The 115,343-nt window shown below is 71.6% G+C and carries 97 protein-coding genes and 5 pseudogenes (2 of these 102 only partly in view); 52 read left to right on the top strand and 50 right to left on the bottom strand.

What is annotated here, in order from left to right:
* The 4 genes from MKW14_RS05195 to MKW14_RS05180 form a co-directional block, all read right to left on the bottom strand.
* A protein-coding gene (locus MKW14_RS05195; protein WP_240859236.1) for a phospholipid carrier-dependent glycosyltransferase crosses the window boundary here: on the bottom strand, positions 1 to 995 show its 5' portion. The gene continues 703 nt to the left of window position 1, outside the view; the window shows 995 of its 1,698 coding nt (coding positions 1-995); its start codon is at positions 993 to 995; its stop codon lies off the left edge, out of view.
* Between the two features lie 92 nt (positions 996 to 1,087).
* Positions 1,088 to 2,998: a phosphatase PAP2 family protein gene (locus tag MKW14_RS05190; protein ID WP_240859235.1), complete on the bottom strand. Its 1,911-nt coding sequence runs from the start codon at positions 2,996 to 2,998 to the stop codon at positions 1,088 to 1,090.
* A 187-nt stretch (positions 2,999 to 3,185) separates the two neighbouring features.
* Complete coding sequence (locus MKW14_RS05185) at positions 3,186 to 4,292, bottom strand: Gfo/Idh/MocA family protein (protein ID WP_240859234.1); 1,107 nt, start codon at positions 4,290 to 4,292, stop codon at positions 3,186 to 3,188.
* 44 nt (positions 4,293 to 4,336) lie between these two features.
* Positions 4,337 to 5,515, bottom strand: coding sequence for an ROK family transcriptional regulator (locus tag MKW14_RS05180; RefSeq protein ID WP_240859232.1), 1,179 nt, complete (start codon positions 5,513 to 5,515; stop codon positions 4,337 to 4,339).
* A gap of 234 nt (positions 5,516 to 5,749) precedes the next feature.
* On the opposite strand from MKW14_RS05180, the gene MKW14_RS05175 reads away from it, so the two are divergent.
* The 5 genes from MKW14_RS05175 to MKW14_RS05155 all read left to right on the top strand — a co-directional run bounded on the left by MKW14_RS05175 (position 5,750) and on the right by MKW14_RS05155 (position 12,561).
* Positions 5,750 to 7,078, top strand: coding sequence for an extracellular solute-binding protein (locus MKW14_RS05175; protein ID WP_240859230.1), 1,329 nt, complete (start codon positions 5,750 to 5,752; stop codon positions 7,076 to 7,078).
* Positions 7,079 to 7,197: 119 nt separating this feature from the next.
* The gene (locus MKW14_RS05170; protein WP_240859228.1) at positions 7,198 to 8,109 is read left to right on the top strand and encodes a carbohydrate ABC transporter permease; all 912 of its coding nucleotides are present in this window, start codon (positions 7,198 to 7,200) and stop codon (positions 8,107 to 8,109) included.
* Positions 8,106 to 9,008 carry a carbohydrate ABC transporter permease gene (locus MKW14_RS05165; RefSeq protein ID WP_240859226.1) on the top strand — a complete coding sequence of 301 codons (903 nt, stop codon included), beginning with the start codon at positions 8,106 to 8,108 and terminating at the stop codon, positions 9,006 to 9,008. Before MKW14_RS05170 ends, MKW14_RS05165 begins: the two co-directional genes overlap by 4 nt.
* A 2-nt stretch (positions 9,009 to 9,010) precedes the next feature.
* Entirely contained in the window at positions 9,011 to 10,732 is a 1,722-nt protein-coding gene (locus tag MKW14_RS05160; protein ID WP_240859224.1) for a hypothetical protein, read from the top strand.
* A gap of 5 nt (positions 10,733 to 10,737) precedes the next feature.
* Positions 10,738 to 12,561, top strand: a complete 1,824-nt coding sequence (locus tag MKW14_RS05155) for a hypothetical protein (protein WP_240859223.1) — start codon at positions 10,738 to 10,740, stop codon at positions 12,559 to 12,561.
* A 10-nt stretch (positions 12,562 to 12,571) separates the two neighbouring features.
* Here the strand turns inward: MKW14_RS05155 and MKW14_RS05150 are convergent, their stop codons facing one another.
* Positions 12,572 to 13,210, bottom strand: a complete 639-nt coding sequence (locus MKW14_RS05150; RefSeq protein WP_276618585.1) for a nucleoside/nucleotide kinase family protein — start codon at positions 13,208 to 13,210, stop codon at positions 12,572 to 12,574.
* Between the two features lie 101 nt (positions 13,211 to 13,311).
* Here MKW14_RS05150 and MKW14_RS05145 point away from each other — a divergent pair, with 101 nt between their 5' ends.
* The 3 genes from MKW14_RS05145 (at position 13,312) to prcB (ending at position 17,333) form a co-directional block, all read left to right on the top strand.
* Positions 13,312 to 14,052, top strand: coding sequence for an HAD family hydrolase (locus MKW14_RS05145; protein ID WP_240859221.1), 741 nt, complete (start codon positions 13,312 to 13,314; stop codon positions 14,050 to 14,052).
* The gene (locus MKW14_RS05140) at positions 14,049 to 16,394 is read left to right on the top strand and encodes a glycoside hydrolase family 65 protein (protein ID WP_240859219.1); all 2,346 of its coding nucleotides are present in this window, start codon (positions 14,049 to 14,051) and stop codon (positions 16,392 to 16,394) included. Before MKW14_RS05145 ends, MKW14_RS05140 begins: the two co-directional genes overlap by 4 nt.
* Positions 16,395 to 16,478: 84 nt before the next feature.
* On the top strand, positions 16,479 to 17,333 hold the full coding sequence (prcB, locus tag MKW14_RS05135; RefSeq protein WP_240859217.1) for a proteasome subunit beta: 855 nt from the start codon (positions 16,479 to 16,481) through the stop codon (positions 17,331 to 17,333).
* Positions 17,334 to 17,412: 79 nt separating this feature from the next.
* Here prcB and MKW14_RS05130 read toward each other — a convergent pair whose 3' ends face one another.
* Together MKW14_RS05130 and MKW14_RS05125 are read right to left on the bottom strand one after the other, a co-directional pair.
* Positions 17,413 to 18,372, bottom strand: coding sequence for a hypothetical protein (locus MKW14_RS05130; protein ID WP_240859215.1), 960 nt, complete (start codon positions 18,370 to 18,372; stop codon positions 17,413 to 17,415).
* An 11-nt stretch (positions 18,373 to 18,383) separates the two neighbouring features.
* The gene (locus tag MKW14_RS05125) at positions 18,384 to 19,856 is read right to left on the bottom strand and encodes an APC family permease (RefSeq protein ID WP_240859214.1); all 1,473 of its coding nucleotides are present in this window, start codon (positions 19,854 to 19,856) and stop codon (positions 18,384 to 18,386) included.
* A gap of 330 nt (positions 19,857 to 20,186) precedes the next feature.
* Here MKW14_RS05125 and MKW14_RS05120 point away from each other — a divergent pair, with 330 nt between their 5' ends.
* Positions 20,187 to 20,660, top strand: coding sequence for a DUF5709 domain-containing protein (locus MKW14_RS05120; protein ID WP_240859213.1), 474 nt, complete (start codon positions 20,187 to 20,189; stop codon positions 20,658 to 20,660).
* Between the two features lie 2 nt (positions 20,661 to 20,662).
* On the opposite strand, the gene sthA is transcribed toward MKW14_RS05120, so the two are convergent.
* Positions 20,663 to 22,066, bottom strand: a complete 1,404-nt coding sequence (gene sthA, locus MKW14_RS05115) for a Si-specific NAD(P)(+) transhydrogenase (protein ID WP_240859212.1) — start codon at positions 22,064 to 22,066, stop codon at positions 20,663 to 20,665.
* 153 nt (positions 22,067 to 22,219) lie between these two features.
* Between sthA and MKW14_RS05110 the strand changes: the two genes are divergently transcribed.
* Complete coding sequence (locus tag MKW14_RS05110; protein WP_240859211.1) at positions 22,220 to 23,350, top strand: sulfite oxidase; 1,131 nt, start codon at positions 22,220 to 22,222, stop codon at positions 23,348 to 23,350.
* Here MKW14_RS05110 and MKW14_RS05105 read toward each other — a convergent pair.
* On the bottom strand, positions 23,347 to 23,553 hold the full coding sequence (locus tag MKW14_RS05105) for a hypothetical protein (RefSeq protein ID WP_240859209.1): 207 nt from the start codon (positions 23,551 to 23,553) through the stop codon (positions 23,347 to 23,349). The two genes, MKW14_RS05110 and MKW14_RS05105, sit on opposite strands and share 4 nt — an antisense overlap.
* 167 nt (positions 23,554 to 23,720) lie before the next feature.
* Here MKW14_RS05105 and MKW14_RS05100 point away from each other — a divergent pair, with 167 nt between their 5' ends.
* Positions 23,721 to 25,976, top strand: a complete 2,256-nt coding sequence (locus MKW14_RS05100) for an MMPL family transporter (RefSeq protein ID WP_240859208.1) — start codon at positions 23,721 to 23,723, stop codon at positions 25,974 to 25,976.
* Here the strand turns inward: MKW14_RS05100 and MKW14_RS05095 are convergent.
* Positions 25,948 to 27,057, bottom strand: coding sequence for a PP2C family protein-serine/threonine phosphatase (locus MKW14_RS05095; RefSeq protein WP_240859207.1), 1,110 nt, complete (start codon positions 27,055 to 27,057; stop codon positions 25,948 to 25,950). The genes MKW14_RS05100 and MKW14_RS05095 overlap by 29 nt on opposite strands.
* A 72-nt stretch (positions 27,058 to 27,129) precedes the next feature.
* Positions 27,130 to 28,023, bottom strand: coding sequence for a Gfo/Idh/MocA family protein (locus tag MKW14_RS05090; RefSeq protein WP_240859205.1), 894 nt, complete (start codon positions 28,021 to 28,023; stop codon positions 27,130 to 27,132).
* A 245-nt stretch (positions 28,024 to 28,268) separates the two neighbouring features.
* On the opposite strand from MKW14_RS05090, the gene MKW14_RS05085 reads away from it, so the two are divergent.
* Positions 28,269 to 29,126 carry an aldo/keto reductase gene (locus MKW14_RS05085; protein WP_240859203.1) on the top strand — a complete coding sequence of 286 codons (858 nt, stop codon included), beginning with the start codon at positions 28,269 to 28,271 and terminating at the stop codon, positions 29,124 to 29,126.
* Positions 29,127 to 29,196: 70 nt separating this feature from the next.
* Positions 29,197 to 29,701: pseudogene (locus MKW14_RS05080) on the top strand (ATP-binding cassette domain-containing protein); the annotation flags it as partial.
* A gap of 8 nt (positions 29,702 to 29,709) precedes the next feature.
* Here the strand turns inward: MKW14_RS05080 and MKW14_RS05075 are convergent.
* A complete protein-coding gene (locus MKW14_RS05075) occupies positions 29,710 to 30,045 on the bottom strand; it encodes a hypothetical protein (protein ID WP_240859202.1) in 336 nt (111 codons plus the stop codon).
* Between the two features lie 169 nt (positions 30,046 to 30,214).
* On the opposite strand from MKW14_RS05075, the gene MKW14_RS05070 reads away from it, so the two are divergent.
* Complete coding sequence (locus tag MKW14_RS05070; RefSeq protein WP_240859201.1) at positions 30,215 to 30,466, top strand: DUF5133 domain-containing protein; 252 nt, start codon at positions 30,215 to 30,217, stop codon at positions 30,464 to 30,466.
* Positions 30,467 to 30,479: 13 nt separating this feature from the next.
* On the opposite strand, the pseudogene MKW14_RS05065 reads toward MKW14_RS05070, so the two are convergent.
* Positions 30,480 to 30,839: pseudogene (locus tag MKW14_RS05065) on the bottom strand (helix-turn-helix domain-containing protein); the annotation flags it as partial.
* Between the two features lie 291 nt (positions 30,840 to 31,130).
* Here MKW14_RS05065 and MKW14_RS05060 point away from each other — a divergent pair.
* Positions 31,131 to 31,346 (top strand): hypothetical protein, encoded by a 216-nt coding sequence (locus MKW14_RS05060; RefSeq protein ID WP_240859199.1) that lies wholly within the window; start codon positions 31,131 to 31,133, stop codon positions 31,344 to 31,346.
* Positions 31,347 to 31,352: 6 nt separating this feature from the next.
* Here MKW14_RS05060 and tgmB read toward each other — a convergent pair whose 3' ends face one another.
* From tgmB to MKW14_RS05020, 8 genes are all read right to left on the bottom strand, one after another.
* Positions 31,353 to 32,327 carry an ATP-grasp ribosomal peptide maturase gene (tgmB, locus tag MKW14_RS05055; RefSeq protein ID WP_240859197.1) on the bottom strand — a complete coding sequence of 325 codons (975 nt, stop codon included), beginning with the start codon at positions 32,325 to 32,327 and terminating at the stop codon, positions 31,353 to 31,355.
* A 17-nt stretch (positions 32,328 to 32,344) separates the two neighbouring features.
* Positions 32,345 to 32,536 (bottom strand): putative ATP-grasp-modified RiPP, encoded by a 192-nt coding sequence (gene tgmA / locus MKW14_RS05050; RefSeq protein ID WP_208781351.1) that lies wholly within the window; start codon positions 32,534 to 32,536, stop codon positions 32,345 to 32,347.
* Between the two features lie 85 nt (positions 32,537 to 32,621).
* The gene (locus MKW14_RS05045; RefSeq protein ID WP_165954831.1) at positions 32,622 to 32,957 is read right to left on the bottom strand and encodes a YkvA family protein; all 336 of its coding nucleotides are present in this window, start codon (positions 32,955 to 32,957) and stop codon (positions 32,622 to 32,624) included.
* 329 nt (positions 32,958 to 33,286) lie between these two features.
* Positions 33,287 to 34,423, bottom strand: a complete 1,137-nt coding sequence (locus tag MKW14_RS05040) for a hypothetical protein (RefSeq protein ID WP_240859195.1) — start codon at positions 34,421 to 34,423, stop codon at positions 33,287 to 33,289.
* A 593-nt stretch (positions 34,424 to 35,016) separates the two neighbouring features.
* Positions 35,017 to 36,381, bottom strand: a complete 1,365-nt coding sequence (locus tag MKW14_RS05035) for an FAD-dependent oxidoreductase (RefSeq protein ID WP_240859193.1) — start codon at positions 36,379 to 36,381, stop codon at positions 35,017 to 35,019.
* A gap of 136 nt (positions 36,382 to 36,517) precedes the next feature.
* Complete coding sequence (locus MKW14_RS05030; RefSeq protein ID WP_240859192.1) at positions 36,518 to 37,363, bottom strand: chitosanase; 846 nt, start codon at positions 37,361 to 37,363, stop codon at positions 36,518 to 36,520.
* Between the two features lie 151 nt (positions 37,364 to 37,514).
* Entirely contained in the window at positions 37,515 to 40,286 is a 2,772-nt protein-coding gene (locus MKW14_RS05025; RefSeq protein WP_240859191.1) for a SpoIIE family protein phosphatase, read from the bottom strand.
* Positions 40,287 to 40,821: 535 nt separating this feature from the next.
* Positions 40,822 to 43,371 (bottom strand): SpoIIE family protein phosphatase, encoded by a 2,550-nt coding sequence (locus MKW14_RS05020; protein WP_240859190.1) that lies wholly within the window; start codon positions 43,369 to 43,371, stop codon positions 40,822 to 40,824.
* A 188-nt stretch (positions 43,372 to 43,559) separates the two neighbouring features.
* Here MKW14_RS05020 and MKW14_RS05015 point away from each other — a divergent pair.
* Positions 43,560 to 43,924 (top strand): annotated as a pseudogene (locus MKW14_RS05015) (GNAT family N-acetyltransferase); the annotation flags it as partial.
* Between the two features lie 10 nt (positions 43,925 to 43,934).
* On the opposite strand, the gene MKW14_RS05010 reads toward MKW14_RS05015, so the two are convergent.
* On the bottom strand, positions 43,935 to 45,704 hold the full coding sequence (locus MKW14_RS05010) for a dolichyl-phosphate-mannose--protein mannosyltransferase (protein ID WP_240859189.1): 1,770 nt from the start codon (positions 45,702 to 45,704) through the stop codon (positions 43,935 to 43,937).
* Positions 45,705 to 45,764: 60 nt separating this feature from the next.
* On the opposite strand from MKW14_RS05010, the gene MKW14_RS05005 reads away from it, so the two are divergent.
* On the top strand, positions 45,765 to 46,553 hold the full coding sequence (locus MKW14_RS05005) for a maleylpyruvate isomerase family mycothiol-dependent enzyme (RefSeq protein WP_240859188.1): 789 nt from the start codon (positions 45,765 to 45,767) through the stop codon (positions 46,551 to 46,553).
* Between the two features lie 37 nt (positions 46,554 to 46,590).
* On the opposite strand, the gene MKW14_RS05000 is transcribed toward MKW14_RS05005, so the two are convergent.
* Positions 46,591 to 46,866, bottom strand: coding sequence for a substrate-binding domain-containing protein (locus MKW14_RS05000; RefSeq protein WP_240859186.1), 276 nt, complete (start codon positions 46,864 to 46,866; stop codon positions 46,591 to 46,593).
* Between MKW14_RS05000 and MKW14_RS40835 the strand changes: the two genes are divergently transcribed.
* Complete coding sequence (locus MKW14_RS40835) at positions 46,861 to 48,126, top strand: glycoside hydrolase family protein (protein ID WP_308314580.1); 1,266 nt, start codon at positions 46,861 to 46,863, stop codon at positions 48,124 to 48,126. The two genes, MKW14_RS05000 and MKW14_RS40835, sit on opposite strands and share 6 nt — an antisense overlap.
* A 12-nt stretch (positions 48,127 to 48,138) precedes the next feature.
* Positions 48,139 to 48,216 (top strand): annotated as a pseudogene (locus MKW14_RS41220) (hypothetical protein); the annotation flags it as partial.
* Positions 48,217 to 48,218: 2 nt separating this feature from the next.
* Here the strand turns inward: MKW14_RS41220 and MKW14_RS41215 are convergent.
* On the bottom strand, positions 48,219 to 48,407 hold the full coding sequence (locus MKW14_RS41215; RefSeq protein ID WP_240859185.1) for a hypothetical protein: 189 nt from the start codon (positions 48,405 to 48,407) through the stop codon (positions 48,219 to 48,221).
* Between MKW14_RS41215 and MKW14_RS41210 the strand changes: the two genes are divergently transcribed.
* From MKW14_RS41210 to MKW14_RS04970, 3 genes are all read left to right on the top strand, one after another.
* Positions 48,334 to 48,627: a GH32 C-terminal domain-containing protein gene (locus tag MKW14_RS41210; protein ID WP_308314583.1), complete on the top strand. Its 294-nt coding sequence runs from the start codon at positions 48,334 to 48,336 to the stop codon at positions 48,625 to 48,627. The genes MKW14_RS41215 and MKW14_RS41210 overlap by 74 nt on opposite strands.
* Before the next feature lie 223 nt (positions 48,628 to 48,850).
* Entirely contained in the window at positions 48,851 to 49,660 is an 810-nt protein-coding gene (locus tag MKW14_RS04975) for a hypothetical protein (protein ID WP_240859184.1), read from the top strand.
* Positions 49,657 to 54,864, top strand: a complete 5,208-nt coding sequence (locus MKW14_RS04970; RefSeq protein ID WP_240859183.1) for a caspase family protein — start codon at positions 49,657 to 49,659, stop codon at positions 54,862 to 54,864. The genes MKW14_RS04975 and MKW14_RS04970 overlap by 4 nt, the downstream gene beginning before the upstream one ends.
* A gap of 373 nt (positions 54,865 to 55,237) precedes the next feature.
* Here the strand turns inward: MKW14_RS04970 and MKW14_RS04965 are convergent, their stop codons facing one another.
* From MKW14_RS04965 to MKW14_RS04955, 3 genes are all read right to left on the bottom strand, one after another.
* On the bottom strand, positions 55,238 to 55,813 hold the full coding sequence (locus MKW14_RS04965) for a DUF6262 family protein (protein WP_240859181.1): 576 nt from the start codon (positions 55,811 to 55,813) through the stop codon (positions 55,238 to 55,240).
* Positions 55,814 to 55,928: 115 nt separating this feature from the next.
* The gene (locus MKW14_RS04960) at positions 55,929 to 57,011 is read right to left on the bottom strand and encodes a carbohydrate kinase family protein (protein ID WP_240859179.1); all 1,083 of its coding nucleotides are present in this window, start codon (positions 57,009 to 57,011) and stop codon (positions 55,929 to 55,931) included.
* Positions 57,004 to 58,059 carry a LacI family DNA-binding transcriptional regulator gene (locus MKW14_RS04955; protein WP_240859177.1) on the bottom strand — a complete coding sequence of 352 codons (1,056 nt, stop codon included), beginning with the start codon at positions 58,057 to 58,059 and terminating at the stop codon, positions 57,004 to 57,006. The genes MKW14_RS04960 and MKW14_RS04955 overlap by 8 nt, the downstream gene beginning before the upstream one ends.
* Before the next feature lie 149 nt (positions 58,060 to 58,208).
* On the opposite strand from MKW14_RS04955, the gene MKW14_RS04950 reads away from it, so the two are divergent.
* The 5 genes from MKW14_RS04950 to MKW14_RS04930 all read left to right on the top strand — a co-directional run bounded on the left by MKW14_RS04950 (position 58,209) and on the right by MKW14_RS04930 (position 64,862).
* Positions 58,209 to 59,336 carry a substrate-binding domain-containing protein gene (locus MKW14_RS04950; RefSeq protein WP_240859174.1) on the top strand — a complete coding sequence of 376 codons (1,128 nt, stop codon included), beginning with the start codon at positions 58,209 to 58,211 and terminating at the stop codon, positions 59,334 to 59,336.
* A 131-nt stretch (positions 59,337 to 59,467) separates the two neighbouring features.
* Complete coding sequence (locus MKW14_RS04945; protein ID WP_133043777.1) at positions 59,468 to 60,502, top strand: ABC transporter permease; 1,035 nt, start codon at positions 59,468 to 59,470, stop codon at positions 60,500 to 60,502.
* Positions 60,499 to 61,278, top strand: coding sequence for an ATP-binding cassette domain-containing protein (locus tag MKW14_RS04940; protein ID WP_240859172.1), 780 nt, complete (start codon positions 60,499 to 60,501; stop codon positions 61,276 to 61,278). Before MKW14_RS04945 ends, MKW14_RS04940 begins: the two co-directional genes overlap by 4 nt.
* Positions 61,279 to 61,430: 152 nt before the next feature.
* Positions 61,431 to 61,724, top strand: coding sequence for a putative quinol monooxygenase (locus MKW14_RS04935; RefSeq protein ID WP_240859170.1), 294 nt, complete (start codon positions 61,431 to 61,433; stop codon positions 61,722 to 61,724).
* Between the two features lie 144 nt (positions 61,725 to 61,868).
* Positions 61,869 to 64,862 carry a glycosyl hydrolase gene (locus MKW14_RS04930; RefSeq protein WP_240859168.1) on the top strand — a complete coding sequence of 998 codons (2,994 nt, stop codon included), beginning with the start codon at positions 61,869 to 61,871 and terminating at the stop codon, positions 64,860 to 64,862.
* Between the two features lie 101 nt (positions 64,863 to 64,963).
* Here the strand turns inward: MKW14_RS04930 and MKW14_RS04925 are convergent, their stop codons facing one another.
* Positions 64,964 to 66,769 (bottom strand): DUF6055 domain-containing protein, encoded by a 1,806-nt coding sequence (locus MKW14_RS04925; RefSeq protein WP_240859166.1) that lies wholly within the window; start codon positions 66,767 to 66,769, stop codon positions 64,964 to 64,966.
* Between the two features lie 233 nt (positions 66,770 to 67,002).
* Here MKW14_RS04925 and MKW14_RS04920 point away from each other — a divergent pair, with 233 nt between their 5' ends.
* The 8 genes and pseudogenes from MKW14_RS04920 to MKW14_RS41770 form a co-directional block, all read left to right on the top strand.
* A complete protein-coding gene (locus tag MKW14_RS04920; protein ID WP_240859164.1) occupies positions 67,003 to 69,516 on the top strand; it encodes a glycoside hydrolase family 127 protein in 2,514 nt (837 codons plus the stop codon).
* 129 nt (positions 69,517 to 69,645) lie between these two features.
* Positions 69,646 to 71,808 (top strand): DUF1996 domain-containing protein, encoded by a 2,163-nt coding sequence (locus MKW14_RS04915; RefSeq protein ID WP_240859162.1) that lies wholly within the window; start codon positions 69,646 to 69,648, stop codon positions 71,806 to 71,808.
* A gap of 97 nt (positions 71,809 to 71,905) precedes the next feature.
* Positions 71,906 to 72,358, top strand: a complete 453-nt coding sequence (locus MKW14_RS04910; protein WP_240859159.1) for a flavodoxin family protein — start codon at positions 71,906 to 71,908, stop codon at positions 72,356 to 72,358.
* 299 nt (positions 72,359 to 72,657) lie between these two features.
* On the top strand, positions 72,658 to 73,053 hold the full coding sequence (locus MKW14_RS04905; RefSeq protein WP_240859158.1) for a DUF485 domain-containing protein: 396 nt from the start codon (positions 72,658 to 72,660) through the stop codon (positions 73,051 to 73,053).
* Entirely contained in the window at positions 73,047 to 74,642 is a 1,596-nt protein-coding gene (locus tag MKW14_RS04900) for a sodium/solute symporter (protein WP_240859156.1), read from the top strand. Before MKW14_RS04905 ends, MKW14_RS04900 begins: the two co-directional genes overlap by 7 nt.
* Positions 74,643 to 74,771: 129 nt before the next feature.
* Complete coding sequence (locus MKW14_RS04895) at positions 74,772 to 75,953, top strand: serine hydrolase domain-containing protein (RefSeq protein WP_240859154.1); 1,182 nt, start codon at positions 74,772 to 74,774, stop codon at positions 75,951 to 75,953.
* A gap of 80 nt (positions 75,954 to 76,033) precedes the next feature.
* A complete protein-coding gene (gene pgm / locus MKW14_RS04890; RefSeq protein WP_240859151.1) occupies positions 76,034 to 77,674 on the top strand; it encodes a phosphoglucomutase (alpha-D-glucose-1,6-bisphosphate-dependent) in 1,641 nt (546 codons plus the stop codon).
* A 135-nt stretch (positions 77,675 to 77,809) separates the two neighbouring features.
* Positions 77,810 to 77,908: pseudogene (locus tag MKW14_RS41770) on the top strand (MASE1 domain-containing protein); the annotation flags it as partial.
* Between the two features lie 2 nt (positions 77,909 to 77,910).
* Here the strand turns inward: MKW14_RS41770 and MKW14_RS04885 are convergent.
* From MKW14_RS04885 to MKW14_RS04875, 3 genes are all read right to left on the bottom strand, one after another.
* Positions 77,911 to 78,375 carry a hypothetical protein gene (locus tag MKW14_RS04885; protein ID WP_240859150.1) on the bottom strand — a complete coding sequence of 155 codons (465 nt, stop codon included), beginning with the start codon at positions 78,373 to 78,375 and terminating at the stop codon, positions 77,911 to 77,913.
* 38 nt (positions 78,376 to 78,413) lie between these two features.
* A complete protein-coding gene (locus MKW14_RS04880) occupies positions 78,414 to 78,833 on the bottom strand; it encodes an ArsR/SmtB family transcription factor (RefSeq protein ID WP_240859147.1) in 420 nt (139 codons plus the stop codon).
* A gap of 196 nt (positions 78,834 to 79,029) precedes the next feature.
* On the bottom strand, positions 79,030 to 79,404 hold the full coding sequence (locus MKW14_RS04875) for a roadblock/LC7 domain-containing protein (RefSeq protein ID WP_133043789.1): 375 nt from the start codon (positions 79,402 to 79,404) through the stop codon (positions 79,030 to 79,032).
* Positions 79,405 to 79,691: 287 nt separating this feature from the next.
* Between MKW14_RS04875 and MKW14_RS04870 the strand changes: the two genes are divergently transcribed.
* Positions 79,692 to 80,105, top strand: coding sequence for an SRPBCC family protein (locus tag MKW14_RS04870; protein ID WP_240859145.1), 414 nt, complete (start codon positions 79,692 to 79,694; stop codon positions 80,103 to 80,105).
* Between the two features lie 43 nt (positions 80,106 to 80,148).
* A complete protein-coding gene (locus MKW14_RS04865) occupies positions 80,149 to 80,415 on the top strand; it encodes a hypothetical protein (RefSeq protein WP_240859143.1) in 267 nt (88 codons plus the stop codon).
* A gap of 3 nt (positions 80,416 to 80,418) precedes the next feature.
* Here MKW14_RS04865 and MKW14_RS04860 read toward each other — a convergent pair whose 3' ends face one another.
* The 5 genes from MKW14_RS04860 to MKW14_RS04840 all read right to left on the bottom strand — a co-directional run bounded on the left by MKW14_RS04860 (position 80,419) and on the right by MKW14_RS04840 (position 85,894).
* Positions 80,419 to 81,885: an HAD-IA family hydrolase gene (locus MKW14_RS04860; protein ID WP_240859141.1), complete on the bottom strand. Its 1,467-nt coding sequence runs from the start codon at positions 81,883 to 81,885 to the stop codon at positions 80,419 to 80,421.
* Between the two features lie 75 nt (positions 81,886 to 81,960).
* Positions 81,961 to 83,037: an ABC transporter ATP-binding protein gene (locus MKW14_RS04855; RefSeq protein WP_240859139.1), complete on the bottom strand. Its 1,077-nt coding sequence runs from the start codon at positions 83,035 to 83,037 to the stop codon at positions 81,961 to 81,963.
* Positions 83,038 to 83,040: 3 nt separating this feature from the next.
* Positions 83,041 to 83,859, bottom strand: a complete 819-nt coding sequence (locus MKW14_RS04850) for an ABC transporter permease (RefSeq protein WP_240859138.1) — start codon at positions 83,857 to 83,859, stop codon at positions 83,041 to 83,043.
* On the bottom strand, positions 83,844 to 84,746 hold the full coding sequence (locus MKW14_RS04845; protein ID WP_240859137.1) for an ABC transporter permease: 903 nt from the start codon (positions 84,744 to 84,746) through the stop codon (positions 83,844 to 83,846). Before MKW14_RS04845 ends, MKW14_RS04850 begins: the two co-directional genes overlap by 16 nt.
* The gene (locus tag MKW14_RS04840; protein ID WP_240859136.1) at positions 84,743 to 85,894 is read right to left on the bottom strand and encodes an ABC transporter substrate-binding protein; all 1,152 of its coding nucleotides are present in this window, start codon (positions 85,892 to 85,894) and stop codon (positions 84,743 to 84,745) included. Before MKW14_RS04840 ends, MKW14_RS04845 begins: the two co-directional genes overlap by 4 nt.
* A 212-nt stretch (positions 85,895 to 86,106) precedes the next feature.
* Between MKW14_RS04840 and MKW14_RS04835 the strand changes: the two genes are divergently transcribed.
* Positions 86,107 to 86,847, top strand: a complete 741-nt coding sequence (locus MKW14_RS04835) for a GntR family transcriptional regulator (RefSeq protein WP_240859135.1) — start codon at positions 86,107 to 86,109, stop codon at positions 86,845 to 86,847.
* 3 nt (positions 86,848 to 86,850) lie between these two features.
* Here MKW14_RS04835 and MKW14_RS04830 read toward each other — a convergent pair whose 3' ends face one another.
* Complete coding sequence (locus MKW14_RS04830; protein ID WP_240859134.1) at positions 86,851 to 88,623, bottom strand: MOSC domain-containing protein; 1,773 nt, start codon at positions 88,621 to 88,623, stop codon at positions 86,851 to 86,853.
* A gap of 93 nt (positions 88,624 to 88,716) precedes the next feature.
* Here MKW14_RS04830 and MKW14_RS04825 point away from each other — a divergent pair, with 93 nt between their 5' ends.
* Complete coding sequence (locus MKW14_RS04825) at positions 88,717 to 89,235, top strand: P-loop NTPase family protein (RefSeq protein WP_240859133.1); 519 nt, start codon at positions 88,717 to 88,719, stop codon at positions 89,233 to 89,235.
* A 4-nt stretch (positions 89,236 to 89,239) separates the two neighbouring features.
* Here MKW14_RS04825 and MKW14_RS04820 read toward each other — a convergent pair whose 3' ends face one another.
* On the bottom strand, positions 89,240 to 89,959 hold the full coding sequence (locus tag MKW14_RS04820) for an FAD binding domain-containing protein (RefSeq protein ID WP_240859132.1): 720 nt from the start codon (positions 89,957 to 89,959) through the stop codon (positions 89,240 to 89,242).
* Between the two features lie 156 nt (positions 89,960 to 90,115).
* Here MKW14_RS04820 and MKW14_RS04815 point away from each other — a divergent pair, with 156 nt between their 5' ends.
* A complete protein-coding gene (locus MKW14_RS04815; protein ID WP_240859130.1) occupies positions 90,116 to 90,796 on the top strand; it encodes an alpha/beta fold hydrolase in 681 nt (226 codons plus the stop codon).
* Positions 90,797 to 90,817: 21 nt separating this feature from the next.
* Here the strand turns inward: MKW14_RS04815 and MKW14_RS04810 are convergent, their stop codons facing one another.
* The 4 genes from MKW14_RS04810 to MKW14_RS04795 form a co-directional block, all read right to left on the bottom strand.
* A complete protein-coding gene (locus tag MKW14_RS04810) occupies positions 90,818 to 92,143 on the bottom strand; it encodes an alpha/beta fold hydrolase (RefSeq protein WP_240859127.1) in 1,326 nt (441 codons plus the stop codon).
* A gap of 211 nt (positions 92,144 to 92,354) precedes the next feature.
* Entirely contained in the window at positions 92,355 to 92,906 is a 552-nt protein-coding gene (locus MKW14_RS04805) for a hypothetical protein (protein ID WP_240859125.1), read from the bottom strand.
* A gap of 231 nt (positions 92,907 to 93,137) precedes the next feature.
* A complete protein-coding gene (locus MKW14_RS04800) occupies positions 93,138 to 94,748 on the bottom strand; it encodes a sodium/solute symporter (RefSeq protein WP_240859123.1) in 1,611 nt (536 codons plus the stop codon).
* On the bottom strand, positions 94,745 to 95,068 hold the full coding sequence (locus MKW14_RS04795; protein ID WP_374116537.1) for a DUF485 domain-containing protein: 324 nt from the start codon (positions 95,066 to 95,068) through the stop codon (positions 94,745 to 94,747). Before MKW14_RS04795 ends, MKW14_RS04800 begins: the two co-directional genes overlap by 4 nt.
* A gap of 520 nt (positions 95,069 to 95,588) precedes the next feature.
* Between MKW14_RS04795 and MKW14_RS04790 the strand changes: the two genes are divergently transcribed.
* Both MKW14_RS04790 and MKW14_RS04785 read left to right on the top strand, forming a co-directional pair.
* On the top strand, positions 95,589 to 96,506 hold the full coding sequence (locus MKW14_RS04790; RefSeq protein WP_240859118.1) for an SGNH/GDSL hydrolase family protein: 918 nt from the start codon (positions 95,589 to 95,591) through the stop codon (positions 96,504 to 96,506).
* Between the two features lie 422 nt (positions 96,507 to 96,928).
* On the top strand, positions 96,929 to 97,774 hold the full coding sequence (locus tag MKW14_RS04785; RefSeq protein WP_240859116.1) for a lysozyme: 846 nt from the start codon (positions 96,929 to 96,931) through the stop codon (positions 97,772 to 97,774).
* Positions 97,775 to 97,778: 4 nt separating this feature from the next.
* Here the strand turns inward: MKW14_RS04785 and MKW14_RS04780 are convergent, their stop codons facing one another.
* Together MKW14_RS04780 and MKW14_RS04775 are read right to left on the bottom strand one after the other, a co-directional pair.
* Positions 97,779 to 99,524 carry an MFS transporter gene (locus MKW14_RS04780; protein WP_308314579.1) on the bottom strand — a complete coding sequence of 582 codons (1,746 nt, stop codon included), beginning with the start codon at positions 99,522 to 99,524 and terminating at the stop codon, positions 97,779 to 97,781.
* Complete coding sequence (locus MKW14_RS04775) at positions 99,521 to 99,988, bottom strand: MarR family winged helix-turn-helix transcriptional regulator (RefSeq protein WP_240859115.1); 468 nt, start codon at positions 99,986 to 99,988, stop codon at positions 99,521 to 99,523. Before MKW14_RS04775 ends, MKW14_RS04780 begins: the two co-directional genes overlap by 4 nt.
* Before the next feature lie 74 nt (positions 99,989 to 100,062).
* Here MKW14_RS04775 and MKW14_RS04770 point away from each other — a divergent pair, with 74 nt between their 5' ends.
* Both MKW14_RS04770 and MKW14_RS04765 read left to right on the top strand, forming a co-directional pair.
* Positions 100,063 to 100,959 (top strand): PfkB family carbohydrate kinase, encoded by an 897-nt coding sequence (locus MKW14_RS04770; RefSeq protein WP_240859114.1) that lies wholly within the window; start codon positions 100,063 to 100,065, stop codon positions 100,957 to 100,959.
* An 18-nt stretch (positions 100,960 to 100,977) separates the two neighbouring features.
* Entirely contained in the window at positions 100,978 to 101,442 is a 465-nt protein-coding gene (locus MKW14_RS04765) for a hypothetical protein (protein WP_240859113.1), read from the top strand.
* A gap of 72 nt (positions 101,443 to 101,514) precedes the next feature.
* Here MKW14_RS04765 and MKW14_RS04760 read toward each other — a convergent pair whose 3' ends face one another.
* Positions 101,515 to 102,717 (bottom strand): carbohydrate-binding protein, encoded by a 1,203-nt coding sequence (locus MKW14_RS04760; RefSeq protein ID WP_240859111.1) that lies wholly within the window; start codon positions 102,715 to 102,717, stop codon positions 101,515 to 101,517.
* 393 nt (positions 102,718 to 103,110) lie between these two features.
* Between MKW14_RS04760 and MKW14_RS04755 the strand changes: the two genes are divergently transcribed.
* The 6 genes from MKW14_RS04755 (at position 103,111) to MKW14_RS04730 (ending at position 110,587) form a co-directional block, all read left to right on the top strand.
* Positions 103,111 to 103,845, top strand: coding sequence for a DUF4097 family beta strand repeat-containing protein (locus MKW14_RS04755; RefSeq protein WP_308314578.1), 735 nt, complete (start codon positions 103,111 to 103,113; stop codon positions 103,843 to 103,845).
* A gap of 105 nt (positions 103,846 to 103,950) precedes the next feature.
* On the top strand, positions 103,951 to 105,426 hold the full coding sequence (locus MKW14_RS04750) for an MFS transporter (protein ID WP_240859107.1): 1,476 nt from the start codon (positions 103,951 to 103,953) through the stop codon (positions 105,424 to 105,426).
* 163 nt (positions 105,427 to 105,589) lie between these two features.
* On the top strand, positions 105,590 to 107,149 hold the full coding sequence (locus MKW14_RS04745) for an APC family permease (protein ID WP_240859105.1): 1,560 nt from the start codon (positions 105,590 to 105,592) through the stop codon (positions 107,147 to 107,149).
* A gap of 150 nt (positions 107,150 to 107,299) precedes the next feature.
* Positions 107,300 to 108,658, top strand: coding sequence for a diacylglycerol/lipid kinase family protein (locus MKW14_RS04740; RefSeq protein ID WP_240859103.1), 1,359 nt, complete (start codon positions 107,300 to 107,302; stop codon positions 108,656 to 108,658).
* Positions 108,651 to 109,223, top strand: a complete 573-nt coding sequence (locus tag MKW14_RS04735; RefSeq protein ID WP_240859101.1) for a phosphatase PAP2 family protein — start codon at positions 108,651 to 108,653, stop codon at positions 109,221 to 109,223. The genes MKW14_RS04740 and MKW14_RS04735 overlap by 8 nt, the downstream gene beginning before the upstream one ends.
* Positions 109,224 to 109,768: 545 nt before the next feature.
* Positions 109,769 to 110,587: an SAM-dependent methyltransferase gene (locus MKW14_RS04730; protein ID WP_240859648.1), complete on the top strand. Its 819-nt coding sequence runs from the start codon at positions 109,769 to 109,771 to the stop codon at positions 110,585 to 110,587.
* Positions 110,588 to 110,606: 19 nt separating this feature from the next.
* Here MKW14_RS04730 and MKW14_RS04725 read toward each other — a convergent pair whose 3' ends face one another.
* A complete protein-coding gene (locus MKW14_RS04725) occupies positions 110,607 to 111,527 on the bottom strand; it encodes a helix-turn-helix domain-containing protein (RefSeq protein ID WP_240859099.1) in 921 nt (306 codons plus the stop codon).
* 99 nt (positions 111,528 to 111,626) lie between these two features.
* Positions 111,627 to 111,857 carry a DUF397 domain-containing protein gene (locus MKW14_RS04720; RefSeq protein WP_240859097.1) on the bottom strand — a complete coding sequence of 77 codons (231 nt, stop codon included), beginning with the start codon at positions 111,855 to 111,857 and terminating at the stop codon, positions 111,627 to 111,629.
* Positions 111,858 to 112,055: 198 nt separating this feature from the next.
* On the opposite strand from MKW14_RS04720, the gene MKW14_RS04715 reads away from it, so the two are divergent.
* Entirely contained in the window at positions 112,056 to 112,586 is a 531-nt protein-coding gene (locus MKW14_RS04715; RefSeq protein WP_240859094.1) for an ATP-binding protein, read from the top strand.
* Positions 112,583 to 113,128: a hypothetical protein gene (locus MKW14_RS04710; RefSeq protein WP_240859092.1), complete on the top strand. Its 546-nt coding sequence runs from the start codon at positions 112,583 to 112,585 to the stop codon at positions 113,126 to 113,128. The genes MKW14_RS04715 and MKW14_RS04710 overlap by 4 nt, the downstream gene beginning before the upstream one ends.
* On the opposite strand, the gene MKW14_RS04705 is transcribed toward MKW14_RS04710, so the two are convergent.
* The 3 genes in view from MKW14_RS04705 to MKW14_RS04695 are tightly spaced (at most 11 nt apart) and all read right to left on the bottom strand, a layout consistent with a single transcriptional unit that may run on beyond the window.
* Entirely contained in the window at positions 113,120 to 113,980 is an 861-nt protein-coding gene (locus MKW14_RS04705) for an STM4011 family radical SAM protein (protein WP_240859090.1), read from the bottom strand. The genes MKW14_RS04710 and MKW14_RS04705 overlap by 9 nt on opposite strands.
* Positions 113,981 to 113,991: 11 nt before the next feature.
* Positions 113,992 to 115,329: an STM4012 family radical SAM protein gene (locus MKW14_RS04700; RefSeq protein ID WP_240859088.1), complete on the bottom strand. Its 1,338-nt coding sequence runs from the start codon at positions 115,327 to 115,329 to the stop codon at positions 113,992 to 113,994.
* Positions 115,326 to 115,343 carry the end of an STM4013/SEN3800 family hydrolase gene (locus MKW14_RS04695; RefSeq protein ID WP_240859646.1) on the bottom strand. Its footprint extends 798 nt past the window's final position, so only the last 18 of its 816 coding nucleotides appear in the window; the start codon falls outside the window, past its right edge; it ends in the stop codon at positions 115,326 to 115,328. The genes MKW14_RS04700 and MKW14_RS04695 overlap by 4 nt, the downstream gene beginning before the upstream one ends.

The raw sequence follows: 115,343 nt of genomic DNA, 5'->3' as shown, positions 1-115,343 counted from the left end.
CACGGGTACTTCTCCAGCCCGAACTGGATGCGCATCCCGTCCCGGTAGGACTGCGGCACCGGCATGAGCTGCACCAGCAGCCCCTTGAGCCCGTGCACGGCGGGCACCTGCTGCCCGGCCGGCGACCACCGCAGCCGCGGATCGACCACGAGATACGACGCCCATACGACGGCCACGGCGGCCACCGCGACTACGGCGGCGGCCCCGAGCGAGCGCGCCAGGGCCCGGCGCCGGTCCACGGACCCCGGCCGCCACACCGCCCAGGCCGCCAGCGCCACCAGGACGGGAACCACCGGCAGCACGCTCATCTTGGTCGCGAGCCCCGCCCCGAGGGCCAGCCCGGCCGCCGGGACGCACAGCCGGGGCCGCCGACGGGCCCGCCACAGCAGCCAGGCCGAGGTCAGCACGAAGCCCGCGGCCGGCACGTCCAGCGTGGCCAGCGAGCCGTGCGCGATCAGGTCGGGGGAGAAGGAGTACAGCGCCAGGGCCGCCAACCCGGCCGCCGTGCCCGCCAGTTCACGGGCGAAGGCGAACACCACGAGCCCGAACACCAGCGTCAGCACGATCACCGGCAGACGGGCCCAGAACATCAGCCGCCAGGGGTCGTTGCCGGAGGCGTACAGCAGATGCTGGGCGAACCGGCTCTGGTCGCCCTTGTAGGAGGCGTCCAGGTGCGGGTCGGCGACGGCCACCCCGGCGGCGATGACGAGCTTGGCGAGCGGGGGGTGCTCGGGGTTGAGGCGGACGCGGTGCTCGTGGAGGTAGTCGGCGGCCGTGGCGACGTAGATCGGCTCGTCGATCGTCGGCGTCTGCTGCACGGCCGTGGTGACCATGGCGGCGGCCATCTGCGCGAGCAGCACCACCACCAGGAGCGGCAGCAGCCGGCGCCGCCAGGGCCGGCCGGGCGGCGGGGCGGACGTCACCCGGGGCGGGGGACGTTCCTCGCCGTCCGGCGCCCGCGGGTCGAGGACCGAGTGCTGTTCGTGCGCCATCATCCGCCCCGCGGTGACGGGGACCGCGGGTGGGCGGGAGCGATCCGGGCCCTTCTCATGGGCCCTACTCTCGCATCAGCTCCCGCCCCCGGGCGTCACCGCTTCAGGAGTCGTACCGACAGACCTTCCGTCGTGTAGACGGGTACGGCCCGCAGCCGGTCGGAGTTCAGTTCCACGCGGTCGAACTGGCCCCGCAGCGAGGAAGCCGCCAGGACGCGCACCGTGCTGCCCGCGGCCGGCGGCCGGTCGGCGTCTAGCTGCAGCGACAGCACGCTGCCCGTGCCGAGCAGCGCCCGGCGCGTCACCTCCAGGGCGGGCTCGTGGCCCGAGCGCAGCGTGAGCGCCAGCGTCGACGACTCCTGGGAGTACACGCCGTGCACCTGCACGGGCCGCCGCACCCGCAGCGTGCCGCCGGACACCCGCACGTCCCCGTGGCCCAGCGCGTGGGACGAGGCGGCGACCAGCGTGCCGTCGTTCACCACGGTGCCGCCCGTGTACGTGTTGTGGCCGGTCAGGGTGAGCGTGCCGGTGCCCTTCTTGGTCAGCCCGCCGTCGCCGTCGATGTCGTTGCGCCAGCTGTCGGCCGCGCCCAAGCCGCCCGTGGCCGCGTCCAGCGTCACCGTCACGTCGGAGTCGAAGGCGCCGTAACCGTCGGCGGCGGCGAACAGGTTCAGCCGCCCCCACTGCTCGAAACCGTCCAGCAGCACGTACCCGGAGGGCAGCGCGGTGGTCCGCAGCACCTCCCGGCGCTGGTCGTCGTCCAGGTAGGGCAGCCGCGTCTCCAGCAGCACCTCCGCGCCCTTGGGCACGGTCAGCGGCACGCTGCGCCCCCGGCGGGTGAGCACGTACGTCAGACGGGGCTCCACCGCGCGGGCGTTGGCGTCCCGGTCGGCGTAGGCGTCGGAGGCGTCGCAGTGCGCGTAGGCGAAGAGGGTGTCGGCGCTCGTGCCGGTCTTCTGGGTGAAGTAGGCCAGGGCCTGGGCGCGGGCGGCCGCCTTCAGGCTCGCGTTCGCCGGGTCGGCCAGGGTGGCGGCGGCGAGGGCGGTGGCCATGATGCGGCCGCCGATCACGTCGACCGTGGAGTGCATGCCGGCCACGATCCGGGTGTGGCTGAGCTCGAAGGCCCGCGTCACCAGCTCCTGGAAGCGCTCCGGCACGGCGTACGCGTAGGCGAGGCCGGCCAGGTGGAAGGCGTTGGTGTGGCCGCTGGGGAAGCCGCCGTCGTCCGTGGGGGAGGTGCTGCGCTGGCGCAGCAGCTGGGGGGCGACGAGGACCTGCGAGTCGTAGACCGGGTAGCCGAGCCAGTCCGTCTTCCCGGTGTCGACGACCTGGCTGTCCTCGTTCATGCGCCAGGGCCGCGGGTACTGGTAGGCGTACTTGGAGGGGTTGCCCGACGCCCAGTTGCCGCGGACGGTGTCGACCAGCTCGGCCACCTTGCCGAGGTCGGAGTCGTGCGAACCGGCGCCCTGCGCCGAGCCCGCCGGGGCGCCGGCCGGGACGGCGTCGCTGACAGTGGTGGGCGGAGTGCCGTCGGGGGCGCTGGTGATCGAGGTGACCGCCTTGGCGCCGGTCCTGTACAGGTCGGCCAGCGGACCCAGGCCCGCGATCATCGCGTAGCTCTGGTGCTGGCGGTCGTAGATGAACGCCTCCTTGGCCTGGGCGTCCGTCCGCGCACGTGTGACGCGGACGCTGTAGCGGACGTTGGCGCGCAGCAGGTCGGGCTGGAGCGGCGTGCCGGTGTTCCAGGCGCCGCCCGTCTTCCACACCTGCGCGAAGCCGCCGAGGATCCGGACGACGGCGTTGGTCTCCGGCGTGAGGTTCGTCGAGAGGTTGGTCTTGTAGTCGTCGACGAACGCGGCGGGGCTCGTGGCGGCCTTGGCGTCGGCGGCGGCCAGCCAGGAGGCGAAGGTGGGCGCGGCCAGCACACCCGCCGAGGCGCCCAGGGAGGTCTTGAGGAAGCCCCGTCTGCCGACGGAGGGGGAGCGGTGCCCGGCAGATGACGGCATGCGTGTGCCTCTCTTTCTGCGGCCGTGCGGCCGAAGGGGGTGACATGGCGTGCGCTCGTGGGGGACTCGTGGACGGCGTGTGAGCCGCCCGGGCCGACCGATGCGTCTGTGCGAAGATCTACGGCCGGTTCGTGTCCCGGCGGAGGGAGTTGGGCGGCCGGGACCTGTCGTGCGGGTGAACGCGGTGTCAGCCGGGACGCCGGCCGGACATGCTGTCGTAGAACGGCGTGCCGGGAGCGACGTCCGAGGGCTTGACGGGACGGCCGACGGCGCCGGAGGCGTAGAGGGCGGCCACCAGGGAGAGGGTGCGCCGGGACTCGGCGAGCGGCACGGGCGGCGCAGTGCCCTCGCGCAGACTGGTGAGCACCTTGGCGAACTGCGCCCAGTGCCCGCTGCGGGAGTTCTGGTCGCCGGCTTCGTCCCCGGCGCCGTCCATGGCGGCCTTCCATTCGGTGAGCACGTGGTCGTGCCCGGGTGCCGGGGTGACCCGCCAGTCCTCGTCCCGGTAGCCGTACAGGTGCGTGACCTCGACGGTGGCGTACTCGAAGTCGTAGCGCAGGTAGGACTCCTGGCGCGGCGAGAGGGAGCTGTTCACCACGGAGGCGACGGCGCCGTTCGCGAACGTCACGTGCGCCATCGAGACGTCCTCGGTCTCGGTACGGCGTGCCTGCGTCCTGGTGAGGGCCTGTACCTCGGTCCAGTCGCCGAGCAGGTCCAGCATCATGTCCATCTGGTGGATGCCGAGCCCCATGGTGGGACCGCCGCCCTCGGTGTCCCAGCGGCCGCGCCAGGGCACGTCGAAGTACGACTGGTCACGGAACCAGGTGGTGTTGCAGACCGCCAGCAGCGGGCGGCCCAGCGCACCCGAGGCGGCCAGGGACTTGAGCGCGGCCTGGCCGCGGCCGAAACGGTGCTGGAAGACGGTCGCGAACCACGGCGGTCCGCTCGCGGCGCCGGCGATCTCGTCGAACTCCCGCAGGGACAGCGCGGGCGGCTTCTCCACCAGCACGCTGGCTCCGGCGCGCAGACAGGCGAGGGCCTGGTCGCGGTGGAGACCGGGGGGTGTGCACAGGTACACCAGGTCGGGACGGGACCGCTCCAGCAGCACGTCGAGGTCGTCGTAGCCGGCCGGGGCCCCGTGCTTGGCCTGGAAGGCCTCCAGCCGGGTCCGGTCGGTGTCCGCCGCGGCCACGATCCTGGCGGGGACCGGGCCGGGTGCGCTGAGGGCGGCCGCGTGGTCCATGGCGACGTCGCCGGTGCCCACGACCGCTATCCGTATCTCTTCGTCCTTCACGCGTGCTCCGTCTTGGTCGGGCTTGTGGGGGGCAGGAGGGCGGCTCATGCGAGGTAGGTCGCGGAGCGGGCGTGCTCGATCGTCAGAGCGCTCACGCCGGTGATCGCGGCGTCGAAGCCCAGGTCGCTCACCGCGATGCGCGGCACCCAGGGGATCCGGCCCACGAGGCGCCGGGTCAGCTGCTCCGCGGACTCCTCGCTGTACTGGGCGAAGGCGCCGGCGAGCACGATGACCTGGGGCGAGAGCACGACCGAGGTGGCGACGAGGGCGAGCGCGATGGAGTCGAAGAACTCGTCGCGGGCCTGCTCGGCCTCGCTGTCGCCCGCCCGGCAGCGGGCCATCATCGCGCGGAACGCGGGGCCGATGCGCTTGCCGTGCAGACCCTCCCGCGCGGCGAACGGCAGCACCTGCGCCGCCAGGGTGGAGTCGACGTCGCCCTGTTCGGTGAAGTAGCGGGAGAAGGACGCGCTGGAGGTCAGCAGGAAACCGATCTCGCCCGCCGCCGAGCGGTGCCCGCGGTGCAGACGCGCCTCGTTGATGATGCCCGCGCCTAGTCTGGCGCCGAGCACCAGCGCGACGGCGCTGTGCGCGTTCGCGAGGGCGCCGCTGTGCCACTCGCCGTAGGCCGTCGCGTTGGCGTCGTTCTCGACGAGGATCGGCAGTCCGCTGCGGGCCGAGACGATGTCGGCGAGCGGTACCTCCTGCCAGTCGAGTTCGACCGCCTTGGTCACCACGCCTTCGTGCACGATGCCGGGAACGGTGATGCCGACGGCCACGATCGGGGCGGTCACCCCCGTCTCGGGGGAGGCCAGCCGGTCGACGAGCCCGAGCAGCCCGTCGATGCGCGCGGCACCCGCGTCCTGGCCCTCCAGGGCGAAGGTGTGGCTCTCCTCGTAGAGGGTGCTTCCGCCCAGGTCGACGAGGCGCCCGCGGGCCGTGTACTCGGTGACGTCGACGGCCATGATGGCCCGGGCCGACGACGCGAAGCGCAGCAGGGTCGAGGGCCGGCCGACCGACTGGCGCACCTGGCCCGCGGCCTCGACCGCGCCCTCCTCCATGAGGGCGGAGCACAGTCGCTCGATGGTCGCCGAGCCGAGCCCGGTGCGCTGCTGGATGTCACGCCGGGACAGTGGGCCGTGCTCCCGCAGGACGTCTAGTATCGCGGTCCGGTTGATCTGGGTGACGTGCCGAGTTGTCGCCGTACGTGGCGCCGGTCGCTTCACAACCCTCCCCCATAATCCATCGGACTGAGGATAAGTCCCGTCCGGGTACGTGTTCCCTGGCTGCCCCGGAGATTACCAGTCTTCGGCCGGTTGCCAAGGGTGGCCGAGGATTTCAGATCCGCAACGAGGCGCCCTAACCCTTGTGGGTATTCAATCGCAGTGATAGGAAACGGGGACCTGCAACAACCAGCGGCGGCGCGGGGCTCCGTCCGCTACGACGAAAAGGGATCGAAGATGACCCGTGTGGGTGTGCGGCGCTCCCGCCGACTCGGCCGCGGCGGTATACGCCGCCTGGTTCCCCTCGCTGCCGTGGCCGCGGCAGGTGCCCTGCTGCTCTCCGCCTGCGGGTCGGGGTCCGGCTCGGGCGGCAACTCCAAGTCGCTGACGTTCTGGATCTCCACGGTCCCGGGTCAGGACGCGGGCTGGAAGAAGCTGGTGTCCCAGTACAAGAAGGAAGCCGGCGTCACCGTCAAGCTCGTCAACATCCCCTACGACGGCTACACGACGAAGCTGCACAACGCCGCGCAGGCGAACTCCCTGCCCGACGTGGCCGCCGTGCCGGCGCTGGACCCGATCTGGTCGAACAAGCTGCTCGACCTCAGCTCCATCGCCAACAACAAGAGCTACAACATCAACGGCAACTTCCTCGCCAAGGACTCCTCCGGGAAGGTGCTGTCCATCCCCTCGGACGTCACCGCGTCCGGCCTGTTCATCAACAAGTCGCTGTTCGACAAGGCCAAGGTCTCCTTCCCGACCTCGCCCGACAAGACCTGGACGTGGACCGACTTCATCGCGGCCGCCAACAAGGTGCGCGAGAAGACCGGCGCCAAGTACTCCCTGGCGTTCGACCAGTCGCCCTCCCGGCTGCGCGCCATGGTGTACGAGATGGGCGGCAAGTACGTCCACGCGGACTCCTCCGGCAAGTTCTCGGTGGACGACGCGACGAAGAAGGCCGTGAAGACCTTCGTCGGCTGGAACGACGACAAGACGATGCCGAAGTCGGTGTGGACCAGCGGCGCCGACCCGGCGGCGATGTTCCAGAGCGGTGACGTGGTCGCCTACTGGTCCGGTGTGTGGCAGGTCGCCTCCTTCGCGGACAGCATCAAGAAGTTCGACTGGGCGAGCGTCCCGACCCCCGCCCAGCCCGTGCAGGCCAGTGACGTCAACAGCGGCGGCATGATGGTCGGCTTCAACAACAACGGCGCCGCGGCCACCGCCGCGAAGAAGTTCCTGACCTGGATCTACGACCCGAAGCAGTACACCGAGCTGGTGGAGTCCTCCGGGTTCCTCCCGGTCGAGAGCGGTCTGAACCCGAAGTACCCCTTCACCTCCGAGGCGGCGCAGGCGGCGTTCAAGCTGTACAACCAGGAGATCCCGCTCTACGCGCCGATCTCGAGCTACTTCAACAACGCCCAGACCGCCTGGGTGCTGAAGGGCAAGAGCCTCGCCACCGACCCGACCAAGACGGAGCTCGGCAAGGCGATCAACGGTCAGGAGTCGCCCGACAAGGCCCTGGAGAACATCGTGGCCGGCTACAACCAGCAGGTCGGCGGCGGATCATAGGCCAGTGGGCCGGGCGGCGGACCGAGACTCCGCCGCCCGGCCCCACGCGCGCCCACGTGAATGTCGGGCTCCCGGCGTGAGCCCACAGGAATCCATTCCACCAGCACGGAGTCAGGAAGATGACAAAACGCGCCTTGGCCGTCGCCGCGAGCCCGCCCAGGAGACGCAGCAAGTACACCCTTGCGCCGCTCGTCCTCATCGCGGCCAACGTCGTGCTCTTCGGGCTGTTCTTCGTGTGGCCGGCGGTGATCGGGCTCGTCTACTCGTTCACGAACTACACGGGCGTGGGGGCGTTCCAGTTCATCGGCCTGGACAACTACCACAACCTGTTCGGGGACTCCACCTTCTACGACGCCCTGACCCGGACGCTGTTGTACGCCGTCCTCTTCGTCCCGCTGAACTTCGCGCTCTCGCTGGCCGCCGCCAACCTGGTGGTGAGCAAGCACGCCAAGGGCGTCACCGTCGCCCGCGTCATCTTCTTCATTCCGTGGCTGCTGTCGCCCATCGTCGTGGGTGTCCTGTGGCGGTGGCTGTTCGGTGAGAACTTCGGCCTCGTCAACTACGTCATCGAGAAGCTCGGCGGAAGTGCCGTGCCGTGGCAGTCGAACGCGGACCTGTCGTTGCTGGTGGTCGTGATGGCGGCGTCCTGGGCCTGGACGGGCTTCTCGATGCTGCTGTTCATCGCGGCGATCAAGAACGTGCCGGTGTCGTACTACGAGGCGGCCGCGCTCGACGGCGCCGGGCCGTGGCGCCAGTTCGTCAGCATCACGCTGCCGAGCATCGCGCCCACCTCGTTCATCGTCATCCTGCTCAACACGATCAACGCGATGAAGGAATACCCGCTGTTCGTCTCCCTCAACAACGGCGGACCCGGAACCTCGAACAACCTGCTGGTCCAGTACATCTACCAGACCGGCTTCCAACGGGGCCAGATCGGCTACGCGAGCGCCGCGTCGTTCGTGCTCATGCTCATCCTGATGGCCGTCGCGATCGTCCAGCTGATCGTCAACCGGCGGGTGGAGAACCGATGACAACCACAGACATCCCACGCCCGGTCGAGAAGGGTTCCGGACCGGCCGTCCCCAGAAAGCGGTCCCGCGGCGCGGCCACCGGCGGGCTGCGGCAGGCGGTGTCCGCGACGACACTGCTGTGGATCCTGGCGTGCCTCTACGGCCTGCCGGTGCTCTGGTTCGTCCTCAGCTCCCTCAAGCCGGCCAGCGACCTGTTCTCCTATCCGCTGTCGCTGGTTCCGCACAACCCCACCCTGTCGGGCTACCTGACGGCCTGGCGCAGCGCCAACTTCTCCCAGTACTTCATCAACACGACCATCGTGTGCGTGATCACGACGATCCTCACGGTGGGCGTCAGCTGCTGCACCGGGTACGCATTGGCCAAGTACGACAACAAGTGGCTCAAGGTGTTCTTCATCTGCATCCTGGCCACCACGATGCTGCCGTCCGAGGTCATGCTCGCCCCGGAGTTCCTGGTGGTCCGCAACCTCGGCCTCTACAACTCCTTCGCCGGCATCATCCTCCCGGCCGTGCTCACCGCGACCGGATGCTTCATGTTCCGCCAGTTCTTCCTGACGGTTCCCGACGAACTCGTGGAAGCGGCGCGCATCGACGGCGCCCGCGAACTGTCGATCTTCCTGCGGATCATGGTGCCGCTCTCCCGGCCCATCATGCTGACCCTCGCCATCCTGTCCTTCCAGTGGCGGTGGAACGACTACATCTGGCCGCTGCTGATGCTCAACGACCCCAACAAGTTCACCGTGCAGATCGGCATCCAGAGCATCGTCGGCGCGCAGAACATCAACTGGTCGGTCCTGCTCGGCGCGTCGGTCATCTCCATGATCCCGCTGATCGTGATCTTCCTGGTCTTCCAGCGCTACGTCATGGGTGCCGACATCAACGCCGGACTGAAGGACTGATCTTGCACAACCCGCTCGACCACGAGTTCGTCCGTGCGGTCGCCGCCGCCGCCGACCGGTCGGCCGTCCCGATGGTGGCGGCGCCCGACGAGGAGCCCGCCGGTGTGACCCACCGCGTTCTGGCCCGGCGGGTGAAGACCCTGGTCGCGGCGTACCGGTCCCCGGACTCGGCACTGCACGGCAGCGAGCGGGCCGTCGCCGCCGCGACGACCCACCTGCGTGCCCTGCGGGCCGCGCAGACCGGCACCGGCCTCTTCGCCGGCGGCGACAATGTGCAGTCCCCGCCGGACTCCGCGTTCTCCGTCAACGACGTGTGCGACGCGTACGTCCTCGCGGCCGGCGGAGGGCCGGAACTGCACGCGGTCGAGGCGGCGCTGGCCGAGATCGCCGGCGCCGCCGCGGACAGTCTCCGGACCGGCGGGGTGCACACCCCGAACCACCGCTGGGAGCTGAGCGCGGCGCTCGCCCGTCTGCACCGGTCGTTCCCCGACGACCGACTCCTCGACCGCGTCGAGGAGTGGCTCGCCGAGGGCGTCGACATCGACACGGAGGGCCTGTACTCGGAACGCAGTGCCGTCTACGCGTCCCTCGTGACCAACCCCTCGCTGCTCCTGCTCGCCGACGTGCTCGACCGCGCCGACCTGCTGGAGGCCGTCGAGCGCAACCTCGCCACGACGCTGGACCTCATCCGGCCGGACGGCACGGTGGAGACCGTCCACTCGCGCCGCCAGGACCAGAAGCTCTCGTTCCCGCTGTGGCCCTATCTGCCGCACTACCGGCTGCTCGCGATCCGCACCGGCCGGGGGGACTTCGCCCGCGCGGCCCGACTGGCGGCCGTCGGCGGCATCGACGACCCCGACCTGCTCGCCCAGACCCTCCTCATCCCGGATCTGTGCCGCGCCCTGCCGGCCCCGGACACGGAGAAACTCCCGCGCGACCGGTACCTCACCACCGCACGCCTAGCCGCCCGCGCCTCCGCCACCGCGCACACCGTGGTGTACGGCGGCTCCGACGTGCCCGAGCACCGGCGCATCCGTTCCGGCCTCGCCTGCAATCCCACGTTCCTGCGCCTGTTCGCCGGAGCCGCCGTCCTCGACGCGGTCCGGCTCTCGCGGAGCTTCTTCGACCTGGGCCCGTTCCGCGCGGCCCGGATGGAGCAGCTCGCCGCCAGCCGCTACCGGCTCACCGAAACCCTCACGACCGCCTACTACCAGCCGCTCCCACCGGGGCAGCGACGGGACGACGGCGTCTACCGCCTGGTCGACGAGGGACGCTTCTCGGCCGCGATGGCCTTCCCGGACCGGCCACGCGACGAGGTCTCCCACACGACCCGCGTCGAGGCGGACCTCCTCGAGGACGGTGCCGACCTGCGCATCGACATCAGCGGACCCCCGGTGCCGTGGGCCCTCGAACTGACCTTCCGGCCCGGCGGAGTGCTCGACGGCGCCGTACCGACCGGCGAGGGACGCTGGTGCCTGACGACCGGGCCGATGACCTACCGGGTCGGCGAGGACGAGATCCGGGTCGAGCTCGGCGTCGAGTCCTGTGAACCGCTCGCCGGACCGGACCGCGGCGACATACTGCGCTACGACCCCGGCCAGGACCACACCGTGGTGGGGGGCACGGATGCGACGACCGGGAACCGCGTCTACGTCGGGGGACAGGGCCCACAGACACTGACCGTCGCCCTGCGCGCCCACTCGACCGACGGCATGAAGGACTGATCTCCGTGCACCTCCCGCACCAGCGCGGCCCCCTCCACGACCTGCCCGACACCCCCGAGGCGTACGACGCCGTCCTCGCCGACGTCGTCGAGCAGGCCCTCGCCCGGATCACCCCCGAGGGCAACCTGGAACACCCGGACGCCGACGACGACATCGGCGACACCTCGCTCGGCGTCACCTCCCTGCTGGCCCTCGCCTGGCAGCGCTCCAAGGACCCGCGCCTGCCGGAGGCGGTGCACCGCGGCCTCGCCTTCCATCTGCGCGAGCGGGTCTACCGCGAGGACAACCCCGGCTACCCGAACCTCAGGGTCCGCGACTCGGGTCTGCCGTACGCCCGTTACGTCCTCGAGTCCGGCGCGCACCCCATCGGCGACTGGCCGAGCACGGTGTGGGCGCTGCTGCAGGCGGTCAACCTCCTCGACCTCGCCGAGGGACTTCTCGACGAGGAGCAGCGGACCGAACTGATGGAGGTGGCGCGGGGCTACTGGCGCTGGCTCACCGAGGCGACCTTCTTCAACCCGCAGGAGGCCGGCAACCAGGCCATCGGGTGCGTGGTCGGCGGACTGATGCTCGCCCGCCATCTGCCGGACGCCGCTGCGGACGCGATGCGCGAGCGCGCCATGCGGCTGTATCTCGACGAGATCCGCGCCCATCGCGTCCTGGACCGGGGTGCGCTGCTGCCGCCCGAGCACCGTGGCGCGTACGACAACAACTACGGCCCGATCTCCCTGTCCTTCCTCGCCCAGGCCCACCGCGTCAGCGCCGAGCCGGTCTTCGCCGAGGACGGCGACGCGCTCGCCCGCTACATCGACGCCCGGCTGACGGGCGGCGGCTTCGACAACGGCGGACCGCGCTACAGCGAACAGCACTCCGCCTTCGAGTCGGTGCTCGGACTGCGCTACTTCAGCGCCCGCGTCGGCTCCGACCTCGGCCGCTACCGGGGCGACAGCCGCTGGGCGCGGCACGCCGTCAAGCCGGACGGCGGAGTCGACGGCCATTTCGCCTGGATGCTCGTCTGGCAGATCCAGGACACCACCCCCTGGCACCGCGCACCGTCCACGGCACCCGCCCGGCATCAACTGCGCTCCGGCACGGTCTCGGTGGCCTTCGACGACCGGATGACCCCGTCCGTCGTGGAGGCCGGCGGCACCTACTACCTGCCCGCCGCCGTCAACCGCCAGCACGGCTTCGGCCCGGTGCTCGACGGCTTCGTCCTCTGCCGCCCCATGGGCGAGGTCCGCGTCCGGGACGTGCGCACCGACACGCTGACGGCGAAGCTCGTAGCCAAACCGGTCGTCGGCCGCGACCACGTCCTGCGGCACGTGCGCTCCCTGTACGTCACCGACGGCACGCGGCTGTGGACGACGGTCGCCCTCGAACGCCTCCCCGCAGAGCCGTATCTGCTCGCCGGACTGCCCTACGCCGCCGACGACGGCGACCGGGTCCGCCGCACCGCGACGGGTGCGGTGGCGTCGGCCGGGACCCTGCGGCTGACCCACCCGCGGACACAGGGGCCGGAACACTTCGACGCCCGCGCCGAACTCACCCAGGAACAGGCGGCGTTCGCCCTCGCCGCCGACCCCCGCGGCTACGGCGACCCCGACGAGGGCTGGCGCCACCTCGTCAGCTCCACCGCCTACGAAGCGGGCCCGGTGCCGGGTGCGCCCGAGGACCTGCACGTGTTCGCCGTACGGTACGGCTCCGAGGAGCCGCTGACCGTGACCGTCGAACGCACCGAGGAAGGGCTGACCGTGCGGACGGACGCCTTCACCGCCGTGATCGGCGCCGACGACGACCGGGGGGAACCGACACTGACGCTGCGGCCCTGAGCCCGCCGCCTCACACGCCGGGCACCACCAGGTCCGCCCGCTCACGTGTCGACGCCACCAGGTCGGCGTTGCGCTGGTCGCTGCGCATGACCCAGTCCACCGCCTCCTGGTGGCCCTTGCCGAACTCCTCGTGCCGGGCCACCAGACGGCGGATACGCTCCGGTTCGTCGAGCTCGCAGAACCAGACCTCGTCCAGCTGCTCCCGCACCCGCTTCCACGCCCCCGTGTCCAGCAGCAGGTAGTTGCCCTCCGTGACGATCAGCCGGGCCGTCGGCGGCACCGGGACCGCACCCGCGATCGGCTGTTCCAGCACCCGCTCGAATCCTGGCGCGTAGACGATGTCCCCGCTCTCCGTCTCGTCCCGCAGCCGCCGCAGCAGCGCCGCGTACCCCGCCGCGTCGAACGTCTCCGGGGCGCCCTTGCGCCGACGCAGTCCCAGCCGGTCCAGCTCGACGTCCGCGAGATGGAAACCGTCCATCGGCACCTGGGCCACCCAGGGCCGCCCGGCGCCGTTCAGCTCCCGCACCAGCCGCTCGGCCAGGGTCGTCTTGCCCGCGCCGGGGCTGCCGGCGATCCCGAGGATCGCGCGCCGCCCGGATCCGGCGAGGTCGCGGGCACGCAGGAGCAGGTCGTCGAAGGTCGGTGTCAGCGGCACACAGCAGAGTGTGTCACCCGCACGGTCCCCGCACGATTGACCCGTGTGGCGTGCGCCACAAGGTGCACGTCCCGTGTGCGGGGAACCGTAGCTTTATGACGCAACTCGGTCTCCCCGACAACATCCAGGCCTGTCTCTTCGACCTCGACGGGGTCGTCACCAAGACGGCCGTGGTGCACGCGGCCGCCTGGAAGGAGACGTTCGACGCGTTCCTGCGCGAGCGCGAGGGCGCGGACTTCCGGCCCTTCGACGCCGGCACCGACTACGACGAGTACGTCGACGGCCGCCCGCGCGCCGACGGCGTACGCACCTTCCTCGCCTCCCGCGGCATCGAACTGCCCGAGGGGCAGCCGGACGACCCGCCCGACGCGGCGACCGTCAACGGGGTCGGCAACCGCAAGAACCTCCTGGTGCTGGAGAAGATCCGCACCGAAGGCGTCGAGGCGTACGACGGCACCCTGCGCTACATCGGTGCCGTGCGGGCCCGGGGCCTGCGCACGGCGATCGTCTCCTCCAGCGCCAACACCCGGGACGTGCTGCACTCGATCAAGGCCGAGGGCATGTTCGACGTCCGCATCGACGGCGTGGTCGCCGCCGAGCGGAAACTGCCGGGCAAGCCGCACCCGGACACCTTCCTCGCCGCCGCCCGCGACCTCGGCATCGAGCCGTCGCACGCGGCCGTCTTCGAGGACGCCCTGGCCGGGATGGACGCCGGCCGCTCCGGCCACTTCGGCTACGTCGTCGGCGTCGACCGGGTGGGACAGGCCGAGGCGCTGTCCGCGCACGGCGCGGACGTCGTCGTGCGGGACCTCTCCGAACTGGGAGGCCGGGCGTGATCACCCACCGCTCCTACACCGTCGAACCCTGGGCCGTGCGCGAGACCCGTCTCGACCTGGACGTCCTCGCGCAGAGCGAGTCGGTCTTCGCCCTCTCCAACGGCCATGTCGGCTGGCGCGGCAACCTCGACGAGGGCGAGCCGCACGGCCTGCCCGGCAGCTACCTGGGCGGCGTGTACGAACTGCACCCGCTGCCGTACGCGGAGGCCGGCTACGGCTACCCGGAATCGGGGCAGACCGTCATCAACGTCACCAACGGCAAGGTGCTGCGTCTGCTCGTCGACGACGAGCCCTTCGACCTGCGCTACGGGCGGCTGACCTCGCACGAGAGGGTGCTGGACCTGCGGCGCGGGGTGCTGGAGCGGACGTGCGAATGGACCTCGCCGGCCGGGTCCACCGTCCGGGTGCGCTCCACCCGCCTGGTCTCGCTCACCCAGCGGGCCGTCGCCGCCGTCGCCTACGAGGTGGAGGCCGTGGGCAGCCGCTCCCGCGTGGTGATCCAGTCGGAGCTCGTCGCCAACGAGAGCCTGCCCGGATCCGACGGCGACCCGCGCGGCGCCCAGGCGCTGGAGTCCCCGCTGGAGGCGGAGGAGGACGTCGCCGTCGGGCACCGGCTGCGCCTGGTGCACCGGACCAGGCGCAGCGGACTGCGGGTGGCGGTGGCCGCCGACCACATCGTGTCCGGCCCGGAACGGACCACGTACGCGAGCGAGAGCAATGTGGACGTGGCCCGGCTGACGGTCACCTCGGTGCTGGAGCCGGGGGAGAGGCTGCGGGTGGAGAAGCTGGTCGCCCACGGCTGGTCCGCCGTGCGCTCACGCCCCGCGATGAGCGACCAGGTCGAGGCGGCCCTGGCGGCCGCCGGACACAGCGGCTGGGACGGGCTCCTGCAGGAGCAGCGCGACTACCTCGACGACTTCTGGGCCCGCGCCGACGTCCAGGTCGACGGGGACGAGGAGATCCAGCAGGCCGTCCGGTTCGCCCTCTTCCACGTCCTGCAGGCCGGCGCCCGCGCCGAACAGCGGGCGATCGCCGCCAAGGGCCTGACCGGCTCCGGCTACGACGGCCACGCCTTCTGGGACACCGAGGCCTTCGTCCTGCCACTGCTCACCTACACCTCACCGGGCGCCGTGGCCGAGGCGCTGCGCTGGCGGCACAGCACGCTGCCCGCCGCCCGGGAGCGTGCGGCCCAACTCGGCCTGAAGGGCGCCGCGTTCCCCTGGCGCACCATCGAGGGCTCGGAGGGCTCGGCGTACTGGCCGGCGGGCACAGCGGCCTTCCATGTGAACGCCGCGATCGCCGACGCCGTCGTGCGCTACACGGCGGCGAGCGGGGACACGCAGTTCGAGCGGGAGGCCGGCACGGAACTGCTGGTGGAGACGGCCCGGCTGTGGCGTTCGCTCGGTCACCACGACCACCGGGGCGCCTTCCACATCGACGGCGTCACCGGCCCCGACGAGTACAGCGCGATCGCCGACGACAACACGTACACCAACCTGATGGCCCGGGCGAACCTCCTCGCCGCCGCCGACGCCTGCGAACGCCATGCTGACCGGGCCGCGCAGCTGGGCGTCGACGACGAGGAGAGCGCCGCCTGGCGGGACGCCGCCGAGGCCATGCACATCCCCTACAACGACGAACTGGGGGTGCACGAGCAGCACGAGGGCTTCACCCGTTACCAGCGCTGGGACTTCGCGGCCACCGGCCCGGACCAGTACCCGCTGATGCTGCACTTCCCCTACTTCGACCTCTACCGCAAGCAGGTGATCAAGCAGGCCGACCTGGTGCTGGCGATGTACACCTGCGGCAGCTGGTTCGACGAGGAGCACATCGCCCGCAACTTCGCCTACTACGAGCCGCTGACGGTGCGCGACTCCTCGCTGTCCGCGTGCTGCCAGGCCGTCATCGCGGCCCAGGCCGGTCATCTGCGGCTCGCCTACGACTACACGGCCGAGGCCGCGCTGATGGACCTGGCGGACCTGGAACACAACACCCGCGACGGACTGCACATCGCCTCGCTCGCCGGCACCTGGACGGCCCTGGTCGCCGGTTTCGGCGGGCTGCGCCGCAACGGCGCGGGCCTGTGTTTCGCGCCCCGGCTGCCCGAGCGGTTCAGCCGCCTCGCCTTCAGCCTCCAGCTGCTGCAGAGCCGGCTGCGGGTGGAGATCGGTCCGGACAAGGCCACGTACACGCTGCTGTCGGGGCCGCCGCTGACCATCAAGCACCACGGCACCCCGGTGACGGTGCGGGCCGACGCCCCGGCCGTGCTCGTCGTCCCGCCCGTGCCCGCGCGCCCGGCCCCGGAACAGCCGCCGCACCGCAGGCCGAACGCCCATCGGTAGCCTTCGGCGGCTTGTGGCGTTTCCCGGTGGGCCGCTTCTGGTAGGAGTGGTGTGTCGGCGCGGGACGACCGGAGGGGGACGGGCATGGCGGCGAGTGACAGCGAAGGCCGGCTGGGGGAGGAGTTCTTCACCCCCGGCAGCGCGTCCTTCACCGAGTTCCTGGCCGCCCACCGCCCCGAGCTGCTGCCCACCCGCCGCCCCTTCCCGGACGGCGTCCGCGCCGCGCCCGACCGGTTCCCGCACGGCACCACCGTCCTCGCGCTGACCTACCGCGACGGCGTGTTGATCGCCGGTGACCGGCGGGCGACCATGGGCAACCTGATCGCGCAGCGCGACCTGGAGAAGGTGCACCCCGCGGACGAACACACCGCGGTCGCCTTCGCGGGGTCGGTCGGTCTCGCCCTCGACATGGTGAAGCTGTACCAGGTCGAGCTGGCCCACTTCGAGAAGGTCGAGGGCATCCCCATGACCCTCGGCGCCAAGGCGAACCGGCTGGCCGGGATGATCCGCCAGAACCTGGGCCAGGCCATGCAGGGCCTGGCCGTCGTACCGCTCCTCGCGGGCTACGACCCGGCGGCGCCCGAGGGCCGCAGGGGCCGTATCTTCAGCTTCGACGTGGCCGGCGGTCTGTACGAGAAGCAGCACTTCCACGCCGACGGCTCCGGCTCCCCCTACGCCCGGGGCGCGTTGAAGAAGCTGTTCCGGCCGGGCATGGACCGGCGCGAGTCGGCCCTGGCGGCGCTCCAGGCGCTGTACGACGCGGCCGACGACGACTCCGCGACCGGCGGTCCGGACGTCAACCGGCGGATCTTCCCCATCGTCTCCGTGATCACGGAGGAGGGCTTCGAGCGGTTGCCGCAACAGGAGACGGAGCAGCTCAGCCGCGAGATGGTCGAGCAGCGCCGCAGCCGCCCGGACGGACCGAACGCCACGCCCTGACGGCCCTGTCCCGTCAGGCCGTTGGGCGGCGGGCCCGGCCCGGCCGGCGAAACAGCCCGCCGAGTGGTCCCGCCCGCCCTCAGCCGCGTACCCGCATCTCCTTGCGCCACTTGACGAACTGCTGCTCCGGATCGCCGGTGTAGGACCAGGGAGTCCGGGTGGCCAGGGGCCCCAGCATCCGCAGCACGGCACCGGCGACCTCCTTGTCGCCCGCGTAACAGGCCGCGTGCGCCAGGTAGTTGAAGTCACGCACCTCACCGGGGGCGACTCCGCTGTCCGTCCGGCCGATGATCCAGCGCTGCCAGGTCCGGCGCACGTCGCTGACGGCGCCGTCGTGGCTCCAGTGCTGCCCCAGCCCCACGGCGCTCTGGCCGGCGTGGCTCGCGTCGATGGCGTAGCGGTACTCCTCCACCCGCGCGTACTGCACCAGCACCGGCAGTGGCGAGCCCTGGGGCGCCACGCCGGCCGCGTCGCGGGCGAAGTCGTACATCAGGCCGTGCGAGCCGTGCCAGCGCGCCGAGTAGTAGTGCAGGACCTGCAGATGGCCCTCCACGCTGTACGGGTCGCGCCGGTGCAACTCGTCCCACCAGCGCGCCAGTTCCTGCCGGCGCACCCCCGACGGGTAGAGCCGGGCCACGGAGATCAGCGAGATCCACGGTGTCGGATCGTCCACGTACGCCTCCGCCGCCTGCAGACACGCCGTCACCGCGGTGTCGATGCGGTGCTGGTCGATCGCCGCGCCCCGGCCCGCGGCGATCGCCAGGTTGAACGCCCGGGCCGTCTCCGTGGCCGCCCGCAGCACCAGCGCGTCGGCGCTGTACGGCTCGGCGGCCAGCCACGACTCCGCCGTCGAGGTGCTCGCGCAGGCCTGGGCGAGCAGCCGGATGCGGTGGCCGCGGGCGAGCCAGTCCGCGCCGGTGGCCCGCAGCAGGTCCCGCAGGCCCTGCCAGCGACCGATGACGATGTCGTGGGTGGCGTTGGTCAGGACGGCGTCCCCGCAGTCGGGGTCGAAGTCGGGGGCGAAACGGTCGCGCGCCATCGGGGTCTCCCTCAGAAGTCGGTGGAGAGACCTTCGTGCGCCCGGGAATCCGCGGCGGCGTACGGGTCCGAGACGTACTCCGCCTCCACGGTGCGGGTGGCGTCCAGCCGGGCGGGGCGGTAGTACTCGCTGCCCTGTCTCCAGTACCAGAGCATCGGGACGAGGCCGACGGCGAGCCCGCCGATGCCGATCGCGATGGCCGCTGTGTCCAGTTCGCCCAGCGACTCGACGAAGATCCAGAACATGAACAGGGCGCCGAACAGCGGCCACAGGCCGCCGAGGAGGAAGTTGCCCACGGACTTCGTCAGCATCTTGCGGTAGGCGACGACGACCGCGAGGCCCGCGAGGCCGTAGTAGACGGCGATCTGCAGGCCGATCGCCGAGATCGCGTCGGCGAGGATGTCGCCCACCGAGCCGAGGGCGTTGGAGGCGATGAACATCGCCAGCGCCACTCCGCCGACCACGACGATCGCCACGTGGGGCGTGTTCCAGGTGCGGTGCACCCGGCCGAGCGCGGGGGGCATCGTACGGTCGCGGCCCATCGCGAACAGGGAGCGCGTGACCTGGATGAGGGTGGTCTCCAGGGTGGCGATGGTCGACAGCATCACCGCCACGATCAGCAGCTTTCCGCCCAGGCCCGGCCAGATCTCCTCGCCGAGCACGCCCAGCACGTTGGCGTCGTTGGCGTCGATCTGCTTCGAGGTGAGGATGACGTTCACCGCGATGGTGAACACCTCGAACAGCAGGAAGACGATGCCCACGCCGATCAGGCCGGCCAGTCCGGTCGTACGACGGCTGTTGCGGGTCTCCTCGCTGAGGTTGCTGGTGACGTCCCAGCCCCAGTAGTAGAAGGCGGCGACCAGGGCGCCCGAGGCGAAGCCCGAGACGCCGTCGAAGTGGGAGAAGCCCAGCCAGGACCACTCGAAGGAGCGGGCGTTGCCGGTGTGGAACAGGGCGAGGACGGCGAACAGCGCCAGGATGGCGAGTTCGATGCCGGACATGACCAGCTGGGCGCGGACGGTGAGACGGGCGCCGCCCAGCACCACGAGCAGCATCACGATGAACCAGGCCGCCCCGACCACCGTCGACAGCGCGGTGTTGCCGGCCAGGTCCGGGTCGAACAGCGACAGCGTCATGGAGCCGGCCGGCAGCGAGCCCGCCACCATGAAGATGGTCGCCGAGATCACCAGCGCCCAGCCGCTGATGAAGCCGAGAAAGGGATGCAGCGTGCGGCCCACCCAGGAGTAGCTGGCGCCCGCGTTGACGTCGATGCGGCTGAGATAGCTGAACGCCAGGGCGATGCCCAGCATGGGTATCGCGCAGTACAGCAGCGCGGCGGGGCTGGCCAGCCCCACGGCGCCGACGAGCACCGCGGTGGTGGCGGCGATCGAGTAGGCCGGGGCGCTGCCCGCGACGGCCATCACGACCGTGTCGAAGGTACCGAGGGCATTGGCCTGCAGGCCTCTGCCCCTGATGTTGCTCATGATGCGCTGCTTTCCGTCATGCACGACGCGAGGACGACCTGGCCCCGACGACGTAGGGGTGGGGTGTGGCGAACTCACCGCCGGCCGAAGAGGGTTGGCCTCGGGCCGGAGATGGGCGAAGGGTGGAGGTATCCGCCCGGTCGATGCGTCGCCGGGCGGTGACAGCGTGTGTGCGAGTGATGATAGCCGCACTCGTTGACGTTTCAATATTGACCTGGGGGTAACCTCCTGGGCCGCCCGGGACCGATGAGGTTGGACGGCGCGCAACGGGAAACGCGGATCGGGACACCGTACGGACGATGAACCGCCGCAGGGCGCCAGGAGGTATCCATGGGCACCGACCCGATGGCCGACGACGTCTACCAGCCCACCGGGAGCAACGAGGAGCAGGAGGACGCGGCGCCGCTGGACCTGCAGGACGCCGTCGACGAGCGCGACTACGACGACACCCTCGACGAGGGCTACTCGCCGCCCGAGAAGCCCCTCGGCGTCACCCGGCACGGCACCACGGCCGCCGAACAGCACGACGGCGAGAGCCTCGACGAGCGGCTCGCCGAGGAGGTCCCCGACGTGACCGCGCGCCCGGGCGACGAGGTCGGCGACCTGCCCGGGGGCGAGGGCGAACCCGTCGACCCCGAGGCCGGTGCGGACCGCGCCGGACGCCTGGTCGCCCCGGACGAGGGCGCCCACGCCGACACCACGAAGGAGGAGGTCGCCTCGGACGTGGGCATCGACGGCGGGGCGGCCGGCGCCGAGGAGGCCGCCGTCCATGTCGTCGAGGACAGGGAACTGCCCGACCTGTGACGTCAGTCGCCGATGTGGTCGATCTGCCGCAGCTTGTTGGTGGCGTCGAGGGCGGCGACCTTGTAGGACTCCGCCAGGGTCGGGTAGTTGAACACGGCGTCGACCAGGTAGTCGACGGTGCCGCCGCAGCCCATCACGGTCTGCCCGATGTGGATCAGCTCGGTGGCACCGCTGCCGAAGCAGTGCACGCCCAGCAGCGTGCGGTCCTGGGGTGAGACCAGCAGTTTCAGCATGCCGTGCGAGTCGCCGACGATCTGGCCGCGGGCCAGTTCGCGGTAGCGGGAGATGCCGACCTCGAACGGCACGCTGTCCTCGGTGAGCTGGTCCTCGGTGCGGCCGACGAAGCTGATCTCGGGGATCGTGTAGATGCCGATGGGCTGCAGGTGGGACATCTGCCCGACCGGCTCGCCGAAGGCGTGGTAGGCCGCCGAGCGGCCCTGTTCCATCGAGGTCGCCGCCAGCGCCGGGAAGCCGATGACGTCGCCGACGGCGTAGATGTGCGGCACCTCGGTGCGGTAGTGCTCGTCGACGGTGATCCGGCCGCGCCGGTCGGCCGTCAACCCGGCCTTGGCGAGGTCGAGTTCGTCGGTCAGGCCCTGCCGGCCGGCCGAGTACATCACGGCGTCGGCGGGGATCTTCTTGCCGCTCTCCAGAATGGTCAGCGTGCCGCGCGCATGGCGCTCGACGGCGGCGACCGTCTCCCCGAAGCGGAAGGTCACCGCGAGGTCCCGCAGGTGGTACTTGAGCGACTCGATGATCTCGACGTCGCAGAAGTCGAGCATCCCGGGCCGCTTCTCCACGACCGTCACCTTGCTCCCGAGCGCGGCGAACATGGAGGCGTACTCCATGCCGATGACGCCGGCGCCGACGATGACCATGGAGCGCGGGACGCGTTCCAGTGCGAGGACGTTGTCCGAGTCCATGATCGTACGGCCGTCGAACTCGACGCTGTCCGGTCGGGCCGGCCGGGTGCCGGTGGCGATGACGATGTTCTCCGCGCTCAGCAGCCGTTCGTTGCCGGTGACCTCGCGCAGCGCGACGGTGTGCGGGTCGACGAAGCGGCCGGTGCCGGCGTGGAGGGCGACCTGGTTGCGGGAGAGCTGGCTGCGGATGACGTCGACCTCGCGGTTGACCACGTGCTGGGTGCGCGCGGTCAGGTCGGCGACGGTGATGTCCTCCTTCAGCCGGTAGCTCTGGCCGTACAGATCCCGCTGGGTGAGGCCGGTCAGGTACAGCACCGCCTCGCGCAGGGTCTTGGAGGGAATGGTCCCGGTGTGGATGGAGACCCCGCCGACCATGTCGGGGCGGTCGACGACGGCGACCCGGCGGCCGAGCTTGGCCGCTGCGATGGCGGCCTTCTGGCCGCCCGGGCCGGATCCGATGACGAGCATGTCGAAGTCGGGCACCCTCGGAAGTCTGTCAGCACGCAGGCCCTCTTCGAAAGGGCGAACGGACAACGAGCCGCCCGTTGATCGAATCGAACTCCCCTCGACCGGCGCCCGGTTGCCCGCCCTCGTGAACCAGGTGCCCGATCGGCCGCCCGGCGTGATAATGCGCCCATGGGCCATCGACTCGCCGACACCAGCACTCCCGCCCGGCTGGCCGCCCCCGACGAGGGCATCGGCCGCGACGAACTCGCGCTGGCCACCCGCAACCACGGTCTCCCGCTGGAGGCGTTGCGCTACGACGTCACCCCGCCCGGCCTGCACTACGTACTGACGCACTACGACATTCCGTACGTCCCCGACGGCACGCCCTGGCAGCTGACCGTCGCAGGCCGCGTCCGCCGCGAGCTGCAGCTGAGCCTGGCCGATCTGCGGGCGTTCCCGCAGGTCACCACGCGGGTGACGCTGGAGTGCGCGGGCAACGGGCGGGCCCTGCTCACGCCCCGCCCGGTCAGCCAGCCCTGGCTCGTCGAGGCGGTCGGCACCGCCGAGTGGACCGGCGTGCCGCTGCGCCTGGTGCTCGCCGAGGCCGGTGCCGAGGCCGACGCCGTCGACGTGGTCTTCACCGGCGCCGACCACGGGGTGGAACGCGGAGTCGAACAGGACTACCAGCGCTCCCTCTCCATGGACGTGGCCACCGGCACCGAGCCCGAGGTGCTGCTGGCGTACGCGATGAACGGGGCCCCGCTGCCGCCGCAGCACGGGCATCCGCTGCGGCTGGTCGTGCCGGGCTGGTACGGCATGGCCCAGGTGAAGTGGCTGCGCCAAGTCGACGTCCTGGACGAGCCGTTCACCGGATTCCAGCAGAGCGTCGCCTACCGGCTGCGGCAGGAGTCCGGCGAGGAGGGCGAGCCCGTCACCCGGATCGAACCACGCGCCCTGCTCCTGCCGCCCGGCTTCCCGGACTTCATGTCACGGGCCCGGGTGGTACGGCCCGGACCGGTGCGGCTGGAGGGGCGCGCCTGGTCGGGACGGGCGCCCGTCACGCGCGTCGAGGTCAGCGCCGACGCCGGGCACACCTGGCACGAGGCCGAACTGGAGCCCGACGGCGGCCACCACTGGGCGTGGCGCCGCTGGCACCACGACTGGACGGCCACGCCCGGCGAGCACGAACTGACGGCCCGGGCCTCCGACTCAGAAGGCCGCACCCAGCCCCTGACACAGCCCTGGAACCGCGGCGGCTTCGCCGTCAACCTGATCCAGCGGGTACCGGTGCTGTGCCTCGAAGCGGACGGCGGCGATTAGGGCAGCAGCTTCTCCAGGGCGGCGGGGCCCTCCGTCTCCAGCTTGCGCCTGGCCCATTCCAGGCTGCGCGGGGTGATGTCCCTGCCCGTGGCAAGGACGAGATCCTCCGGGGACACCTCGGTGCCGGTGCTGGTGTGGAGCAGGGCGTCCGGGGTGCAGCGGTCCTCGGACGGCCCGGACGCGTCGGGCTGTGACATCTCCATCAGTGCTCCTCGGTCCGGAACGCTTCTGTAAACACCATTCAACGCCCGGGCCCGCACCGCACCCGGAGGGGGTGGGAACCGGCCGCCTTCCGCGGAGATGCCGAGGTGATCCAGCGGGCGTCTAATGGGGACCACGAGTGACCCTGCCGCGGGAGAGGTAAAGCGCCATGTCACGCACCAGCGCAGGGGGGAGAAGCACCAGCCGCGGAGGTCTTCTGCGACGCCTCGGACAATGGTGCGCCCACCACTTCGTGATCGTCATCGTCGCCTGGCTGGTCGCCATCGTGGCGCTGCAGGTCCTCAACCGCTCCTTCGGCGGCGACTACTCCGACAACTTCTCCCTGCCCGGAACGCAGTCCCAGGAGGGCCTGGACGTGCTGAAGAAGCACGACCCGGCGGCCGGCGGCTACAGCAGCCAGATCGTCATGCACGACGGCCAGAAGTCGCTGACCTCGCTCAGCTCCCAGATGTCCACCACCGTCGGCGACCTGCAGAAGCTCCCGCACGTCCTGTCCGCTCAGAACCCGCTGTCCGTCCAGGCCTCGAAGGTCGGCCCGCTGTCCTCCGACGGGAAGACGGCCTACATCACGGTCCGCTTCGACGTCCAGCCCTCCACCCTGGGCGACGGCTATCTGCACGGCGTCGACACGGCGGTCCAGCCGCTGCGGTCGGCCGGCGCCCAGGTCGAGTACGGCGGACCGCTCGGCGAACTCGCCCGGCCCGCCGCCGACGACCGGGTCAGCGAACTGATCGGCTTCGGCGTCGCCATCGTCGTCCTGCTGATCGGCTTCGGCAGCATCATCGCCGCCGGCATGCCGCTGCTGACCGCGCTGGTCAGCGCGGTCGGCGGACTGGCGATCCTCGGACTGTTCGCCGCCGCCTTCACCTTCGCCACCGTCTCCCCGACCCTCGCCACGATGATCGGCCTCGGCGTCGGCATCGACTACGCCCTGTTCCAGATCACCCGGCACCGCCAAAACCTCATGAACGGCGCCGATCCGGTGCACTCGGCCGGTCACGCCACCGCCACCAGCGGCCGGGCCGTCCTCGTCTCCGGCTGCACCGTGATCATCGCCCTGACCGGGCTCTACGCCTCGGGCGTGAGCTTCATCGGCAAGCTCGGTCTCGCCGCCGCGATCACGGTCGTCTCGGCGGTCATCGGCGCGCTCACCCTCGTACCGGCACTGCTGGGGCTCGCCGGCAGACGCATCGACCGCTACCACGTGCGCCGTCCCGTCGCCGAGACCGACGCGGAGCCGGGGGCCGAGCCGCAGGGCACCTGGCACCGCTACGCCCAGCGCGTGGAGCACCGGCCCTGGCAGTTCCTCGCGGCCGGAGTCCTGACCGTCGTCGTCCTCGCCATCCCGGTGTTCACCATCCAGCTCGGCCACATCGGCGACGGCGCCGACCCCACCTCCTTCACCGACCGCCGCGCCTACGACCTGATGACCGACGCCTTCGGACCCGGCTCCAACGGCCCCCTGACCGTCGTCATCGACCAGACCACCGTCCCCTCCTCCCAGCGCTCCTCCCTGTCCTCACAGGCCCAGAAGGCCCTCAACGGGGTCGCGGGCGCCGCCACCGTCACCCCGCTGAAACCCACCCAGGACGGCGACGTCCTGATCGGCACGGTCTACTCGAAGGACTCCCCGCAGAACGCCAACACCACCGACCTGAACAACCGGCTGGTCCACCACACGCTCCCGGACGCCGTCTCCGGTACGAGCGCCAAGGGATACGTCACCGGCACCACCGCGGCCCAGGTGGACTTCCGTGACATCGTCGCCAGCCGGCTGCCCCTGATCATCGGCGTGGTGGTCGGCCTCGCCTTCCTGATCATCCTCGCCGTCTTCCGCGGCCTGCTCGTCGCGGTCAAGGCGGCCGTCCTCAACGTCCTGTCAATCGGGGCCTCGTACGGCGTGGTGGTCGCCGTCTTCCAGTGGGGCTGGGGCGGGCCCGCGCTCGGCGTGCACGGCAAGGTGCCCATCGAGAGCTATGTGCCGATGATGATGTTCGCCATCATCTTCGGCCTCAGCATGGACTACGAGATCTTCCTGCTCTCCCGCGTCCACGAGGCCTGGCTGCGCACCGGGGACGCCAAGGCCTCGGTCGCGCACGCCCTGGAGATCACCGCACGGGTCATCACCTGCGCCGCGCTGATCATGGTGAGCGTGTTCGCGGCCTTCATCGTCAGCGACAACATCGTCGTCAAGATGCTCGGACTCGGCCTCGCGGTGAGCGTGTTGATCGACGCGTCGGTGGTACGGCTGCTCATGGTGCCCGCCGTGATGACGCTGCTGGGCCCGCGCGCCTGGTGGACACCGCACTGGCTGGACCGCGTGCTGCCGCACATCGACGCCGAGGGAGACCACGAGGAGAGCGTCCAGCAGGACGTCAGCGAGCGTCGGGTGACGCGGACGTGAGCACGAGCATCGTCACGTCGTCGACGACGTCGGGGCAGTACCGTACGAGGTCCCCCCAGACCCGGTCGGCGAGCAGGGCCGGGTCGCCGTCGGCGAGGGCGGCGAGGCGGTCGGTCAGCGGGTAGAAGGCGCCCGAGGTGTCACGGGCCTCGCTCACCCCGTCCGAGGCCAGGAAGAGGGTCTGGCCCGGCTCCAGCCGCAGCGCCGGCCCGGCGGACGGACCGGTGTCGGCCAGACCGAGCCCGAGCGGCGTCCACGCGGTCAGCTCGACCTCGCTGACGTGACCGCCGCGCAGCAGCAGCGGCGCGGGATGCCCGCAGGAGACCAGGCGCACGGACCGGCCGTCGGGCGAGAACTCCGCCAGGACGGCCGTCGCGAACAGCTCCGCGTAGCGGGAGGACGCCGAGTCCACCGCGAGCCTGCGGTCCAGCCGGGCGGCGACCGACTCCAGGTCCGGCTGGTCCAGCACCGCCTCCCGGAAGGCGCCCAGCAGCGAGGCGACCGTGGCGACCGCCGACAGCCCGTGCCCCTGGACGTCGCCCAGCACGGCCCGGACCCCGTACGGCCCCTCACGCACGTCGAAGAAGTCGCCGCCCACCAGCGTCCCGCGCTGCGCGGCCCGGTACAGGCCCACGCAGCGGACGGGGCCGACCCGTTCGGGAAGCGGCGGCACGACCGCCCGCTGCGCGGCCTCGGCCACGGTCCGTTCCAGGTCCAGCTGGGCGTCGCGGTGACTGCGCACATAGGACACGAACACGCTCAGCACCGCCACGAAGGCGATGGTCAACAGGTCCGTGTTGCCGGGGCGGTTGAGCTGGAAGGCGGGGACGTTGAGCACGACGACCACACCGGCGCCCAGGAGCGCGGTGGCCCAGGGACCGTACGACAGGACGGCCAGCGGCGGGATCGCGCCCAGCAGGAAACCGATGTCGAGCCGGTTCGGGCTCACCAGCGTCGCCACGCACACGCCCGCGATGAGGGCGACCGGCAGCGCCTTCACCCACCAGGGCGGCGGGGCTCCCCGCAGCCAGCTTCCCCGGGCCCGGGCCCGGCGCGGCCACGGCACGATCGTTCTTTCCACACCACCACGCTCCTACGCCGGGCCGCGCCCCGCATGCCGGTGGCGGAGCGAGCAGCTTGGTGGGGGAGATCGTCAGCCCGCTGTGTGGTCCAGCAGCGCTTCCGCCTCCGTGAGGATCTCCGTGACGCGCAGCGCGAAGGCCGCGTCGCACGGGTGGGGGCGGCCGGTCGCGGACGCGTCGATCAGGGCGTCCGCGGCGTGGAGGAGGGCGGTGACGGCTCCCTCGGTGCTGTCCGGCAGCACGGCCACCCCCCTCTCGCCGCGCAGCTCGACCGTCGCACCCGCCGCCGCGGACGGCGCCGACAGGCTGAGGGTGACCGTGCTGGACGCCCCGCCCGCGTGGTCGAGGACGAGGTGGACCGTGTCGCCGGGACCCGGCGCGGCCGCGGCCACCCGGCGGGCGTCCCCCAGGACCGGCAGCAGCACGGACAGCGCGTGCGGTCCCACGTCCCACAGCGCGCCCTTCTCCTGCCGCCACGGAGAGTCGGCGAACGGACTGCTGCTGTCGCTGCCGAACAGCGACCCCAGCCACGCCGCCCGACCGGTGAACCAGCCCCCGGCAGCCGCCTGTTCGGTGATCCACGCCTCCGTCCGCGTGACGAAGCGGCTGGTGAAGAAGACCACCGACGCCACCCCCGCCTCCCGCACGGCGTCGACCACGGCCCGCCCCTGCTCCACCGTCGTCGCCAGCGGCTTGTCCAGCAGCAGATGACGTCCCGCCCGCGCGGCCCGTACCGCCAGCTCCGCCTGCACCGCCGGCGGCAGCGCCACCGCGACCGCGTCCACGTCCGCCAGCAGCGCGTCGACGTCGTCGTACGCGCGCGTGCCGTACCGGTCGGCCAGTGCCTTGGCCGCCTCCGGGCGCCGGCCCCACACCCCGGCGAAGTCCAGCCCCGCGTGCTCGCTCAGGGCGGGGGCATGGGCCATCTCCGCCCAGGGGCCGGTACCGAGCAGTCCGATCCGCATGCCGCCACCTCTCCACAACACCGCTGTACGGCAGCGAGCCTCGCACACCGACCGGACGGGCGCGCAAGGCGGGCGCCGGTGCCGCGCGATTCAGCGGAGCCGCTGCTGAATGCGTTCGCTTTCCTCTATTGGACCTTCGGCACCCGGCCGGGCCAGGCTGGAGGGCGGTCCGGCACCGTCGTGCGCCCTGTCCGACGGGCCGGACGTCGTCCGGTCCCGCGACAGCCGAGAGAGGTCACCAGCACATGCACACCCGCCGCATCGGGGACGTCGAGGTCAGCGCGATCGGACTGGGCGGGATGCCCATGTCCATCGAGGGCCGACCGGACGAGGCCCGCTCCCTCGCCACCATCCACGCCGCTCTCGACGCCGGCGTCACCCTCATCGACACCGCCGACGCCTACCACCGCGACGCCCACGAGGTCGGCCACAACGAGACCCTCATCGCCAAGGCCCTCGCCTCCCACGACCGCGGCAAGGACGTCCTGGTCGCCACCAAGGGCGGCCATCTGCGCCCCGGCGACGGCAGCTGGACCCTCGACGGCAGCCCCCGTCACCTCAAGGAGGCCTGCGAGGCGTCCCTGCGCCGCCTCGGCGTCGAGGCGATCGGGCTCTACCAGTTCCACCGCCCCGACCCGAAGGTGCCCTACGCCGAGTCCGTCGGCGCCGTGCGGGACCTGCTCGACGAGGGCAAGATCCGGATGGCCGGCATCTCCAACGCCGACCCCGACCAGATCCGGCAGGCCAACGACATCCTCGGCGGACGCCTGGTCTCCGTACAGAACCAGTTCTCCCCGGCCTTCCGCTCCAGCGAGCCCGAACTCGACCTCTGCGACGAACTCGGCATCGCCTTCCTGCCCTGGAGCCCGCTCGGCGGGATCTCGCGGGCGGGCGAACTGGGCCCCACCCACGCGCCGTTCGCCCGCATCGCCGAGGCCCACGGGGTGAGCCCGCAGCAGGTGTGCCTGGCCTGGATGCTCGCCAAGTCCCCGGTGGTCGTGCCCATCCCCGGCGCCAGCCGCCCGGAGACGATCCGCGACTCCCTCGCCGCCACCGACCTCGAACTCGGCGCCGAGGAACTCGCCCGGCTCGACGCCGTCTGACACCCGGTCACCACGGAGGACCCCCGCCGATGGCGTCGTCGTCGGAAAGACCCCTCGACCACCGCTACCGCGCACCTGCCGGCGGTTCGTGTCGGTGGTGCCGCAGGAGTCGATCGTCTTCGACGGCACCGTGCGGGAGAACGTCGCCCACGGCATGGACGAGGCCGACGAGGAGACGGTGCGCTCGGCACTGCGCGACGCCAACGCCCTGGAGTTCGTCGACCGGCTGCCGCAGGGCCTGGACACCGTGGTCGGCGAACGCGGCGCCCGGCTCTCCGGCGGACAACGCCAACGCCTGGCCATCGCCCGCGCCCTGATCCGCGATCCCCGCGTGCTCGTCCTCGACGAGGCGACCTCGGCGCTGGACACCCGCTCCGAGGCCCTCGTCCAGCAGGCACTGGCCCGGCTGCTCCGGGGCCGCACCACGTTCGTCGTCGCGCACCGGCTCTCCACCGTCCGCGGGGCCGACCGGATCGTGGTCATGGGCGACGGACGCGTCCTGGAGAGGCACGCACGAGGAACTGCTGCACCGGGACGGGGCCTACACCCGGCTGCACGGCGGACAAGTGGCCTGAGAGGCCGCTCAGGCGGCGCTGGAGCGCGGGATCCGGTGCGGGCAGCCCGCGTCGTGGTCGGTCCCCAGGCTGGTCCACCACCGCTCGCAACAGGCCGCGTACAGCTCCTCCCGGACGATCCGGTCGGCCGCCGAGCGCACCGGCCGACGCGGCCCGGTGCCCGCCGCCAGCAGATCGCGGATCAGCGTCTCGCGTACGACGGCGATGACCGGGACCAGGCTCGCGGCGGCGAACAGGAACGCCACCCAGAGCGGGCCATGGGCGAAGTCGCGCACCGCCGCCGAGGCGAGTCCGCCGGTGGTGACGAGATAGAGGGCGCAGAGGAGGCGGCCGGATCGGTTCATGATGGTCACCGTTCGTGCAGGGATGGTTGCGCTCTGTTCAACGCGTGGGACGGCGCGGGGAATCGGGTCGACCGACGGTATTGCGTCAATTCCGGGCGTCGGGGAGGAAGAGGGGAATGGTCCGGCCCTGTCCGGGAATACGAGGCGAAAATCGAGAGAGGGGCGCTTCGTGCTCGTTCCGGACCCGAAGGTCGTCAGAACGCTGCTCACCACGTACGCATCGCTGCGCATCGCGCAGGCGGAGCGGGAGAGGCCGCACACGGCCCGCGAGTTGGCCCAGGTCAGCCGCGAACTGTGCGCCACGATGGGAACCACGGACCTGCACGAGGCGATCCACCGGGCCGACGCCCTGCTGCGCGCCGCACGGGGGATGACCGGTGGGGAGTGGCGCGGCAAGGACGGGGTGAGGTCCGCCGCCTGACCGGCCGTCGGTTTCAGGCCCGTGCCGCGGAAACGTCCGCCCTCCCCTGGAACGCGCCGCGGTAGGCCTGCGGGGTGGTGCCGACCACGCGGCGCAACCGCTCCCGGAACGCCGTCGGCGACCCGAACCCCGCCTCTCGCGCGATCCGTTCGACGGGATGGTCGCCGCTCTCCAGCAGGTACTGTGCCCGGCGCACCCGGGCGCGCAGCAGCCACTGCAGCGGGGTCGTCCCGGTCTGCTCGCGGAAGCGGCGGCTGAAGGTCCGCTCGCTCATGCCGGAACGGGCCGCCGTCGCGCCGAGGGTGATCTCGCCGCCCAGGTCGTCCTCGATCCACTCCGGCACCGGCTCCAGCGTCGAGCCGCGCGGTACGGGTCCTGCCCGGTCAGGACGAGATCCTCGGCCAACTGGAGGGCGGGCAGGCGGCCAGCGGTCGGGCACCGTCCGACTCGCCATGTTCACCGGCCTGTTCAACCTGGCGTGTGCGACCGTCACCGTCCTGATGATCGTGCGTCCCGGGTCCACCACGGGGGCCTGATGGGCCGCTCACACCGCCGTTCCGGGCGTCAAGTGCTCTTGGTGAATTCACACCCTGGTATGCCGGGGCGCATACACTCGTCAGCTGTGCCCAAGTGATGGGCCACCACACGAAAGGCGCGTTGACGGGTGTTCCAGGATTCCCCCATCTACGACCGACTCGTCGCCGAGCGCGGCGACGTCCCCACTCAGACCCGCCGGGAGGCCGAGCGCGTCAGCCGGGAACTGGAGTACGTCATGCGACCGCTGCAGTCCTTCGGTGCCGGCCCGTCCCCCGACCGCCAGGCCTCCCCGGGTACGGGGTGGCAGCGGACCGCGCTGCTGCCCGGCACGCTGCCGCACTGACCGTACTCAACGCACCGTGCCGCTCGCCCCGTTGACGTGGGACGACGGCTCGGTGCCGGGGCTCGCCAGCCAGTCCGCGACGGCCCGCGCGATGGGCTGGCCGGTCTCGACCTCGACGAAGCCGAACTGTCCGGACTGGTTGCACTCCAGGAACCACCAGGTCCCGTCCGCGTCCTCGGCGAAGTCGAAGGCCCCGTAGGCCAGTTCGGCGCCGCGCAGATAGGCGGCGACGGCGGTGGCGACGCGCGGCGGCACCTCGGTGGCCTGCCACGGGACGTCCGGCGAGGCGAACCGTACGTCGACCTCGTCGGCTTCGCCGGCCGTCTTGCGGGCCGCCAGCATCCGCTCGCCGACCACGGTCAGCCGGATGTCGGCGCGTTTGGCCACGCGTCGCTGCAGCAGGGTGGGGCCGAAGGCGACGGCGGAGAAGTCCGTGTCCGGTGCCACCCGGCTGGTCGGCACCGCCCGCGGGGGGTCCTGCGGATGCGCCCCCGAGACCGGTTTGACCACCAGGTCCGGATACCGCTCGGCGAACTCCCGCGCCGCCTGCGGGAACGATGTGATCAATGTCGCGGGGACCGGCAGCCCGCAGCGCTGGGCGAGCCGCAGCTGCCAGGGCTTGTGGCGGGCGCGCCGGGCCGCGTCGGGGTGGTTCATCCAGCGTGCGTCGCTGCCCCGCAGCATGCCGTACAGGGCCTGCGAGGACTCCTCGGTGAGCCAGTCCGAGGGATCGGGCGCCCGGGTGGCGGGGGTGCCCGGTCTGCGGACCCAGATGGACCGCAGACCGGAGATGCTCACCAGGCGCCCCGCGGACTGCAGATGCCCGCGGAAGGCGCCGTGGACGTACTCGCCGGACAGCGCGACGGCGCCCGGCAGGTCGGCCGGGTCGAGACGGACCACAGGGACCCCGGAGGCGTTGAGGTGGACGACCACCATGTCGGCCGTCACATCCTCTTCACAGGTCAGGATCAATACGGTCATCGTGGGCGGTTCCGCGTTCAGTCGTCGAAGTGAGTCTTGGAGCCCGCGGTCGACGTCGTGGTCCCCAGTTCCCTGAGCAGTGCGGAGTCACCGGCGGCGATCCGGCCGTCCATGGTTACGTTCAACTGCAGTCCGGTGTCGTAGACGTACGGAGTCGTGGCCTCCAACTCCACCGCCGGACGTGCGTAGTTGAGCGCGAACGGTTGCATCGTGTCTCCCTCGTCGGTCTGCGCCGACCAAGCGCTGCGCCCCCCTCGGGCGCCGTTTGGTCCGCCGACTGCCTTGCCCTTCCAGTCACTTATACGAATCGAACGAGTGATTGGTTTCCTTACTCTGCGTAATCGTGGGGATTTTGTGCCCATACGCCCCACGCAGAGGTCCCCGAAGGCTGTGCAGTGCGAGAAGAAGAACGCCGATGTCGTCCAGGTAGACCGGATCGGGCAGCAGGTCCGTCGGCAGGACGAAGTACAGGACGGCGCCCCAGAAGACCCAGCGCGGCCCGGTCGGCAGGCCGGCCCGGCGCAGATCGCGCCGGGTGCGCACCAGTCGCACCAGAACGACTACGGCCGCGGCGAGCAGGAGCGCCGCCAGGACTGCGGCGACGACGATCACCGTTGTGGTCGTATCCACGGACCTTCCTCCGTCCGGCGTGCCGAACGGCACGCCCCTCTTCACGAATTCCCCCATCCGCCGCCGGTACATCCACAGGCTTGAAACAGGGGGCTCCTCCCGGCGACGCACGCCGAGCGGCACCGCACCACCCGTAGCGCTCAGTGACGTCACGGTAGCGTGCGTGACCCGACGTGATGGACCCCGCGGCGCGTCAGACCGAGGTCAGGGCGCGGTCAGCACCCGGTCCGGGGTGAGCGGCAGTTCGCGCAGGCGGACGCCGGTGGCGTGGTGGACGGTTGCGATCGCTGCGCCCACTTGCCCGTCCGCCACGTACGGCGGGGGGCGTCTCACTCCTCGGGCGTGTCCCCGTCCCGCTCGCTCTCGGTGTCGGGGCGCCGGGTGCGGGCCGTGCCCTTGAGGCGCTCGAAGGTCCGGGTCAGCTGCTGGAACGGGGAGGCGGCAGGTGCGGCGGGCTGCCGCGGCGCCGGGGCGGGCGCACCGGTGTCGGCCTCGCGGTAGGCGGTCAGCGCCTCGTGCGCGCGCTCGGCGGCCTCCCGGTACAGGTCCCGGGACTGCGTCATCGCCTCCAGCGCCTCGGCGTACATCGCCACCAGCCTGCGTTCCCGGGCCAGCTCCTCCTCGAGGGTCATCAGCTGCCAGTCGTCCCGCAGCGCCGCCACGGCCTGCTCGGCGCCGTCCGGCAGGGGCAGGGGCAGCGCCACGAAACGGCTGAGGGCCTCGACCAGCTCGGCCGGCCGTGAACCGTCGAGGAAGACGGTCCGTACGGCGAAGTCGTCCCCGTCGAAGCCGAACGGGGCCGGATGAGTGGGCAGCAGTACGGCGCCGCCGCGCGGAACCTGTACGTCGAACTCGCGCAGCGCCCTGTTGACGATGCGCAGCTGGTCGGGGGCCGCGCGGTGCTCCAGGACGCGGTGGCGCAGGGCGGGCGGCAGCAGCGGACCGAGCGGCCCGCTGCCGCGCTCGTCCGGCGTCATCGCCTCGTGCACGACGAGGTTGACGCACCAGCCGCCGCGCACCGAGGCACGCAGCAGCCGGCGGATGTCCTTGTCCTCGGTGGGCAGCCGGTTCACCCCGCGCAGGCGCAGTCCCGTGCCGGGCTCGTGGTCCCAGGCGGCATCGGCGTCGTCGGGCCAGAACATGGTCGCCGGAGACGGCCACTCCTGGTCCCAGGCGCGCCCCGCCTCCGCCGCCAGCACCCACTCCTGCGCGCCGTCGGCCAGGGGGCCGAGAGTCAGCCGCGCCCGCACCGTCACCGTCGCGGCGACGGTCCAGCGCGCCTCGAAGACCTGCTCCAGGACGCCCTCGGCGCCGGGCAGCTCGTGCTGGTCGTCGAGGACCTCGCCGGCGCGCAGGCGTTTCAGGGTCCGGCGCACGACGTCCGGCGCGTCGGTGCCGGCGTAGCGGCCGCGGGCCAGCCACAGGGTGGGGGACGGGGTCGGGCGGGCGTGCGGTGGGATGCGCATGGGGTCCATCTGCAGACGGGGGCACGTGTAAGTACCAGTATCGTCCGCACACGGCAGCGGAGATCACACGGGGTGGGCGCACAGGATGCGCGCGGCGCACTCGGGGCGCGCGTGACACGCTCCAGAACACGCCGCCTCACACGTGTCCCGCGCCCGGCGCGCCCACCACAATGGCGCCCGCGAACGGGGCCCGCCCACCATCCGCTCAGGGGCGGGTCCTGTTCGCACTCGGGTTCACCCGTGGAACGTGCTCTTGGTGTACGCGTGCGGGTCGGCGCCCGGGGCATTGAGGGGCCGTCTTCATCGAAACGCGGCCTTCGTCGCAGTGACTCGGGCTCAGTGCGGGTAGGCGCGCGGCGGCCGCTGTCGGGCGAGTTCGCCGCGGAAGCCGGCGATGGACTCCTGGCCCACGGATGCGTGACGTTGTGCTCCACGCGCGGACCGGTGTCGCCGACGAGCGGGATCCGCCCCGAGCGCCAGGCGGTGCCGGTCGGGATCCGCACACGGGCGGGCTTCCGGGACTGTGCGGCCACGCGGAGGCGGTACGTCGTACCGTCTCGGCCTGTCGTCCTGGAAGCCCGCCTGAGGGACCGTCAGGCGCCGCTCGCGCGGAGCATGTCCTCACGCTCGACGATCTTCACGCGCTCCCGGCCCTGCGGCTCGCCCAGCGCCTTCTCGGCGGCGTCGAGCCGGTACCAGCCGTCCCAGGTGGTGAAGCGGACCTGGTGCTCGGCGAGGAAGGCGTCCACGGCCTCGGGCTCGGGCGAGGCCGGGGTGTGCAGACGGCCGTTCGCGTGGTCGTCCAGCAGGTTGGCGACCGTCTCGTTGGCGTCGCCCTTGGTGTGGCCGATCAGGCCCACCGGGCCGCGCCGGATCCAGCCGGTGACGTACGTCGACTGCAGGTGCTCGCCGCTCTCCTGGATGACCCGGCCGCCCTCGTCCGGGACGGTGCCCGAGTCGATGTCCCAGGGAAGCTTGGGGAGCTTGTCGGAGAGGTAGCCGACCGCGCGGTAGACGGCCGTGACGTCCCAGTCCTTGAACTCGCCGGTGCCCTTGACGTTGCCGGTGCCGTCCAGGGCGGTGCGCTCGGTGCGCAGGCCGACGACCCTGCCGTCCTCGCCGAGGATCTCCGCCGGGGACTCGAAGAAGTGCAGGAACAGCTTGTGCGGGCGGTCGCCGACGTCGCGGATCGCCCAGTTCTCCAGGGTCTTGGCGACCATGTCGGCCTGCTTGTTGCCGCGCCGGGTCTCGATCGAGCCCTCGTCGTAGTCGATGTCCTCGGGGTCGACGATGACCTCGATGTTGGGGGAGTGGTCCAGTTCGCGCAGCTCCATCGGCGAGAACTTCGCCTGCGCCGGGCCGCGGCGGCCGAAGACGTGGACCTCCAGCGCCTTGTTGGCCTTCAGGCCCTCGTAGACGTTCGGCGGGATCTCCGTCGGCAGCAGTTCGTCCGCCGTCTTGGCGAGGACGCGGGCCACGTCGAGGGCGACGTTGCCGACGCCGAGTACGGCGACCTTCTCGGCCTCCAGCGGCCAGGTGCGCGGCACGTCCGGGTGGCCGTCGTACCAGGACACGAAGTCGGCCGCGCCGTAGGAGCCGTGCAGGTCGATGCCGGGTATGCGCAGCTCACGGTCGGCCGTCGCACCGGTGGAGAAGATCACCGCGTCGTAGAACGCGCGCAGGTCGTCCAGGCTGATGTCGTTGGGGTAGTCCACGTTGCCGAACAGCCGGATCTGCGGCTTGTCGAGCACCTGGTGCAGGGCCGTGATGATGCCCTTGATGCGGGGGTGGTCGGGGGCGACGCCGTAGCGGATCAGGCCGAACGGCGCGGGCATGCGCTCGAAGAGGTCGATGGACACACCGGGCTCGGCGGCCACGTCGGACTTGAGCAACGCGTCGGCGGCGTAGATCCCGGCGGGGCCGGCTCCGACGATGGCTACCCGCAGGGGGCGGGGCATGATCAGGTTCCCTTCGAGCGGCGACAGATCGACTCGAACGGGAAGCCTAAGCTAAGGCAAGCCTAAGTCGGTACACGGGTCCGGTCTATGGGCTCATAAACCGACTTTATGAGCCCATAGATATTTTCCGGACGCCTCACCCGATGTGGTAACTGTCTCCGTACACCTTCCAGTTGAGGGGCGTGTTCAGGCAGAGGTTGCCGTTGCGCAGGAAGACCCGCTGCTCCGTGTCCACCCGCGTGGTGTCGCTGTGGGCCTCCTCCTGCTTCATCGCCCACACCCGGGCGTCGAGGAAGGCGTTGAGGTACGTCGTCTCGTTGCCGCCCTGCGCCGGCGGCTTCGCCTTGTTCAGGGCCCGCTTGCGGATGTTGCGGAAGCTGGTGGGGTCGTCGCCGTCGCCGTGCATCACGATGGCGTCGTAGTAGGTGAACTGGCCCAGGGTCCCGAGGCCGTCCGCCTTGCCCTGCTTGACCGCCGGATTGAAGTACACCCGGTCGCGCTCGTCGTTCTGGGCCTGCTGGAAGGCGCTGTCCTGGGCCGCCTTGCGCCAGTCCTTGGGGAAGTTCGGGTCGAGGCCGTCGTGCGAGTCGCTGCCGTTGACCCGCTTCAGCGCCGGCAAGTACTTGGCGAGGACGTTGCCGGGCTTGCGGTCGGTGTAGAGCTGGACGAGGTCGAGCATGTCGCCGGTGCCGGAGCAGAAGCCGATGATGCCGGCCGTGTAGCCGCGGCCGTCGCCGATGTCCTCGATGTACTTGTACTGCGCCTTCCAGTCGAGCGAGGAGTTCTCCGCGCTCGACACCAGCTGCATGGCGATCTCCTTCTTCGCCGGGTCGTCGAGACCGACACAGCCCGCGGCACTCACGGTCGCCGAGGCGTGCGAGGGTCGCAGGAGCGGGGCGGCGACCAGGGAGGCGCCGATCAGGGTCAGGAGAGTGCGGCGCGAGGTGATGGTGGGCGCGGAATCGCTGGAGGGGTGCCTCACGGGGGCTCCAAAGGGGGGTGGGGGGTGGGGAGGCGGGCCGTGCGTCGCTCTGATAGGAAGGTTTACTATCAGAGCTCGGTGGTGTCGAACACCCGGCGCGGGAAAAGTTCGTACGGTCGCACGAGGAAGGTATGGACCAAATGGGGGCGACTCAGGGCAGCGGCTGCTCGGCCCAGATGACCTTGCCCTCCGGCGTGTAGCGCGTGCCCCAGCGCTCGGCGAGCTGCGCCACCAGGAACAGACCGCGCCCGCCCTCGTCCGTCATCGCCGCGTACCGCAGATGCGGCGAGGTGCTGCTGCTGTCGAAGACCTCGCAGATCAGCGTGCGGTCGAACAGCACGCGTACCTGGATGGGATCGGCGCCGTAGCGGATCGCGTTGGTGACCAGCTCGCTCAGGACGAGCTCCGTGGCGAAGGTCAGCTCCTCCAGGCCCCAGCCGGTGAGCTGCCGGGTGACCGCGGCGCGGGTCTTGGCGACCGCCGCCGGATCGGACGGCACCTCCCACTCCGCGACCCGGTCGGCCGACAGTGCCCGCGTGCGGGCAACGATCAGGGCCACGTCGTCGCTGGGCTTCGCCGGCAGCTGTGACTCCAGCACCGCCCGGCAGGTCTCCTCCGGCGATTCACCGGCCCGCTCCAGCGCCCCGCGCAGCAGCTCCAGACCCTCGTCGATGTCCCGCTCCCGGTCCTCCACCAGCCCGTCGGTGTACAGCACGAGCCGGCTGCCCTCCGCCAGCTCCAGCTCGGCCGTCTCGAACGGCAGACCGCCCAGGCCCAGCGGGGGGCCCGCCGGCACGTCCGGGAACGTCACACTGCCGTCCGGCCGCACCAGCGCCGGCGGGGGATGACCGGCCCGGGCGACGGTGCACCTGCGGGACACCGGGTCGTATATGGCGTACAGACAGGTCGCGCCGGTGACTGGGGCGCTGCCGCCCTCCGCCGCCTCGTCCTGGTCGATCCTGCCGACCAACTCGTCCAGCAGCGCGACCAGTTCGTCGGGCGGCAGGTCGAGCGAGGAGAAGTTGTGGACCGCCGTGCGCAAGCGTCCCATGGTGGCCGCCGCGTGCAGCCCGTGCCCGACCACGTCGCCCACCACGAGCGCGACCCGCGCGCCCGACAGCGGCAGCACGTCGAACCAGTCCCCGCCGACTCCCGCCTGCGCCGGCAGATACCGGTAGGCGATGTCCAGCGCCGACTGCTCCGGCAGCCTGCGCGGCAGCAGACTGCGCTGGAGTGTCACGGCCATGCTGTGCTCGCGCGTGTAGCGGCGCGCGTTGTCGATGGAGACCGCGGCCCGGGCCACCAGCTCCTCGGCGAGGGCCAGCTCCTCCACGTCGAACGGCTGCGGCTTCTGCGAGCGCCAGAAGCTGACCACGCCCAGGACCAGCGACCCCGCCCGCAGCGGCACCGTGATCAGCGAGTGGATGCCGTAGTCGACGACCTGCGCCGTCCGCTCCAGGTCCTGCGCCTGCCAGCCCGGCGCCACGTCCAGGTCCGGCTCCAGCACCGCCTGCCCGGAACGCAGGCTGCGGGCCTGCGGCGAGGAGTCGACGAACCGGAGCTGCCGGCCCACTGGATACAGCGGGGCGTCCTGGCGGATTCCGCTCGAGGCGGTGCGGCGCAACGGCGTCACCGCCTCCGGCTGCCCGCCGCCCAGCACCGAGTCGAACAGGTCGACCGTCGCGAAGTCGGCGAACCGGGGCACCGCGAGCTCCGCCAGCTCCTGCGCGGTACGGGCCACGTCCAGGCTGGTGCCGATGCCCACCCCGGCGTCGTAGAGCATGTTCAGCCGCTCCCGGGCCGCCTCCGCCCGGCCGGACAGGGCCCGCAGCTCCGTGGAGTCACGCAGCGTGGCGACGCTGCCCGGCGGGCCGCCCTCGACGTCGGTGGGGCGCTGGTTGACCGCCAGCAGCCGGTCCTTGACCAGGTGCACCTCGTCGGTGGCCATGCGTCCGGACGCCAGCAGATCGGCCGTGTCGTCGGGCAGCCCGAGGTCGAGGACGTGCCGGCCCTCCGCGTCCTCGGGCAGGTCCAGCAGCCGGTGCGCCTCGTCGTTGGCGAGCAGCAGCCGGCCGTCGTCGGCGATCAGCACACCCTCGCGGACGGCGTGCAGCACCGCGTCGTGGTGTTCGTACATCCGGGTCATCTCGTGCGGACCCAGACCGTGCGTCTGGCGCAGCAGACGGCGGCTGACGAGCGCCGTGCCGGCGGTGGCGAGGCCCAGGCCTACGGCCGCCGCCATGAGCACGAGCGGCAGCTGCCGGTTCGCGGCGCCGCCGATGTTGTTCAGCGTGACGCCCGCCGACACCAGGCCCACGACCTTGCCGTCCGGTGCCGTGACCGGTACGACCGCCTGCACCAGCCGCCCGATCGTGCCGTTGACCTCCTCGATCACCGTCTTCCCGGCCAGCGCGGGGGCGATGGTGCCGACGAACTTCTTGCCGATGCGGTTCGGCTTGGGGTGGGTGTAGCGGATGCCATCGGTGTTCATGACGACGATGAAGTCCACGCCGGTCGCCTTGCGGGCCGCCTCCGCCCGCGGCTGGAGCACCGCCGTGGGGTTCGGCGCGCTCAGCGCCTCACGGGTGCCGGGCGCGTTGGCGAACGCCTCGGCGACCGCGACCGAGCGCTTGCGCGCCTCCTGCGTGCTGTCGTGCCGTACCTGCAGATACAGCGAGACCACCGCGGCGACCACCAGCAGCAGCACGATCACGACCTGCAGCAGGAACACCTGCCCGGCGACGCTGCGACCGGTCAGCGCGGCCCGCAGCCGCCCCGGCTCCCGGGCCTCCGGCTGTCCGCCGGGCCGGGCCGCCCTGCGCCGCTCGTGCGCCGCGCGGGCGCGCTCGGCCGCGCGTCGGGCAGGGGCACCGCCGGGACGACCGGCAGAGCGCGCCCCGTGACGGCCCAGAAGTCGGACCATGTGCCCATGTCTACACTGCCGCGCCCCAGGAGGCGAGAGGCGTCACAGAGGGTGACAGCCCACGCCCCGCCCCGGACCCGGCTACCACGCCGCAGCCGACTCCGCCCCGCCCCACGACGGGCCCGCCGCACGAACACCGGGACGTCACACCCCGTCAACCTCCGGCCGGGTCAAGGCGGCACGCGACCGAGGGCGCCGGCCTGGCCGGCGGGGGCCGCGCGGGGCCGACTGCTGTTGTGGCACGCAGCCCCGGCCCCTCGATCCAGGGCAGGCGACCGCACCGGGGACGCGGCGGACGTCTCAGAAGGCCTTGCACCACCCGCGCCGGCCCGTGGTGTGCCGTTGGCCTGCGCCTGCTCGGCCTGCTTATGCTGCCGCCTGCCGCCTGCCGCCTGCCGCCTGCCGCCTGCCGCCTGCCGCCTGCCGCCTGCCGCCTGCCGCCTGCCGCCTGCCGCCCGCCGCCCGCCGACGTCGGGTGGGTGCGTGGCAGTGGCCCGGGCGGCATCGCGCGCTGCGCTGACGGCCACGACCCGGCTCACCGCCCGTTCCGTCGCTCCATCCGCCGCGTGGCGAGCAGGAGGGCGATGTCGTCGGGGCGGTCGGCCGTGTGGCGGGCCGTCGCGGTGAGGCGGTCGGCCACGCCGGCGAGAGGGCGGCGGCCCGGACGGGCGGCCGGGGCGCCGGCCCGGGCCAGGGCGACCCGCAGGGCGGAGATGCCCTCGTCGATGTCCAGCCCGGGGCGCTCCACCAGTCCGTCCGTGTACAGGGCCAGTACGGCGCCGGGCTCGATGCGCAGTTCCGCGACCGGGTACTGCGCCTGCGGGTCCACGCCGAGCACGACCCCGCCGGGCAGGTCCACGACCTCCGTGTGACCGTCGGGGCGGCGCAGCAGCGGCGGCGGATGTCCCGCGCGGGCCGCCCGGGCCAGCCCGGAGACCGGGTCCAGCCGGATGTAGCAGCAGCTGGCGAACTGACCCGGGTCGAGGTCGATCAGCAGATGGTTCGTCCCGCTGAGCACCTCGTCGGGCGGACGGTCCCCGAGCGCGAACGCCCGTACGGCGCTGCGCAGTTGCCCCATGGTGGCGGCGGCCTGCACACCGTGCCCCTGCACGTCCCCGATCACCAGCGCCAGCCCGTCCCCGGCCTCCACCACGTCGTACCAGTCCCCGCCCACCTCCATGCCCTGGGTGCCGGGCAGATAGCGCCCGGTGGTCTCCACCAGCGGATGGGCGGACAGCCGGCGCGGCAGCAGGGCCTGCTGCAGCCCCCGCGCGAGCGCCGCCTCGCTCTCGTAGCGCTGCGCCTTCTCCATGGCGTGGGCGATCAGCCCGGCCAGCGCCGTCAGCACCGTGCGCTCCTCGGTGCTGAAGCTGCGGGGCCCGTCGAAGCCCAGGATGCAGGAGCCGACCGGCCGCCCCGACGCGATCAGCGGCAGAAAGGCACGGGCGCCCTCCTTCGCGTCCAGCGCGATGCCGGGATAGGCGGCCGCGAGCTGGTCCATGGAGTCGAAGAAGAGCGGCCGGCCGCTGGTCAGCGTCTCCACGCCGGGCAGATGGGCGTCCAGGCCCACGCCCTCGAACGGGGTGAGGAACCCGGTGGGGAAACCGTTCTCCCAGGCCAGGTAGAGATGCCGGTCCTGCAGCAGGTAGATGGCGAGCCGCCGGCCGCCGAAGGCGGGCAGCAGCTCCCGCATCACCACCGCCGAGACCTGCCGGGCCGTGACCGCCTCGGTCAGCGCGATCGCGAGGACGATGGGCCGGTACAGCGGCGCCATCGACGGCATCCCGGCCGAGGAGGTCCCGGGCGGCACCCCGGGTTCGGGCGCGAGGTCGGCGGTCGCGTCCGCCACCCGGGTCGCCGGACGGAACGTGCACGTCAGGATGGACGGACCGGGGTAGACGGACACGTCGAGCCACGCACCGTCGAACGGCGCCGGGTCATCGTCGTCGGTGTCCGCGGCCGGCCTGCCGACGTGGAAGCGCACCGGGTCCGGGGAGAGCAGCGCGCTGCGCAGATGGTCCTCGAAGGCCGGCTGGTTCAGCCACGGCACGCCCTCCCACAGCGACCGGCCCAGCAGCCGGGTCCGCGGGCAGCGCAGCAGTTGGGCGGCGCGCGGATTGGCGTAGAGGATCATGCCGAGCCGGTCCAGGCACAGCACGCCGTCGGGCAGCAGATCGGCCGCCGCGTCGGCGAGCGCGCCGGGCCCGGGGTCGACGACGAAGCCGCGGACCGGGTGCGCGCCCGACGGGGCGCCGGGCGGGGCGGGGGCGGCGTAGGGGCTCCACAGCTCCACCAGCCGGGGCGCGCCGTCCTCGGCCGTCACGTACAGCGGCAGGGCCGGGGGTCTGCCCGTGGCCGTCTCCCGCAGGGCGGCCAGCAGCCGCTGCGGATCGGACGGGGCCACGGCCAGGGCCAGCGTCTCGACACAGGCGGCGAACTCCTCCCCCGGCGCGCCCAGCAGGACGGGCAGACGCTCGTCGGCGGTCACGATGTCCGTCACCGGGTCCCAGGCGAAGCCCCCGGTCCGCCCCGCCGACGGACGTGTACCCGGCGGTCGTACGCACACCGGTTCGCCGTCCCAGGCCACCGGCGTTGGCGAGCCACCGTTCTCCAGGCGCAGCAGGGCCGCGCCCAGCTCCTCCGCCAGACGGACCATGCGGTCACGGTGGTGCTGGAGCTCGGCGGCGTCGGCGGAGGAGGGACGCAGCACGGTCAGCACCCCGAACGTGGTAGACCCGGCCACCACCGGCACGTACAGCGAGCCGAACTGGAACGGCAGCCCGGCCGCGAACTGCGGGTAGCGGCGCATCGTCTCGGTGGCGTTCGGCAGGACGACCTGGACGCCGAGCCGGTAGGCGTCGGCCACCGGGAACGGCCGGTCGACGTGCATGCGCCACCAGGGCCGGAACAGCGGGCCGGGCAGTCCGGCGAGCGCGGCGAGCCGCAGCAGTCCGGGCGTGCCGGACCGCAGATAGACCCCTCCCGCGTAGCCTCCCGCTGCCCCGATCGCCTCCGTCGAGGTGTCCAGCAGCAGCGCGGCCAGCTGTCCGGGCGTGTGCCGTGCGTCCTCCGCGCTCCCAGTCATCGGCCCTACCTCGTCCGTGCCCGCCCAGCGGGGTGACACAGCAAGAATGCGCCACGAGGGGCCTGTGGCGCACCTGGGCGGAGCCGACCATCGCGAACGATCCCTGTTCCGCGTGTGGGGGAGGCGCCGAGGCGGGCCGACGATCATGGCCGAAGCACGCTGCCCGGGGACGCAGACTTGTGGGAGCGCTCCCAAGCGGCACCGGCCGCCACCCGAAGCCCGCCGGCCCGGCGACCACCCCGGACGCGGCCATGATCGCGCTGCTGCACGACCCCTGCGCATGCTCGTCCCCGAGGTCGCCGCCTACCCCGCCCATCTGCACATCGATCTGCTCCCGGACCGGCAGGGACAGGGCCACGGCCGCGCCCTGATGCGCACCTTCCTGCGGGCGCTGCACGAGCGCGGCACCGAGGCCGTCCACCTCTGCATGGTCACCGCCAACACCGGGGCGAGGGCCTTCTACGACCGCCTCGGCTTCCACGAGATCGACGTGCCCGACCCCGGCCCGGTCACCCATCTGGGTCGGCCGACGGGCGACTGGGCCGACCTGTGACGGGCCGGCGTCAGATCCAGGTGTCGAGCCACATCCGGGACTGCCAGCCGGAGTAGGGGATCGTCAGGCCGGTGTAGAGCGGGAAGAAGTAGATGAAGTTCCAGACGATCAGCAGCACCAGCGCCCCGGCGCTCACCGCCCCCGCGATCCGGCGCCTCTCCGGCGCGGACCGCGGCCCCAGCAGGGCACCGACGAGCATGGCCACGGCCAGACAGAGGTACGGCACGAACGCGACGGCGTAGAAGGAGAAGATCGTACGGTCCTGGTAGTGGAACCACGGCAGATAGCCGGCCGCCACCGCGCACAGCACCGCGCCCGCCCGCCAGTCCCGGCGCAGCGCCCACCGGAACAACAGATAGACGAGGGCCGCGCACGCCGTCCACCACAGCAGCGGTGTGCCCAGGGCGAGGATCTCCTGGGAGCAGCCCGCGGTGGCACGGCAGCCCTCCTGCCCGAACTTCGGCGACTCGTAGTAGAAGGCCACGGGCCGTCCCATGACCAGCCAACTCCAGGGGTTCGACTGGTACTTGTGCGGGGTGTGCAGGCCGACGTTGAACTGGTAGACGAGGTACTCGTAGTGCCACAGGCTGCGCAGCGGCGCCGGGATCCACGCCCAGGTGCCGCCGCGGCCGTCCGCCCAGTGCCGGCCGTAGCCCTTGTCGGACAGGAACCATCCGGTCCAGGTGAGCAGATACGTCACCACGGCGACCGGCACGAGGGAGAGCACGGACCAGCCCAGGTCCCGGCGCAGCACGGCGCGGTACGGGCGGCGCGCCCCGGCCACGCGGCGGGAGCCGACGTCCCACAGGACGGTCAGCACGGTGAAGAAGACCAGGAAGTACAGGCCGTTCCACTTGCTCGCGGCCGCCAGTCCCAGGAAGACGCCCGCCGCCAGACGCCAGGGACGCGCGCCCGTGCGCGTGCGGGAACCGGCGTCGTGGTCGGGCCGCGCGAAGCCGTCCGCGTCGAGAGGCAGGGCGGCCGCGAGGCGGGCCCGTGCCCGGTCCCGGTCGACGAGCAGACAGCCGAACGCCGCCAGGGCGAAGAACATGACGACCAGGTCCAGCAGCGCGGTACGGCTCATCACCAGGTGCAGGCCGTCCACGGCCAGCAGCGCCCCGGCCAGACAGCCCAGCGCCGTCGAGCGGAACAGCCTGCGGCCTATCCGGCACAGCATGAGCACCGACACCGTGCCGAGCAGCGCCGTCATGAACCGCCAGCCGAACGGATCGAGACCGAACAGCCCCTCGCCGACGGAGATCACCCACTTGCCCATCGGCGGATGCGCGACGAAGCTGCCGGGATCGGAGAGCGGGATGACCTGCGGATGGGCGAGGATGTCCGGGTCGGCGATCTTGCGGTCCGGCCAGGTGCCCTCGTAACCGAGCCGCAGCATCGACCAGGCGTCCTTGGCGTAGTACGTCTCGTCGAAGATCACCGCGTGGGGCTGCCCCAGCCGCCAGAACCGCAGGACACCGGCGAACACGGCGACGAGCAGGGGACCGGCCCAGCCCGTCCAGCGGGCGAGGCGGGACGACAGACCGGGTCCGATGCCGAGGAACTGCCAGACCCGGACGCCCGGTTGGGGAAAGGGCGGAACCAGGCGCTCGCGAGGACCGGTCCGAGGACCTCCCGGGTACCCGAACCGGCGCAGGCGCTGCGCCCAGGCGGTGGCCTCGGCGCTCCGGCCGGCGTCGTCGTCGGTGGCGGACCGTGTGGGGGTGTCACTCGTCACCGGCTCATCGTAGGGAACGCCCGTGCGGGTCGCCCCGTGACTCATGGCGGTCGTGGACCGCGCGACCAAGGGCGGTGGCGGGAGCGGCCGGTGCATGATGACCGTGTGACCTCGCCGGCCTTCGAACGCTGCTGTCAGGAGATCGTCCGTCAGACGGACCTGCTCAGAGCCCAGGTCGCCGGGGCGGACACGACCACACCGGTGCCGACCTGCCCCGGCTGGGACCTGGCCCGGCTGCTGCGGCACGTGGGCGGGGACCACCGGTGGGCGGAGGAGGTTGTACGGACCCGGGCGAAGGCACCCGTGCCCGACGACTCGGTCAACGACCCGGCCGCGTACGCCCACTTGGACGGCGAAGCGCTGGGCGCCTGGCTCGGCGAGGGCGCCAGGGCACTCGCCGCGGCCCTCCGGGGCGCCGGGCCCGACACCGCCGTATGGACCCCGAGCGACGAGGAGTCCATCGAGCAGTCGGCGATGTTCTGGGCGCGGAGGATGACGTACGAGACGGTCGTCCACCGCGCCGACGCGGCGCTGGCGACCGGCGCCGGCTTCACCCTCGACGAGGATCTCGCGGTCGGCGCGGTGCTGGAGTGGCTGGAGTTCGCGACGCTTCCCGAGGCGTACGCGGAGGGACCGGACGCGCCGGGCCTGCTGGGCCCCGGTCGTGCGCTGCGGTTCGAGGCGCCCGGGGTGGGGGAGTGGTTGGTCGATCTGCGCGGCGACCGCCCTGTCTGGCGCACCGGAAGCGGAGCGGCCTCCGCGTCGGCCCGCGGACCGGTGACGGACCTGCTCCTGTTCCTCTACCGCCGCCCGGCTCCCGCCGTCGAGACCCGCGGCGACCTGGCGCTGCTCGACCTCTGGCGGACGCGCACCGGTTTCTGGCTGGAGGTGTGAAGAGCGGTTCCCGGCGCGGTGATGACACGGCTCCAGCTCAGCCTCTTTCGGAGGCTTGGAGTTCGCCGGAGCCGCGGGCGAGGTAGCGGGTGGCGAGGACGCGGTGGCGGGCGGGGCCCTGCTCCCCGTCGAGGCGGTCGAAGAGCAGGGTCGCGGCTTCCCGGCCGATGGCGGCGTGGTCCTGGGCGATCACGGAGACGCCGGGTTCGAGGAGCTCGGCCAGCGGCAGGTCGTCGAAGCCGATCAGTGCGACGCGGCGCTGCAGCCGGAGTTCCTGCAGGGTCCGGCGGGCTCCGACGGTCAGGAGGTGCACAAGATCTCCTTCTACAGCTCTCCCGACCTCAAGCACTGGAGTCACCGGAGCGACTTCGGCCCGGCCGGCGCCACCGGCGGGGTGTGGGAGTGCCCGGACCTGTTCCCGCTGCCCGTGGACGGCAACCCGGACAGGACCAAGTGGGTACTGGCCGTCAACCTCAACCCCGGTGCGATTGCGGGAGGTTCCGGGGCCCAGTACTTCGTCGGCGACTTCGACGGCACGCACTTCACCGCCGACGACAGCGGCACCTACACCCCGCCCGGCGGCACCACGCTGCAGGACTTCGAATCCGGCACGTTCGGCGACTGGACGGCCGCCGGGAACGCCTTCGGCGACGCGCCGGCGACCGGAGCCCTCGACGGCCAGAGCCCGGTCACCGGCTTCGAGGGCAAGGACTTCGCCGACAGTTTCCACGGCGGCGACGCCTCCACCGGCACACTGACGTCGCCCGCGTTCACGGTGACCAGCGACTACATCAACTTCAAGGTCGGCGGCGGCAACCACCCCTACCAGCCCGGCTCCGTGCTGGGCGACGAGCCCACACCGGCCGGCGAAACCCTCGCCGACTTCGAAGGCGGCACCTACTCCAGCCCCATCGGCGACTGGACCGCCACCGGTGACGCCTTCGGGACCGGTCCGGCCCAGGGCACCCTGCCCGACCAGCAGCAGGTCTCCGGGTTCCTCGGCCACGGCCTCGTCAACAGCTACCTCAACGGTGACGCCTCCACCGGCACCCTGACCTCACCGGCCTTCACCATCGACCAGAAGTACCTGGACTTCCTCATCGGCGGCGGCTACCACCCAGCCGGCTCCGACACCCCCACGGCCGTGGAACTCGTCGTCGACGGGAAGGTGGTGCGCTCTGCCACGGGTGCCAACGCCGAGGCCCTGAACTGGGCCTCCTGGGACCTGTCCGATCTGCGGGGCCGGCAGGCCCGGATCAAGGTGGTGGACGCCGACACGGGCGGCTGGGGACACATCAACCTCGATCAGGTGGTCCTGTCCGACACGCAGGCCCGGCCCCGCTCCGCGGAGACCGGCGTCAACCTGCTCGTCGACGGCAAGGTCGTGCAGAGCGCCACCGGTGCGGGCTCCGAAGACCTGGACTGGGCCTCCTTCAACACCGCCGCCTACAAGGGCAGGCAGGTCAGGATCCAGGTGGTGGACGCCAACACCGGCGGCTGGGGCCACGTACTGGCCGACCAGTTCAGCGCCGCCGACAAGCCCGCCCTGTCCGCCACCCGGCGCGCCCACTGATTCGACTACGGGCAGGACTTCTACGCCGCCAACACCTTCAACGACGTCCCCGGCGGACGGCGCGTCATGATCGCCTGGATGAACAGCTGAAACTACGGCCAGAACATCCCCACCAGCCCCTGGCGCAGTGCCGACACCTTCCCCCGCCTGCTCGCCCTGCGGACCATCGACGGCACGACCCGGCTGGTCCAGCAGCCGGTCGGCGAGCTGAAGTCCCTGCGCGGCGCCGGCACCACCGTTCCGGCCACGACCGTCACCGGCGGCGCCACCGCGCTCGGCATAGACGGCAGCCCCCTGGAACTGCGGGCCGAACTGGCCCCGCGCACCGCCGCCCGCTTCGGCCTCGACGTGCGTACCGGTGCCGGACAGCGCACCCGGATCGGCTACGACACCTCCCTTTTACCGAGTACGGAACCATACGAGTTGACACTGACCTGCGAAGGCACGTCGCGCAGAGGTACGGGACGCTGTGTCAGTGGCAGCTCCGTAATTCCTAGCTAGGTGTGGGTGTCGCAGCAGGGGCGTGTTGCCTCCAGAGGAGCCCGTCGGAGGAGGCGTCCCGTTGAAGGCTGCAGTGTGCGTGGGTTGTGTGTACATCGTGCTCGATGTGGCGCCGGCTTCTACAGTGCTGTCTACGGGCGGGGCGAGTGCGGGGCGGTGCGGTTTGGCGCGTGTGGTGGGAGTGCACGGGATTGGCAAGCAACTTCTGGGAGAGCACACTCTCTTGAAGGAGTGGCAGCCTGCTTTGGCCGACGGGTTGCGCCGGGCTGGGGCGGACGCGGCCGTGCCGGAGTTGGACATGGCGATGGCGTTCTACGGGGACCTGTTTCGTCCAGCCGGGGAACTGCTCGCCGTGGGGGATCCGCTCTTCGGCGCCGCCGATGTCGAGGAGGGGTTCGAGCGGGATATGTTGCTGGAGTGGTGGCGTGCGGCAGCCGAAACCGATCCGACAGTGGTGGCTCCCAGCGCGGACACGCTCGCGGCGACGCCGCGGTCAGTGCAGGCGGCGCTGCGGGCGCTGTCGGGGTCGCGGTTCTTCGCTGGCATAGCGCTGCGGGCCATGGTGTTCGACCTCAAACAGGTGCACCGGTACCTCGTGGACACCGACGTGCGGGTGCGCGCCCGTGGCCGGGTACTGGAAGCGATCGGGGACGACACCCGCGTGGTAGTGGCCCATTCACTGGGATCGGTGGTCGCGTACGAGGCGATGTGCGCGCGGCCCGGGCACGGGGTGCGGGCGCTGGTCACGATCGGTTCACCGTTAGGCATTCCGAACTTGATCCTGCACCGGCTGGAGCCGGCGCCGCTCGGATTGGGCGGTGAGGTGCGGGCCGTGTGGCCGGGTGGGCCGGATCTGACGTGGACGAACATCGCCGACGACGGTGATGTGGTGGCCCTGGCAAAGGACTTGCGGCCGGCGTTCGGTGAGTCGGTCCGTTCGATCAGGGTGCACAACGGTTCGCACGCGCACGATGCGACGGCGTATCTGACGGACGCCGTGTGCGGGCGGGCGATCGCGGCGGGGCTGGCGTGAGCGGCTTGTCGCGCGATGGCGGCGCGGGAGGTAACGGCGGACCGCGCCGGTTCCTGATCGCCACGGCCATCGCCCACTACTCCAAGTCCCCCGAGTGGAACCGGCCGTCGCTGGTCGAGGCCCGCGATCAGATCATCGAGCTGTTCACCGGCGAGTTGGGCTACCAGCACGAGACTGGCCTTGGCCTGAACCCCACCAAGGCCCAACTAGCCAATCAACTACGGGCGTTCTCCAAGTCCCCAGATCGCCGCGAGGATGATTTGCTGGCCGTCTACATTTCCGGCCACGGCGAGGTTCTCGACGGCGACGAGCATGTGCTGCTGACCGCCGACACCGATCCCGATGACGTCGACTACACCGCGCTGCCCACAGCTGAACTGGCACGGGCGATACTGCGCGGCACCTCAGTCCGGCGTCTGCTGCTCGTGCTGGACACGTGCTACTCCGGGCAGGGCGGCAACGACACGGCCGCGACCGCGCTGAAGCGCATCAGCGCCGAGTGGGGACAGGCCACCGGCTCTGGCCTGGTGATCGTCTCCTCTGCTCAGCCGCACCAGCAGGCCCAGGCCGGACTTTTCCCCCGTCTACTCTCGGACGCTGTCGGCAACAGGGCGACGGCCGGGCACGGCCCGCGGGCGTTGCCGGTAGACATGGTCGTGAAGCAGATGAACGTCCATCCGGCCCTGCCCAAACACCAGCGCATTAGCCTGGCCATGGTCGGGCTGACGGGCGAGGTGCCCGAGTTCTTCGCCAACCCCCGCTACGGAACCTGGCTGACCGACGTCGACCTGGCCATCCAGGAGGCCGCCGAGTTCGACGAGCAGGCCCGTCGCCGCGACACCGAGCTGACCCGGCGGCTACTCGTGCACGCCATGGGCTACCCCGGCGACGCTGCCGAGGGCTGGTGGTTTTGCGGTCGTCACGCTGTGCTCGCTGACCTGGCCAAGTGGTTGCGTACCCCAGCTGCTGACGGCCACGACTGCCGGGTGGTAACTGCCGGTCCCGGCTCGGGCAAAACCGCCGTCCTCGGCCTGATCGCTGCACTGGCCCATCCCGAGCGCCGTCGCACAGTGCCTGTCGGCTCCCTCGGTCTGGCTCCCTCGCTGGTACCGGACGCGGAAGCAGTCGACGTCGCCATCTACGCCCAGAACCTCACCGACACCGACGTACTGAACGCGCTGGCTGCTGCGGCGAGGGTGCGCGCCAACACCGTAGGCGAGCTACTGAAGGCCCTCGAGGCACGCCATAGCGAGCGACCGTTCACGGCGCTGATCGACGCTTTGGACGAGGCTGCCACCCCCGACACCCTGTGCACGCAGATCCTGAAGCCGCTGATCAATTATTCCGAGGGCCGGATCCGGCTGCTGATAGGCACCCGCCCTGATCTGCTGGCCAGCCTGGGCATTCGGCCGAGCAACGACGTCGGCAGAGGCTGGATCATCGACCTGGACGATTCTCGCTACGCCGACCCCGAGGCCCTCACGGCCTACACCGTCCGCACTCTCATCGAAGCCCATCCCAATTCTCCGTACCGGCGCCGCCCCGAGGCGCTGCGGCCGGTGGCGGAGGCGGTCGCTGCGGCTGCAGGCCCGTCGTTCCTCGTCGCCCGCATCACTGCTGGCACTCTGGCTGCGGCCGAGGACGTCGTCGCTGACCCGCAGGACCCGGCCTGGCGTGCCAGCCTGCCGTGCCACGCCGGTCAGGCCATGCGGGAAGACCTTGTCGGTCGCCTCGGCGATGATGCCCAACGGGCAACGGACCTGCTGCGCCCGTTGGCCTTCGCCCAGGGCCAGGGCCTGCCCTGGGAAGACATCTGGGCTCTGGCCGCCTCCGAGATCTCCGGCCGCTCGTACACCGATGATGACGTGGTGTGGCTTCGGGGCGCGGCTGGCTCGTACGTGGTGGAGGCTACTGAATCCGAACGTTCCGCCTACCGGCTCTACCACCAGGCGCTGGCCGAACACTTGCGCGACGGCATCAACACGCAGGCTGTGCATACGGCCGTCGCCGAGAGCCTCATCGCCCGGGTGCCGTACCTTGCGGACGGCACCCGTGAGTGGGCTCGGGCCCACCCCTACACCCTCAACCACCTCGCCGCCCACGCCGCCGCGGCCGGGCGCTTGGACGAAGTGCTAGGCGATACCGAGTACCTCGTCCATGCCGCCACGCGCAGCCTCACCCCCCACCTGCAGCACGCCCGCAGTGACACCGCCCGCCTGACCGCGGCGGTATACCGCACTTCAGCTGGCCCTCATTCCACCGACACCGCATCCGAGCGTCGCCAGGTACTCGCCCTCGACGCTGCTCGAGCCGGCGCCACTGCCCTGCGGCAGCAACTTGTCGATCACATCCTCGACGGCTACTGGACTCCCCGCTGGGCGACCGGCAGCGGTTTCACCCCAGCACTCCGCGACACCCTGACCGGTCACACCGGACCAGTACAGACAGTCACGTGCACGAATCTGGACGGCGCCCCGGTTGCCGTAACAGGCGATGACGAAGTGCTGCGGGTGTGGGATCTGCGTACTGGCACCCCCATCGGACAACCCTTGATCGGCCACACCGGACAGGTACGAGCTGTGGCGTGCACGAATCTGGACGGCGCCCCGGTTGCCGTGACAGGCGATGACGAAGTGCTGCGGGTGTGGGATCTGCGTACTGGCACCCCCATCGGACAACCCTTGATCGGCCACACCGGACAGGTACGAGCTGTGGCGTGTACGAAACTGGACGGCGCCCCGGTTGCCGTGACAGGCGGCCACGACGGGAGAGTGCGGGTGTGGGACCTGCGCGGCGGCACCCCCATCGGACAGCCCCTGACCGGCACGATCGGCGGCGTTGCGGTGGTGGCGTGCACGGAGATGGACGAGGCCCCAGTCGCCGTCACTGGTGGCAGCGACGGGATGATGCGGGTGTGGGATCTGCGTACTGGCACCCCCATCGGACAACCTCTGACCGGCGCAATCGACGGAGTGCGCTCGATGGCGTGCACCGAGTTGGACGGCACCCCCATCGCAGTCACCGGCGATGGCCCCGACGGGGTGCAGGTGTGGGATTTACGTACCGGCACCCCCATCGGACAGCCCCAGACCGGCGACACAAGGGTGAACGCGGTGGCGTGCACCGAGTTGGACGGTACGCCCATCCTCGTGACCGGCGATGACGGGGTGGTGCGGGTGTGGGATCTGCGTACTGGCACCCCCATCGGACAGCCTCTGGCCGGTCACACCGGACCAGTACAGGCAGTCGCATGCACGAATCTGGACGGCGCCCCGGTTGCTGTGACCGGCGACGAGGGGCTGGTGCGGGTGTGGGATCTGCGTACTGGCATCCCCATCGGACAGCCTCTGGCCGGTCACACCGGACCAGTACAGGCAGTCGCATGCACGAATCTGGACGGCGTTCCTGTCGCCGTCATCTGCAACGGCGGGATGGTGCGGGTGTGGGACCTGCGTGCCGGCACCTCCATCGGACAGCTTCAGGACGGCCACATCATCGGCGTGAGCGCGGTGGCGTGCACGAAGATGGACGGCGTCCCGGTTGCCGTCACCGGCGAGGGCGCCGGCAGGATGGTGCGGGTGCGGGTGTGGGATCTGCGTACTGGCATCCCCATCGGTCAGCCTCTGACCGGCCACACCGATCTGGTTCGGGCGGTGGCGTGCACGGAGGTCGACGGCATGCCCGTTGCCGTCACCAGCAGCCGCGACGGGACGGTACGGGTATGGGACCTGCGCGGCAGTGTGCTCCTCGGACAGCCCCTGACGGACCACATGGGCGGTCTGCGCTCGGTGGCGTGCACCGAGGTGGACGGTACCCCTGTTGCTGTGACCGGCAGCGACACCGGGATGGTGCGGGTGTGGGATCTACGTACCGGCACGCGTCTCAGAAACCTCCTGACGGGCAATACCGGCGGAGTGCGCTCGATGGCGTGCACCGAAGTAGACGGCGTCCCAGTTGCCGTCACCGGCGACGGCCCGGATGGGAGGGTGCGGGTGTGGGATCTGCGTACCGGCACCCCCCTGGGCCAGCCCCAGAGCGGCGAATTCTCGGTGACTGCTGTGGCATGCACCGAGGTGAACGGCATCCCCGCCACCGTCATCGGCAACGGTGGGATGTTGCGGGTGTGGGATCTGCGCTCTGGCACCCCCATCGGACGCCCCCTGACCGGCCACACCGAACCGGTGCTTGCGGTGACATGCGCGGAGATGGACGGAGGCCCGGTTGCCGTCACCGGCGACAACGGCGGGGTGGTGCGGCTGTGGGATCTCCGTGACGGCACACTCATCGGGCAGCCCTTGACCGGTCACACCAACTGGGTGCAGGGGGTGGCGTGCACGGAGGTGCACGACGTGTCCGTCGCCGTCACCGGTAGTCGCGACGGGACAGTGCGGGTATGGGACCTTCGTGACGGCACCCCCATCGGACAGCCCCTGACCGGTCACACCAACTGGATGCGCGCGGTGACCTGCACGGAGATGGACGGCGTGCCCGTCGCCGTCATCTGTGACAACACAAGGGTGCGGGTGTGGGATCTCCGTGACGGCGTCCCCATCGGACGCCCCCTGACGAGCAACACCGGCGGCGTGGGTGCGGTGGCGTGCACGGAGGTGGACGGCGTCCCAGTTGCCGTCACAGGCTGGGATGACGGGAAGGTACGGGTGTGGGATCTGCGTACCGGCACCCTCATCGGCACCGCCCTGACCGGCCACAGCGGCGGCGTGAACGCGGTGGCGTGCACCGAGGTGGACGGTGCCCCCGTTGCCGTCATCGGCAGTCACGACGGGAGGGTGCGGGTGTGGGATCTGCGCGGCGGTGTGCTCCTCGGCCAGCCTTTGACCGGCCACACAGGCCCAGTGCGGACAGTGGCGTGCACACAAGTGGACGGCACCCCCGTAGCCGTGGGTGGCGGCGGGATGGCGCAGATGTGGGACCTGCGTTCCGGCATCCCCATCGGACAGCCTCTGACCGGCCACAGCGGCGGCGTGAACGCGGTGGCATGCACGGAGATGGACGGCGTGCCCGTCGCCGTCAGCGCTGACAACGGCACGGTACGTGTGTGGAACCTGCGCACCGGCAAACCTGCGGGAGTCTTGCGGATCCCCAATCCCTCTGCCGTCGCCGTCACCTTCAGGGGAGATCTCGTTGTGGGTATGGGGAACGATGTAGCGGTTTTCAATCGACGTACGCTACACAGGCTGCGCTGACCGGCGGGGCGCTCGAGATCGAAAGACGCCCAGCTTAAACGTGCCGTCTGGCGTCGGTTCCAGGTAGCCCCACGCACCGCGTTGGCCCGGCCCGCACACCATCAGGCAGAGGGTGCGGCCTGGCTCATGGAACTCTGTGAATTCGTGATAGTCGCTGTGCGAGATGGTGTTGAGGCTGCCGCCGAGGTAGGTGACGTCGAGCTGGGTGTGTACCTGGCCCCGGCGAGGGTGTATCGGCCCTCGGCATAGCTTCCCGTCAGAACGTGGGCTCGTCACATTCGTCGAAGAACTGCTCGACTTCTCGCAGCAGCGTGAGCAGGGACTTGGGCCTGCCGGGTGTCGAGGACAACAGAGAGTGGGACAGCCTGGAGCGTCATAGCTGGCCCTGTTCAAGGAGTTGGACTTCGAGGTCGGCGATGCGCTTCTCGGCGAAGCGGATGTTGGAGCGGGCTCCTTCGAGTAGTTCCTGAAGGGCTCGGTGTTCCTGGGACAGCTGCTGGACGCGGCGCTTGAGGGTGGTGTTCTCAGTGGTGATCCGTTGGACGGATTCTCCGGGAACAATCTGTTCGAAGTCTCTGAGCTGGCCCATCAGCTCCCCGATCCGCTGCCGTTGAGCGAGGATCTCGTTGTGGGAGAGGGTCAGTTGCTCCTCGGCGTTGAGCGCCCGTTCCCGCCACGATGCCTCGATGCGCTCGTGCTCGTCCTGGGTGACTCGGTCGTGGCGGCTTTTACTGTCGGTCACGGCGGCCTGGACGAGGCCGCGGGCGTCGGTGTTCTCGTAGAGGAACGTGGCGGAGACGCCTGCGCCTTGGGCGATCGCGCGGACGGCGAGTCGGCCGCGCTCGCGGCGGAGCTGGCCGATGGCCTTCTCGACGCGGACGAGTTTGTCCTGGGTCTGGCGTCGGCGGGCGGCCGTCGCCGCTGCGGTTTGATCGGGGGCGGAGGTCATGACGCCTCCGTGACATCGTCTTCGTGGAGGGAGTCCATCTGGAAGTGAGCGTGCCCGGGCATGCCGACCGGGCCACGGTTCGCCGTGGCCCGACCACGGGATCGGGCCGCCTGTGTCAGGTACGGATCGGCTCGGCCGCCTGCACCGTTTCCGGCGTCCGGTCCCGCGCGACCGTGTGGGCGCCGTCGTCGGTGCGGGCGAAGTCTTCCGGGGTGAGCGGCGCGTCGGCGGGCCGGTCGGGGCGCGGCAGCGCGGTGGGCGGGTCGGCGCCCATGCGTTCGCAGGTCAGGGCGGAGACGAGGACCGCGTCGTCCACGGCGGCGGCCAGGCAGCCGGCCGTAGCGGCGGCGAGGCTGTGCGGGGTGTGCAGCCCGCTGCGGAGCAGGGCGCCGATCAGGCCCGCGGTGAAGGCGTCGCCTGCGCCGACGGTGTCCACCACGGCAACTTTTCGGCCAGGGCGACTGAAGCCTTCCGCGCCGGCGTGGAAGGCGTGGGCTCCGTCGGGGCCGTCGGTGATCACGACCAGGAGCGGGCCGAGCTCCAGCCAGCGGGCGGCGATCCGCTCGACCGGGGCGTTCGGGTAGAGCCACTCCACGTCCTCGCGGCTGGCCTTGACGATGTGGGCCACACCGACGCTGCGCTCGACGGCGTGCCGTCCGCGCTCCTGGTCGCCCAGCAGGGCCGGTCGGATGTTGGGGTCGTAGCTGATCAGCGTCCTGCCGCCCGCCCGCAGCCGCTCGGCGGCGGCGTGGATGTGCTCGGCGCCCGGTGGGGTCCAGGACGCGACGGACCCGAAGTGCAGCACGCCGGTACCCGCGGGAACGCGGGCGGTCTCCGCCTCGGTCCACTGCCAGTCCGCCGTGCCGTCCCGATAGAAGTCGTAACTGGCCCGTCCCTGTGGGTCCATGGAGACGACGGCCAGTGTGGTCGGTTCGGCGGTGTCCGGGGAGCAGGTCAGGTCGATGCCCTCGGCCACGGCGTGGGCGCGCAGCATCCGGCCGAAGGCGTTGTCGGCCAGCCGTGCCATGAGAGCGGTGCCGTGGCCCAGCCGGGCGAGACCGACGGCGACGTTGAACGGGCTGCCGCCCGGGTGGGCGCGGTAGTCGCCGGGCGCCTCCAGCTGGACCATGTCGACGAGGGCCTCGCCGATCACGGTCGCGGCCGGTCCCCGGCCGGTGCTGTGTGTCGCCTCAGTCATGATGTCCTCCGGCTCGGATCTCGCCGGAGCCCCGCTCGATCAGACGGGTCGGCACGGTGATGGTGGTGGCGGCCGACTCGTCGCCGTCCAGCCTGCGGAAGAGCATCTCGGCGGCCGTCTTGCCCACCTGCTCGATGTTCTGGGCGATGACGGAGATCCCCGGGCTGAGGATGTCGGCCAGGGGGAAGTCGTCGAAGCCCACATGGGCGACCGAGTGCTGCAGGCCCAGGGCGCGCAGCGCGCGGACGGCGCCGATGGTGACCAGGTTCTGACTGGTGAACAGCGCTGTCGGCGGGTCCGGCAGCGACAGGACGCGCCTGGTCGCGTCGATGGCGGCCTCCTCGCTGGCCCCGGTGTGGTGCACGAGTTCGTCGTCGTACGCGATGTGCGCGACTTCCAGGGCGTGCCGGTAGCCGTCGAAGCGCTGGGCCGCGGTGGAGATGGTCGCCCGGTCGCCGAGGTAGGCGATGCGGCGGTGGCCGGCCTTCAGCAGGTGGTCGACGGCGGTGACCGCGCCCTGCCGGTTGTCGGAGACGACGGCGTCCGCGTCGAGCAGGCTGGGCTCGCGGTCGACGAAGACCATGCAGGTGCCCGAGCGCTGTTCGCTGATCAGGTAACTGTGGTCGCGGCCGGCCGGCACGATCACCAGCCCGTCGACCCGGCGGTCGATCAGGGCCTGCGCCAACTCCCGTTCCCTGGCCGGGTCCTCGTCCAGGCTGCCGACCAGCACCAGACTTCCGCGCTCGCGGGCCACGTTCTCCACGGTGCGGGTCAGGGCCGCCGAGAAGGGGTTGGCCGCGTCCTCGACGAGCATCCCGATCGTGGCCGTACGGCCGTCCCCCCGGCGCAGACTGCTGGCGGTGAGGTTGGGCCGGTAGCCCAGTTTGTCGGCCGCCTCGCGGACTCGGGCGACGATCGCCGGATCGACGGTGGGGACGCCGTTGAACACGCGAGAGACCGTCTTGATGGCCACGCCGGCCAACGCGGCCACCTCACGCATGGTGGGGCGGCTGCGAGGGGTCCGGGGCGGCGCCTCACCCTGAGTCATCGTTGTCTCCAACCAATTCCGCGTTACCTACTCGTTGCCCACGCATGTCTATCAGCGTCTTGACGGGCTCGTCCATACAGGCCCAGTATCTCGGCCAGTCAACGTTGTCTCAGCGTCGACCACGGGACGGCTCCGAAAGGGATCAAGCCATGAACTTCTCCACCAGCCAGGCCTCGAGCCTTCGCAGTCGGCGCGTCCGGGCGGCAGCCGTCGGCATCACCGTGTGCCTCGGCGTCACCCTCACCGCCTGCGGTTCCTCGGACTCGAGCAGTTCCGCGTCCGGGTCGGGCGGGGGCGGCAAGGTGGGCGTCTCGCTGATCCTCAAGACGCTCACCAACCCCTACTTCGTGAGCATGGAGAAGGACGCCAAGACCCAGGCCGCCAAGGACAACGTGAGCCTCACCGTGGCGGCGGGCACCACCGACGGCGACACCCAGACGCAGATCACGGCCATCGACAACGCCATCTCCCGCGGCGACAAGGGCATCCTGATCACCACCAACGGCGACGCGGTGAACGCCGCGCTCAAGCGCGCCAAGCAGGCCGGCCTGTTCGTCATCGCCCTGGACACCGCGCCCAACCCGCCCAGCGTCGCCGACATCACCTACGCCACCGACAACGAGCAGGCCGGCAAGCTCGACGGCCAGTACGCGGCGGCGGCCCTGAACGGCAAGCCCGCGGTCATCGCCATGCTCGACCTGTTCAACAACCAGGTCGTCTCCGTCGACATCGACCGGGACCACGGCTTCCTGGAGGGCATGGGCATCGACCCGGGCAGCAAGACGGAGAACGGCAAGGAAGCCAAGTCCGGCAAGTACACCGGCGGCAAGGGCGGCACGTACAAGATCGTCTGCCACCAGCCCACCCAGGGCGCCATCGACGGCGGACGCACCGCGATGGAGAACTGCCTGTCGTCCAACCCGGACATCAACGTCGTCTACGCGATCAACGAGCCCGCCGGCGAGGGCGCCTACAACGCCCTGAAGGCGGCCGGCAAGGAGAAGAACGTCGCGATCTACGCGATCGACGGCAGCTGTTCCGGGCTGAAGAACGTCACCAGCGGCAAGTTCGCGGCCGACGCCGTGCAGTACCCCGGCAAGATGGCCGCCCTCGGCGTCAGCTCCATCGCCAAGCTGGCCCGCGGCGGCAGCAAGCCCAGCGTGACCAACGGCAAGTCGTTCTACGACACCGGCACCGCGCTGGTCGCCGCCAAGGCCCTCGACGGTGTGACCGTCCAGTCCCCGTCGCAGGCCGCGTCCGCCTGCTGGGGCAGCTGATCCCCTCCGAGCCGGTGCGCCGCCGGTCCCCGACCCCCGGCGGCGCACCCGCACTCCACGAGCCCCGCGCCCGAACGAAGGCCCGGCGCCCGAACGAAGGCCCGCACGAGGAAAATCCGGAAGGACCCCCTGTGACCACCCACGTGGACAGTCAAGCCACACCGGCACCGGCGGAGGAGTTCCTCAACCGGCCCGCCACCCCGGCCCAGCGCATCCACTCCGTGCTGCACCGTCAGCCGGCCCTCAGCCCGGCGATCGTCCTGGTACTCGCCGCGATCGTGTTCTCCCTGGTCAACGACCGCTTCTACGCCCTGCAGAACCTGTCGCTGGTGGCCCAGCAGGTCGCTGTCATCGGCTCGCTCGCCGTCGGCCAGACCGTCATCATCCTCACCGCCGGCATCGACCTGTCCATCGGCGCGGTCATGGTGCTCGCCTCGCTGCTGATGTCGAAGCTCGTCGCCGACAACCACTGGCCGGGTGTGACGGCCCTGCTCGCCGGAGCGGTCGTCGCCATCGCCGCCCAGGCCGTCAACGGACTGCTGGTCACCAAGATCAAGCTGCCGCCGTTCATCGTCACCCTCGGCACGCTGAGCGTCTTCACGGCGATCACGCTCATCTACGCCAAGGGGCAGACCGTCTCCCTGCAGCCGGGCAACATCCTGATGTGGAGCGGCGAGACGATCTCCATCGGCCAGCTGAACCTGACCTACGGCGTCCTGCTCATGATCGCCCTGTATGTCGTGATCGGCTACGCCCTGCGCTACACCGCCTGGGGCCGGCACCTGTATGCGGTGGGAGACGACATCGAGGCCGCCCGACTGGCCGGCATCTCGGTCAACCGGGTCCTGCTGAGCGCCTACGTGGTCGGCGGCTTCGCCATCGCCGTCGGTGCCTGGATCCTGGTCGGCCGGGTCGGCGGCGGCGACCCCAACAGCGGCCTCAACGCCAACCTGCAGTCCATCACCGCCGTCGTCATCGGCGGAACCAGCCTCTTCGGCGGACGCGGCGTGGTGGTCGGCTCACTGATCGGCGCGCTCATCGTCCAGGTCTTCGTCAACGGCCTCGCACTGGCCGGCATCGACCCCAACTACCAAGTCCTCGCGGTCGGCATCCTGGTGATCGCGGCCGTCTCCGTCGACCAGTGGATCCGGAGCGTGAAGTCGTGACCACCACCGCCCCCGTCCTCGAAGCCAAGGGCCTCGTCAAGGTCTTCGGCAGGGTCGTCGGTCTCAACGACGTCGACCTCACCCTCTACCCCGGCGAGGTCCTCGCCGTCATCGGCGACAACGGCGCCGGCAAGTCCACCCTGATCAAATGCCTGTCCGGAGCCCTCGTTCCCGACCAGGGCAGCATCCTCGTGGACGGCAAGGAGGTCAGCTTCAAGCGCCCGCAGGACGCCCGCGACGCCGGCATCGAGACCGTCTACCAGACCCTCGCCGTCGCCCCGGCCCTGGACATCGCCAGCAACCTGTTCCTCGCCCGCGAGATCCGCCGCAAGGGCGTGCTCGGTTCGGTGTTCCGCATGCTCGACACCGGCGAGATGAAGAAGCAGGCGGCCGACCACATCAAACGACTCGGCATCAGCACCCTGCAGAACATCAACCAGGCCGTGGAGACCCTCTCCGGAGGCCAGCGCCAGTCGGTGGCCGTCGCCCGCGCGGGCGCCTTCGGCGGCCGGGTCGTCATCCTCGACGAACCCACCGCCGCCCTCGGCGTCCGGGAGACCGGCCAGGTCCTCAAACTCGTCCGCGACCTGCGCGACCAGGGCCTCGGCGTCATCCTCATCAGCCACAACATGCCCAACGTCTTCGACGTCGCCGACCGCATCCACATCCAGCGCCTCGGCGGCTGCGCCGGCGTCATCACCCCGCAGTCCCACTCCATGGAGGACGCGGTCGCCATCATGACCGGGGCCAAGAAGCTCATGCCGAAGGCTGGTTGAGAGCCACGGCGGATGGCCTCCACGTAGTGCACCTGACGCCGTCGACGACAGTTCGACGGCGTCAGGCAGCGCTCCCGTCCCGGTCAACTGCCCGCGCTTCCCACCGCGGGCATCGGACAGCCACACCGCACACCACGCAAGGACACGCCATCGTGACGAAGACCCTGTACGCCGAGTTCACCGCCCGCAAGGGGGCCGAGGACGAGGTCGCCGGCCTACTGCGGGACTACACCCGGAAGGTGCGCGAGGAAGAAGGCAACCTCGCCTTCGAGGCGTACACCAAGGCATCCGACCCACGCGCCTTCTGGATCTTCGAGGTGTACCAGGACGAGGACGCCTTCCAGACCCACCTCAAGGCTCCCTACGGCACCCCGTTCAACGCCGCCCTCGCTCCGCTGATCGAGGAGGACGCGTCAGTACTGACCTTCATCGACCCCATCGGCTGACCGGCCCGGCTCAAAGCCGGAAGCGTCCGCGTGTCCTGTGCAGACCCCTTGACCACGCCTGAGCGCGGGCCTTAACGTTCCGGCGTTTGCAGGTGATTGAAACGATTCAATCACCTCCGGTCACCACATCCTGGGGTCGCACTCATGCAGCAACGCCCGACGCAGCACGGCGGATTGTCCCGGCGGGCCGTCCTGGCCACCGGACTGGCCGCGGGAGCCGGTCTCGCCCTCGGGGCCGTGTCGCCCGCCGCGGCCCTGCCGTCCGCGGGGGGCACCGCCGACTGGTTCGCGCAGCCGCCCCGCTCCGTGCGGCCCAGGTTCCGGTGGTGGTGGCCGGACGGTCTGGTGGACCCGGACGAGATCACCCGCGAGATCGACCAGATCGCCGACGCCGGCTTCGGCGGAGTGGAGATCGCGGCCGTCCACCACAGCGTCAAGGACAAGTCGGTGCTCGACCCCGCCCACCACGGCTGGGGCAGCCGGCCCTGGCTCGACGGCGTCGAGGCGGCGCTGCGCCGGGCGGCGAGACGCGGTCTCGGCGTCGACCTCACGCTCGGCCCGAGCTGGCCCGTCGCGGTGCCGGGGCTCGCCCCGGACGACGAGGCCGCCGCTCAGGAACTGGCCTACGGCCGCGCCTCCCTGTCCGCCGGAACCACCTACCAGGGCCCCGTCCCGCCCCCGGCGCACGCACCCGCCTCCGGCGTCTCGAACCAGCGGTTGCTCGCCGTCCAGGCGGCCCGGGTCGAGGCGGCGAACTCCACCCGCAAGGAGACCGGCCTCGACCTCGCGAGCGTCCGCGACCTCACCCACACCGTCACCGGCACCACCCTGACCTGGACCGCGCCCGAGGACGGGGACTGGGTCCTGGTCTCCTACTGGCAGCGCGGCACGGGGCAGCAGCCCGAGTCCGGCCCCCACTCCTTGCCCGCCGCCCACGTCGTCGACCACTTCAGCCCGGCCGGCACCGCCGCGGTCACCGGCCACTGGGACGAGATGCTGACGCCCTCGCTGCGGCTCCTGTTGCGGGCCGCGGGCGGAGCGTTCTTCGAGGACTCCGTCGAGCTCGAGACCGACGCCCTCGTCTGGACCACCCTGCTGCCCCAGGCCTTCGAGCAGCACACCGGACGCCCGCTGCTGCCGTACCTCCCGGCCCTCGTCCTCGACAAGGGCAACACGGTCTTCGCCTTCGAGGCACAGCTCACCCGGCAGATCAGACACGACTTCTGGGAGACCGTCTCCGGCCTCTTCAACCGCCACCATCTCGGCGCCCTGCGCACCTGGGCGCACACGCTCGGGATGAAGCTGCGCGCCCAGCCGTACGGGCTGCAGACGGACGCCATCGCGTCGGCCGCGCTCCTCGACATCCCCGAGGGCGAATCGCTCGGCTTCAAGAACCTGGACGACTTCCGCTGTCTGGCGGGCGGGCGCGACATGGCCGGGCGGACCGTGCTGTCCTGCGAGGCGGGCGCCTACAACGGCTCGGCGTACAGCACGACCTGGGACCGGTTCCTGCGCACCATGGGCGGCGCGTACGCGGCCGGGGTCAACCAGACCGTCGTGCACGGCTTCTCCTACGCCACCGCCCCCCAGGCCGCCTGGCCGGGATTCGCCGCCTTCAGCCCCTACAACGGCGCCCCCGGCTACGGCGAGTCCTGGGGACCCCGGCAGCCCACCTGGCGGCACGCCGAGGACATCTCCGGCTACCTCGGCCGGGTGCACCGGGTGCTCCAGACCGGCACCGCCCGCGCGGACGTCGCCGTCTTCCGGCAGACCGGGTACACCGCCACCGGAATCGGGGCCTCCTGGTTCACCGCGACCGGCGTCCCGCTCGGCTGGACGCACCAGTTCCTGAGCGGGCCCCTGCTGGACCTGCCGAGCGCCACCGTCTCCGGCGGCCGGCTCGCCCCGGACGGCCCCGCCTACAAGGCACTGTTCGTCGAGGGCGACTTCTTCTACGGCTCCACGCCCACGCTCGCCCTGGACGACGCCGGCAGGATACTCAGGCTGGCGCAAGCCGGGCTGCCCGTCGTGCTGTTCGGCGCCTTCGACCAAGCCCTGACACCCGGAGTGCCCGCCGAGGGCGAGACCGACCGGCTGCGCGCCGTCCTCTCCCGGCTGCTCGCCCTGCCCAACGTCACCAGGGTCACCGACAAGAGCGCCGTCGGCGACGCCCTCGCCGGCCTCGGCGTGACCCCGGACGTCCGCCACGCCACCTCCTCCACGCTGCTCAACGCCCACCGCGCCACTGGCGAGGCGGACTTCTACTACTTCTGCGACGGCAAGCACGCCGAGACCGTGAAGCCGCCGGTGGCCCCGATCGACCACGACGTCACCCTGCGCCGGACCCGGGGAGGGGCGACGGTGCCGTACCTCCTCGACGCGTGGACGGGGCGGATCGCGCGCATCGCCCGCTACACGGAGGACGGCGACGGCGTCACCGTTCGGGTGACGCTCCAGCCGGGTGAGTCGATGATCGTCGCGCTGGGCCGGCCGGGACTGTTCGGCGACCGGCACGGCGCCCGCCCGCACGCCCTGACCTCCGAGGCCGACGAGGTGGTCTTCACCGAGCGCGGCCTCGCGGTGCGCGTCGGCGCGGCGGGAACGTACACCACCCGTCTGTCCGACGGCCGTACGGTGACCAGGACGTTCCCGGCCGTGCCCGCGCCGCCCGCGACCGGCCCCTGGCACCTGGACGTCGAGGACTGGCGGCCCGGATCCGACCCGACGCGGACCGAACTCGTCCGGCACACCCTGACCCTGGACACCCTCACACCCTGGTCCCGGATACCCGAACTCGCCGACGCGGCGGGCATCGGCCGCTACCGGACGACGGTCACGCTGCCCCCGGAGTGGACCTCCGCGTACGGCGCGACCCTCGATCTGGGGCAGGTGAGCGACACCTGCCGGGTCACCGTCAACGGACACCGCCTGCCGGCCCTCGACCGGCTGCATTCCGTCGCCGACGTCGGCGCCTTCCTGAGGCCCGGCGACAACACCGTCGAGGTCGAGGTGGCGACCCCGCTGATCAACCGCCTCCGCGTCACCCAGCCGTCCGTCTTCGGCACGACGGCCCGTCAGGACCACGGCCTGACCGGTCCGGTCCGGCTGACGCCGTACGCTCAGGCGGTCGTCGCCTGACGGGAATGCCGTCGGGGCTGACGGCTCCGTCAGTGTCGCCGACGGCGGCAACGACCCTGCGGGGCGCACCGATTCGCCGGTGCGCCCCGCCGCGCGTCCGGCTAGACGGTGATCGCCAGCTCCGCGTCCGAGAACGCCGAGTACGCCGGATTGACGTCGCTCTCGCCGCCCCGGCCGTCGCAGCCGCGATCCGGGTTGTAGAGCAGATAGGTGCCGGAGGAGCAGCTGATCCACATCTCGGCGTCACCGCCGAGCACCAGGTTGCCGGAGAGGTTCGCGCCGCCCTGGACGATGGCGTTGTCCTTGACGACCACGTTCCCGCCCACCGTGGCACCGGAGTTCACCCAGGCCAGACCCTCGATCCGGGCGTTGCCGGTGACGGTCGAGGCACCGAACACCGCGGCGCGCGGACCGACGTACACACTGGCGGCGACGTTGGCACGGTTGTCGACCCAGCCGCCGCCGTTGGAGTGCCAGTGTCCGCCGCCGGTCGCGGCCGGCTTCTGGTAGCCGGGTTCGTAGCCGGAGGGGGTGGCGCCGCTGATCCGGAACTCGTACGGATAGCGGTAGTTCTTGGTGTAGCCGTCGAGGAACGCGTAGTGGTGGACGGTGCTCGGCGTGCCCGTGACGACCAGGTAGACGTCCTTCTCACCGGGCTGGGTCTGGAAGGTGAGCTGTCCGTCGGCGCTGCTGGAGACGGCCCCGTAGCGCGGGGTGCCGTTCTTGACGGCGACGAACCCGTACGACCATCCGGAGCCCGCCGCCGCGTTGACGTGCCCCTTGAAGTGCAGCTTGATCAGGGCGCCGTCGCTCGAGGGCACCAGCTTGATCTTGTTGTAGCCGTAGTCGGAGGGTGCGAGGGCGTCCGGCACCGCGTAGTGGCCCGCGGACTGGTTGACGGCGTTGACCGGGATGCCGTTGTAGGCGTTGATGAAGCCCGCGCCGTACACGTTGTTGATGAACGGCATGAAGTGACCGCGGTTGGAGTAGTCGTACGTCACCTGGTGCTGGGCGTACTCGGCGATCCGCGTGTTGAGCTGGGCCTGCGTGAGGTTGTTGGTCCGCCGGTACGTCTCGAGCGGGTGCTCGTTGCTCCTCGCCTGGTTCCAGATGTCGTTGAAGGTCTTGAGGCCGCCGTACTTGTCGACGAGGTACTGCACCAGCATCCAGTTGCCGTAGTGGTGGCGGCTGGACGAGTAGGCGAGGTTCTCCGTGCGCAGGAACCGGGTCAGGTCGCCCGCGCCGCCGTCGGGGTAGACCTGCATGGCCATGTACTCGGCGCTGGTCTCCCAGAACGTCCCGGCCGACGCGTCGGTCAGGCCGGCGCCCCCGCCCTTGCCGAGGAAGGTGTAGTTCTGGAAGACGTGGCCGAGCTCGTGGGCCAGGCCCCAGGAGCCGGGCTGCGCGGCGCCTGGCGCGATGTTGATGACGCCCACCTTGCCGTCGGCCGAGCCGCCGGTCGCCCAGGCGTCCAGGGCGGTGCGGTTCCAGGTCCGCGTGACGATCACGTCGATCTTGTACTGGGCCAGCAGGCCCGTCTCCGGCGTGAACTTCATCGTGTTCACGTAGAAGGAGTACAGGTTCTCCAGCTGGCTGAGGATGTTGTCCGGGTCGAACCGGTAGTCCCCGGAGGCGTTCTTCGGGTCGGTGCCGGACTTCTCGCCCCACAGCAGGACGAAGTTCGCCGACTCCTTGGTGCGGTTCTGCGCCCAGGGGACCTCACCGGTGGCGGCCCAACTCGGCGGGATGTAGACGCTCTTGGCCGCCGCCGTGCTCGTGCTCGCGCTCAGGGCAACGGCCTGGCGTGCCACGGGGACGACACCCAGGGCCGAGCTCAGTGCCCAGACCGCCAGTGCGACACACAGGCGACGGGCGCATAACCGTAGGGCGTGTGCGGTGACTGTCATGTGCGGCTCTCCGTTCGACGAATCGGATCGACTGATTCCCCCCGCCGAGCCGCGCCATGATGTCATGGGAGCGCTCCCATTACCAGACAACTGGCGTCTCGTTCGGCCCTGTTGACACCACCGGTCAATTCTCTAGCGTGGATGGCCGCACAGCCTGTCGCACAACGTCCGATATTTCGATCGAAGTTGGGGTGGGACGCCCCGACTCGTGTCTTCGGCATGCGGAGGTCCTTGTGAACCCACCTCTCGGCAGACGGTCCTTCCTCGCGGCGACCGCGACCGCCACGACAGCGGCCCTGGCCATGAGACCCGACGGCCCGGCGTACGCCGCCCCGGCGGCCGCCCCTTCCCGGGTGCAGCCCTTTCCGCTCACCGCGGTGACCCTGCTGGACGGCCCGTTCCGCGACAACCAGCGCCGCAACACCGCCTATCTGCGCTTCGTCGACATCGACCGGCTGCTGCACACCTTCCGGCTCAACGTCGGCCTGCCCAGCACCGCCCAGGCCTGCGGCGGCTGGGAGGCCCCGGCCGTCGAACTGCGCGGCCACTCCACCGGCCATCTGCTCTCCGGCCTCGCGCTGACCTACGCGAGCACCGGCGACACCGCGGTACGGGACAAGGGCCGCCGGCTGGTCGGCGCGCTCGCCGAGTGCCAGGCCGCCTCGCCTGCCGCGGGTTACGGCAAGGGCTATCTGTCGGCCTTCCCCGAGAGCTTCTTCGACCGTCTCGAAGCCGGCACGGGCGTGTGGGCGCCGTACTACACCCTGCACAAGATCATGGCGGGGCTCGTCGACCAGTACCGCCTGACCGGGAACCAGCAGGCCCTCGACGTGGTCCTGCGGCAGGGCGCGTGGGTGGACGCCCGGACGGCGAAACTGTCGTACGCCCAGACGCAGCGGGTGCTGGAGACGGAGTTCGGCGGCATGAACGACGTGCTCGCCGATCTGCACGCCCTGACCGGCGACACGAAATGGCTCGCAGTCGCCGAACGCTTCACCCACGCCCGCGTGTTCGACCCGCTGGCCCGCAACGAGGACGCCCTCGCCGGGCTGCACGCCAACACGCAGATCCCGAAGATGGTCGGTGCCGTGCGGCTGTGGGAGGAGGGGCTCGCGGACCGCTACCGCACGATCGGCGAGAACTTCTGGCAGATCGTCACCGACCACCACACCTACGTCATCGGCGGCAACAGCAACGGCGAGGCCTTCCACGAACCGGACGTCATCGCGGGCCAGTTGTCCAACGGCACCTGCGAGAACTGCAACAGCTACAACATGCTCAAGCTGACCCGGCTGCTGCACCTGCACGCCCCGGACCGCGCCGACCTCCTCGACTACTACGAGCGCACCCTGTTCAACCAGATGCTCGGCGAACAGGACCCCGACTCGGCGCACGGCTTCAACATCTACTACACCGGCCTCGGGCCGGGCTCCTTCAAACAGCAGCCGTCGTTCATGGGCACCGACCCGGACGCCTACTCCACCGACTACGACAACTTCTCCTGCGACCACGGCACCGGCATGGAGACGCAGGCGAAGTTCGCCGACACCATCTACACCCACGACGAGAACCGTCTGCTGGTCAACCTGTTCATCCCCTCCGAGGTCACATGGCGGGAGAAGGGCGTCACCTGGCGGCAGACCACCCGGCTGCCCGACCAGGCCTCCACCACGCTCACCGTCACCGCCGGAGGCGCCGAGCACCAACTGCTGGTGCGCATCCCCTCGTGGGCGCAGGGCGCGCAGGTCAGGCTCAACGGCCGTACGCTGCCCGACCGTCCGAAGGCCGGCGGCCGGCTCGTCCTGGACCGCGTCTGGCGCGCCGGCGACCGCGTCGAGATCACGCTGCCCCCGCGCACCAGGGTGGAGGCGACCCCCGACGACCCGGACGTCAAGGCCGTCCTGCACGGGCCCGTCGTCCTGGCAGGAGCCTACGGCGACCGGACCAACCCGTGGATGCCCCGCCTCGACACCGCGACCGTCCGGCAGACGTCGAGCGATCCGCTGAGGTTCACCGCCGACGCCGACGGTCAGAGCGTCACCCTGCTGCCCATCGCCCGGGTCCACCACCAGCACTACAACGTCTACTGGCTCACCGGCCAACCCCCGTCCCCGCCACCGGAGTTCGCAGCCTGGCACCGCTTCGACGAGACCACCGGCACGACCGCAGCCGATGCCACCGGCAACGGCAGAGCCGCCCGCCTCGCCGGCAACGCCGCCTGGACCGCCGGCCACATCGGCGGCGCGGTCGCCCTGGACGGGACCGACGCCCATGTGGTCCTCGCCGAGGACCTGCTGGCCGGGGCCTTTGCGTACTCGGTCGCCACGTGGGTGAGGCTCGACGGCCAACCCGAGTACTGGACCCGGGTCTTCGACTTCGGCACCGGCGTCACCGCCAACATGTTCCTCACCCCGCGCAGCGATGCCGGGACCCTCCGGTACGCGATCACCGCGGGCGGCGGCGGAGCCGAACAGCGCATCGACGCCGATCCGCTGCCGACCGACCGCTGGGTGCACGTGGCCGTCACCTACAGCGGGGGCACGGCCGTGCTCTACGTCGACGCGGCGGAGGTCGGCCGCAACACACGGGTGACCGTCGAGCCGCGGTACTTCGGCAACCACATCCGGGCCGCCTACGTCGGCAGGTCCCAGTACGCCGACCCGTACCTGAAGGCCTCCGTCGACGACTTCCGCGTTTACGGCAGGGCCCTGACGGCCGACGAGGTCGCGGCGCTGGCACGGGCCTGAACAACAGGGGCGTGTGATCCTCACTGAGAATCTCCTATGAATCCGAGGGGTGATTGAACGGACGGGCCCCGCGGTCCGTATGAGGCGGGGGATTTCCATGCCTGACCGCCATGACGTAGGAGAACTCTCGTGGGACGCAGCACTCGCAGACGCCCGACAGGCCCACGCCGCGCGACGTTCGCGGCCTTCGCGCTGATCCTGGGCGGCGGCGGGCTCGTCGCGGCCAACGTCTACGCCTCCGCCACCGAGGGCGGTTCGGGCGGGGAACAGGCCACCACGCGCAGCGCCATGTCCGGCACGATCGACTGCCCGGACGTCGGCAGCAAGCTGACGCAGGTCCCCGACCAGGCACGGCCGGACGTCGACCAGCAACTGGCCGTGCTGGACCAGCAGATCGCGGAGGCCTACCAGCGGCTGCAGGCGGCGACCCCGGAACAGCGGCAGGACAGCGGGTTCACCGACGGCACCGTGATGAACCCGCTGAAGGAGAAGCGGACCGAGACCATCGGGCGGATCACCGACGCCATCGACAACGCCGGTGACCGCCCCTCCGGTCTCGACGACCTCGCCGGCTGCTCCCTGCGCACCTGGAACCAGCAGGACGGCGGGCAGAACGCGAGCAGCAGCCCGCAGAACGGCCAGAACCAGGGTCAGGGCCAAGGTCAGGGCCAAGGTCAGGATCAGGATCAGGATCAGGGGCAGAACCAGGGCAACCAGCAGTCCGGGAACGGCGGTCAGGCCGGCAACGGTCCGGTCGCCGCGGACTACCAGGACATCAACACCGTCCAGCCCAACGCCCCGGCGCCCGACCTGAACTCCTTCGCCTCCAAGGGCACCTTCACCACCAGTTGCGGCGTCAACGCCAACGGGCTGCGCAACTCGGACAACGTGATCGTCGCCCCGGGCGTCACCAACGGCGCCCACCACTTCCACGACTACGTCGGCAACCAGTCCAACAACGCCTTCGCCAGCGACGACGACCTCGCGAAGGCGAACACCAGCTGTGAGAACCAGGGCGACAAGTCCACGTACTACTGGCCGGTGCTGCGGCTGCAGAACGGCACCCAGGACAAGGACGCGAACTCGCCCGGTGGCGGCATCGAGGGCAACGCCGGTCAGATCGTCACGCCCAAGCAGGTCACGATGACCTTCATCGGCAGCCCGCGCGGCCAGGTCACGGAAATGCCGCGGCTGCTGCGCATCATCACCGGTGACGCGAAGGCCTTCGTCAACGGCCCGGCCAACGCCAACGCCTCCTGGAGCTGCACCGGGTTCGAGGACCGACAGCTCAAGGACAAGTACCCGCTGTGCCCGCAGGGCAGTGACGTGGTGCGCACCTTCCGCTTCCAGAGCTGCTGGGACGGCCGCAACATCGACAGCGCCAACCACCGCACCCACGTGGCCTTCGCCGACGCCTCCGGCAACTGCGGGAACGGTTTCAAGGCGATCCCCCAGCTGGTGCAGCGCATCGTCTACGACGTCAAGGCGCCCAGCCTCCAGGACGGCGGCCGTACGACACCGCTGTTCGCGGTGGACTCCTTCCCCGAGCAGCTGCACAAGCCGGTCACCGACCACGGCGACTTCATCAACGTCTTCGACGAGAACCTGATGAAGGAGATGGTGTCCTGCATCAACGGCGGCCGTCAGTGCGGCTCGGGCACCGGTGAGGACCCGGGCGGCGACGGGGGAGCGACCCAGCAGCCGAGCGAGCAGCCGAGCGAGCAGCCGAGCGAGCAGCCGACGGGGCAGCCCGGCGGACAGCAGAGTCAGGAGCCGCCGGCCGAGCCGACGCAGACCGTCACCACCCCGCCCGCCGGTGGCGACCAGGGCAACGGCGGCGGCAAGGGCGACCAGGGCGGCGGGTCCTCCTCCGGTGCCGGGAACAACGGCAACCAGGGTTCCGGCTCCGGCGACAACGGCAACTCCGGTTCCGGAGCGGGTGGGCAGCAGACGCAGCCCGCGACCACCGCACCGCGGACCCAGCCGGCGAACGACGACCAGCCGACCATCTCCAGCACGTCGGAACCCAAGGTCTACGCGAAGCCCTCGCCCTCCCGCAGCGCCGCGGCCGCCCCGGCCGACGGCGGCGGCAACGCCGGTGACGGCACCGCCCAGCCCCAGGCCACCGGCGGCAACGTACCGATCGCCGCGAACCAGACCGAGCCGCAGGCCGTCCAGGGCGGCAACCTCGCCGAGACCGGCACCTCGCTGTGGCCCGCCGCGGCCGGCACCGTGCTGCTGATCGGCGGCCTGATCCTGCTGGCCCGCTCCAAGCGCAGCTTCCTGCGCTGACCTCGCGGGGCGTACGGACCGGCCACCGGCTCCTTGCGCCCCGCCCCGGCGCGGTGTCGCCTTGCGCGAGGCGGGTACGCGACGGCAGGGTGCCGCTGTGCCCACCTTGCTGATCGTGCATCACACGCCCTCGCCCAACTGCCAGACGCTGCTGGAAGCCGTCGTCTCCGGTGCCACCGCGCCGGAGATCGAGGGCGTCGACGTGGTCCGCCGCCCCGCGCTGTCGGCCTCGGCGTCCGACGTGCTCGCGGCCGACGCGTATCTGCTGGGCACCCCGGCCAACATCGGGTACATGTCAGGGGCCCTCAAGCACTTCTTCGACCAGATCTACTACCCGTGCCTGGACGCCACCCAGGGCCGCCCCTTCGGCTACTACGTGCACGGCGGCAGCGACGTCACCGGCGCCGTGCGCGGTATCGACGCGATCACCACCGGCCTCGGCTGGCGCCGTACCGCCCAGCCCGTCACGGTCACCGGCGAGCCCCGCAAGGCGGACGTCGAGGCGTGCTGGGAACTGGGCGCGACGCTCGCCGCCGGACTCCTGGACTGATCACTTCCTCTTTTCCCGTGCGCCGAATTTGAGACAGCCTGGCCCGTGGAAAGGTATGGACTATTGTCGAGTTCCGCGCTTTTCGCAGGCCGTGCGCCACGGACCTGCCGCGCTCGGGCTTGCGAATGAGCCAGTTGCCGAAAATTTTTCGCCTGTACGGTTGATGGTTCAATCGCCGCGCTGCAATACTCCGCTTCCGATCTCACCGACTCCCTGACCGCCTGGTGGAGTCCGGAACGCGGGAATTCCGGATTCACGAACGCCTCACAAGTCCGCGCGGAGAGCGATTCCGTATGCCCATGGTGTCGAGAAACTATGAAGAATTCGAGCAGCCGCAGACAATATCCGGTGCGACTGAATTCCAGGCGCTGCGCCGGGTCCGTCGGCGAACCGGACTGCGGCTGACCCTGGTCGCCGTCGGGGGCTTTCTGCTGTACGTCCTGCTGTCGTCCTTCACGCCGGGCCTCATGAACAGCTCCGTGGCCGGCCATCTGACCCTCGGCCTGGCCCTGGGGCTCGGGCAGTTCGTCCTGATGGCCGTCATCGCCCGCCGTCACGTCGTGCACATGCGCACGCACGTCGACCCGGTCGTTCGCGGCCTGGGCCACCGACTGCGCCGGCTTCCGGGTGAGAACCGGCAGCGCCCCACCGGCTCCACGACCGCCCACCGCACGCAGGGACACCGCACATGGTGACCGCCGCCGGCGTGGGCGACCGGTTCAGCCTGCAACTGACGTTCCTGCTCTTCCTGGCCGTCGTCGTCGTGACCCTGTTCACCGCCCTGCTGACCGCCCCGCAGCGCGACGAGATCGGTGAGTTCTACCTCGGCAACCGCACCATGAGCCCGCTGCGCAACGGACTGGCGATGTGCGGCGACTACATCTCGGCCGCCACCCTCCTCGGCAGCACCGGCCTGGTCGCCCTCAACGGCTACGACGGACTCCTCTACCTCGGCGGCACCGCGGTCGCCTGGATGACGGTCCTGCTGCTGATCGCCGAACCCCTGCACAACGCGGGCAGGTTCACCCTCGGCGACACCATCGCCCTGCGGCTGCCGCAGGGCCAACGACCGGTCCGCCTCGCCCTCGCGATCTGCACCCTGGCCGTCACCACCCTCTACCTGGTCGCCCAACTCGTCGGCAGCGTCGCCCTGCTGACCCAGTTCACCGGCGAACCCAGCGCCCTCACCCGCACCCTGTGCGTGGTGGTGATCGGCACCATCGTCATCGTGTACGCCGCGATCGGCGGCATGCCCGGCGCCACGTTCATCCAGGTCGTCAAGGCCGTCATGGTCATCTCCGGCGTCACGGTCACCGCGGTGATGGTGCTCCACCACTACCACTGGAACGTCGACGCCCTGCTCGGCGCCGCCGCCGACCACAGCGGCCTGGGCACCCGGTTCCTGGAGCCCGGACTGCGCTACGGCGGCAGCACCACCAGCAAACTCGACTTCTTCAGCCTCGAACTGGCCATCGTGCTGGGCCTCGCCGCGCTCCCGCACGTCATGATGCGCCTGCTCGCCCCGCGCGGCGTCAACGTGCTGCGCTCCTCCGTCGTCTGGGCGATCGGCCTCGTCGGGCTGGTCTGTCTGCTCGCGGGCGTCCTCGGCCTGGGCGCGACGGCCGTGGTCGGCCGGGAGACCATCGCGGGCACCGACCGCAAGGGCGACGCCGCCGTGCTGCTGCTCGCACACGCCCTCGGCGGCGGCGTACTCACCGCCCTGCTGACCTGCCTGGCCTTCGTCACCCTGCTGGCCGTCGCCTCCGGACTCACCCTCGCCGCCGCCTCCTCCCTCGCCCACGACCTCTACGGCGAGGTCGTCCGCAAGGGCCGGGCCAAGGAGACCGAGGAACTCCTGGTGGCCAGACTCGCAGCCGTCGTCATCGGCGTCCTCGGCATGCTCCTGGCGCTGGTGTCCTGGGGCGCGAACACCGCGACCCTGGCCTTCCTCGCCTTCGCCATCGCCGCCTCCGCCATCCTGCCCACCCTGGTCTACACCCTGTTCTGGCGGGGCCTCACCGCCACCGGCGCCCAGCTCAGCATCTACGGCGGCCTGCTCTGCTCCGTCCTCCTGGTCGTCTTCTCGCCCGTGGTCTCCTCCACCCCGGCCTCCCTCTACCCGGACGCCGACTTCGCCTGGTTCCCGCTGCAGAACCCCGGCATCGTCTCCATCCCGGTCGGCTTCCTCCTGGGCTGGCTCGGCTCACTCCTGAGCGGACGCCAGGAGACCGAGGCGTACGACGAGTTCGAGGTGCGCACCCTCGTCGGCGCCGACCAGAGCTGACGGCCGCGGCGGCCCGGCGGAGGGACTCCGCCGGGTCGCCGCGGTTGCGCCGTATGCAGCAGCCCGGGGCGCTCCCGCCGCCGGCGCGGGGAAAGGTGGGCCTGTCGACCGAGCCCTCCCGGAGCCCTCATGCCCTTGTCCCAGCCCCGCACCCGCCGACTCCGACTGCGCGCGGCCTGCGTCGCCGCGCTCTGCCTGGCCGCACTGACCCCGGCCACCGCGAGCACCGCCGCCACCCCCGGCCCACGGGACACCGACCTGCGCCGGCAGCTCGAGGCCCTGGTGCACACCCCGGGCGGCCCGCCCGGCGCCATCGCGGTTCTCCACGAGGACGGTCGCCGGCGTGTCGTGAGCGCCGGAGTCGCCGACCTCGCCACCCGCCGCGAGCCCCGGATCGACGACCACATGCGCATCGCCAGCGTGGCCAAGGCGTTCAGCGGCGCGGTCGCTCTCACCCTCGTCGACCGCCACGCCCTCCGCCTGGACGACACCATCGGCCGCAGGCTGCCCCAACTCCCCAGAGCATGGCGCAAGGTGACGCTACGCCAACTGCTGAACCACACCAGCGGCCTGCCCGACTACTCGGCCGACCCCGACTTCCTGCGGATCATCACGGCCGACCCGCACCACCGCTTCGACCCCCATCACCTGCTCGACTTCGTGGCCGACGAGCCCCTGCTGTTCCGCCCCGGCAGCCGGTACCACTACTCCAACTCCGACAACATCGCCGTCGCCCTGATGGCGGAGGCGGTCACCGGGACGCCGTACGAGCAACTGCTGCGCGAGCTCGTCTACCGGCCGCTGCACCTGCGCGACACCAGCCTGCCCCAGGGCTACCGCATGCCCCGGCCCTACCTGCACGGCTACGCCGTGGCCCCGCCCGCGCCCCCGGAGGACGTCAGCGAACTCTTCAGCGCCTCCGCCTCTTGGGCCTCGGGAGGCATCGTCTCCACGCCCGCCGACCTGACCCGCTTCATCCGCGGCTATGTGGGCGGCGCGCTCTTCGGGCCGGACGTCGTGCAACAGCAACGGCGCTGGATCCCCGGGGCGTCCGAGCCCGCGGGCCCGGGCCGCAACTCCGCCGGACTGGCCCTGTTCCGCTACGAGACCCGGTGCGGTGTCGTGCTGGGGCACACCGGAAACACGGCCGGCTACACCCAGCTGGCCGCCGCGACCCCCGACGGCCGCCGGTCGCTGACCTTCTCCGTCACCTCCCAGATCACCGACTCCACCAATCCGCGGCTGCTGCAACGCCTGCGCACCGTCCAGGAGAACTTCGTGTGCGCGCTGATGGGGCGGCCCGGACACTGACCCGCCCTCGCTTGCCGCCCCCTGACAAGGGAAGATGGGGGCGTCAAGCGTTTGGTCAACCGATGTGGAGGAGCGGGCACATGCAGCACGAGCGAGCGGGTCAGCAGGCGGGCCCCGAGGACCTCGTCGACGTCGCCCGGCTGGTCACCGCGTACTACGCGCTGCACCCCGACCCGGCCGACCCGGGCCAGCGGGTGGCGTTCGGTACCTCCGGGCACCGCGGGTCGTCCCTGGCGACCGCGTTCAACGACGACCACATCGCCGCCACCAGCCAGGCGATCTGCGAGTACCGGGCCCGGCAGGGCACCGACGGGCCCCTCTTCCTCGGCGCCGACAGCCACGCGCTGTCCGAGCCGGCGCAGGTCACCGCCCTCGAGGTGTTCGCGGCCAACGGCGTGACGGTGCTCATCGACAGCGCCGACGGCTACACGCCCACCCCGGCGGTCTCGCACGCCATTCTCACCCACAACCGCGGCCGCACCTCCGGTCTCGCCGACGGCGTCGTGGTCACGCCCTCCCACAACCCGCCCGCCGACGGAGGCTTCAAGTACAACCCGCCGAGCGGGGGACCGGCCGGCTCGGAGGCCACGTCCTGGATCCAGGACCGGGCCAACGAGATCATCGCGGGCGGCCTGAAGGACGTACGGCGCGTCACCTACGCCCGCGCGCTCGCCGCCGAGACCACCCGCCGCCACGACTACCTCGGCGCGTACGTCGCCGACCTGCCCCATGTGCTGGACCTCGACGCCATCCGCTCCGCCGGCGTCCGTATCGGCGCCGACCCGCTGGGCGGGGCCTCGGTGGCCTACTGGGGCCGGATCGCCGAGCAGCACCGGCTCGACCTGACCGTGGTCAACCCGCTCACCGACCCCACCTGGCGGTTCATGACGCTGGACTGGGACGGCAAGATCCGGATGGACTGCTCCTCGCCGTACGCGATGGCCTCGCTGATCGAGCAGCGGGACCGTTTCACCATCGCCACGGGCAATGACGCCGACTCCGACCGGCACGGCATCGTCACCCCGGACGCCGGCTTGATGAACCCCAACCACTACCTGGCGGCCGCCATCGCCTACCTCTACGGACACCGCGACCAGTGGCCGGCCGACACCGGTATCGGCAAGACCCTGGTGTCGTCGACCATGATCGACCGGGTCGCCGCGGACCTGGGGCGCCGGCTGGTCGAGGTGCCGGTCGGGTTCAAGTGGTTCGTGGACGGGCTCGTCGACGGCTCCATCGGCTTCGGCGGCGAGGAGTCGGCGGGCGCCTCCTTCCTGCGCCGGGACGGCTCGGTGTGGACCACCGACAAGGACGGCATCATCCTGGCGCTGCTCGCCTCGGAGATCACCGCCGTCACCGGCAGGACGCCCTCGGAGCACTACGCGGCCCTGACCGAGCGCTTCGGCACCCCCGCCTACGCCCGCATCGACGCCCCGGCCACCCGTGAGGAGAAGGCGCTGCTGGCGAAGCTCTCGCCGGCCCAGGTCACCGCCGACACCCTGGCCGGCGAACCGGTCACCGGGGTGCTCACCGAGGCGCCGGGCAACGGCGCCGCGATCGGCGGCATCAAGGTCAGCACCGAGAACGCCTGGTTCGCGGCCCGCCCCTCGGGCACCGAGGACGTGTACAAGATCTATGCCGAGTCCTTCCACGGTCCCGACCACCTGCGCCAGGTGCAGGAGGAGGCGAAGGACGTCGTCATGGCCGCCCTGGGCGGCTGATCACCGTGGCGGTGGAGTCAGGCCGGATCTCCGCTCGCCCTGACTCTGTCGTCATCATCCCCTTAAACCTGAAATCGGGGGTTTTGCCCTGAAGGGGCCACGACCCACGGCCCCCGCCGGAGTGATCAATGTCCGGCGACCGACGAGACCGGCCCGTTCGCAGGTCTGTCCCGCATCGAGATCATGATCAAGCTTCAGGCCTTCAACGGGGCGATGGCCCTGACGGCGCTGCTGGATCAGTCCCACAGCGGGTAGGACACCGTCCGTGCGAACCCCTCCGGGCGCCCGTTGGTGTACTGCAGGGTCATCCGGCCGTAGTGCGACAGCTGAGGCCGCTTCTTCCAGGGCCGCGGATGATCCAGCCGTACGACCACGGGGTAGGCGTGGAAGCGGCCCGCCGCGCAGTACGGCTTGCAGTCGTTGACCCAGTTCACGCCCACGGCCCGCGCCGACGCGGTCCCCCAGTGGAACCAACGCAGCGACGTGAGGCGGCTGTTGCCGTCGCCGCAGGCGAGCACGAAGTCGGCCGGCCGGACCTTGGGATGGAAGAGACAGTCCACGAGCACCGGCGCCCTCACGTGCCGGGTGGCCTGAACGGCCGGCACGGACGCCGTACGGGCGGCCGAGGGCGTCCCGGCCGCGGCGGCCAGGGACGCGACGGCACAGAGGGTGACTGCGATGGTGAGTGCGTGACGGCGCATGTCGGCTCCCGGCGCCAGCAGTAGTACTCCATCCGACGCTACGACCGACCGCCGGGTTCCACCACTCCGGCGGAGTAACGAGCCAGCTGCCCCCCGATGTGCGCCGCCGGTGGTGGCGCCGGGGAAGCGGAGTCGGCCTGCCGCAGTTCCGCGAGGAGTTCGTTCTGCCCGGCCAGCAGTTCGGTGAGGATGCGGCGGGCGGCGCGCAGCAGGTCGGCGACGTCACCGCCGGCCAGCGCGTAGCGGACGGTGGAGCCCTCCCGGATGGACACCACGATGCCGGAACGGCGCAGCACGGCCAGCTGCTGGGAGAGGCTGGACGGCTCGATCTCGATGTCGGCGAGCAGGTCCCGCACCGGCACCGGCCCGTGCTGGAGCAGTTCCAGGACCCGGATCCGCACGGGGTGCCCGAGCATGCGGAAGAAGTCCGCCTTGGCCTGGTAGAGGGGGACCTGCATGAGTGCTCGCTCCCTGCCGGGTCGGGTGGGGTGCCGTGGTGCGGCGGCACCCCCGGGGCGCCGCCGCACACGCTCTGTCGCGCCGATCCTTCTCCCCCGGGGCGGCGTGCAGACACGAATTGGGACCATGCTGATGTGGTGACTTGAAGAAGTCTTCACAACATGGGCGCACGGCGACCCGGGAGTTCCGGCCGGTCTAGATCTCCAGCTGTTCCTCGACCCGCTTGAGCTGGTGGCGGGCCATCGCCAGGTTCGAGCGCTCCTTGTCGAGCACGAGGTACAGGAACAGCCCGTTGCCCGTGCGCCCGGTGATCAGCCGGATCAGGTGGTACTGCTTCTCCAGCGTGATCAGGATGTCCTCGATGCGGCTCTTGAGGCCCAGCTGCTCCATCGTGCGCACCTTGGCCCGGATCACGTCCGTGTTGCCGGCCGCGGCGATGGTCAGGTCCAGGTCCTTGCCCCCGCCCAGGGTGCCCAGGGCCATGCCGCTGGTGTAGTCGACGACCGCGGCTCCCACCGATCCCTCGACCGCGGTCATCATCTCCTTCAGCGACACTTCCACACTCGCCATAGCGCCTCCCCTTGTCTGTCGGCTGCGGCGGACCGGCGTTCGCCGTTCCGTCCGATGCACGGACCGTAGGCGCGGCGCGGTTCCCGGGGGCCGGTGTCTTCGGGACTGACGGATGATGGCCGAACAGGTGCGCCCATGGTCCGTTTCCACGGCGGGAACTGCCCCGACCGGCGGACAAGTTGGCGCTCCGCCCTGCGGCCCGGGCGGTCACACCCCTGATCGTCGGTTCAACCACCGCAAAAGGGGCACGCGTCGCCTGTGCGCCACCCAACCGGAGGTGATGAGCGATGACCGAGTACGAACGTTCCCGCGCCATGCCGGCCCTGCCCGAGCACGTCTTCGACCAGGCGGCCAACATCGGCCAGCTGGAGGGCTGGCTGCCGAACACGCTCCATGTGCGGCCCGAGCGGCCGCCGGCCGTCACCGTCCACGAGGAACACGCCGACCAGGACACGCCCGCCGTGCTGAAGCCGCACCCCGACGACATGCGGCTCGAATGGGGCACGAGCGACGACAGCGGCTACGCCGGCTGGCTGAAGGTCGACGGCACCGACAGCGGGACCAGCCGGGTGACCGTGCACCTGTCCTTCGCCGACGACACCCACGACCCCGGCGAGCAGGCGGTCCGGCAGGCCCTCGACACCAGCCTGGAGCGCCTCGAGGAGCAGGTCCGGATGCGCGTCGACAACGCCGCCGGCTGACGCCCGGCCCCGCGTTGTCAGTGCCGGATGCGACGCTGAGGCCATGGACGAGACAGAGTTCATGCGGGGCCGGGTCTACGGCGCCGACCACGAGGACGCCGCACCCCGCCCCGGCCGCACCTACGCCGAGCTCGTCGGCGGCCCGCTGGACGGCCTGCTGCTGGACATCACCGGCCGCGGCGAGACAGACCTGCGCGAGGGGATCCCCCTGCGCACCGAGATAGGCAGGTACGGCACCGGCGGCCGGGCCCTGTACATACCGCGCCCCGAGGACGCCCGCCGCTTCGACTGGCACGGCGACAGCCCCTGACGGTCACTCCACCCGGTGCAGGACGAACGTCGTCAGCACCGCCGCGTGGTCCGACGGCCAGTCGTTGCCGGCGACGTCGGGCCAGGCGCGCGGCACGCCCGTGACGACCGTGCGGGAGTCGGTGACCGCGAGACCGCGCCCGTTGTGCAGGACGTAGTCGATCCGGTCCTGCGGCTCCTCGCGCGCGGGATCGTGCTCGTGCCGGGTGTGGATCGGCGACCAGGTGTGCCCGGGGGCGCTCACCGGGTCGGGGTGGGCCTCGCGGTAGGAGTCGCGCAGTCCCGCCTCCTCGGCGGCCCGGGTGACCGGCCAGGCGACCTGCGGCCGGTCCAGGTGGGAGGGGCAGTTGAAGTCGCCGGTCAGGACGACCGGCGTGGCCGGCCCGGCGGCCTCGGCGATCTGCCGCAGCGCGTCCCGCATCTGGGCGAGCCGCACGTCCTCGTGGGCGATCAGCTCGGCGGCCGCGAGTCCGTCGAAGGCGGCCTCGTAGGGGCCGTACGGCGAGTAGTGGAGGTGGGCCGTCCACACGTCGACCTCATGCGTGCCGTCGACCCGGATACGGGCGCCGGTGGCCCCGTAGAAGCCGACCTCGGGATCGCCGAGACCTGCAGTGATCGGGTGGCGGCTGATGATGCCGAGGTTCTCGCCCGCCTGGTGGTGGTGCCAGCCCAGCGCGTCGGCGAGTTCGCGGGCCGCCGTACCGGCCGTCTCCTGCAGGCCCACGACATCGGCCTCGGCGTCCAGGACGGCCTTCAGCTGCTTGGCCCGGTGGTCGTCGACCTTCGCACCGCCGTGCCAGAGGTTCCAGCTCATCACCCGCAGCCGCGTACCGAGCAGACCGCGCAACCGGCGCACGCTCGTCCCCTCCAGACTGGCCACGACCGTCCGCCCGGGCACGGGCTCGATGGGCGCGAGCGACGGTACCGCCAGCACGGCGCAGCCGGCGGCCTCGGCGGAGCGGACGCCGGTCGCCGTGTCCTCGACCGCCACGCACCCGGCCGGGTCGACGCCGAGGGCGCGGCAGGCGGTCAGGTAGGGCTCGGGGTCGGGCTTGGTGCGCGCGGTGTCGTCGGCGGTGACGGACACCCGGAAGCGGTCGGCGCCGAGCACCGCCAGGACGCTGTCGGCGACCGCGCGGGGCGAGGCGGTGACCAGAGCGGTCGGCACGCCCTCGCGGGCGAGGGCGTCGAGGAGGTCCAGCGCGCCGGGTCGGGGCACGATGCCGGTGCGCACCCGCTCGGTGAACTCACGGTGCAGCCGGTCGGCGAGTCCGGGCGCGCCGGTGAGCGCGGCCAGCCAGGCGGCGGTGTGCTCGACCGGTCGGCCCAGCACCTCCGGCTGGTCGGCCTCGGTCAGCGGGCGGCCGAGGCCCGTGGCGACGTCCTGCACCGCCTCCCACCACAGCCGCTCGGTGTCGACGAGCGTGCCGTCCATGTCGAACAGGACGGCCTGGAGCGGGGGTTGGGTCACGGTCTCATCTTTCGGTGGGGGGACACGGGCCGGCGTCCGAAGTCGGCGGACGCCGGATCGACGGCGGGTCGGGGCTCAGGCCGCCCGTTCGGCGACCAGCACGGGGCGTTGGGGCAGCGAGACCCGTACGGCGGCTCCCGCGCCGAGGGCGGTCGCCTCGTGCGTGGGCAGGTCGGCCTTCACCTCCGTGCCGTCGGCCAGGCGGACGGTGAGCCGGGTGGTCGCGCCGAGGAACGCGGTGGCGATCACCTGGGCGTCGCCGCCCTCGTCGGCCGTCACATGCACGGCCTCGGGCCGTACCAGGACGTCGACCTCGCTCGCGGTGGGCGGTGTTCCCTCGGCGGGCAGCCGCAGTCCGAGCACCTCCACGTCCGGCCCGGCCAGCCGTCCGGGGATCCGGCTCATCGTGCCGACGAACTCGGCGACGAACGCGGTGGCCGGCCGCCCGTACAACTCGCCGGGTTCGGCGCACTGTTCGAGCCGCCCGGCCCGCATCACGGCGACCCGGTCGGCGATCGACAGGGCCTCCTCCTGGTCGTGCGTCACGAACAGGGTGGTGATGCCGAGCTCCTGCTGCAGCCGGCGGATCTCCTCGCGCAGCGCGAGCCGCACCTTGGCGTCCAGCGCCGAGAGCGGCTCGTCGAGCAGCAGGACACGCGGGCGCAGGGCGAGGGCCCGGGCGAGCGCGATGCGCTGCTGCTGGCCGCCGGAGAGCTGGTGCGGGAACCGGTCCCCCTTGTCGGCGAGACCGACCAGCTCAAGCAACTCGGCCGCCCGCGACCTACGTTCGGCCGTGCGCACCTTGCGCATCCGCAGCCCGAAGGCGACGTTGTCGAGCGCGTTGAGATGCGGGAAGAGGCTGTACGACTGGAAGACCATCCCGGCGTCCCGGCGGTGGGCCGGGACCCGGGTGACGTCCTCGCCGTCGACCAGCACCGCGCCGGAGTCGGGGTGTTCGAACCCGGCGAGCATGCGCAGCGCGGTCGTCTTGCCGCAGCCGGAGGGGCCGAGCAGCGCCAGGAACTCCCCGGGCCGCACGGTCAGATCGAGCCCGTCCAGGGCGACGGTCGCCCCGAACTCCCGGCGCAACCCCTGGAATTCGACGGTGGCGGCCTTGCCGACCGTGGTCGGCTCAAGCGTGGTGGCGGTCATGGTTCACCCTCGGGACGAAGCGGTACGGGTGCGCCCGCCGACACCGGCGAGCGCGAGGAGCAGGGCCCAGGTCACCAGGAGACTGAGCACGGACACAGCGACGGACAGCTGGGCCTGCGATCCGCCGACGCTGTAGATCCACACGGCGAACGGCTGGAACCCCAGCAGCTGGGCGACCGTGAACTCGCCCAGCACCAGGGCGAGCGTGAGGAAGGCGGCGTTCAGCAGCGCCCCGCGCAGATTGGGCAGCACCGCCCGCACCAGCGCCTGCGGCCAGCCCGCGCCGCAGCTGCGGGCGGCCTCGACCAGCGTGCGCACGTCGACGGCCCGCAGCCCGGAGTCCAGCGCCCGGTACACGAACGGCAGCGCCATCACCACGTACGCGAGGACCAGCACGAACGGGAAGCTCGGGTTCTGGATGGCCACGAACGTCTCGAACAGCGGGGTACGGGACAGATGGTCGGGGCCCCACTTGAGCACCGTGGCGATCCCGGCGACGAACGCGATCGGCGGCACGACCAGCGGCAGCGAGCACACCACCTCCACCACCGGCCGCAGCCGCGGCGCGCTCAGGCGCAGCGCGACCATCGCGGGCACCATCAAAAGCAGGACGATCGCGATGGTGGCCAGCGCGAGCTCCAGCGAGAGCAGCAGGCTGGAGCCGAAGCCGGCGGTGGAGACGATCTGCGTGTAGGCGTCGAAGGTGACGCCCTGCCCCGGCACGTCGACCGTGAAGACCACGGACGCGGCGAGCGGGACCAGGAAGTACAGCGCGGCCAGGCCGAGGACGACCCACCGCCACACGTTCAGGCGTCGAGCCATCGCGCACTCCGTCGTTGCAGGGGCAGGTACACGGCCATGACCAGACCGGCGACCAGGACCATGTCGAGGCTGAGGGCGAGCGCCACGTTCTCCTGGCCGACCAGGACGTTGCCGGAGATGGCGTCGGCGATCTGCAGGGTCACCAGCGGCACCGAACTGCCCACCATGGCGGCGGCGGTGGCGTACGCGGCGAAGGCGCTGCCGAACAGCAGCACGAGCCCGCCCAGCAGCGACGGCAGCAGCACCGGCAGGGCGACATGACGCCAGTACTGCACGGCCGTGGCGCCGTTGTTCTGCGCCGCCTCCCGCCACTGCGCGCGCAGGCCCTCCAGGGCCGGCGTGATGGTCAGCACCATCAGCGGGATCAGGAAGTACAGGTAGACGATGACCAGGCCCCAGAAGCTGTACAGGTCCCAGCCCTTCTCGGTCAGCCCCAGGTGCCGGGTCAGCACACCGGCGTTGCCCAGGGTCGCCACGAAGGCGAACGCCAGCGGGACACCGCCGAAGTTCGCCAGCACCCCGGACGCGGTCAGCACGGCCTCGCGCAGGGCGCGGAAGCGGGAGGTGACCACGACCTGGGCGAGCGGCAGCCCGAGCAGGGTGCCGAGGCCGGCCGAGACGGCGGACAGCTTGACGCTGCCGAGCAGCGCGGTCAGATAGGCGCCGTGCAGCGAGGTCGTCAGGTTCCCGGTGCCGTACGAACTGGCGCCCGTGGCCTGGTCCTTGACGCTGAACGCGCCGTTCAGCATGGCGAGCGCGGGCAGCCCGAAGGCGATCGCGGTGAACACGAGCAGCGGGACGACGGCCAGCCAGCCGGGGACCCGGCGCCGCCCCTTCACCGAGGTGACCGGCGGCGCCACGTCCACGCCCGTGAGGGTCGCCGTCATCCGGAGACGGCCTTCGCCCAGCCCTGCGCGATGACCGTCTTGGCCTTGCTCTGCTGGGCCTCGGACGGGAACGACGGCGTGCCGGTGACCTTCGGCAGCTTGGCGGCGGCCTCCTTGTCGAGGGTGCCGGCCTTCTCCATCGCCGTCATCAGGGCCGGCCGGGCGTAGCCCTTGAGCCACAGGTTCTGGCCCTCGGCGCTGTAGAGGTACTCCTGCCACAGCCGGGCGGCCGCCGGGTGCGGGGCGTCCTTGTTGACGGCCTGCGAGTAGTACTGCGCGTACTGGCCGTCGGAGGGGATGGCCACCTTCCAGTCGACGCCCTTGGACTTGAACTCGTCGGCGTAACCGGCGTTGAGGTAGTCCCAGTCGATGCTGATCGGCGTCTCGCCCTTCTCGACGGTCGCCGGAGTCGACTCCACGGGCGTGTAGTTGCCGTTCTTCTTCAGCTTGGCGAAGAAGTCCAGGCCGGGCTGGATGTCGTCGAAGGAGCCACCGCTCGCGAGCGCGGCCGCGTACACACCGCCGAAGGCCGAACCCGACTTGGTGGGGTTGCCGTTGAGGGCGACCTGGCCCTTGTACCGGGGCTTGAGCAGGTCCGCGAAGGTGGTGGGGCAGGTCTTCACGCGCTTGGCGTCGCAGCCGATCGAGATGTAACCGCCGTAGTCGTTGTACCAGCGGGCCTGCGGGTCCTTCTGCCCGGCCGGGATATCGGCGTAGGAGGTCACCTTGTACGGCGCGAGCAGGCCCTGCTGGGCGGCGCTCAGGGCGAAGGAGGAGCCCAGGTCGAGGACGTCGGGCGCCCGGTCCTGGCCCTTGCGGGAGGTGACGGCGTTGATCTCGTCCTGGCTGGAGCCGTCGGGGTTCTCGACCTGGATCTTGATGCCGTACTTCTTCTGGAAGCCGTCGATCAGGGCTCCGTAGTTCGCCCAGTCGCGGGGCAGCGCGATGGCGTGCAGCGTGCCCTCCTTCTTGGCCGCCTTGACCAGGGCGTCCATGCCGCCGAAGTCGGCGGCCGAGGTGGCGGTGGCGGCGTTCTTGCCGTCGGCGGTCGTCGACGCGTTGTCGGGAGCGGCGCCGCAGGCACTCAGGGCGAGCGCGGCTACGACGGCGAGGGAGCCGGCCAGGGCGGCTGTTCTCGGCTGGGACACGGTGACTCCAGAAAGGGGGTGCAGGGGACGCACAAGACTCGGAACTTGTCTGAACAAGTTGGCCTCAGTAAGGCGTCTGATGGTGTCGTGGCCGTAAACAATGGCGAAACCCTGGACCCTGGTTGCCTGCACAGTTCCCGGTGGGCGCGATCAGGGCGCCGACTCGATTACCCTGATCACGCTGTGCACAACAGCCGATTCGGAGGGAAGCGATGCCGGCGCGACACGAGGAGATCGCCGACGAACTGCGTCGGGCGATCGACCGCGAGGAGTACACGGTCGGCAGCAGACTGCCCGCCGAGACGGAACTCGCCGCGCACTACGGCGTCTCGCGCGGCACCGTGCGCCAGGCCGTCGCCGCACTGACCGCGGAGGGGCTGATCGGCTCCCGGCAGGGAGCGCGCCGGGTCGTGCTGGCCAGCCGCCGCAGCCAGAGCTTCGCCGAACTGCGCAGCTTCGCCCAGTGGGCGCACGCCATGGGCCGCGAGGCCACCGGCCATGTCGTCGCCCAGGAGTACCTCCCCGCCACCGCGCAGGACTCCGCCCGCCTCCAACTGCGCGAGGGGACACCGGTGTTGCATGTGCTGCGGGTGCGCGGTCTGGACGGCGAGCCGGTGCTGCTGGAGCGCACGGTGTACGCCGACTGGATAGCGCCCGCCGTCGAGTCCATCGACGCCGACGCCCCCTCGGTCACCCAACTCCTGTACGAGAGCACCGGTCTGGTCTTCGCCTACGGCGAGCACGTGATCGACGCGGTCGCGGCCGGCGCCCAGGACGCCGAACTGCTCGGCATCCGCCGAACCAGCCCCCTCCTGCGCGTCCGCCGGGTGACCACCACCCGTGAGGGGCGCCCGGTGGAGTGGTCGGACGACCGCTACCGCTCGGACGCCGTGAGCTTCAGCGTGCACAACTCGATCGACAACAACGCGCTGGCCCGCAAGACCGCGGAGTGACCGTCACAGATCCAGGACCAGGTCCCGCGAGGGCCGCGAGCAGCAGATGAGGGCGTTTCCCTCGGCGGGTTCGTCGAGGGGATCCGGTGCGTAGGCGACTCCGCCCTGGAGGAGGGCGGTCTCGCAGGTGTGGCAGACGCCGGTGCGGCAGGACCAGCGGGTGGGGACGTCACAGGCCTCGGCCAGGTCGAGCAGCGTTCCGTACCCGGCGTCCCAGGGCACGGTGATGCCGCTGCGGGCGAAGGAGACCGCGGGACCGGTTCCGTCGCCCAGCGGACGGGCCGGGACGTGCGGGGTCCGCGCGGAGGCGGGAAGGAGACCCGGCCGGATGGCGGCCAGGGCACCGAAGGGCTCGGTGTGGACGCGGGCCGGGGCGATGCCCGCCTCGGTCAGGGCGTCCGAGACGTCCCGCATGAACCCGGCCGGTCCGCAGACGTACGCGTCGGCGTCCGCGGGCAGGTCAAGTCCGCGGATCATCTCGGCGGAGAGACGGCCCACCGCCGTGTGGTCCACGCCGAGCCGGTCGTCCTCGCCCGGGCGGCTGTAGGCGATGCAGACGCGGGCGGAGGGCAGACGGTCGAGCAGGTCGCGCACCTCGTGTGCGAAGGCGTGGTCGTGTCCGTTCCGGGCGCCGTGCAGCCACCACACCGGGCGGGACGGACCGGCCTCGGCCAGCGCGTGCAGCATGGACAGCACCGGGGTGGCGCCCACGCCGGCGGACACCAGGACGACGGGGGACCTGCCGTCGGCGAGGACGAAGGTGCCGCGTGGCGCCGCGACATCGAGTACGCCTCCCACCCGCGCGTGGCCGTGCAGATGGGTGCTGGCGAGCCCGTGCGGCTCCTGCTTCACGCTGATCCGGTACGTGGGCGCACCGGGAGGTCCGGACAGGGAGTAGCTGCGGATCACCTGCGGCCCCTCGGGGTCCGGGCGCAGGCGCACGGTGAGGAACTGCCCCGGCCGCGCCGGCGGAAGGGGGCGGCCGTCATCCGAGGCGAGGGTGAGGGAGAAGACGCTGCGGCTCTCGGTGGCGATCCGGGTGATCTTCAGGGGCCGGAATCCCGGCCAGGCCGGTGGCGGACTCGTCGCGGCCGCCGTCAGCCCCCGGTTGCCTCCGCCGGAACCCGCGCCGTCGGCGCCGTCGAGCAGCGCCCGCAGGGAACCCTGCCAGCCCGGACTGAGCGCGGGGATGCGCAGCCCGCGCAGCAGTTGTTCGCGGGGATGGCCGGGGAGGTAGAGCAGGGCGTCCATCTCCGCGACCGTCATGGCCTCGGGACCGGTGGAGAGCTTGACGATGTCGTCGCCGGCCTCCACCTCACCCTCGGTGATCACCCGCAGGTAGAACCCGGGGCGGCCATGGGCGACCAGGAGGGCAGCCATGCGGGGCTCGTCCATCCGCAGCCCCACCCGGTAGCAGGTCACCCGGGGCTGGGTGACCTCGAGGACCGCGCCGCCGATCCGGTAGCGGTCGCCGATGCACACTTCCTGGTCGGACAGGCCCTCGACGGTGAAGTTCTCCCCGAACTGCCCGTGGACGAAGTCCTCGCGGCCCAGCTGGTCCTGCCAGTACCGGTAGGAATCCAACTGGTAGACCAACACCGCCCGTTGCTCACCGCCGTGTCCGCCGAGATCGCCCTGTCCGTCGCCGTCCACATTGAGCCGGCGCACCATCCTCGGGCCGGCGACGGCCTGCTTCCACACCCCGGTCCGGACGGTCGTCCCGTGCCAGGGGACGTCCCGGGGCATACCGACGTTCACGGAGACCAGAGTGGCCAAGGGGCTGCTCCCTCCTGCCCGCGCAGTGCCCCCATCCTCGCACCGCACGCCGGTGGCGGCGAGGCGCGGTCGGCCGGGCCGTAGGGTGTACCGGTGCAGCGGATCCTGGTGGTGGGTGTCACGGGCGCGGGCAAGTCCACGCTGGCTCATGCCCTGAGCCGGCGCCTGGATCTGCCGTACCACGAAATGGACGCCATGTACTTCACCGGCCCCGGGTGGGCCGTCAACGGCGAGCTGGTCGGGACGGTGTCCCGGATGGCGGCGCAGCCCCGCTGGGTCGTGGACTCCCTGGGGTACCCCGAGGTCCGCGACCTGCTGTGGGACCGGGCGGACACGGTGGTGTGGCTGGACTATCCGCGCCGGGTCGTCATGCCGCGCATCCTGCGCCGGTCGCTGCGGCGTTCGCTCACCCGCGAGGTGATCTTCGGCGGCAACCGGGAGACCTGGTCGGGCTGGCTGAGCCGGGAGCACCCGGTCCGGTGGGCGTGGACGCAGCACACCTCACGCCATCAGGAGATCGCCCGACGCTCGGCGGACAGCCGTTTCGCGCCCCTCGACACGGTCAGACTGCGCCACCCCCGGGACACGGCGGCCTGGCTGGCGGCCCTGTAGTCGGTCAGCGCACGGCCGGACGCGCCAGCAGGTCCGTCGCGTGCTGTCGTACGACCTCCCAGTGGTCGTCGTTCAGGGTGCCGACGGCCGTGTCGCGCAGCGCGGTGAGGGCCTCCTCCGGCCCGGCGTCGCACCCGGCCGTGCCCGCGAGGACCTCGTAGCCGTCGCGTACCGCGAGACGCAGGCAGAGCCCTTCCCCGCCGCGGTGCACGGCGCCGGCCACGACGAACGGCGGCGGGCCGCCCGCCTCGCCGGCCAGTTTGCGGTAGGCGCTGGTGACGGGGTCGGACCAGTGCAGGCTCAGCAACAGGTGCTGTTTGGCGAGGACTTCGGCGAGGTCCGTCTCGCGTGCTCCCTCCGGCTCCAGGACCGTCGCCCGGGCGTCGAGCACCAGGGCGGCGGGCAGCAGACAGCGCAGGGTGCTGCCGACGAGGTTGCCGCCGACGGTCCCGGCGCGGCGTACCGCACCGGTGCCGACGGAGGCCGCCGCCTCGCGCAGGACCTCGGGGACGCGCTCGTCGATCCGGTTGAGCACCACGGCGCCGCCCAGGGTGCCGGGCGCGATCGCGGTGGCCTCGGGGACGTTGCGCAAGGACATCGCCTGCTCAGGGAACCCGTCCCGTTGCCAGCCGGCCCACACCAGCGTGGCCCCGCCGACGGGCACCGCTCCCTGGGCCATGCACTCCTGCGCTTCGGACACGGACTCGGGCAGACGCAACAGCACGGGAGCCGACCTGCTTTCACGACGGGTTGAGCAACGACACAGCGCATCGTCCCCGCCGGGGTGGAGGCGCGTACAGGGCTCACTGGTTCACCGCGTGCGCCCCCGCCGTGGGGGTGGGCGAGCGGGGGCGTCGTCGGCGTGCGGCAGGATGGGGGCGTGCAGCGCAACTCGTCCGCACTGATCGTGCGCCATGCCCCGCCGCGGAGCGCGACCGCGGCGGTCCTCACCCTGCACGGCGGCCAGGAGGAGAGCCGTCGCACGGCGCGCCCCTGGCAGGTCGCCGCGCTCCGGATGCACCCGGTGCTGCGGGCCGCCGCGGCGACGGCCGCGCAGGACGTCCTGCTGGGGCAGGTCCGCTACCGCTACCGGGGCTGGAACGACGGCGACCCCGCCGAGGACGCCCTGCGCGCCCTCGACGACCTCCAGGAGCTGACGGCCGGTGCGCCCGTCGTCCTCGTGGGGCACTCGATGGGCGCCCGGGCCGCCCTGCGCGCCGCGGCCCACCCGACGGTGCGGGGCGTGGTGGCGCTCGCCCCGTGGTGTCCGCCCGAGGACCCCGTCGACCAGCTCGACCACGTCCGCACCGTGCTCCTGCACGGCGACCGCGACCGGGTGACGGCCTACGCCGACTCGGTCGCCTACGTCCACCGGGCCCGCGCCGCCGGCATGGCGGCGGGCCTGGTGGCGGTACGGGGCGGGGACCACGCGATGCTCCGGCGCAGCGGCGACTGGCACCGGGCCACCGCCGAGGTGGTGACCCAGATGCTGCGGCCGGATCCGGTGGCCGACGGGCTGGCCGCCGAGGCCTGCGCGGCGGAGGGCGCCGTACAGCTGTAGCGGTGCCAGGAAGGGCCGGTGTCAGGAAAGTCCGGACAGATCACCGCAGTTGGAGGTGGCGGCCTTGCCGTCGAGCCGGTCGGTCAGCCACGCTATCGCGTCGCCCTGGTCGGTCAGCAGCGGCGTGAAGTGGTTGATCAGCGCGCTGCCCAGGTTCGGCAGCGCGATGGGCTTGTACGTCACGTCGGCGCCCTTGGCGCACCAGTCGACGGCGAGTTGCCGGGCCTGCGCGTGCGGTACCAGGTTGTCGCTGGTGCCGGTGGACACGCGGACCGGCGAGGCGGGTTCGATCCTGCCGATGCGCTGCTGGTCGAGGAAGGCCGTGAGGGCCGGTTCCGACTGGATGATGTCGCTGATGGAGCGGCCGTCGGTGGTCCAACCGGTGCTGTGCTTGCCGCCGTAGGCGAACAGGGCGTCCCCCACGCACATGGTGGAGAGGTCCGCGAGGGCCGCCTTGCCCGCCGCGTTGAGGTGGGCCTCGGCGATCGGCTTCAGGGCCGGGTCGGACTGCAGGAAGCCGTTGACCGACCAGCCCAGCGCGCCGGCCAGTTCGCTGCCGTCGACGGCCTTGGTGACCTCGGCCAGGTCGGCCGGCGGAGCGCCCGCGGAGGTTCCGGCGAGGGTGATGTCGGGGGCGTAGGAGGGCTGGAGTTCGGCGGCGGCCGCGGTCGCCCCGCCGCCCTGGCTGTAGCCGAAGAGGGCCACCTTCGAGGCGCGGGTGAGGGAGGTTCCGGGCAGTGAGCGTGCGGCGCGGACGGCGTCGAGGACGGCGTGGGCCTCGTCGACGCGGTTGACGTAGGTGTGCAGCCGGTCCGTGGTGCCGAGGCCGGCGTAGTCGGTGACGACGACGGCGACGCCCTCGGCGAGCAGGCGGTAGATCGCCAGGTCCTCGTAACCGATGGACACCGTCTGTCCGTTGGCCGTGAGCGGGTGCTCCAGGCCGAGGGAGGCGGCGCACTGGTCGCCCTGTCCCATGGTGCCGGGTGCGACGGCGACCAGCGGCCGGTCGCCGGTGCCCTTCCAGTCGGCGCTCGGCTCGATGTAGGCGCCGGTGACGGCCATCGCCTGGCCGCGTGAGTCGGTCGACTTGTACATCAGGCGGGTGGCGGTGCCGGGCAGGGGGCCGTTGACGCCGGGCAGGCTCAGCGCGAGGGGCAGCGGTTCACTGCGCACCAGGGCGCCGTCGGCGGAGGGGAGGGCGGCGGGCGGGTTGTAGAACTCCGGGATCGTGACACCGCGGGAGACCACGGCGTCGGTGGGCGACGCGGCGGCCGCGGGTACGACGGTGGCGCCGAGACAGGTGGCGGTCGTGACGGCCACGGCGAGCAGACGTGCGGAAACGGGCATGACGGACCTCCGAAGTGGGGGGAGGCCGAGCCTCGATCTGCGGCTCGGGCGTCCTGCGGCCCGGTGGGGCAGGGGCCGACGGCACGAGGCGCGGTCGTCCCACCGCACCTCGCGCACTCTTAGACGAAGTGTCAGGACCGTACCCGCGGGGGTGTTACCGGCGGTAGCCCCAAGGAGGTTACGTTTCAGTAATATAGGCGCCGGCGGGATGTCACAAGCCTGTAGGCAGCAGTTCGTTCAGCCGCGTGCCCTGCCCCCACCGCCTGAGCAGAGAGCCGTCCAGCAGACAGGTCCGGCCCTGCCGCCGCGCCCACCGGACGTCGCGCGCGCCGAACGAGCCCCGGTGCACGACCAGGTGGAGGGGGGACTGCCCGTTCTCCCGGTGGGCGTGCGGATGGGGCAGGTCCTCGTCGGGCAGGGGCTCGGCGACCGGCCGGAACGCCACGTCCAGTCGGCGTCCGCTGCTGTCCAGGGCGCACAGCCGCGGCCGGTCGGCGGCCGGCAGCAGCCGTACCCGCCAGCCGTCCCGGCGCAGCATCCGCGCCACCGCCAACGCCAGGCCCTGGGTGTCGAGTTCGAGGAGTTCCTCGGGCGTGTAGTACCCGAGGCGCCGGCGCATGACCGGACCCTGGCGCCGCACGGCGACCGTCACCGCGATGGCGAGAACGACCACACCGGCCAGCGGCACCCCGATCCCCGCGGCCCGGTACCCCAGGGCCAGTACGGCGACCACCGCGCACACCACCGCGACCAGCCCCGCCAACGCCGGCAGGACGTCACGGAAGCGGGGGCCGTCGTGGGCGTCCGCCCCCGCGGCGCGTACCGGCTGCCGTCTTGGTGGGCGACGCGATGAGAAGGGCCCGGAAGTCCGCCATCGGCGTGCCACAGTGCCAGCCCCCCCAACCCCGCCTGCCTCGACCCCTGCAGGGATACCCAGCGCGCGGCGGCTCGCCGGGCCGGGGGAGGGAATCCGGCCAAGTGCCATGACCTGCCGTCATCCGCTCCTGGGGCGTGCGGGACCGGCGAGCAGCAGGTGCTCCATGGCCTCGTACCGCTCCCGCTCCCGCGCGGACGCGCTTCGGCCGGACAGGAGGGTGCCGAACAGGCCGCACAGGAAGCCCGCCGGTACCGAGACCAGGGCCGTCGTGGTGAAGGGGAACCAGTTGAAGTCGACGTCGGGAAAGGCTGATTGAGGTGTCCCGGAGACCAGGTTGGTGCCGGTGATCAGGACGAGCACGCTCACGCTGCCGCCGATCAGGGTGCACAGCAGCCCGGTGCGGGTGTAGCGCCGCCAGAAGAGGCTGTAGACGAGTGCGGGCGCGATGGCCGAGGCGCCCAGGCAGAAGGACAGGGTGGCCAGCGGCTGCAGGCTGCGGTGCTGGAGGAGCACGGCCGGCACGATCACCGGGAGGCCCACGGCCAGGGCGGCCAGCCGGGCCAGGGCCGTCTCGCGCTGCGGTGGGGTGGGCCGGCGGGTGGCGGCGACGTCGTGGGCCAGGGAGTTGGCGCAGGCCAGGGTCATGCTGGCCACGGAGGCCAGCAGCGTGAGAAAGATCGCCGTGGTGACCGCGGTGAACAACAGGCTCTCCGCGTGCGACAGCCGCATCCCGAACGCGGCCCGGGCGCCCAGCAGATAGGCGGTGTTGCCGCGCGGGTCGGCGGCGGCGACCCCCGTGCGCCCGATGAGGGCCGTGGCGCCGACGGCGACGACGGTGATGACGGCGATGAACAGGGTGACCGTCGACACCGCCCAGGACATCGCGCGCCGCACCTGCCGCGCGCTGCCGGCGGTGTACATCCGCATGGTGACGTGCGGCAGACAGGCTCCGCCCAGGACGATGGCGCACTGGGTGCTGACCATGTCCAGGCCGCGGTGCGGCCCGCTCGCGAACTGCAGCCCGTAGCGCAGGAAGCCGTCGCCGGCCCCGCTGCGGTGTGCCGCCGACCGGAACAGGGTGTGCGGACTCCAGCCGAAGGTGTGCAGCACGAGCGCGGCCACCACCAGCCCGGACCCGAGCAGCACCACCGTCTTGAGGATCTGGATCAGGGCGGTGCCCCGCATCCCGCCGATCGCCGCGTACGTGATCATCAGCGCTCCGGCCCCGACGACGCACCCGGTGCGCATCGCGCTGTCGTGGAAGCCGAGGATGAACGCCAGCAGCTGTCCCACGCCCGCCAGTTGGACGACCATCATCGGCACGAGCGCGGCCAGCGTCACCGCGCACGCCGTGATGCGCACCGCGCGCCCGGGCAGGCGCCTGCCCAGCGCGTCGCCCATGGTGAACCGGCCCGTGTGGTGCAGGGGTTCGGCCAGCAGGACCATCAGGAGCAGCAGCGACAGCAGGGTGCTCAGGGCCAGCACGACACCGTCGTAGCCGCACAGCGCGATGACCCCGCCGATGGTGAGCACGGTCGCGGCGGAGATGTAGTCGCCGGCGATGGCCAGGCCGTTGCGCAGCGGCGACAGGGAGCGGTAGCCGGTGTAGAACTCGTCGAGGTCGTCGCGGTCGGGGCCGGTGAGCACGCACAGCAGCAGCGTGAGGGCGACGACCGTGGAGAACGCCACCAGCGACCAGGACTGCGCGGTGCCGGTGAAGTCGGTCACGGCCGCGGCTCCCCGTCGGCGGTGCCGTGGGCGTGCCGGCGCACCTGCCGGGCCAGCGGGTCGACGTACCGGCGCGCGGTGACCTCGTACACCAGCACCGCCAGCCAGGTGACCGGGAGTTGGACCAGGGCGAGCAGGAGTCCGGTGGGCAGCCCGCCGGGCGCGGGGCGGGTCATCACGGACGGGCGGGCGACGGTCAGGGTGAGGAAGGCGGCGAAGTAGCCGAGGGCGACGAACGTGGCCACGCGGCGCAGTCGGCGCGCGGCCCGGCGCAGCAGCCGCAGGTCCCGGTGCGGGCCGGTCCACGAGCGGGCGCGCACGGGCAGCCGTCGGGGCTCGCGGGGAGCGGGGAGGTGGGCGGCGGGTGAGGCGAAGGCGTGCCGGGCGGACCGGTGCCGCGCCGGGTGTAACTCGGAGCTGTCGGTGGACATCCCAGGATCTCCTGGTGGGTCGGGGCCCAAGAGGTGCGGACCGCGGGGGACGTGGGGGAGCGGTTCGGGATACCGCACGCTATGCGGGCGACGGAGCGCTTGCAGCGACTTCCGCCGAACTCCCTGGTGAGGGCCCATCCGGGCGCTGACCTCGGATGTTGCGGGTGTGACAGGTGGGGCGTAGGCCCACCTGAGTGCCCGGCCGGACGAGGGCGCGTCGAACTGGTTCGCGTGATCGGTGCGCGGCCCGCGGCAGGCGGACTCGCCTGTTCCGCACCGCAATCGCCTGAATTCGTCGCCGTACGCCTCTGGCCGACAGGCTCTACTCACCGGTATACAAGGCCAGTTGAACGCGCGACGACCGTGCGCGGCCGCACCCCGCCCTGACGGCTCGGACCAGGAGGTCTCCATGAAGCGTGACACGCAGCCGGCCGTATCGGCGTCAAGACGCCGACGGGCCACGGCAGTTGCGGCGGCCGTCGGCAGCTGTGCCCTCGTCCTGGCCGCCGGGACCCCGGCCACCGCGCACGGCGCGCCCGGCGGACACAAGCAGGCGGAGTACGTGGCGCTCGGCGACTCCTACACCTCCGGTCCCGTGATCCCCACCCAGGTCGACGCCAACTGCGCCCGCTCCGACCACAATTACCCCTCTCTGGTCGGCGCCCAGCGACGGGGCACGGTCCTCGACGACGTCAGCTGCGCCGGCGCCACGACCGAGGAGATGTGGAAGCCCCAGGGCACCAACGGACCCCAACTCGACGCGGTGGGGCGCGGAACCGACCTGGTGACCGTCCAGATCGGCGGCAACGACGTCGGCTTCAGCTCCATCATCGCCACCTGCGTCCAGCTCTCCGCCCAGGACCTGGCGGGCAACCCCTGTCAACGCCACTACACCGCCTCCGGCACCGACCAACTGGCCCTCGCCGTGCTGCAGACCGCGCCGAAGGTCGCCCGGGTGCTCAGGGCCGTGCACCACAGGGCGCCGCACGCGCGTGTCGTGGTCGTCGGCTACCCCGACCTGCTGCCGGACGACGGCAGCGGCTGCTACCCCTCGGTGCCCTTCGCCGCCAAGGACTTCCCCTATCTGCGCGACACCGAGAAGCGGCTCAACCTGATGCTCCGTCTCACGGCCGCGTTCAACCACGCGGAGTACGTCGACACCTACGCGCCCACCCGGGGCCACGACATGTGCAAGGCGCCCGCCGACCGCTGGATCGAGCCCCTGCAGCCGGCCTCCCCGGCCGCCCCGGCCCATCCCAACGCCAAGGGCGAGGCGGCGATGGCGGGGGCGGTGCTCGAACGGCTGGACAGGGGGTACGGCCGCTGAGGCACCGGGCCGTCGGCGTGAGCCGGTGAGTCGGGGGCATTCGGACCCCACACGGTACGAGAACCCCGACCCACCGACCGGACGGACATCACGCCGGCGATCCTCTCCGCGGTCCTGTTCTTCATCGCGTTCCTCGTCGACGCGGCCGACATCTCCACCAACCACACCTTCACCTCGACCAACCTCATGCTCCTCGGGCTGACGGCGCCGGCCCTGCACGTGGCGGGCATCGGCAGCGGGTGGTCCTGGCGCAGACGCTGACGGCGGGTCGTTGCTCCGCCGGGCGGAGCACGCCGTTTCTTCGCCGGGCGGAGCAGGCCGTTGCTTCGCCGGGCGGAGCAGGCCGTTGCTTCGTCGGGCGGAGCACGCCGTTGCTTCGTTGGGCGGAGCCTGACGTGCGAGCCGGTGCGACTGCGGGTCAGATGGCTCATGTGCAACCAAACACCAGCAGGCGCGCCCGCTCGCGCATACGCCCGACCGCCGCCACGGCCGGTCTCCTCCTGGCCCTGTCCGCCCTGCCGATCGCGTCCGCGTCGGCCGAGTCCATACCCATACCCGTGCGCGGCAGCGCCTACATGGGCATGGGTGTCCTCGCCCACGACGGCGCCGACACCCGCGCGGCCGCCCCGCTGATCCGCACCGCCCAGACCGAGGGCGTCGACGTCTCCAGCTACCAGGGCAACGCCTCCTGGTCCACCCTGTGGAGCAGCGGCGTCGGATGGGCCTACGTCAAGGCCACCGAGGGCACCTCCTACCGCAACCCGTACTTCGCCCAGCAGTACGGCGGCTCCCACGACGTCGGCATGGTGCGCGGCGCGTACCACTTCGCCACCCCCGACACCAGCAGCGGCACCGCCCAGGCCGACTACTTCGTCGACCACGGCGGCGACTGGTCCGGCGACGGGAAGACGCTGCCCGGCGCCCTCGACATCGAGTGGAACCCCTACGGCGACTCCTGCTACGGCAAGTCCAAGAGCGGCATGGTGTCGTGGATCCGGGACTTCGTGAACCGCTACAAGGCCCGCACCGGACGCGCCGCCGTCATCTACACCGCCACCAGCTGGTGGAGCACCTGCACGGGCGACTCGGCGGCCTTCGGATCCTCCAACCCCCTGTGGGTGGCCCGCTACGCCTCCTCGGTGGGTGCGCTCCCGGCCGGCTGGTCCTCGTACACGATGTGGCAGTACACCTCCTCCGGGCCCACGGTCGGCGACCACGACCGGTTCAACGGCGGCAAGGACGCGCTGCGCGACTTCGCGGCCGACTGACCGTTCACGACGGCGCGTTGTGGCGGGGCTGGGCCGCCTCCTGGCCGACGCCGGCCGTGGTGGGACGTTCGGGCTCCGCGTGATGGGCACCGCGCAGGGCGGAGGCCAGCGCCGAGATCAGGGCCATGCCCGCCGCCACGCCGAACACGATGGTCAGACCGTGGTGGAACGGCCCCGACACCAGCCGCGGGAAGAAGGTGTGGCCCGTCAGGGCGGCACGCTGGCTCGCGGTGACCTGGTCGAGGACGCCGCCCGAACCGAGCAGATGCTCGATGGGGTTGTTGCCGAGGAACGTCGCGAACAGCGTGCTGACCGGCGGCAGCGAGGCGGCGTGCTCGGCCGCGCCGGCCGGCACGCCGTGCGCCTGAAGACCGCTGCTGAGCGTGCCGGGCAGCGAGGAGGCGAGGCCGGAGACCATCAGGGAGAAGAACACCCCGATGGACAGGGCGGTCCCGGAGTTCTGGAACGTGGACCGCATGCCCGAGGCCACCCCGCGGTGCTCCGGCGGCACACTGCCCATGATCGAGGACGTGTTGGGCGAGGAGAACATGCCCTGGCCCAGCCCGTTGGGCAGCAACAGCGCCGCGAACAGGCCGTATTCGAAGTCGACCGGCACCGCGAGCAGACCGAGGAACGAGCACGCGACCAGACACAGACCGGCGGTGGAGAACAGCCGTGCGCCGAACCGGTCGGAGAGATAGCCGGATATGGGTCCCGCGAGCAGGAAGCCCAGGGTGAGCGGGAGCATGAAGATGCCGGCCCACAGCGGGGTGTCGGCGTAGTCGTAGCCGTGCAGCGGCAGCCAGATGCCCTGCAGCCAGATGATGAGCATGAACTGTAGCCCGCCGCGCGCGATCGCCGTCAGCAGCGCGGCCAGGTTCCCCGCCGTGAAGGCGCGCACCTTGAACAGGGCCAGCTGGAACATGGGTTCGGCGACCCGGGTCTCGATGAGGCAGAACGCCAGCAGCAGGCTCACGCCGCCGATGAGGCCGGCGAGGACCCAGGGATTCGCCCAGCCCGTGGCGCTGTCGCCGTAGGGCTGGATGCCGTAGGTGATCCCGGCCAGCAGGATCCCGGCGCCGGCCGCGAAGGTGAGATTGCCCAGCCAGTCGATGCGGCCGCGCCGGCCCGACGCGGTCTCCCGCAGGCTCAGATACGACCAGACGGTCCCGGTGACGCTGACCGGGACGCTCACCCAGAACACCGCCCGCCAGTCGACGGCGGCGAGCAGACCGCCCGCGAGCAGGCCGAGGAACTGGCCGGCGAGCGCGGTGATCTGGTTGATGCCCAGCGCCATGCCGCGCTGCCGGGCGGGGAAGGCGTCGGTGAGGATGGCGGCCGAGTTCGCGGTCAGCATGGAGCCGCCGAAGGCCTGCACGATCCGCCACAGGATCAGCCACAGCGCCCCCGCGCCGGCCCGGAACGGGTCCAGCGAGAGCGCCACGGAGGCACACGCGAAGATGAGGAAGCCGAGGTTGTAGATCCTGACCCGGCCGAACATGTCACCCAGCCGGCCGAGTACGACGACCAGTACGGCCGAGACCAGCAGATAGCCCAGGATCATCCACAGCAGATAGCCGATGTTGCCCGGCGCCAGCGGGTCGAGGCCGATCCCGCGGAAGATCGCGGGCAGCGAGATGATCACGATGGAGGCGTCCATCGTGGCGATCAGCACGCCGAGCGTGGTGTTCGACAGCGCGACCCACTTGTACCCGGGCCCGACCGGGGTGTCCTTGCGCCGCGCGATCACAGCCGCTCCGCCAGTCGGTCGAGAAGCGGCAGGGCCGCGGCGAGCGCGGCGCGCTCCTCGGCGCTGAAGCCCTCCAGGACGGCGCCCAGCCGGTCCACCGACTCCGACCGCCGCTCGGCCAGCATGGCCCGCCCCTCCTCGGTCACGGCCACGATGCTGCGCCTGCCGTCGGTGGCGTCGGGGGTACGGCGCACCAGGCCGCGTTGTTCGAGCAGTGCGAGCGTGCTGGCCATCGCCTGGGGCCGGACGCGCTCCATCTCGGCGAGCGAGGTCGGCGAGTCGGGGCCGTCGGCGGCGAGCCGGGCCAGCACCGACACACCGGACAGCGACACGTCGCCCACGGCGTGGGCCTGCCGCAGCCGCCGGGTCACCCGTCCCACCGCCAGCCGCAGGTCGGAGGCGAGCCGGACGCTGTCCCGCGCCTCGCGCCCGCCCTCGGGGGCTGTCTCCGTCCGCGTCGTCATGTAGTAACGCTAGGCTTATCAGTCTGGACTGTTCAATCAATTGTTAGTAAATGCCGGCCGTGCATGCTGGACGCGTGGAACCGACGACACGCACACACCCCGCCGGGCTCTTCGTCGGTCTGTGCACCCTCGACGTCATCCAGTTGGTGGATCGCGTCCCCGGCGCCGACGAGAAGCTCACCTCACGCGACCAGACCGTCGCCGCGGGCGGCCCGGCGGCGAACGCGGCCGTGACCTTCACCCACCTGGGCGGCCGGGCGCGGCTGCTCACGGCGATCGGCTCCCACCCCCTGGGCCGGGCCGTCACGGCGGACCTGCGACAGCTGGGCGTGACGGTGACCGACCTGGCGGCGGAGTCGAGCGAGCCGCCCGCCGTCTCCTCCGTCCTGGTCACCGCCGCCACCGGCGAGCGGGCGGTGGCCTCGACCAACGCCACCCGTCACCGCCTGGCCCCGCCCGGCGACCTCGACGCCCTGGTGGCGGCCAGTGACATCGTCGAGCTCGACGGCCACCACGGGGACCTCGCCCTGGCCGCGGCACGCGCCGCACGCTCCGCCGGCCGCCCGACCCTCCTCGACGGCGGCAGCTGGAAGGACGGCACCCAGGAGCTGCTGCCGCTGATCGACGTCGCCGTCTGCTCGGCCGACTTCCACCCGCCCGGCACCCGCACGCCGGCCGGCACACTGCGGTACCTACGGGACCACGGGGTCACCTGGTCGGCCGTCAGCGGGGGAGCGGGGCCCGTCGAATGGGCGGGGCCCGAGGCCTCCGGCACGGTGGAGGTGCCCGCCGTGCCGGTCGCGGACACACTGGGCGCGGGTGACGTCCTGCATGGCGCCCTCGCCCATCTCCTCGCGGGCTCGGGAGACTTGACGTCACAGACCTTCGCGGGCGCCCTGCGTGACGCGGCCGCGGTGGCCTCGCGGGCTTGCGCATCCTTCGGCACCCGCGCCTGGATGCGCGGAGCGTGACACCGAGTCGGCCGGAACGTGTTTGCCGTCGCATCGAGCGGCAACGCGGATTCCATGAGCCCATCGAACAACGACACGAATCGAGATTCCGGATCCGTGCGCAGCACGGCCGCCAAGGCCCGCCGGACCACGGCGAAGGCGACCGCCCCGGCCTCCAGGACCGCGGACAAGACCGCCGAGAAGACCGCTGACCTGGCGTCGACCGCCGCGGAGACGACCGAGCGTGCGGCAGGGACGACCGCCGCGGTCGCCCACGCCGCGACCGAGCGCGTCGAAGCCGGCCGCCAGGCCGTCATCGCCGCCTCCGGTCAGGCCGCCGCCGTCGCCAGGACGGCCTGGACGGCGATCGCCCACCGCAAGGCCCTCGCGGCGGGCGTGGGAGCGGGCCTGACGGCGCTCGGCGCCACGACGTACGCGGCGGGCCGCCGCGCCGGCCGTCGCTCCCTCGGCCCGATCACTCGTCTGACCGGCGGCCGTATCTGACGCGCGACGAGCGACCGGGCACGGAGCGGTCAGTTCGCGACCTGATCCGTGCCCGGCCTTTCCCGCAGTCTCTCAGCAGGCCCCCTCGTCCTGCCAGACACCCCAGTCGGAGGCGGTGGGCACCTCGTTCTGCGTCCACCACCTGGCCTTCCAGTTGTGCTGCTCGTACGACACCTCGTCCCCGGCGGTGTACACCGCGCTCGAACTCCAGGCGGTCTTGCACCCGGTGGGCGGCGGAGGGGGCGTGGGTGTCGTGGACGGCGGTGTGGTGCCCGCGAACCTCACCGAGTACTTCGCGAAGTCCCAGGAGTTCTGCGCCACGCTGGAGCAGGTGCCGGACGTACGGCCGCCGTTGTCGACCGGGCTGCACTGGCGGTCCCGGTTGAGCGACCAGAAGGTGAAGCGGTCCATGTTGTGGGCCGTGGCGTAGTCCAGCACGGTCTGGAAGTCGGCCTGGGTGAAGATCTCCCCGGAGTCGCTGCGCCCGTTCATGCCGGAGAAGCCCTCGTGGGCGTAGGCCGTCGCCTGGTCCCAGCCGAAGGTGGACTGCAGGATGGCGTTGAAGTTGGTGAGCGCGCTGGTCTGCGACGCCGCCCCGTTGAAGCCGCCGTCGAAGGGCATGATGGAGAAGTTGTTCGGCGTGAACCCCTGCGACTTCGCCTCCAGCAGCATCTGCTTGCCGAACCAGCCCGTGCCGTCGGCGGTGCCGGCGGTGGTCACGGAGACGTACAGGCCCGGATTGTTCTGCTGGAGTATCTTCGCCGCGCCGATCTCGTTCCTGATCGCGGCGGTGTTCTCGTACTCCGGCTCCTCCAGGTCGAAGTCGATGGCGTGCAGCCCGTACTTGGTGATGACCTGCTGGTAGGCCGCCGCCGTGGCGGCCGCGTCCGCGCAGGTCTGACCGAGCTTGGTGCCGCCGTAGCCGCCGACGGAGATCGAGACGTCCCCGCCCTTGGCTCGGACGGTGTCGATGACGGACTGCACGGCGGTGTCCGAGGAGACGGGTGCCGTGCCGCCCCAAGTGGGGGAGCAGCCGCCGCCGTTGGGGGCGAGGACGAAGGCGAGCTGGAAGGCCTTGAGGCCGGTGGCGTCCATGATGGCGGCCGGGTCGGGCGGGTCGTTGTCGAGCGGCATGAGGTACGGGGCCGCCGCGTACCAGCGGTTGTCGAGCGCGGTGGTCGCGCCCGAGGCGTGGCCGGCGACCAGGGCCGTGGTTCCGGCGGCGGTCAGCAGGACGCCGGTGGCCGCGCCGAGACATGCGCGAAGGCGTTTCACGGTGTGCCTCCTGTGGAGTGGGGGTGCCCCAGCTTCGTGTCGTCCCGGGGGCCGCGTCCATACTTCGGTCTAGACCAAGGCGCGTTTTGGTCTAGACCATACCTTCACTTTACTGTCGGTGGTGTGTTGCGGGGGCCAACCGGTGTGGTCAGAGCGGCGGTTGAGGTGCGATAGGATGAACGCAGAGCGAGCGGCCGGGAACTCCCGCCTCTTGGTCGTGCGTTGGTGGTCCAAGGAAAGACGCCCCGCTTCCTGCGGGGAAATGCAGGTGCAAGGCCTGCCCGGCGCTCTTGAAGGCCCCGCTCCGGTAACTCCGGGGCGGGGCCCTTTCGTTGCGCCCGACGCCCCGTCATACGGACGCCGGCACGGGGCACTCGTACGCCCATGAAGGCGATGCCCTCAAGACCCGCGCTGTTGCTCACGGCCGTACTGTCCCTGCTCGCGGCCACGGCGGCGTGCGGCGACGGCGGACGCGAGGCGTCCCGGACCTCGGCCGCCGAGACCTCCCCGCGCCCGGCATCGGGTGACCACCTCGTCATCACCACCGACAACGGCCTGCGTCTGCGTCCGGCCGACGGACACCGCGTCACCGTCGACGACCACGTCCACACCGCCTGGTCCCACCACGACCGCACCTTGACCCTCGACCTGTCGTGCGCGGGCCCGTGCCCCCGCATGCCGTACGTCAAGATCCCCGACGGCATGAGCGTCACCGCCGGCGCCCGCAACGCCGGCATCGACGCGGTGGGGATCGCGGCCGCGCTGGACCTGAGCACCGTCAACGGCGACGTGACCGTCACCCGCGCCGGGGACGACACCGCCACACTGCGCCTGACCACCCGCAACGGCTCGGTCCGCGCGAGCGGACTCGCCGCGGGCCGGCTGCACGCGAGCACCGTCAACGGCGACGTGACCCTCGCCTGCACCACCGCCCCCTCGGGCATCTCCGCGACCACTGCCAACGGCTCCGTCGACGTCACCCTCCCGCACGACGCCCCCGCCTACGGCGTCACGGCCGGGACGCGGAACGGCCGCACCTCCGTCGACGTGCCCACCCACGACGCCCGCACAGGCCCCACCATGAAGCTGACCACCGTCAACGGCGATGTCGACGCCCACCAGGAGTGAACCCGCCCTCTTCGGTGCGCCTTCACGGGACACACCCGCGTCCCCGGGTACCCGGCGCTGACGTGACCGCGCCCCACCGGTCACCCGGTCCGTGAAGGAGGAGCAGTGCCGACGCAGGCGAACGACACCCCCGACCCGCGACGCTGGAAAGCGCTGTGGGTCACTCTGGTGGCCGGGTTCATGAGCCTGCTCGACGTCACGATCGTCGCCGTGGCGCTCCCCTCCATGCAGCGCGACCTGCACGCCTCCGCCCCCGCCATCCAGTGGGTCGTCTCCGGCTACGCGCTCGCCTTCGCCCTGGTCCTGGTCACCGCGGGCCGCGTCGGCGACGCGATCGGCAGGCGCCGCATCTACCTCCTGGCGCTGACCGCCTTCGTCGTGTGCAGCGCCGCCGCCGGCGCCGCCCCCTCGATCTCCCTGCTCGTCGCCGCCCGCCTGGCCCAGGGCGTCGCCGCGGGCTGCCTCGCCCCCCAGAACTCCGCGTTCATCCAGCAGATGTTCCGCGGAGCCGAACGCGGGCGCGCCTTCGGCCTGTTCGGGGCGACCGTCGGCATCTCCAGTGCCGTCGGCCCCGTCGTCGGCGGTCTCATCCTCACCCTGGCCGACGGCCCCCAGGGCTGGCGCTGGATCTTCTACGTCAACGTGCCCATCGGCCTGGCCGCCCTGCTGCTGGGCCTGCGCCTGCTCCCCAGTACCGCGCCGGGCCACCGGGAACGCCTCGACCTGGGCGGCGTCGTCCTCCTCGGCACCGCTGTCCTCGCCCTGATGCTGCCCCTCGTCCTGGCCGAGTCCGGCGGCGTACGACGCCTGTGGTGGCTCTTTCCCCTGGGCCTCGCCCTGTTCGGCGTCTTCGCCCAGTGGGAGCGGCGCGTCCTGGCCCGCGAGGGCCGGCCGCTGCTGGACCCCCGCCTCGTCACCACCGTCCGCGGATACGCCATCGGCGCGGGCATCGCCACCCTGTACTTCATCGGCTTCAGCGGCGTGTGGCTGGTGTTCGCCCTCTTCTTCCAGAACGGCCTGAACTACTCCCCCCTGCGCTCGGGACTCGCGGTGACCCCCTTCGCACTCGGTTCCGCCCTCGCCGCCGCGGTCGCGGGACGCCTGGTCGACCGGCTGGGCCGGCTGCTCACCGTCTGCGGTCTCGTCGGCGTCATCCTCGGCCTCGGCGGCACCGCCCTGGTCCTGCGCCTGGCCCCGGCCGACGTCGCGACCTGGCTCGCCCTCCCCGTCCTCTTCCTCGGCGGCCTGGGCAGCGGCTGCGTGATCTCCCCCAACGTGACCATGACCCTGCGGGACGTACCCGTCCGCATGGCCGGGGCCGCCGGCGGCGCCCTGCAGACCGGACAGCGCCTGGGCGGCGCCATCGGCACGGCGGCCCTGCCCGGCGTCTTCTACCTGGTCCTGGGCGCCGCCCACCACGACTACCGGACCGCCGTCGCCACCTCCGTGGGCCTGGGCGTCCTGCCCGTCATCACCGGACTGAGCCTCGCCGTCCACGACTGGCGCCGCCACCGCCGCGGGAAGCGAGAGCCCTGTCCCCCCGAGGTCTCGCACAGCCACCTGCACGCCGACCACGGCTGAATCACCGGCGCACGGCCACGCTCCCGTGTTTCGCCGATGTTACCGGTACAACCACCCGGAGAAGCGATGGTCAAGAGTTGTCCATGACCGCTTGTGGGCCGTCCGATATCGCAAGATCATTGGCCAAAACTCACCTGTCGGTACAAGCACACAGGAGCTCCCGGTGACTGCTGGCCCCACGACCTTCGAGCCGGCCCCGCCGCCGGCGGCCCAGACCGAACGGCAGAAGCTGCGCAAGCACTTTGGCCGGTTCGACATCCTCTTCTTCCTGCTGTGCACCATCGTCGGCGTCGACACCATCGGCAGCGTCGCCTCCAACGGCGCCGAGGCGTTCACCTGGCTCATCGTGCTGGCCGCCGTCTTCTTCATCCCCTCCGCCCTGCTCACCGCCGAACTCGGCGCCGCCTTCCCCGACGAGGGCGGCCCCTACATATGGACCAGCCGCGCCTTCGGACGCCTCGCCGGAGCCGTCAACAACTTCCTGTACTGGATCACCAACCCGGTGTGGCTCGGCGGCACCCTGTCCGTCTCCGCCGTGACGGCCTACACCACCTTCTTCAACGACGGAAAGGACCTGAGCACCCCGGCCTTCTACGTGTTCACCCTCCTGTTCGTCTGGGTGGGCGTGCTCGCCGCGATCCTCTCCTTCGACATCGGCAAGTGGATCCCCACCCTCGGCGCCTGGAGCCGCTTCCTGCTCCTCGGCCTGTTCACCCTCACCGTCGTGGTCTACGGCGTCAAGCACGGCCTGCACGGCTTCGGAGCGGGCGACTTCTCCCCGACGTACGCCGGCTTCGTCGCCCTGGTGCCGCTGCTGATGTTCAACTACGTCGGCTTCGAACTGCCCAACACCGCCGGCGAGGAGATGACCGACGCCCAGAAGGACGTCCCCTTCGCCATCTTCCGCAGTGCCGTCCTCTCCGTCCTGCTCTACGCCCTGCCGATCCTCGGCATCCTGCTCGTCCTGCCCGTGAAGGCCATCTCGGGCCTCGGCGGCTTCATCGACGCGATGCGGCAGGTCTTCACGGTCTACGGCGGCCACGTCTCCGCCGACGGCACCGCCACGCTCAGCGGCGCCGGCAGCGTCCTCGGCGACCTGGCCGCGATCATGTTCATCCTCACGGTGCTCTCCTCCGGCGTCACCTGGGTCATGGGCTCCGACCGCGCCCTGGCCGTCTCCGGCTACGACGGCGCGGCCCCCCGCTTCCTCGGCGTGATCTCCAGCCGCTTCGGCACCCCCGTGCGCGTCAACATCCTCAGCGGCCTGGTCTCCACCCTCGTCCTGGTCCTGGCCCACGAGCTGACCCACGGCAGCGCCGCCAAGCTCTTCGGCGCCGTCCTCGGCCTCGCCGTCTCCACCACGCTCGTCAGCTACCTGGGAATCTTCCCGGCCCTGCCGGTGCTGCGCCGCAAGGCCCCCGACGTCCCCCGCCCCTACAAGGCGCCGTACCCCCTCGCCATCAGCATCGTCCTGACCGCGCTGATCCTGTTCGCGACGCTGCAGCTGGTCGCTCCCGGCGCCGGCGACCACTGGTTCAGCTCCGCCTACGCCCCGGACGGCTGGAGCCACGGCGAGCGCGTCAAGTACCTCCTCACGGAGGCCATCCCCCTGGCCCTCTTCATCCTCTTCGGTGTCCTGTTCTGGGCCCTGGGCGCGCCGACCCGCGCCGCGGCGGCCGCCGACCGGAACCCCGACGACTTGAAGCCGGGCATCACGGGGTAGACGCTCACGGTCCGCACCGCGGACCGCCGGGATGCCGGAGACGCGGGCCGCGGCCACCATGGGGAGGAGGCTGGGCAGCACCCGGAGCACCGAGGAGACCGATGGCGTCGAGCACGCGGACCAGGGACCCCGGGGACCGCCCGACGCATCATGCACGCGACTCGAAGGACAGGTGAGACGGCGCCGGGCTCGGCACGACTGCTGGCCCGGCTCTCCCTGGTGTGCGTCGCCGGTGCCGTGGCCGCCGTGGTCGCGGGCGCCGGGAAGTGGCTGATCCTGCTGCTGGGGCTGGTGGGACTCGCCCTGGCCGGGGCCGGCATCTGGTGGGCGCTGGCGCACCGCGGCATCGCCCGTTTCGTCGGCGCCCTGCTGGCGGTCGTGGCGCCGCTGGCCGTTCTGGTGCTGTACGCGGTGTCCGGCCTGTGGCTGGTGGCGGTGGGGGCCGTGGCCGCCTGGACCGCGGCGCTCGCCTGTGCGCGCAGCGCGCTGCGCAGGCTGCGCAAGCCGCACGGCATGCATTCCCGCAGCGCGCGCAGGCCCCGCCACCCCGTACTGATCATGAACCCGCGCTCCGGCGGCGGAAAGGTCGGCAAGTTCGGGCTGGTGGAGCGGGCCGAAGCCCTCGGCGCCCGGGTGATCCTGCTCGACCTGGACACCTCCCCGGATCCGGTGGCGCTGGCCCGGCAGGCCGTCGCCGAGGGCGCCGACCTGCTGGGGGTGGCCGGCGGTGACGGCACCCAGGCCCTGGTGGCCGGTGTCGCCGCCGAACACGGCCTGCCGTTCATGGTGGTGACCGCCGGTACCCGCAACCACTTCGCCCTGGACCTCGGTCTGGACCGCGACGACCCCGCGCGCAGCCTGGACGCCCTCACCGACGGGGTGGAACTCCGCGTCGACCTCGGGGACGTGGCCGGCCGGCCGTTCGTCAACACGGCCTCGTTCGGCACCTACGCGCACATCGTGCAGAGCCCCGAGTACCGCGAGGCCAAGGCGGCCACCGCGCTCGACCAGCTGCCGGACCTGCTGACCGGCGACGCGAGCACCGCGCTGACGGCCCGGGCCGACGAGGAGCGGCTGCAGGCCCCGCAGGCGGTGCTGGTCAGCAACAACCCCTACGTCCGGGCCGACCCCCTGGGGGGTGCGCGCAGGGAACGGCTCGACACGGGCAGGCTCGGCGTGATCGCGGTCCGGGTGGAGGGCGCGGCCCAGGCCGCCGAGGTGGCGCTGCTGGGGGAGCGGGCCAGCGGCATCACGACCCTGGCGCCCCGCCGAGTGGTCGTCGAGTCCGAGGCGGAGCTCATTCCGGTCGCCGTGGACGGTGAGGCACTCACCCTGCCCACGCCCGTGGTGTGCACGATACGTCCCGGCGCACTGCGGGTACGTGTGCCCAGACACAGGCCGGGCGCCCCGTACGTCGCACCGTCCGTCGACTGGCGGCGTATCGTGCGCCTCGCGTTCCACCGGGCGCCCGACCCACGAGAGAAGAACCAGGAGCACAGCGATGGCTGACCGCACCCCGCGGGAACAACGTGTACCGCGAGGCCTGCTGCGTGATCTCGCCGCCCTCGACCAGGCGCTGTACGAGGCCGTGACGGTCACCAGCACACCCGCGCTGGATTCCGCGCTGCGCCGGCTGTCCGCGGCGGCCGACCACTCCAAGATCTCCTTCGCCGTCGCCGGGACACTCGCGCTGTGCCCCGGCCGGTCCCGGCGCGCCGCCGCCCTCGGAGTCGCGGCGATCGGCGTCGCCTCGGCCACCGCCAACCTGCTCGGCAAGCGGCTCGTACGACGGCCACGTCCCCACCGCGCCGTGGACTCGCCGTTCCCGGGGCGGCACGTGCCGATGCCCGCGTCCGCGTCGTTCCCCTCCGGGCACACCGCCTCGGCCGTCGCCTTCGCCGCCGCGGTCGGCCCCGCGCTGCCCGTCGCGACGGTGCCCCTGGGCCTGCTGGCCGTCGCCGTGGGCTACTCGCGCGTCCACACCGGGGTGCACTACCCGGGCGACGTCATCGCCGGCGCGGTCCTGGGCACCGGAGCGGCAGCCACGGTCCTGGCCGCCGCCCGCCACATCTAGCCACGGCTCGGCGGGGTGGGGGACGTCGCCCACCGAGAAGACGCCCGGCCCGCTGACGCCGTACAGCACCTTGCCGACCAGCGGGGGCGGTACGGCGCTCGGCGACAGTTGCTCGAAGGACTGTCCCGTGGTGCCGAAGGAGCGTCCGGTGCGTCCGATCTCCTTGCCGGTGCGCGGATCGAGGGCGAGGACGCTGGTGTCCGGCAGGGTGACGTACAACCGGCCGTCGTGCAGGGACGGTTCGCTGAAGACACGCAGGTCGCGGTCGCCGGCGTCCCGATGCGCGCCTCGATCCGGTATCCCCCCACCGACCGGGGATCGTCCTCGCGCAGGGTCACCTGAGCTCCTTCACCGGGTGGGCCCTCCATGAACGAGTACGGGTCGTGTGACATGGACCGTCACTCCAACGGTGCGTTCCGACGGCCGGGCACGGCACCGGTTGCGGGCGGTTCGATCAAGTGGGTGGTTGGGTCAAGTGCGTTGTCCCTAGGATGTATCGCCTGGCGCTCGGGTGCGCCGGGTCCGGTGCGGGAGTGGGGGAGACGATGGAGTCCGGGAAGCAGTTGTCCACGAAGATCGATGCGACGGTGCCCACGGCCGCGCGCATGTACGACCACTATCTGGGCGGCAAGGACAACTACGCCGTCGACCGGGCCGCCTGCGAGGAACTCGACAAGGTGGTTCCGAGCACGCGCGCGCTGGCGCAGAACAACCGGCGCTTTCTGCAGCGGGTGGTGCGGACGCTGGCGCAGGAGTACGGCGTGCGCCAGTTCCTCGACCACGGCTCCGGCCTGCCCACGCAGGACAACGTGCACCAGGTCGCACAGCGGGTCGACCCGCAGGCGCGGGTGGTCTACGTCGACAACGACCCGATGGTCCTGGTGCACGGCCGCGCCCTGCTCGACCAGAACGACCGCACCGCCGTCATCCAGGCGGACCTGCGCGAGACCGACACGATCTTCTCCCACCCCGACACCGAGCGGCTGATCGACTTCTCGCAGCCGGTGGCCGTGCTGTTCAACTCGGTCTTCCACTGCATCCCCGACAGCGACACCGACGGGCCGGTCGCGGTGGTGCGCCGCGTGGCCGAACGGCTCGTGCCCGGCAGCTACCTGGTGATGTGCCAACTGGTGAGCGAGGACGCGGAAGTGCGGGAGTTCGTCACGAACTTCATGGACCAGGCGACCCAGGGCCACTGGGGGCGGGTGCGGCAGGAGAAGGACGTCGCCGAGTGGTTCGAGGGGATGGACGTCCTGGAGCCCGGCCTGGTGGAGGTGTCCACCTGGCGGCCGGACAACGAGGTGGCGCCGCGTCAGCTCACCCAGGAGTGGATCGAGTTCGGCGGGGTGGGCCGCCTCCGTTAGCCGGCAGCGGCGGCCCGGGTCACCGGGCCCCGTACCGCCCCGCGGCCGTCTCGCGCAGGAGGGTCAGGGACTCGCGGGGGTTGAGGGCCTCGTCCGCCAGCCGGTCCAGGGTCACCCGGTACTCCTCCGTCTCGTCGCGGTCCTCCAGGAACGTCGCGCTCCTGATGTGCTCGAGGTAGACCACGTCCGGCAGTTCGAGGCCGCCGAAGCGCAGATAGGTGACGGGGATGGCCGGTGCCGAGGCGTTCGTGACGTCCAGGGGGACGATCTGCACGGTCACGTGGGGGAGCTGCGCCATCTCGACCAGGTACTCGAGCTGATCCCGCATCACCTCGCGGCTGCCCAGCACACGCCACAGCACCGACTCGTCGACCACCGCCCACAGCTGCGGCGGGTCCGACCGCTGAAGCAACTCCCGTCGCCGCGTGCGCAGTTCCACCCGCCGCTCCACCTCGCGGGCCGGCGCCGAGGGCAGGCCGCGCTCCACCACGGCACGGGTGTAGGCCGGGGTCTGCAGCAGTCCGGGAACGTACTGGATCTCGAAGGTACGGATCGCCTCGGCCGCCTCCTGCAGCCCGACGAGCCGGTCGAACCACTCGGGCATCAGCCGCTTGTCGAAGCGCTGCCACCATCCCGGTTCCCCGGCGCGCCGCAGCAGCTGCAACAGGACCGACGTCTCGTGGTCGTCCGTCTTGTACAGCTGCAGCAGCGCCCGGACATCATCCTCGGTGGGCGGCCGACGTCCCTTGCCCGCCTCGATGCGCGACAGCTTCGCCGGGCTGAACCCCACGGCGCGAGCGGCCTGCTCCTGCGAGAGGCCGACATCCTCGCGGAAACCCGCCAACTGCACCCCGACCAGCATCTTCAGCAGGGTCGGGGCCGGTTCGGTGCGATCCAGATACGGTTCGAGGCGGGAGACGCGAGGTGACTCGGACGACATCCTGACTCCCGGTACGCAGACGACAACAGGGCGCATTATCGCACTGTTCTGCCTCTCGGCGCCCGTGCCGCGGGAAGTGGCGTCCGGGAGAGAGCCGGGTCATACGAGGTGGTCGAACTCCCCGTCCTTCGCGCCGGCGATGAAGGCGGCCACCTCGGCCGGTGTGTAGACCAGCGCGGGCCCGTGCGGGTCGCGGGAGTTGCGCACGGCGACGCCTCCTTCGGGCAGGGCGGCGACTTCCACGCAGTTGCCCTCGGCGTTGCTGTGACGGCTCTTGACCCAGTCCACGCCCAGCGCGCTGGCCCGCACCCCGTTACGAACTGACGGCACGGCACTCTCCTTGCTCGTGTTGCGCCACATCAGCGGCCTGCCACCGCAACCGGTGGAGGGCCGCCCGTGGCGTCGGCTGCATCGTTCAGCGCATGCAATTTTCCGTGAAATTGCACGAACCTGCTCTCAGCGTGGATAATAACCAGGGCGTCAACCGCCCCCGCTGGCGCCCGTCCTGTCGTCCTCTCAGGAGGTGCTGTGTCGTCGCCCGCGCACCCAGCAGCCCTGTTCGACCCACCCGCGCGCTCGGAGGACCTCGCCCCGCTCCTCGCCGCACCCGCGCGCCGCGCCCCCCGGACCGCCACCCTGTGCCTGTCCGGCACCGGCAGGGAAAGCGCCCAGGCCCGCGCCTTCACCGAACACACGCTCGGACACTGGCGGTTGGACCACTGCCGCGACGACGCGCTGAGCATCGTCTCCGAACTCGTCGCCAACGCCCTCACCCACGCCCGGCCCGACCCGGCCACCGAGCACGAGGTGTGGCTCAGGCTGACCCTGCGCACCACTCACCTCGTCTGTGCCGTCAGCGACCCCGACACCGCCGTACCGACGTGCCGGCCGGCCTCCGACGACCTGGACGAGAACGGCCGCGGCCTGCGCATCGTCGACGCCCTGGCCGAACACTGGGGCTGGACCCGCCGCGCCCTCGCGGGCAAGACCGTCTGGGCCATGCTGCCCACCCGGCGCCGCATCCCGGACGGGGGACACGGCGACAGCCCGCAGCGATGAACGCCCCCATCAGCGGCGACCGGCCGCCCACCACCCTCGGCGACGTCACACGAGTGCCCTGGCGCGAGATCAAGGACACCACCGGATCCGCCGCCGCCATCCCCTACCTGCTCGCCGCCCTCGCCTCGGGCGACGCCGGCGCCGCCCACACCGCGCTGGCGGGCCTGCGCAACCGCATCTGCCGCCACGGCTTCGTCGTCGACCAGGCCACCGCCGTCACCGTCCCGTTCCTGTGGGACCTCGCCCAGCGTCCCCAGGTCACCTGCCGCGCCCAGATCCTGCACCTGCTCCGCAACATCGCCGGCGCCCGCCAGTGGGAGACCACGGCCGCCGCCTACCCCAAACTGCGCCACCGCCACGGCGACCACATCGCCTGGGAGCACGCCGCCCGCCGCGCCGTCCGCGCCCACAGCGACGCCATCCCGCGACTGCTGAGCGAACCGGACGCCGAACTGGTCGACGCCACCGAGGAACTGGCCACCGCACTGGCTGCCCCGGAGGGCGGGAGCCCCGCCGTGTGGTCGAGCACACGCTCACCCTGACCGGAGCGGCACCGCGGCCGGGATCCGCTCCAGAACCCCGCCGGCGAAGACGTCGTACAGAGGCAGCGTCTCCAGATGCACATAGCCGATGTGGCAGTCGCACACGGCCAGTGGACACGGCCGGGGGCGCAGGGCGGCGCGGTAGGAGCCGTCGTAGAGATTGCCCAGTTCGGCACGGACGAAGTGGCAGCGCCGCACGGTGCCGTCGCCGTCGACCGAGATCACGGACTCACCGGTACGGCAGGGCAGGCCCGCGCTGGCGTGCGGGTGGCGGCTGTAGGGGAACAGCGGGTCGAGCGCGGTCCACCGGTCGGCGTCGGCGTCCCGATAGGTGTGCCCCTCGGCCGCGTTGACCCACAGATAGACATGGCCGGGCAGGTCGGCCCGCAGCCGGCGGGCGGCCTCCAGATGCTCGGGCAACCCCACCACACCGACACTGAAACGGACGCCGGAATCGGTGAGTTCACGGCACTTGGCGAGGAAGCGGTCGTACGGCGTCTGCCCCGGGTGGTAGGTGCACCACAGGGCCAGGGTGTCCGGATCGGCCTCCGCCAGCCAGTCCGTGCGGCAGCTGAGGTTGGTCTGGATGGCGACCCGGCGGATGTGCGGCAGACGGGACAGCCGCACCAGGGTCTGCCGGTACCAGGAGCGCACCAGACCCTCACCCCACGGAGTGAACAGCAGCGACAGACGATCACCGCTCCGGGCGGCGGCCCAGTCCGCGAAACGCTCCAGGGCGGCCCGGTCGGCGCGCAGTTGCGCGGTGGAATCGCGCCGCTTGGCGAACGGGCAGTAGGGACAGTCGTAGTCACAGGAGGCGAGCGGCCCCCGGTAAAGGATCGTCAGGTCCATGGAAGGGCCGGTCACTTCCTCTCGTACGCGGCCATCGCGGCCCGCACGGCCGGAGAGAACAACCGCGGCCCGATCGCGTCGGAGTGGGCGAGCCCCTCCGCGCTCAGACGCAGGCGCGCGGACCCGGACTCGGCCAGCCAGCCACGCTGGGCCAGTCCCTCGATCTCGGCGGCGAAGTCGTCGCCGGGAGAACTCCCGAACCGGGCACGGTAGTCGGCGACCTCCAGGCCCTCCGCCTGCAACAGGGACTGCAGCAGATGCCGTCGACGGGCCTCGCCGGCGTCCATCCGGTAGCCGACCTCGGCGTGGGCGAAGTCGGCGGCGCGGACGTAGTCGTCGATGATGCCGCGGATCTCGTGCATGCCCACCGCGTAGTCGAAGGAGTAGTGCAGCCCCCGGGTGTACGAGCGCGCCCCGCACCCGAGGCCGATCATGCCGTCCGTCTGGCAGGCGTAGTCATCGGCACCCTGCGCTGGAGCGTCCGCCCTGCGGAACATCCGCATCGACTGCTGGACGTACCCCTGCGCCAGGAGATGGTCACGGCCCGCGCGGTACAGGCGCAGCCGCTGCTCGTCCCAGGCCGGGTCGGTGCCCGGCCCGCCGCGATGGCGGTCGAGACCGGTCAGGGGGCGGACGTAGAGCGGATAGAGGTACAGCTCCTCCGGACACCAGGCCAGGGCCGCGTCCAGCGAGTGCCGCCAACTGCGCTCGCTCTGACCGTCGATGCCGTAGATGAGGTCGATGTTGAGCACCGGGATGCCGGCCTCCCGGACCCGGCCCAGGGCCGCCTCGACGTCGGCGCGGCGCTGCGGGCGTACGGCGGCCCGCGCCTCGGCGTCGACGAAGCTCTGCACACCCAGGCTCAGCCGGGTCGTGCCGCGCTCCGCCAGCACGGCGAGACGGTCGGCGGTGGCCGTGGCGGGCGACGCCTCGACGGACAGCGGGATCGCCCGCAGGTCGGCGCCCATGCGCCGCTCGGCGATGTCGCACAGGCGCGACAGCTCGGCCGCGGTCAGGAAGGTGGGCGTGCCGCCGCCGAAGGCCGCGGTGGCGAAGCGGACCTCGCCCGTGTCGCCGAGTGCCCCGCGCACCGCGTCGGCCTGCCGCTCCAGGGCGTCCAGGTAGGCGCCGGTCAACCCGTCGGGCGCGCCGATGCGCGTGAACAGGTTGCAGAAGCCGCAGCGCACCTCGCAGAACGGTATGTGCAGGTAGAGGGAGAGAGCACTTTTGTCCTCGCCCGTCCACAGCGACCGTAGCGCGGGCCGGTCGGGCAGCCGGCGGTAGGCGGTCTTGTGCGGATAGGCGTACACGTAGTGCTGGTAGGGGCTGGTGAGCTGCGCTGTGGTCATCGGGCGGCCTCGGC

It is taken from the genome of Streptomyces gilvus (assembly GCF_022513565.1).
Lineage (GTDB): Bacteria > Actinomycetota > Actinomycetes > Streptomycetales > Streptomycetaceae > Streptomyces > Streptomyces gilvus.
Note: the sequence above shows the minus strand (reverse complement) of the source record. Positions and strands in the feature narration are given on the sequence as shown.

Coding starts and splice junctions, on each gene's coding strand:
- MKW14_RS04875 (WP_133043789.1), bottom strand. CDS start 79,404: ATGGCGAGTGTGGAAGTGTCGCTGAAGGAGATGATGACCGCGGTCGAG.
- MKW14_RS04730 (WP_240859648.1), top strand. CDS start 109,769: ATGGAGTCCGGGAAGCAGTTGTCCACGAAGATCGATGCGACGGTGCCC.
- MKW14_RS04870 (WP_240859145.1), top strand. CDS start 79,692: ATGACCGAGTACGAACGTTCCCGCGCCATGCCGGCCCTGCCCGAGCAC.
- MKW14_RS04885 (WP_240859150.1), bottom strand. CDS start 78,375: ATGCGCCGTCACGCACTCACCATCGCAGTCACCCTCTGTGCCGTCGCG.
- MKW14_RS05010 (WP_240859189.1), bottom strand. CDS start 45,704: ATGAGTCACGGGGCGACCCGCACGGGCGTTCCCTACGATGAGCCGGTG.
- MKW14_RS05085 (WP_240859203.1), top strand. CDS start 28,269: ATGCACACCCGCCGCATCGGGGACGTCGAGGTCAGCGCGATCGGACTG.
- pgm (WP_240859151.1), top strand. CDS start 76,034: ATGCAGCACGAGCGAGCGGGTCAGCAGGCGGGCCCCGAGGACCTCGTC.
- MKW14_RS04790 (WP_240859118.1), top strand. CDS start 95,589: ATGAAGCGTGACACGCAGCCGGCCGTATCGGCGTCAAGACGCCGACGG.
- MKW14_RS05165 (WP_240859226.1), top strand. CDS start 8,106: ATGACAACCACAGACATCCCACGCCCGGTCGAGAAGGGTTCCGGACCG.
- MKW14_RS04960 (WP_240859179.1), bottom strand. CDS start 57,011: ATGACTGAGGCGACACACAGCACCGGCCGGGGACCGGCCGCGACCGTG.
- MKW14_RS05130 (WP_240859215.1), bottom strand. CDS start 18,372: ATGGCGCGCGACCGTTTCGCCCCCGACTTCGACCCCGACTGCGGGGAC.
- MKW14_RS04810 (WP_240859127.1), bottom strand. CDS start 92,143: ATGCCCGTTTCCGCACGTCTGCTCGCCGTGGCCGTCACGACCGCCACC.
- MKW14_RS04950 (WP_240859174.1), top strand. CDS start 58,209: ATGAACTTCTCCACCAGCCAGGCCTCGAGCCTTCGCAGTCGGCGCGTC.
- MKW14_RS04785 (WP_240859116.1), top strand. CDS start 96,929: ATGGCTCATGTGCAACCAAACACCAGCAGGCGCGCCCGCTCGCGCATA.
- MKW14_RS05175 (WP_240859230.1), top strand. CDS start 5,750: ATGACCCGTGTGGGTGTGCGGCGCTCCCGCCGACTCGGCCGCGGCGGT.
- MKW14_RS04880 (WP_240859147.1), bottom strand. CDS start 78,833: ATGCAGGTCCCCCTCTACCAGGCCAAGGCGGACTTCTTCCGCATGCTC.
- MKW14_RS04835 (WP_240859135.1), top strand. CDS start 86,107: ATGCCGGCGCGACACGAGGAGATCGCCGACGAACTGCGTCGGGCGATC.
- MKW14_RS05040 (WP_240859195.1), bottom strand. CDS start 34,423: ATGCGCATCCCACCGCACGCCCGCCCGACCCCGTCCCCCACCCTGTGG.
- MKW14_RS04755 (WP_308314578.1), top strand. CDS start 103,111: ATGCCCTCAAGACCCGCGCTGTTGCTCACGGCCGTACTGTCCCTGCTC.
- MKW14_RS04740 (WP_240859103.1), top strand. CDS start 107,300: ATGCACGCGACTCGAAGGACAGGTGAGACGGCGCCGGGCTCGGCACGA.
- MKW14_RS05105 (WP_240859209.1), bottom strand. CDS start 23,553: ATGGAGATGTCACAGCCCGACGCGTCCGGGCCGTCCGAGGACCGCTGC.
- MKW14_RS05035 (WP_240859193.1), bottom strand. CDS start 36,381: ATGCCCCGCCCCCTGCGGGTAGCCATCGTCGGAGCCGGCCCCGCCGGG.
- MKW14_RS04845 (WP_240859137.1), bottom strand. CDS start 84,746: ATGACGGCGACCCTCACGGGCGTGGACGTGGCGCCGCCGGTCACCTCG.
- MKW14_RS41215 (WP_240859185.1), bottom strand. CDS start 48,407: ATGCCGAGCGCGGTGGCGCCGCCGGTGACGGTCGTGGCCGGAACGGTG.
- MKW14_RS04700 (WP_240859088.1), bottom strand. CDS start 115,329: ATGACCACAGCGCAGCTCACCAGCCCCTACCAGCACTACGTGTACGCC.
- MKW14_RS04710 (WP_240859092.1), top strand. CDS start 112,583: ATGAACGCCCCCATCAGCGGCGACCGGCCGCCCACCACCCTCGGCGAC.
- MKW14_RS04775 (WP_240859115.1), bottom strand. CDS start 99,988: ATGACGACGCGGACGGAGACAGCCCCCGAGGGCGGGCGCGAGGCGCGG.
- MKW14_RS05125 (WP_240859214.1), bottom strand. CDS start 19,856: ATGAGCAACATCAGGGGCAGAGGCCTGCAGGCCAATGCCCTCGGTACC.
- prcB (WP_240859217.1), top strand. CDS start 16,479: ATGGCGGCGAGTGACAGCGAAGGCCGGCTGGGGGAGGAGTTCTTCACC.
- MKW14_RS04705 (WP_240859090.1), bottom strand. CDS start 113,980: ATGGACCTGACGATCCTTTACCGGGGGCCGCTCGCCTCCTGTGACTAC.
- MKW14_RS05090 (WP_240859205.1), bottom strand. CDS start 28,023: ATGCGGATCGGACTGCTCGGTACCGGCCCCTGGGCGGAGATGGCCCAT.
- MKW14_RS05170 (WP_240859228.1), top strand. CDS start 7,198: ATGACAAAACGCGCCTTGGCCGTCGCCGCGAGCCCGCCCAGGAGACGC.
- MKW14_RS05110 (WP_240859211.1), top strand. CDS start 22,220: ATGGGCCATCGACTCGCCGACACCAGCACTCCCGCCCGGCTGGCCGCC.
- MKW14_RS04865 (WP_240859143.1), top strand. CDS start 80,149: ATGGACGAGACAGAGTTCATGCGGGGCCGGGTCTACGGCGCCGACCAC.
- MKW14_RS05100 (WP_240859208.1), top strand. CDS start 23,721: ATGTCACGCACCAGCGCAGGGGGGAGAAGCACCAGCCGCGGAGGTCTT.
- MKW14_RS04955 (WP_240859177.1), bottom strand. CDS start 58,059: ATGACTCAGGGTGAGGCGCCGCCCCGGACCCCTCGCAGCCGCCCCACC.
- MKW14_RS05025 (WP_240859191.1), bottom strand. CDS start 40,286: ATGGTCCGACTTCTGGGCCGTCACGGGGCGCGCTCTGCCGGTCGTCCC.
- tgmB (WP_240859197.1), bottom strand. CDS start 32,327: ATGACCGTATTGATCCTGACCTGTGAAGAGGATGTGACGGCCGACATG.
- MKW14_RS04905 (WP_240859158.1), top strand. CDS start 72,658: ATGGTGTCGAGAAACTATGAAGAATTCGAGCAGCCGCAGACAATATCC.
- MKW14_RS05190 (WP_240859235.1), bottom strand. CDS start 2,998: ATGCCGTCATCTGCCGGGCACCGCTCCCCCTCCGTCGGCAGACGGGGC.
- MKW14_RS04925 (WP_240859166.1), bottom strand. CDS start 66,769: ATGACAGTCACCGCACACGCCCTACGGTTATGCGCCCGTCGCCTGTGT.
- MKW14_RS04965 (WP_240859181.1), bottom strand. CDS start 55,813: ATGACCTCCGCCCCCGATCAAACCGCAGCGGCGACGGCCGCCCGCCGA.
- tgmA (WP_208781351.1), bottom strand. CDS start 32,536: ATGCAACCGTTCGCGCTCAACTACGCACGTCCGGCGGTGGAGTTGGAG.
- MKW14_RS05020 (WP_240859190.1), bottom strand. CDS start 43,371: ATGACTGGGAGCGCGGAGGACGCACGGCACACGCCCGGACAGCTGGCC.
- MKW14_RS04930 (WP_240859168.1), top strand. CDS start 61,869: ATGCAGCAACGCCCGACGCAGCACGGCGGATTGTCCCGGCGGGCCGTC.
- MKW14_RS04895 (WP_240859154.1), top strand. CDS start 74,772: ATGCCCTTGTCCCAGCCCCGCACCCGCCGACTCCGACTGCGCGCGGCC.
- MKW14_RS05075 (WP_240859202.1), bottom strand. CDS start 30,045: ATGAACCGATCCGGCCGCCTCCTCTGCGCCCTCTATCTCGTCACCACC.
- MKW14_RS05120 (WP_240859213.1), top strand. CDS start 20,187: ATGGGCACCGACCCGATGGCCGACGACGTCTACCAGCCCACCGGGAGC.
- MKW14_RS04855 (WP_240859139.1), bottom strand. CDS start 83,037: ATGACCGCCACCACGCTTGAGCCGACCACGGTCGGCAAGGCCGCCACC.
- MKW14_RS05145 (WP_240859221.1), top strand. CDS start 13,312: ATGACGCAACTCGGTCTCCCCGACAACATCCAGGCCTGTCTCTTCGAC.
- MKW14_RS04735 (WP_240859101.1), top strand. CDS start 108,651: ATGGCTGACCGCACCCCGCGGGAACAACGTGTACCGCGAGGCCTGCTG.
- MKW14_RS04725 (WP_240859099.1), bottom strand. CDS start 111,527: ATGTCGTCCGAGTCACCTCGCGTCTCCCGCCTCGAACCGTATCTGGAT.
- MKW14_RS04900 (WP_240859156.1), top strand. CDS start 73,047: ATGGTGACCGCCGCCGGCGTGGGCGACCGGTTCAGCCTGCAACTGACG.
- MKW14_RS04850 (WP_240859138.1), bottom strand. CDS start 83,859: ATGGCTCGACGCCTGAACGTGTGGCGGTGGGTCGTCCTCGGCCTGGCC.